Source organism: Nitrosomonas limosa, from assembly GCF_054188085.1.
On the sequence record NZ_CM135180.1, the window covers coordinates 2,996,843 to 3,099,159 of the forward strand.

A 102,317-nucleotide genomic window follows, 5' to 3' on the forward strand; every position below is an offset into this window, starting at 1 on the left:
CGTAACCGCACCACGGGAGATTTATGATTACCGGGCTATACTGGACGAGATGCGGTTGATAAAAAGCACTGAGGAATTGCAAATAATGCAACGTGCTGCGGATATTTCAGCGCAAGCTCATCAGCGCGCGATGCAAACGGTGCGTCCCGGAATGCGGGAATATGAGATTGAAGCTGAACTGTTGCATACTTTTTACCGGCATGGCGCGCAAGCGCCAGCTTATACATCGATTGTCGCGGGTGGCGCCAATGCGTGTATTCTGCATTATGTTCTGAACGATGCCGAACTCAAGCCGGGGGACTTGCTATTGATCGATGCCGGGTGTGAATTAAACGGTTATGCTTCCGACATCACCCGGACATTCCCGGTCAATGGCAAGTTTACCGCGGCACAACGCGATATTTACCAATTGGTCTTGGCGGCTCAAGCGGCCGCGATTGCCGAAGTGAGACCGGGCAACCGCTGGAACGATCCGCATCAAGCAGCGCTGCAAGTGCTGGCGCAGGGGTTTATTGATCTGGAATTATGCCGAGGCAGCGTCGACGAAGTGCTGGAATCGGAAGATTATAAAAGGTTTTATATGCACCGTACTGGACACTGGCTGGGTATGGATGTGCACGATGTCGGCGAGTATAAACAAAAAGGCGAATGGCGCGAGTTGCAGCCGGGCATGGTGCTGACGGTGGAGCCGGGTTGTTATATCCGCCCTGCGGATAATGTTTCCAAGGACTTCTGGAATATCGGTATCCGCATCGAAGACGATGTGGTGGTGACGCCAGCCGGGCATGAAATACTGACAGAGGCGGCACCTAAGACCATAGCCGCCATAGAGGAGCTTATGCAATGAAAGACGAAGAGAGAAAAATAATTATCCATCGGATTTCCAACTATCAACAGGATGAATCCGGAGAGTATCGCCGGGTTCCGGTCTCTCCTCTGAATCGATGGATTACTTATGCCATTATGATTCCAGTGATTGCTCTGCTGGCGGTACTTGGTTTTTTCTTTTTTGCCGCATTTCTTGCGTTATTGGCCGTCGCAGTGGTGGTTGTAGGCATTCGTTTTTGGTGGTGGCGGAGAAAATTTGAAAATGCCAAGCAATCCTCTAACGAAGAAATAAACCGGCAAAGTGAAACCGGACAAACGGTAATTATCGAGGATGCGCAGATCATCGAGGAAACCGAAGTCGATCGTGCCGGGAAGAAACAATAGAATAGTATTGCTTGCTGATCGTTGAGAAGCTACTTGCGCTGGCGCTTCGGCGTTTGCTTTTTATGATTTTGCGAGGTGGCAGTTTGACGTTTTGACCACAGTAAGGCGGCGATACCTGCAATAATCATGGGAATTGATAACCATTGTCCCATCGTAACACCTAAAGTCAGGATCCCCATAAATCCATCTTCGGGTTCACGGAAAAATTCTGCGATTGAGCGGAAAATACCATAACCAATCATGAACATGCCGGTGACAGCGCCAGTCGCGCGCGGTTTGGACGAATAAATCCAAATAATGATGAATAGCAATAATCCTTCCAACGCGAATTGATAGAGCTGCGAGGGATGGCGAGGCAGTTCGTCAACATACGGGAAAACCATGCCCCACGGACCATCGGTGGGGCGCCCCCACAATTCGGCATTGATAAAATTACCGATACGGCCTGCTGCTAATCCCGGAGGAATCAACGGAATCACAAAATCAGTGACCGCAAGCCAGGATAAATGATATTTGCGAGCGAGCATAATCATGGCGACGAAGACACCCAGAAATCCCCCATGAAATGACATACCGCCTTCCCAGATGGCGAATATCTGTAATGGATGTTCCAAGTAATAGCCGAACTGGTAAAACAACACATGGCCTAGCCGTCCGCCGAGGACTACTCCTAACATACCGTAAAATAATGCATCATCCAGCATTTCATAGGTGAAAAGAGCATGCGGATGGTTTTTGATGCGATATCGTCCGAGCAAGATAAACAACGCAAAACCCAATAAATACATCAATCCATACCAGTGAATGGAAAGCGGACCGAGGGAGATGGCAACGGGATCAATTTGCGGATGAACGAGCATAGTTTCGGCCTTATTTACGGTAAAATATCAACTATTATAGCAAGTGCAGTTGTGTGCGCTTTTCTTATATTTTTCTTCTCATTCAGGAGCAAGCATGCCAGACAATAAACGTAGCCAAGCCATCACCCAGGGTGTTCAACATGCCCCCAGCCGTGCCATGTTGCGCGCGGTTGGTTTTGGCGATGAAGACTTTAATAAGCCGATTGTCGGTGTGGCCAATGGTTATTCAACGATTACACCGTGTAATAAAGGATTGAATGAATTGTCGCTAAAAGCCGAATCTGCGCTGCGGCAAGCCGGCGCTATGCCGCAGATGTTTGGTACCATCACAGTTTCAGATGGCATTTCAATGGGTACCGAAGGCATGAAATATTCTCTGGTATCGCGCGAAGTGATCGCCGATTCGATTGAAACCTGCGTGCAAGCGGAGAGTATGGATGGCGTGATTGCGATTGGTGGCTGCGATAAAAATATGCCGGGTGCGATGATTGCGATCGCCCGCATGAATGTGCCGGCGATCTTTGTATACGGCGGTACGATCAAGCCGGGGCGCTATAAAAACCAGGACTTGACGATTGTCAGTGTATTCGAGGCGGTTGGTCAGCACAGCGCGCATAAAATCGACGACGCGGAATTGCTGCAAATCGAACGTCATGCTTGCCCGGGAGCCGGATCTTGCGGCGGTATGTTTACCGCCAATACCATGTCATCAGCGTTCGAGGCGATGGGTATGAGCTTGCCATATTCTTCGACAATGTCAGCGGAAGATGATGATAAATTGGTCAGTGCCGGGGAGTCAGCCAGGGTTTTGGTTGATGCGATAAAAAAACAAATTCTTCCGCGCGATATCATTACCCGCAAATCGATTGAAAATGCAGTGGCAGTGATCATGGCGGTCGGCGGTTCGACCAACGCTATTTTGCATTTCCTGGCAATTGCGCATGCAGCCGAAGTTGAGTGGAATATTGACGATTTCGAGCGGATGCGCGCCAAAGTGCCGGTATTGTGCGATCTGAAACCATCCGGTCGTTACGTAACAGCAGATCTTCATCAGGCAGGTGGTATTCCGCAAGTGATGAAGCTGTTGTTGAATCATGGTTTGCTGCATGGCGACTGCATCACCATCAGCGGGCAAACGATCGCGGAGGTTTTGAAAGACGTTCCAGATATCCCTCGTGCGGATCAGCAAGTAATTCGGCAATGGGATAATCCGTTGTATGCACAAGGCCATTTGGCTATTCTAAAAGGCAATTTATCGACGGAAGGCTGTGTCGCAAAAATCTCCGGTATCAAGAATCCGAAAATTACCGGACCGGCGCGTGTATTTGAATCAGAAGAGACCTGCATGGAAGCGATTCTGGCGCGCAAAATCCAACCCGGCGATGTGGTTGTTATTCGTTATGAAGGACCTAAAGGCGGTCCAGGCATGCGTGAGATGCTGTCACCCACTTCGGCGCTGATCGGGGAAGGATTGGGCGATTCGGTCGGTTTGATCACCGACGGGCGTTTTTCAGGCGGCACCTATGGCATGGTGGTAGGGCATGTGGCTCCCGAAGCTTATGTGGGCGGTACGATCGCTTTGGTGCAGGAAGGCGATTCCATTACCATTGATGCAGAACAGCGGTTATTGCAATTAAATGTTCCGGATGATGTGCTGGCGCAGCGTCGCGCTGCCTGGCAGCCGCCGCAACCGCGCTATTCACGTGGTGTATTGGCGAAGTATGCGAAACTTGTTTCAAGTGCCAGCGCTGGTGCAATAACCGACTGATTCGGCAAGTTGTTTAAATTTCATGTTCCCTGGAACTAAATTATTTTCGATAAAGTCTTAGGAACGCAGTATCATCGGAGTTAGCAGCCTGCTTAGTAAGATAAGTAAGTGTATCGGTTGTGAACATTAAGTTTTATGTCGATAATTACAAACTTACAGGAATTGCTGCAAGTCTGTAAAGTTCGGGTTAGAATAACAACCCTTTTATAATTTTAACAAGGAAGAGAAATGAGAAAAATTTTAATTGGAGCAGTTGCTGCATCTGCCTTTCTGTTAGCTGGTGTTGCACAAGCTGACGCTGATCTGGCGAAAAACAGTGGTTGTTTGAATTGCCACAATGTGGATACCAAATTAGTCGGTCCTAGCCTGAAAGACATCGCTGGTAAATACGCAGAACAAGCGGATGCTTCTGCTTATTTGGCAGATAAAATCATCAAGGGAAGCAACGGTGTTTGGGGTCCAATCCCAATGCCGCCAAATGCTAACGTTAGCCCTGAAAACGCTAAAGTATTAGCTGATTTTATTCTGACACTGAAGTAAGCTTTTCAGAATTCAGAAAAGCCGACGCTTAAAACCGTCGGCTTTTTATTTGCGCCGCTTTTAGTTTATTACTGGAAATTTCTATAGAACCCTGAAAAAATGAAAACTCGAATCAAATGGAATGGAAATGTAAGTTTTCTAGCTGAATCGGGAAGCGGTCATTCGATAATGATGGATGGAGCGCCGGAAGCCGGCGGGCAGAATCTTGGGCCACGTCCGATGGAAATGATGCTGATGGGACTAGGTGGATGCACGACATTTGATGTGGTATTGATTTTGAAAAAAAGCCGGCAAGAAATTACCGACTGCGTGGTGGAGATTGCAGCCGAGCGTGCGCCGGTTGATCCAAAAGTATTTACCCGTATTCATTTACATTTCATTATTACCGGGCATAATTTGAATCCGCAGACGATAGAACGTGCCATCAATTTATCTGCCGAGAAGTATTGCTCGGCTTCCATCATGCTCAAGCAAACGGTAGCAATTACCCACGATTTTGAAATAATCACTGTTTAGCTGCGTTTGCAGACGCTTGGCACTGATCCAGTTATGACTTGAATCAGTGCGCATCCATCTGTGATTTAAACTGAAGTTGAATGTTTGCTATGTTATTAACGGGCTGTTAACGGATGGTCTTCTTTCTTTTCAGCTTCTGAAACTGCACTTTCAGCTTCGCCGTCACTGGCTAGTTTACTGCCAACATAACTGCCGACTGCGCCCCCGACCAAAGCCGGCATGGCCGATTGCAGCAGTGAAGGTTTCTGCGCTGCTGCTGCGGCAGGTGCTGCTGCATTTGCTGCCGGAGCCGGTGCGGACTTGGCGGCAGGAGTCATGGTTTTATTAGTTTGCGCGGGCGCGGATTTTGCGCTGAAACCGCCTTTGCCGGAGCTGCCTTTAGCTTTTTTGGCGTATACATTAGTCGAGAACATCAGAGAAACAATAATCAGTAAAAGTATTTTTTTCATAATATTTAAATTTCGAATATTCAATCGTTGTTTAATCAAAGCGCATTCGGTAGTCTATCGCTTGCGTTGATGTTGCAAACGAATAAAACCTAACGGCGCGCCATCATTTTGGGAATTTTTTCGGATCCTGTCAATTTGACAAAGTCTAGTGAGTCCCTCAACCGGCATCATTTCAATAAGCCTGATTCATGCGCTTGCAAATCCGCATGGTAGCTGGAGCGAACCATCGGTCCACAGGCGGCATGACTGAATCCCATTTCTATTGCAGCGTTCTCAAATACTTTAAATCCATCCGGTGTAACGTAACGCTTGACCGGTAGATGCCCGATACTGGGTTGCAAATATTGACCGATCGTTAGCATTTCGACTTGATGTTCGCGCAGGTCGCGCAGCACTTGTAGAATTTCTTCGTCAGTTTCCCCCAAACCGAGCATTAATCCGGATTTGGTCGGGATTTGTGGAAATAGCGCTTTAAAGTCCTTTAATAGCTTTAATGAGTGCATGTAATCCGCGCCGGGACGGCATTGTTTATAGAGCCGCGGCACTGTTTCAAGGTTATGATTCAACACATCCGGGGGGCTGATTGCTAGTTTCTCCAACGCGATTTCCAAACGCCCGCGGAAATCAGGTACTAAAATTTCTATCCGGGTGAGTGGCGAATGCGTGCGGATAGCTTGAATGCATTCCGCAAAATGTTGAGCACCGCCATCCCGCAGATCGTCGCGATCAACGCTAGTGATTACCACATATTTTAGTCGCATGGCGGCGATTGATTGCGCTAGGTGCAACGGTTCATTGGCATCCGGCGGTTTGGGGCGGCCATGTGCAACATCGCAAAACGGACACCGGCGCGTGCATAAGTCCCCGAGAATCATGAATGTTGCAGTACCCTTACCAAAACATTCCCCAATATTGGGACACGATGCTTCCTCGCAGACGGTATGCAGTTTATGTTCACGGAGTAACCGCTTGACTTCATAATAATTCTCGCTATTGGGTGAACGAACGCGAATCCACGAAGGTTTGCGGAGTAACTCATCCCGCGACTGCGGGGCAATTTTGATGGGGTTCCGGGCTGTTTTATCAGCGCCTTTTTGACGGGTATCTGCGGTCATGTTGTACGATCACTTATGTTCTTGAGAAGGTGTTGTTGAAGAGAGTTTGCTAATTTAGCGCTCAGAATTTCCAATCCATCGGTAATGCCTAAGTCTTTGGTTTGTGTTACTTGTAATCCTTGGTAGCCGCAAGGATTGATGTATGAGAATGGTGTCAGATCCATATTCACGTTAAGCGCAATGCCATGATAGCAATAGTTTTTCTTGATTTTTAGACCCAGCGATGCGATTTTTGCGTTACCGACATAAACGCCAGGCGCCTCGCTGCGCCCGGAAGCAGTCACTTGATAATCCTGCAACAAATCGATCACTGCTTGTTCCATATTCCGGACTAATTCGCGAACGCCGAGCTTCAGCTGGCGCAAATCCAGCAGTAAGTAAGCAATCAGTTGTCCTGGTCCGTGGTAAGTGATTTGGCCGCCACGATCGGTCCGGACCACCGCAATCCCATGATCATGCAATAGATGCTCCGGTTTTCCGGCAATACCTTGCGTAAACACCGGCGGGTGCTGCAATAACCAGATTTCGTCCGCGGTTTGTTCATCACGTTGGAGAGTGAAATCTTTCATGGCTTGCCAGGTGGTCTGGTAATCAGACAATCCCATGATTCTGACGATGAATTGCTGAGATGTGCGCACGAGAAGTTATGAGTGTTTCAACGGAGATAATGATCACAAGACGACTGCGATCATGGGGTGGCTGGATAAAGCCTGATAAAGTGCATCAAGTTGAGCGCGAGAAGTGGCGCGGATGGTGCAGGTGATGCTTAGATAAGTGCCATTCTTGCTGGCGCGGACGGACATGGTCTCGACATCAAAATCCGGCGCATGATAGCAGACAATCGCCAATGCCGTTTGCGTAAACTCGTGTTGTGCTTTTCCCATAATCTTTATCGGAAAATCGCAGGGATATTCGATGAGTGAGGATTGCTCAGACATTGTGAATTATCAATCGTGCTTTACGAATGCGTGCAGCCGCAAGAATGGCCGCGCATATGCGTGGCTTTGTAATTCTGATAAAGCGCATGCAGCCGTGCGAAGAGTTCACCGGGTTTTCCACCGCCAACGGCTTGATTATCCAGTAAGGTAATTGGCATGATCTCTTTGGTTGAAGATGTTAAAAGAATTTCATCAGCTGCGCGGACTTCGTTTTCAGAAATTTCACGGATTTCATGCGGAATGCGATTTTCCGCCGCCAGCTCCAGCACGACATCATAGGTAATTCCCGGCAACATTAAATGACTTTTAGGCGGCGCTAACAAGACGTTATTTTTTACAATAAATATATTGCTCGCGGCGCCCTCTGTTAAAAAACCGTCACGGATCAAGATAGTTTCAAGTGCGTGCACATCGACGGCGAGCTGGCGTAGCAAGACATTGGGTAACAACGAAATCGCCTTGACATCGCAACGTATCCAGCGATTATCAATGGCGGTGATGGCGGATGCGCCGCTAGCCAGAAATTCTGCCGGTGGTGGAAGCAATGGGTTGCTCATGATAAAAACTGTTGCCGGCACATTCACCGGAAAGGCATGGTCGCGTTTAGCAACGCCGCGTGTAATATGCAAATAAATATATTGATCTTCGCCACTATTCTTGGCAATCAGTTGTTCGAGCAAATTTTTCCATTCGCCATTGCTCAATGGATTTTTTAAGCGGATACCATCCAAACTATGCTGCAGCCGGTCGAGATGTTCTTGAAGCCGGAACGGCTTTCTGGAATAAACGGGTATCACTTCATACACGCCATCACCAAATATAAAACCGCGATCGAGAACCGGAATGAAGGCTTCTTCAAGCGGCATGAACTTGCCATTAAGATATATCATGCGAGTAACTTTATAGTTTTGCGATGAAATTAATTGAACAACAATTTTACACTATCCCACGCGCGCCCAATGAAATTGGCGGTATCGACATTTTCCAGCGAAACCAGCGGATAGGTCTCGACGACTTTGTCGTCCAGCGTGAACTTGACTGTCCCGACTTCTTGTCCTATGCGGACTGGAGCGATCAATGGCTGCTTATATTCCATGGTGGCTTTTAATTTATCGGCTTGACCTTTGGGTAAGGTAAAGTAAACATCGCGATCAAATCCGGCTTTCAATTCGTTTTGGGTGCCTTTCCATAAGTGGATGGAAGCTAATGAGTCGTTCTTTTTGTATAAATGCAAGGTATCGTAGAATTGGAAGCCATAATTGAGTAAGCGCTGGCTCTCGATACTGCGGGCATTGGCCGAGTTGGCGCCAATGATGACCGATATCAACCGCCGCTTGTCACGTGTGGCGGAGGTGATCAAACAATAACCGGCAGTCTTGGTCCAGCCGGTTTTCATGCCGTCGACATGCGGATCGAGCCAAAGTAAACGGTTCCGGTTTGGTTGCGTAATATTGTTATAGGTGTACTCTTTTTGCGAATAGAGCGGATAAAATTCCGGGAAATCACGGATGATGGCGGTTGCCAGCAAAGTTAAATCGTAGGCTGTGGTGTAATGCTCCGGATCGGGCAGTCCGGTTGTATTGGTAAAGTGCGTATTCTTCATACCGAGCCGTTGGGCTTCGGCATTCATCAGTTTGGTGAAATTTTCTTCGGAACCTGCCACCGCTTCTGCGAGCGCAATACAGGCATCGTTGCCGGATTGCACAATCATGCCGCGGATTAACGCATCTACTGTTACCGGTTTATTCGGTTCGATGAACATGCGGGAACCGATCATGCGCCAGGCACTCTCTGAAACCGGAACCGTCTGCTCCAACGCAATTTGATTTTGTTTCAAAGCGGAAAATACCACGTAAGCCGTCATGAGCTTGGTCAAAGAAGCCGGCTCTATCCGCTCATGCGCATTTTGACCGGCTAATACTTGTCCTGTCTGAAAATCCGACAGAAGGTATGACCTGGCGGCTATTTTCAGGTCTTGTTGTTGGGCGGATACTGACGGAATAATGAGGCACACGAGCACCAATAGGAATAATCGCTTCATAAGAGTCTGAAGTCTACAAAAAAGAGCATTATAGCTTGCCATCCAATAATCTAAAACCTTCGATTTTCTGGTTGTTAATACAATAAGATAGTTCAGGGGTTGCTGCGAGGTTTGTCGATGATCCCCATATGAAAACCTAATTCTCCCCGTCTGCGTTCCTCGAAATACTGTTTCAACGGATCATGGATTACGCGAAAAGCCATCTCATCCCAAGGCACTTCGAATTCGCTGACAAGTTTGACTTCCAAGCTCTCGATACCGGGCTTGAAATCTAGATCCAAAAGCCGCGCACGGAATAAGAAATACACCTGGCTGATATGCGGTAAGCTGTAGACCGTGAAAAGATTACCGATTTCCACCCGGGCATTGGCTTCTTCAAGTGTTTCACGAGCGGCTGCCTGAGCCAAAGTTTCATTGTTTTCCATAAAACCGGCAGGGAGCGTCCACCAACCGCGACGAGGCTCGATCGCGCGTTTGCAGATCAGGATTTTATCCTCCCATTCGGGAATGCATCCGACAACCATTTTAGGATTCTGATAATGAATCGTGTTACAGGCCGTGCAAACATAGCGCGGTAAGCTATCTCCCTCAGGGATCATTAATTCGACGGAAGCACTACAATTGCTGCAGTATTTCATGATAATCCTTCAGAAACATTCATTCTGCGGCAAGGCTCAATGCGATATGACACTGAATTCCCGGGCTGCCAATTGATTTTCCCGCTCGTCGATTAACTCGACACGCCATGATCCAAGCCGTCTGTGATCCAGTTGCTTGCTGGCATGGGTGCGCCAGTTGTTGTTCAGAACGTGCAGGCGAAGTTGTGAATCCAATTTGTTATTGTAGTACCAGTCGATCCGGATGTTTCGTTTTTGCTGATTTTGGAGGTGTACATAGAAATGGATTGGTTTGGTTTCATCGGGTTTTAAATGAACGGTATCAATGGAATCAACAGGCTCTCTCGAAATAATGGCGCTACTCAACTGGGCTCTAAGCACGATGGGATGATCGGATGATTGGTGAGGTTTGGGCTGAATAGCGGTTTTAGGGACTGCATTGACAGCTACGGGAAGTGATGCCGTAACATTATTTTCCGGTTTTTTTCGCGGAATGATAACCGTGCGATCCTCGATATTAGGTATTTCGGAATCAATCGGGATTGATATTATCGTTTGTTCAGTGTTGCTTTCATCGGATTCAGTAACCGGTGCTTCCGCTTGTGCATTAAGTTCCAACGAGATATTTTCTGAGGAGATGGTATCGGTTTCTGCATTAACTGGATCGCTCCGGGATGATTTGCCGGCTATATTGCCGAAAATTAAATAGCCCAGTAAAGAAAGGATAACTACAAGCGATATGGCTGCGGCGGCAATTTTTTTCCAATCCAGTACTTGTTCATAAACAATCTCAGGTTCTGGGTAAATTTCCTCAATGGCTTGCGGTGGCTGCTGCTGGATTTGGATACGAATTTTTAAGGTATTGTTGCTCATATTGTATTGTTCAAGACAAGCGGATGTCGCAGAGTTGGTTTTCGATGGAATGCGCAGTATAAAGGATTTTCGATGAAGAACTGAAACTGCATCGTGTTGCTATTCGCTATACTATTAAATATGCATGAAAATATTGAAGAGATAAGACAACGACTGCAACAATTGCGATCCGACATCGAGCTCCATAATTACCGTTACTATGTGCTCGATCAACCCACCATTTCTGATGCGGAATATGACAAGCTGTTCAGGGAGTTGCAGCGCATCGAACAAGATTATCCATCATTCATTACTGTCGATTCGCCGACACAGCGCGTCGGCGCCGCGCCGCTCAAGGCATTTGCACAAATCGCGCACGCGATTCCGATGTTATCGCTGAGCAATGCATTTGAAAATGACGAAGTAATTGCGTTTGACCGGCGGGTCTGTGAAGGCTTATTGGTCAATAACGTGGAATACGCAGTTGAACCAAAGTTTGATGGTCTGGCAGTGAGTTTGCGTTACGAGAACGGGGTTCTAAAAAGCGGTGCAACCCGTGGCGACGGTTATACCGGCGAGGACATCACGCTGAATCTGAAAACGATCCGGTCGATTCCGTTGAAGTTGCCGGTGGATAGTCCTCCTGCGTTGCTGGAAGTGCGCGGTGAAGTATTGATGCTGAAAAAGGATTTCCTGCGGTTGAATCAGCAGCAATTGGCCAAAGACGAGAAGGAATTCGCCAATCCGCGCAACGCTGCGGCAGGTTCGTTGCGGCAACTGGACCCGGAAATAACAGCGACTCGCCGTTTGGCGTTCTTTGCATACGGAATCGGTGACTATGAAGATCCGCGCATGCCTCAGAACACGCATAGTCAGGTGATGGCTTATCTGGCCTCATTACATTTTCCGGTTGCTCAAGAAAGCAAAGTAGTACAGGGGGTGCGAGGCTTACTCGGTTACTATCAAGCGATCGCCGCGCAACGGGAAACTTTACCCTACGATATTGACGGTGTGGTTTACAAAGTCAATGCAATCGCGCAACAGGAACAATTGGGTTTCGTATCACGCGCGCCGCGCTTTGCCATTGCGCATAAATTTCCAGCGCAAGAAGCCATGACAAAACTGCTGGATATCGATGTGCAAGTCGGTCGCACCGGGGCATTGACGCCGGTTGCCCGCCTGCAACCGGTATTTGTCGGCGGCGTCACAGTGACGAACGCGACCTTGCATAACGCCGATGAGGTGGAACGAAAGGATGTGCGTATCGGTGACACTGTGGTCGTGCGCCGTGCCGGTGATGTGATTCCGGAGGTAGTATCAGTCGTTCCTGAAAAGCGTCCGCCGGACGCGCGGGTATTTTTCATGCCTTCGCATTGCCCGGTTTGCGGCGCGAAAGCGGTGCGATTGCCGGGTGAAGCGGTGTCGCGCTGTACCGGCGGCTTGTTCTGCCCGGCGCAACGGAAACAAGCGATATTGCATTTTGCTTCGCGCCGCGCCTTGGATATCGACGGTCTTGGAGAAAAACTGGTCGATCAATTGGTCGACCAAGCGATTGTGCGGACACCGGCGGATCTGTACCGGTTGGGAATCGCCGCGCTGGCAAACTTGGAGCGCATGGCGGACAAGTCGGCGAATAACATTGTAAAAGCGATTGAAGCCAGTAAACATACGACATTGGCGCGATTCATTTATGCGCTGGGTATTCGCAATGTAGGCGAAGCCACTGCGAAAGACCTGGCAACGTATCTGGGAAGCCTGGACCGATTGATGGCGGCGGATAGCGAGCAGCTTCAACAAATCCCGGATGTAGGGCCGGTGGTGGCGCAAAGCATCGTGGATTTTTTTGCTGAGGCGCATAACTGTGAAGTTGTCGAACAATTGCGTGCGTGCGGTGTGTATTGGGACGAACAGGATGGAAAAGCGGTCGCGGCGATTGCCACGCCATTACAAGGTAAAACTTTTGTGCTGACAGGCACGTTGCCGCACATGACCCGCGAGGAAGCCAAGGAAAAGATCGAAGCGCTGGGCGGCAAAGTCAGCGGCAGTGTTTCCAGTAAAACGGATTTTGTCGTTGCAGGCGCCGATCCGGGCAGCAAGTATGATAAAGCGGTTAGCCTAGGTGTCACGACTCTGGATGAAGATACCTTGCTGAAGCTGCTGGATCATTCGTGAAAATACCGGCGGTGCTTACAGTTGATTATCCCTGGATAAATTGAAAGTGCCGGTAAGTTCTCCATTGATACTGTATTCATAGATCCCGGCCGGTAATCCATAAACTTGCAGCGGTACGATTTTTACAAAAGGCACCAGCGCCGCCGTACAGAAAGTTCCAGGGGGAATTAATGCGTGATGCATGGCAATTTCAAATTTGTTGCTTAGCATGCGTTGATTGATTTGACCAAAACCTCCGCAACCGTTCGGAAAATTACCGCTGATCTTCAATAGCACCTGAACAGGGAACGAAGTGGTGACGATGGTTTCAACTTGATCAAGATAAACACCTTGCCCCGGAACGATCACAGTATCCCGGAAATTCGTTAGTGTCCAGGTATTGGTTGCGGCATTGAACTGCAATTGTATATCTTGATAGCGTCCCGCTTGCGCAGACGTATCTACACGCGGAATGGTCAATTTTCCATCCTGATACAACGGATGTTCGCTATCCAGCGTAGACTCGGAAAAAACCGGAGTCATTAACCAGAAAGAACAAGCAGTTGTTAAAAAAGACATAAAGAATCGGTACATGGCGTGTCCCTCCATTATTCAATCATTGCATGTTAGCATGATACCAATTGACATATTCAGGTTCAGTAATACGATGCTATTATCTCACCAACAAGCCTTGCAGATTCTCGATAACGCAGAATTGATCCATTCAGAACAAATCGTTGCGCAAACCTTGCAACGCCTGGCAGCGGACATCACCGCTGAATTATCACAGCAGCAGCCTTTGGTTTTATGCTTGATGGGCGGCGCTGTGGTATTCGCCGGTCAATTACTGCCGCTGCTCAAATTTCCACTCGACTTTGATTTTGTTCATGTGACGCGTTATGGCAATGCGTTGCACGGCAGCGAGATTCAGTGGCGGGTCGCACCACGGGAAAGCGTCAAAGATCGGGTCGTATTGGCTGTGGACGATATTCTGGATGAGGGAATGACATTGGCGGCTCTGCGCGATTTTGTACTGGAAAAAGGCGCCAAAGCGTTTTATAGCGCGGTGCTGGTGGAAAAGCAGACAGGCAGACCGAAGCCGATCGCGGCCGATTTTGTGGGGATATTGGTTCCGGATCGCTATGTTTTCGGTTTCGGCATGGATATTCATGGCGCTTGGCGCAATTTGCCGGCCATTTATGCTTTGAAAGACAGCGTTGGAAACAACAAAGAATGTTAGCAATCATCGGTGGTAGCGGCCTTACGCAGTTATCCTGCCTGGAAATATCGCATCGGCAAATCATCCGCACGCCGTATGGCGAGCCTTCCGGGCCGCTGACTTTCGGCAAGCTGAATGGCGAAGATATCGTGTTTTTGGCGCGGCACGGCCATGGTCATACCATTCCACCGCATGCGATCAACTATCGCGCCAATTTATGGGCGTTGCATTCGCTGAAGCCCGCGCATGTTATCGCCGTAGCCTCAGTCGGCGGTATCCGTGACGATCTGGCGCCCGGTAACCTGATGGTGCCCGATCAAATTATCGACTATACCCACGGGCGCAATTTCACGTTTTTCGATGGCAAGGATCAACCGGTGACGCATGTCGATTTTACTTGGCCGTATTGCCAGCAAACCCGAGAGCTATTGCTACAAGCGGCGAAACATGCTGGTCAAGCCGTTGCCGATGGTGGTGTTTACGCCGCGATGCAGGGGCCACGTTTGGAAACGGCGGCGGAAATCAACCGCCTGGAACGCGATGGCGCGGACATCGTTGGCATGACCGGTATGCCCGAGACCGTACTGGCGCGGGAAATCGGTCTTAATTATGCGACACTGGCAGTGGTCGCCAACCATGCCGCCGGACGCGGAACTAATAAAAATGCTATCCCGCTTAAGGAAATTTATGCTGTGCTGGAACAAGCAATGATTAAAGTCAGAAACATTCTGGAACATTTGGTGAGGTGTCATGGCCATTAAACCGGTGCTAAAAATGGGCGAACCGTTGCTGTTGCAAGTTGCCAAACCGATCGAACGATTCGACACGGATGAATTGCATTCATTAATCCGCGACATGGAAGATACGATGGAATCTTTAAATGGCGCAGGTTTGGCTGCACCGCAAATCGGCGTAAGTCTGCAAGTTGTCATTTTTGGCTTCAATCATAACCCCCGTTATCCACGCGCCGAGGAAGTACCTTTCACAGTGCTGATTAATCCGCAACTTACACCGCTATCGGACGATAAGGAAGATGACTGGGAAGGTTGCCTCAGTGTCCCCGGTATGCGCGGTATGGTGCCGCGCTACAAACAACTGCGCTATCGAGGTTTCGATCAATATGGCAAAACTATTGATCGCACCGTCAGCGGTTTTCACGCGCGCGTTGTGCAACATGAATGCGATCATTTGCAAGGGATTTTGTATCCGATGCGGATCCAGGATTTCCGGTTGTTCGGGTTTACCGACGTGCTGTTCCCAGGGCAGGCGGTGATTGATGACTAAATTGCAGAAATTACAGTTTCATTTCGTTCGAATGTAAATATACATGGGGCAATAGTGTTTGTTGCCTCATAAGGTGCGTAGGCTTTTGGCTAACAGCAAAATTTACCGCAGCACCTTGTCTAAACCCTTGTTACTCAGGTATAGTTCTCACTTTGCCAAATCAATCCAAGCAGAAGAGTGCGCTATTCAATAGCGCCGCCGAAGGCGTAACCTCCCCGGAATCGCTCAGGCAGGGTCAAGCTCCGCTTGTTCCTTGAGAACTGCTTGCGACAGGCGATCTGGAGAGTGCCGGAAAGGTTTCCGGCCACCGAAGGGGCACACGGATTCTATTCTGTCAATCTCTCAGGTAAAAAGGACAGAGGGGCGCTAAGTCATCTACGTTTTTATTTGCGTTTGAATGGCTTTTTATTTTTGGGAGAAAAACCGTGCTGAAAATGACACCCCTGAATCAAACTCACCGCGACATGAATGCCAAAATGGTCGATTTCGGCGGCTGGGATATGCCGTTGCATTATGGCTCGCAATTGGATGAGCATCACAAAGTCCGTCAGGATGCCGGCATGTTTGACGTGTCGCACATGCTACCGGTGGATATCAAAGGCGCTGACGTGCGCGGTTTCCTGCGCCAGCTGGTCGCCAACAATGTCGATAAATTGACCGTTTCCGGTAAAGCGCTGTATTCCTGCATGCTGACTCCGCAGGGTGGCATCATTGATGATCTGATCATTTATTTTCTGACGGAAGATTGGTTCCGCATCGTCGTCAACGCCGGTACCGCGGATAAAGACCTTGCCTGGATGCTGAAACAACGCGATGCCTTGGCGCCAAAGCTGGAAATCACGCCACGCCGGGATCTGGCGATGGTGGCGGTGCAAGGCCCGAATGCGCGCGACAAAGTGTGGCAAGTCATACCGAATTCGCAAGCGGCGACCGAGGAACTGAAACCGTTCCAATCGGCAATCGTAGAAAATTATTTCATTGCCCGCACCGGTTACACTGGAGAGGACGGATTCGAGATCATGCTCCCGGCTGCCGATGCGCCCACTTTCTGGAAAGCATTGAATGCCGCCGGGGTAGCGCCGGCTGGGTTGGGTGCGCGCGATACGTTGCGGCTCGAAGCGGGAATGAATTTGTACGGCCAGGACATGGATGAAACAAAAAATCCGCTGGAATCCGGTCTGGCTTGGACGGTCGATTTGAAATCCGAGCGCGATTTTATCGGCAAGCAAGCGTTGCAAAGCATCAATGTGACGCAGCAACTGGTCGGTTTAGTACTGGTTGATCGCGGCGTTTTGCGTGGTCATCAAGAAGTGATCGGCGAGAAGGATGGTGTCGAGTATAAGGGCGAAATCACCAGCGGCGGTTTTTCACCGACCATGAATCAATCGATCGCGTTGGCGCGTATTCCGGTGCAGATTGCAATCGGCGACGAAGTTAGCGTAGTGGTGCGCGATAAGAAATTGCGCGCTAAAGTGGTAAAATATCCGTTCGTGCGTAACGGCAAAGTTTTGGTTTAAACATTTACACGTAATTTTTTCTGGAGCTAATTTATGAGTATTCCAACAAATCTGAAATATAGTAAATCCCATGAATGGGTGAAATCTGAAGCCGACGGCACGGTGACGGTCGGGATTTCCCATCATGCCCAGGAATTACTCGGCGACATGGTGTTCGTTGAATTGCCGGATGTCGGCCGTCAATTGAAGCAAAAGGAAGAATGTGCGGTTGCCGAGTCTGTTAAAGCCGCTGCCGATGTGTATGCGCCAATCTCCGGCGAAGTGATTGCCGTAAATTCGCCGTTGGTCGATGAGCCCGGAAAAATTAACGAAGATGCTTATTCCGCCTGGCTATTCAAAATGAAGCCCAGTAATCCTGCAGAAATCGACGGTTTATTGGATGCGGCCGCATATAACGAACTGGTCGAAAGCGAAGACCATTAATTGCAGTTGTATAAATTATATTTTTTAAGTTTATCGAGTTAAATCATGCCGTTTATTCCTCATACCGAAGAAGATATCGCTGAGATGCTAGCCAGCATCGGCACCAAGTCAATCGAAGATCTGTTTGATGAAATTCCCAAGGAACTCGTCAGCGGCGAATTAACCGGTGTTCCTCCCGGCCTCAGTGAATTGGAAATTACCCGTCTGATGCTGGAGCGTGCCAATCAAGACGGTTTTTACCAGAATTTCATCGGCGCCGGTGCGTATGAGCATCACATTCCGGCGGCTGTATGGCAAATTACCACACGTGGCGAATTTTATTCTTCGTATACGCCTTATCAAGCGGAAGCCAGTCAGGGTACATTGCAGTTGCTGTACGAATACCAATCGATGATGGCGTCGCTGACCGGTATGGATGTTTCCAACGCCAGTATGTACGACGGTGCGACGGCATTGGCGGAAGCGGCGTTGATGGCGGTGCGTTCGCATAAAACCTCACGCAAGATCTTGATTCCGAAAACCGTGCATCCGGTGTACCGCCAAGTAGTGCGCGCGATCGTCAGCAATCAGAAAATCGAAGTGGTTGAATTGCCGTACGATGCCAAAACCGGTCAAGCCGACCTGGCCGCGATCAGTAAGATGGATTATGGCGATTTTGCCGCATTGGTGATTCCGCAGCCGAATTTTTTTGGCGTGCTGGAGCAAGTCGATGAGTTAACCGATTGGGCGCATAGCAAAAATTCGTTTGCTATCGGCGTGGTTAACCCGACTGCATTAGCGATGCTGACACCACCTGGAGAATGGGGCAGCAAAGGGGCCGATATCGCGGTTGGCGAAGGTCAGCCGTTAGGCATTCCGCTTTCCAGCGGTGGTCCTTATTTCGGTTTCATGGCATGTAAGAATGATTTGGTGCGTCAAATGCCCGGAAGGATTATTGGCCGTACTACCGATCTGGATGGCAAAGAAGGTTTTGTATTGACATTGCAAGCGCGCGAGCAGCATATCCGCCGCTCTAAAGCGACTTCCAATATTTGTACTAACCAAGGCCTGATGGTTACTGCGGCGACCATTTTTATGTCGCTGGTAGGGCCGGAAGGGTTGCGCCGGATTGCAGCGCAATCGCATGCCAATACCTTGGAATTGGTCGAACAAATGGAAAAAATTAGCGGTGTGAAACGGACATTCAGCGGCATTACCTTCCATGAAGCGGCACTGACATTGCCAAAAGCGACCGCTGGCGTGTTGACGCAACTGAGACAGAAAGGCATTTTAGGCGGATTCGATTTACAAGCGCATTATCCGGAATTGGGCAATGCATTGCTGGTTTGTGCAACTGAAACCAAAACCACTGGTGATTTGCACAATTATGCGACCGCAATGAAACAAGCATTAAGCTAATGTCATCTTACAATCAATAGAAAGGAAACAACATGGTCACTCTTAAAGGTAAACCCATTAAAATCGAAGGCACTTTTCCCAAAGTTGGGCAACAGGCCCCTGCGTTCTCTTTGGTTAATAGAGATTTGCAAGACGTCACATTGGCAAATTTCGCGGGCAAGAAAAAAGTCTTAAGTATCCTGCCTAGCCTTGATACGCCAGTATGCGCGTTGTCGACACGGAAATTCAATCAACAGGCAAGCAACATGGATAATACCGTGGTGTTGATCATTGCGGCGGATTTGCCGTTTGCGATGAGCCGGTTTTGCGATGCCGAAGGCTTGGATAAAGTGGTTACGCTATCAACTATGCGTGGCGCCAATTTCATGAAAGATTACGGCGTTTTCATCGCCGACAGTCCGTTTGGCGGCATCACAGCGCGCGCAATCATCGTGCTGGATGAAAAAGACAAAGTAATCCACGCCGAACTGGTTCCAGAAATCGCCGACGAACCCAATTATGACGCAGCCATGGCTGCATTAAAGCAATAATTTTCTTTAAACATACATCATGCTGATATTCGAACACTCGCGCAAAGGGCGTCTCAACTATTCTCAATCACCGGCTAAAGTAGCCGGCAAATCGGCAATTCCAAAAAACTTGTTGCGCAAATCACAGGTATTGTTGCCGGAAGTCTCCGAAATGGATACTGTGCGCCATTACACGCGGTTATCGCAAAAGAACTTCTCGATTGATACGGAGTTTTACCCGCTGGGTTCGTGCACGATGAAATATAATCCGCGCGCATGTAACTCGCTGGCAATGTTACCGCAATATTTATCCCGGCATCCGCTGGCGCCCGAAGAAACCGGACAGGGTTTTCTCGCGTGTATGTATGAGTTGCAGGAAATTCTGAAATCCGTCACCGGTATGGCGGGAGTCAGTTTGACGCCAATGGCAGGAGCCCAAGGTGAATTGATCGGCGTGATGATGATACGTGCGTATCACGAATCGCGCGGCGATTTTGCGCGCACCGAGATCATCGTGCCGGATGCGGCGCACGGCACCAACCCGGCAACTGCGGTGATGTGCGGTTTTAAAGTGGTTGAAATCGCGACCGACAAAGACGGCAATGTCGATTTGGAGGCGTTGAAAGCGGCCGTTGGTCCGCAAACAGCCGGACTGATGCTGACCAATCCATCGACGCTGGGGGTATTCGAGAAAAATGTTGCAGAAATGAGCCGTGTCGTACATGCCGCCGGGGGGTTGCTGTATTACGACGGCGCCAATTTGAATGCGGTACTGGGTAAAGTCAAACCGGGCGACATGGGGTTTGATGTAATTCATATCAATCTGCATAAAACCTTCTCGACACCGCACGGCGGTGGCGGCCCCGGTTCTGCACCGGTAGGTGTGGCCGAACGTTTGCTACCGTTTATGCCGATTCCATTTGTCGCGAAAGACGGCGATCGCTACCGTTGGGTGACAGAAAAAGACAAACCGCAAACGATCGGACGTTTGTCCGCACATATGGGCAATGCGGGGGTATTGCTACGCGCTTATATTTATGTCCGCTTGCTCGGCATCGACGGCATGCATCGCATTTCTGAATTCGCAACCCTGAATGCGAATTATTTGATGGCGGAATTGCGCAAAGCGGGTTTTGAAATTGCCTACCCGAATCGTCGCGCCAGTCACGAGTTTATTGTCACCATGAAAGACATTAAGGACAAGACCGGTGTAACCGCGATGAATTTGGCTAAACGCCTATTGGATAAAGGCTATCATGCGCCGACCACCTATTTCCCGCTGTTGGTGCCTGAGTGTTTGTTGATCGAGCCGGCGGAGACGGAATCAAAAGAAACGCTGGATGCATTTGTGGAATCGATGAAGGAGATTCTGCAAGAGATCGAATCGCAACCGGATATGGTCAAAGGTGCACCGCATACCATGTCGGTGCGTAAGCTGGATGATGTCAAAGCGGCGCGGGAACTGGATCTGGCCTGGAAGCCTGGCGTTTAATTAATAAAATTCGTTATTCCTCTCAATTTTGATCTTAAATCCATGCGCACTTTGATTTGCGGTTCTATCGCATACGACAATATTATGGTCTTTCCGGATCATTTCAAAAATCATATTCTGCCGGAAAAAATTCATGTTTTGAACGTCGCATTTCTGGTTCCGGAAATGCGGCGTGAGTTTGGCGGATGCGCAGGGAATATTGCTTACAATCTGAAAATGCTGGGCGGTGAACCGGTCATGATGGCTACCGTCGGTGATGATTATGCGCCTTATAAAACTCGCTTCGAACACTTGAACTTGACTCAGGAACATGTTCGTCATATTCCTGATACGTTTACCGCACAAGCCTTCATTACTACCGATCTGGCTGATAATCAAATCACAGCGTTTCATCCGGGGGCTATGAATTTCTCTCATCTGAATTCGGTGAAAGATACACGAGGCATTCGTTTAGGCATCATTGCGCCGGATGGTCGCGACGGGATGATGCAACACGCGCGGGAGTTTCATGAAGCCGGAATTCCTTTTGTCTTCGATCCGGGGCAGGGATTGCCGATGTATAACGGTGAAGAGCTTCTTAGTTTTATCGACAAAGCTGATTATATAGCGGTGAACGACTATGAAGGTCAGCTGTTGCAGGACCGGACTGGGCGCAGCTTGGAGAATCTGGCGAGTCATGCCAAAGCATTGATTATTACATTGGGTGCGGAAGGTTCCATTATCTATGCCGGTGGCAAGCAATATAAAATTCCTTGCGTCAAACCAAAAGCAATCATTGATCCGACCGGTTGCGGCGATGCTTATCGGGCCGGCTTGTTATACGGCATTGTCAATGGCTTCGATTGGCAAACGGCTGGACAACTGGGTTCGCTGATGGGGTCGCTGAAAATTGCGCAACGTGGCGGGCAAAATCATCAATTTACCCGAGATGAAATTGATCAACATTACTTTGAGAGCTTCGGTAACCGGATTTTTTGAATGAATCCGGCAGTGATCCAATACGAAACACCGGTTAACTAAACTGATCCAATCGAGAGACGAAGCCGCGAATTCCACGCAATGAATGGTAAACTGCGCGTGTAATAATTCAATATATCCTCAATTCAATTCCACCCAAACCGGTTGATGATCGGAAGCGGTAGTTTCCGCATCACTGTCATGTTGTTTTAAATGTTTCACTAAACCATCGGTGATTAACACAAAGTCGAAGCATTCGGGGTGATCGACAAAATCAACCGGATGAATTCCGACAGTGGGTGCATGAGGTACCCATGGATTTAACAGAGACCAAGTATCATGAAATGCCGGTGTGTCATCATCGAATGGCGCCAGGATCTGCGCATGCTCAGGAGCTGTTGCTGGGAAATTCAGATCACCGCATAAAATCGCTTCTTTGGGTCTGGGAAATACTTCGAAGGTTCCGCCTTGTTCTTCTGGTAACAATTTGCGATGCGACATGCTACATGCCTCTTGGTGTAAATGACGAATGGCATCAATTTGCATTTCACGTTGCCGCTGCGAGTAATATTCCAGATGCGTGGTCATGATACGAATCGATCCGATGCTTGTCGTTACCACGGCTTCTACCAGCACACGCTGCATGCTGGGTGTGGATAATTCCGCTTGCCAGGGCAAGAGATGCCGCCATACTTGACCGACGGGGAGACGGCTGAAAATGACATTGCCGAATTGACTGCGGCTACCAGGTCCATCCGGGATATCGGTTCCAATCCCGTAAATCACACTATAGCCAGGAAGTAACGCCGACAGTATGGCTATCTGATCGTCGCTACGGCTTCCCGGTAAACCGGGAAAATTGACCGCGACTTCCTGCAGACAGATGATATCGAAGTCACCTAATCGATGAATGGTCCGAACGATACGCTGGAGATCGACATCGCCATCCATACCGCGCCCCCATTGGATGTTCCAACTGAGTAATTTCATTATTTTCTCCGATGTGTTGTTCGAAAAATAAATATGGGGTTGTTAGACAGGAATGTTCAGGTGTTGCATCACGATATTTTAATCGGTAAAAATGCAATCGCTCGAGTTATTTGCGCGATAGCTGAGGTTCGTGGATATATTTAGGGTGTGGAAATGCGCATGATCCGATTTACTTGTTCGATGCGGAAATTGCGCAATACGTTCATTCCCAGTAACGACTCTCCTGGCATGTCCGGCATGATGGCCACATCGACATTCGCGAGTTTGAATGATCCAAAAGTGATTTCAGCTGCTTTGGCGATACAGGCGTTGACTTGTCCGTTAGCGGTAGCCGCCTGAAGCGGAGTGCAATCGCGGATACCTGCAAGCAGGGCTGTTGCCGACGAAATGGAGACGGCAGTTGCGCCAGTATCGATCATAAATACGACTGGTGTACCATTTACGCTTCCTGAAGTCAGATAATGGCCGTCACGCGTCTGCTTCAGTTCAAGTTCACCGACTCCGATCGCTTCTGCAGAGTGATCCATTGTTTGTGTGTGTACAGGTATCGACTGGCTATATGCGAGCGCCAGTTGAATGGGGTGCAGACCGGAACCGCTAAAATGCAGAGAAGTTGTAGAACCAGCGGGAACAGCGATGCCATCCGCCACAGACACAGCTGCGCCGTCGGTAAAGCCGTCGTCCAGGTTGCACCATTTAGAACCAATCAATATTTTCATCCCGTAGTTTCCGATCGGCACGCTGAGTTGCATTGTATGACCGGAATGAATCGAGAGCGCGAGCAATTGTTTATTGGTCGTGATGTCCAGCAATAATGCAACCATCGGGTAATCATAATCATTGCGAATTTCCAAACCAGCATAGCCCACATCCGTGCGCTGCATGATCGATAGATCGATCATATAAGCTGATCCATGAATTGGCAATTCACTGCAGGTCTGCACTTCGAACGAAGAAATACGCGAGGTTATTGAAGAATCTAAATCAGTGCTTTGAAGTGCGCGCAATTGATCAAACAAGGTCAATACAATGAAAGCCAGTATGATCCAAGTAAGCATCCTCAAGATTAAGCTTTTCCATGGAAAATTGGATGCATTTTTTACTGACGAGCGACAAGATTGATCCTTTTTCGTATCACCATGCTTATTGTCGTGACTTTGTGGATTATGGTTGTCCATTACTTTACTTCTTGATGATATTGGAATAGTCGATGAAGGTGCGAAATCCGTTTGTTTTTTGATTAAGTTTTTACGGTTATAGGTAAAACAACTTGAACTGCGTTTTTGAAGGTTGCAGAGATTTAGTAACTCCCAAAACATAATGTTCAGGCATTGTTCAGTTCGAAATCACTATTATCAGTTGCAAAGCTTGGGGTTTATGTCTGATAGATGAATATAAGCAATTGCGCAGAGTAAGGGATGTAGATAAGTGAAAAATTGGGAGAAGAATTATGATCACTCGCAGAAGTTTAATTATTTTACTATTGATCGGCTTGTTGGTCGGGTGTGTTCACTTGCCTTCAGGGCCAAGCGTTATGGCATTACCGGGTAGTGGTAAAAATTTTGATCAATTTCGATCGGATGAAATGGCATGCAAGCAGTATGCGCACGAACAAGTCGGCGGTGATACGCCAAGGCATGCTTCAAGGTATAGTGGATTGCAGAGCGCTGCACTTGGTAGTGGTTTAGGCGCAGCTGCCGGCGCTGCGATTGGAGGAGGTCACGGCGCAGCGATAGGTGCCGGGATCGGTTTGTTATTTGGTAGCTTGCTTGGATCCAATACAGCGTCGGCATCAGTTTACGCAAGTCAGGAAAGATACGATAACAGCTATATTCAATGCATGTATGCGAAGGGGCATCAGATTCCGGTTAATGGCAGGATCATTAATAATTCATCTTTTAGAAGCTCTGCAAATAAAAATATGAATGTGGTTTCGGAAAATTTTGTTCCTCCGCCACCTCCTGCCGGTAATCCGCCACCACCTCCACAATAAACAATAGCAAATCGGTGGCATGATCTTGTTACAAACGATCAGCCACCGACGCCTCCCTTTACAACTTGAAAAAGTAAAATAAAATTGCCTTTGCTACTATGATTTTATCAATGCCGCAATTGCCTGCGTTTGAGTAGCTTATCGGTGATGAATGCAATTAACAAGAAAGTGATAATGTAAGGTATCGCTTTCAATAATAATTCCGTGTAATTGGTCATCTGTATCCGCAAAGGATACTCGTAATGTAGTGGAGGAACACCTTCACCTGTTACAAATAGCGTGTATTGGCCTTCATCCAGATCAAAGCGGCCTTTAATGACACCATCCGAATGATTGGTAGAGTAAATGCTTGCAACTGTCTCACTGAGTGCTTGACCGCTGCCCCTGACGATTTTTATAACAATTGGCATATCACGGAGAGCCTGGTCGACGAGGTCGAGGACCCAGTAAGTTTCACCTTCTTTCGGGATTTCCGTGCAATATTCGGCTTCTGGATCGTACTGTGGCTGATAAGTGCTAAGGTGTATCATGCTGCCCGACATATTTCGCACACAAGCATCGGTTTCTAAATTTACTTTGCCATGTGCGGTGGCGAATCCTGAATACAAAGCTGCAGAGAGAATAGCAACCGAAGTCCATATTTTTATGAAATGTCTCATTCTAGAAACTCCTTTACTTGTTTGGTTCTAACTCATGGCTATTATTTTTGGGTCCCAATAACCTGCGGGGAGCAGATCATTGGGACAGTTACTACCGGAGATGAACTTGTTAGATTAAGGAACGATGCGATTGTTCAGAATTTCGCGGCTGGCGCCGTTCCAGGTTACGTCTGTCAGGTTAGAGTAACGGGTGACAATTTGTGCTGCAATACCACCTGAGAATAAACCTGCCCAACCCAGAATCACAAAACCCCAGTGCAATGGCGCGCTAAACAGCTCTTCCATGAACCAGAATGCATGACCCCATTCGTTCAATCCTACGTTCGGCAGAATCATCAATGGGCCAGCAATCGCCATTACCAGCGGGAACGATGTGCCGCGGCTGTACAGTGGCAGACGGGTCATCGCGTACAAGTATGACGCTACGCCACATACGATGTACATCGGGAATGAACCATAAAACACCACTACGTGACTTGGCGTAAAGCTCGTGTCACGAATAATCACTTGGTGCCAGCTTGCATCTTGTTCGGTGAAGAAGCTGCCGCCCCAGTAAACACCAAACAGGTATACACCCAGCCACATCATCCAGTAGAAATAGCGTTTGATCTCTAATTTGGTGTCCAGGTTGTCTAATTGTTCTTTGGTGTCACGGGTTTTTAAAATCCAGCCCCAGGTGACCAATGCAAACAATGGCATCAGGGTCATGTGTACGCGCCACAGTCCCATCCACACTTTGTCAAATTCCGGTTCCATCGAGTCCATTCCGTGGGAATACGCAAATGTCCTTTGAAACCAGATCCAAAATATCGCTACCAGTAGCATGGTGCCCATGCCCAGTTTGTAGTACTTCGAGTCGTACCACAGCGACATGTCATAGCTCGCGCTCGACGCGCTACTCGTTGTGCCATACGTTGTTGCCATTTTATCCTCCATTGATTAGTTGAAAAATGATGCGCAAGGAAAAACAAAATTGCGCACCATCGTTTTGCGTATGTTCAATAATTACTTTTATACGCAATTTAGATTAGCCGATTGACATACTTTTACAATGAGTGGATCCCCTCATTTTTAGCACTGAATACGTAAGTTACGACAAGAGGTGCTCCTCTTGTTAAAGTGTCATTGAAACGCCAAAGAAGCTTAGGGGGTGGAAGAAGAAGGGAAATTGTCCGGGAAACGGAAATTTGATTTTTGCGCGCGTAATCGAAGTGCAAAATTGATCAAACTGTTAGGTCCGCTCAGATCAAGCTTGCGAGAAATATTGACTCGATGATTCTCGATAGTTTTTTTGCTGACAAACAATTGATTCGCAATTTGCGGTGTTGTTAGCCCTTCGGCAATTTTGTCAAGGATGCGGCGTTCTGCTTTTGTGAGGCTATTCAGTCTTGTCAGTGCAGCCTCGATCAATTCATCCTTTTCCGGTTGCTGTTTGCGTACTTGTGTTATTTTTTCAAGCCGTGCATTGATGCTATTGATAAGCTCTTCTTTGGTGAAAGGCTTTGTAAGATAGTCATCGGCACCCATATCCATACCGGTGCGAGTATCCGAGCGGGTTGATTTCGCTGTGAGAAAAATAAAGGCGGGGGGGTGTAGTTGTGGTAACTGCTTGATTTGACCGAATACATCAAAACCGTCCATGCCTGGCAGCATGATGTCGCAGATGATTATGTCGGGTGCTTGTTGCAACGCCAGATTAATGCCATCTTCGCCGGATGGTGCACTAATCACACGGAATCCATAATGCAGAATGATGCTTACAATGTTTTCACGCAGCGCTTGCTCATCTTCGATTACCAGAATGAGTGGATTATTCACTGTCAAAATTATAAGGGTAATTCGATCGTAACCGTACAACCGTTATCAACTTTGCTGTTGATGCTAATATCACCACCATGCAGCATGATCAATTTTTTTGCAATCATCAGGCCCAGGCCGCTGCCAGGAAAAATTTTCGCATTCGATGCACGGAAAAAGGATTGGAACAGAAACAACTGGTCTTTTTCCGGAATACCAATGCCATAATCCTTAATTGTCATAAAATAAACATTGTTCCGGAGGTTGACAGTTAGCTCAGGGGCAGGTTTATTTAACGAATACTTAAACGCATTCGACACGACATTCCGCAAAACATTCCGCAGCAATATTTCATCCAGCTGAATGACTTGATCGGTTGCATCGAAGCGGTAATTCAGTATTCGATGATTGCCGCTGAGTTCGGTATTGGAAGCAACGAAAGTATCCATGAACTGCTTGAACGGTACTTCTTTTTTGGATAATTCAATTTTTCCTTCGTCAATTCTGCCAATATCCAGAATATTTTCCATGAGTTCGGTCATGCGGATGGTTTCTTCTGCCATGATGGTTTTTTGCCGCTGAAATAATTCTATAAATTCAGGGCTGAGCCCAGCCGATTCCATTTTAAGATCCAATAAATCGATACTCGAACGGATAGTCGCAAGCGGAGTGTGGAATTGATGTGAAGCCAGATTGACGAATTGAGTTTTGAAACGATTGAGTTCACGCTCTTTTTCCATCGCTTTTTGCAATCGCTCTTCCGCTTGCTTGATCAAAGTGATGTCATTTTCAACGGCGACATAGTTGATTAGCTGGCCGACATCGTTGTATACCGCAGCGATATTGAGATAGAGCCAGATTTTTTCTCCGCTCTTGGTGTAGTTTAAAATTTCGCCGGAGAAAGTACCGGTGCTTTTAAGCGAATGTGCAATCGCTTGAATGGTTTCTCTGGAGGTCTCAGGTCCTTGAAGGAAAGCGGCCGGGTCGATTCCAATGACTTCTTCCGCTTTGTAGCCAAGGATTTTCTCGAAACTCTGATTAATCCAGATGATCTTTTTTTGCGGATCGGTGATCATTACGATACCGTTGGTTTTTTCAGCGACATAAGCCATGCGTTGCAATTCCAGCTCATTCCTCTTTCTGGCCGTGATATCCATGCCATAACAGATGACAAATTCCGTGTTACCGGACTTATCCAATAGGGGATATAGGGTTCGCAAGCAGGTTCGATCTACGCCATGCGAATCGCTCAATCTTTCTTCATAGGTTACTGGTTGCTTTTGTTGCATGCACGTATTCAGTTCGCTGTCGTGTTTTAATTCAGTAACTGGAACCCAATTTTTAAGATCGTTGTGCTGATCCGCAGAGAGACCACTGGCAAATCCATGACAATCCATGGCAGCACGATTGGCGTATAGATATTGGCCTTGATGATCGAAAACCGCCAGCTCGGTAGGTAACTCGTCAAGAATACGCCGATACGGCAGTTGTTTTGCTACGGTTACATCATTTGAAATTTTTTGAGGTGTGATGTTTTTCAAGATACCGTATAAGCTGATCAACCTGTCGTGTCGATCCAGAATCGGAAAAATAGTTGTTGTATGCCACTTGATCCTGCCATCTTGCATTCGGATCATAAAGTCTTCACTTTGCTCAATTTTTGAAGCGGTAACCTGGGCAATCAATCTACGCATTTTTTCTTTTTCCAGATCTTGATAATACTGCGTAGTATCCAGTAGCGTTGAACACTCAAAATTTCTATCTAATTCATAGAAATCATACAAATAGTCAGACCAGAGAACCATGTTTGTAGAGAAAGAATGTGACCATTCGCCGATCTCTCCGATTTTGCTCAATAGCGATAGCCTTTGTCGCTGAGAAATCAGCGTATCAAAAGTTTCAAGCTGTGGTTTGTAATCTAGTCTGGAATTCATTGGTCTATTCCATGAATATGAAATTTAATATTGATAGAGATTGCCGCCGGTGGTCATTTCTCTGAAATAAAGCAGATAGCGGAATCAAGTGATTTTATAACATACTTTTTTCTTGAAGAAAAACAGTAATAAAAATATCACTTTATTGGGAGTTATGGATTAGCTGTTGTTCCTTCTTTGGTAGCAAGCAAAATGAAAATGAACTGGATCATTGAAATTTTAGCTGATGCACCTGCTGCGCAAATAGTTCTTAGGGCGATGTTACAAAGAAAGAATAACGTAGACTGATGAAAAAATTACTTATCGTGAAATCAGCGATTACTTGACCGAAGGTTTAATCTAGTGAAAAGCAGAAAAGTGTATTCGAGAATCACTAGATCACTCTAAGAAATTGATTATGCAGTAGTATTAATATTCTGACCCAGGTGGGGAGGGAGGTTTGAAGCGGTTTTGTTGTCAGGAATTGCTTCAATTAAAGCAAGCGCTCCGGCTGCATTGAGGTTAATCGCTTTTTTTAAAACTGCGATACCCACTGCTTGATTACTGCTAAAGTTAGCCATTTCTGTTGCTAAATTTGCTATTCCATTAACATCCATTTTAACGCTCCTTAAATTCTCACAGTATTAGTTTTAGTTGTAATGATTAGCGGCATGTTGATGCAATATTTAAGTCTGGACTTGCGTGCTTTTACAGATAAAGAGTCTTAGTGAGCCGGGAGCCTGCTTCGGATTGCTAATCTTTAGGTAAGAATGTAGAAAAAAGGGTTTTAAAATGATCTTTCCAACCAAATCCTACTTTTAGGGGGACCATGAGCTGAATGGCAATATCCTGGTCATTTTTTCCTTCGATATAAAGCGTATATTGTCCCGGCTCAGTGAGTTTGATTGCTTGTGTGATGACGCCCGATGGATGCTGTGTCGCTGGAATAGTCAGAATATCAATTTCTTTTTTTTGTTCATTAATGAGTTCGGACTTGACCAATCGTTGACTCAACAGAAAGTTACGGGCTGTTTCCGGATAGAGTAAATCGATGGAGATATTCAAACTGGCTGGTTCCGGCACTCTTCCGCATTGTATGGGGACATAAGCGGAGCGAATGGTATCTTTGGGAATTTCGTAGTCGAGGGGCAGATAGTAGCCGGAATAACCAATGGTCAATGTGTTTGTTTCTATCGTACAGGCACCGCCTCGGAAACCTTTGGGGTAAGTTTCTGAGAAATCGCCTTGTGAGCTAGTGCGGTATAATGCACTAAAAGTTACGAATGCAAGGATGATTCCAAGCAAAATTGTGAGTTGCGGGCGGCGAATTAACAATTTTGGCTTGGTTTGCATAGGGCTTCCTTGGTTTTTTCAAAAAATGTCGAACTTTCAGAGCTAAATTAAGTTATGCGCTATCGGAATGGATGTCATTCCATGCGAACAATATCATCCGGGTTGTCAGAGTGATGTAACATAACCGATCCCCAATGGATTAACAAGCTCGAGCAGATTCTTGTTGAAGAGCCAGCAACAGGGGAATGTCAATTTAGTCGGGTTGTTAAGTGATGGAAATTATTAAGACATTAGGGTTGTTTGTAGTAACAGCGATTGCGGAAATAGTCGGCTGCTATTTGCCCTATTTGTATTTGAAAGAGGGTAAGTCGTTCTGGCTACTCCTGCCTGCCGCAGTGAGTTTATGTCTATTCGTATGGTTGCTGACACTGCATCCACAAGCCGCGGGCCGTGTGTATGCGGCCTATGGCGGGGTTTATATCAGTGTGGCATTGATGTGGTTATGGTTGATAGATGCAATTCGTCCAACCGGGTCGGATTGGGTGGGTGTCGGGTTATGTTTGGCCGGTGTGATTGTCATCATGTATGGCAGGCAATTGTTCAGATATTTTTGAAGGCATGACACATTAAATATTAACGGACTGAATATTAATTTTTCAATTAATCCTTCCTCAATAGCCTTTGGTGGTTTCCGGTTTGTGCAATCCGAAAGCCGGTTTATTTTAATAGCATCCGATAATCCATTTTCATGGTAGACATCGATTCAATTTTCTCGGCGGACGGTGCGCTTGCTCGCCAAATTTCCGGATTCCGCATGCGTCCCCAACAGTTGGAAATGGCTCAAATTATTGCTAAGACTATTCATAACCACCAGGTTCTGGTGGCGGAAGCAGGTACCGGGACCGGGAAGACATTTGCATACCTGGTTCCTGCTTTTCTTGGCGGTGGCAAAGTGATTATCTCGACAGGAACAAAAACACTACAAGATCAATTATTTAGTCGGGATATTCCAATCGTTCGAGCAGCGCTTAAAATTCCAATAACGATTGCCTTGTTGAAGGGGCGTGCGAATTATATTTGTCTGTATCATCTGGAAAGAAGTTTGCAGGATACACAGCTCAGTTTTATTAATCGCGACGAAATTCAATATCTGCAGTTGATCGATCGTTACGCAAGAAACAGTAAAGATGGCGACCGAAGCGGGCTTAGCGCAGTGCCGGACAACGCAGCAATCTGGCAGCAAGTCACATCGACTCGCGATAGCTGCCTCGGTTCCGAATGTCCGGATTACAAGAAGTGTTTTGTCATGGAGGCGCGGAAACAAGCACTGGCTGCTGATGTTGTGGTGGTTAACCACCACTTGTTTTTTGCCGACGTGATGTTGCGTGATGAAGGATTGTCCGAATTGTTACCGGCCTGTAATACGGTTATTTTTGACGAAGCGCACCAGTTGCCGGAAACAGCCAGTTTATTTTTTGGTGATTCTATCAGTACCGGACAATTGCTGGATCTTGCGCGTGATGCTAAAACTGAAGCGATTCAAGCGGCAGCGGATTTTGTGCCCCTAACGGATGCGATCGCAACAATGGAGAAAGCTGTTCGTGATTTACGATTGACAGTCACGGCGGATAACTCTCGGTTATCATTTGCAACGGTGATGCGATATGCTGATTTCGATAAAGCGCTGAATCATTTGCTCAAACAGTTGACGCAACTGGTTACGTTGCTTGAAGATCAAGCGGAACGATCGGAAGGATTGGAGAATTGCCGGCAGCGTGCAGCCAGCCATTTGTATTTGATCCAGCGCTGGCATGATGAAATCGACATGCAAGGGTATGTGCGCTGGATCGAAGTTTACCATCAGGCAATGCAACTACATGCTACACCTCTTTCAATCGCTGAGATTTTTCAAAAGCAAATGATGAGCTCGTTACGAACTTGGATTTTTACTTCGGCGACACTCTCAGTTAAAAAGGATTTTTCACATTTCAATCACGAAATGGGGTTGAGCGACGTTCAGACCGCTTATTGGGAAAGTCCATTTAATTTTGCTGAGCAAGCATTGCTGTATGTGCCGCTTGGATTGCCGGAACCGCAACACAAATCCTATACCGATCAGGTCGTGCAAGCCGCATTGCCGGTATTACGGGCAAGCCGTGGACGCGCTTTTTTTCTTTGCACAAGCTTACGTGCAATGCTGCGGGTGAATGAATTGCTGCAAGCGTGCGCTGATTTTGATTTCCCAATTCTGTTGCAAGGACAAGATTCACGATCCTATATGTTAGAGCGTTTCCGAGAATTAAAAAACGCGGTGCTCATTGGCAGTCAATCGTTTTGGGAAGGCGTGGATGTTCGCGGCGAAGCTTTATCGTTGGTTATCATCGATAAGCTGCCTTTTGCCCCGCCGGATGATCCGGTGCTTTCTGCCCGCATTGAGAAAATTAATCGCGAGGGCCGCAATGCTTTTTTGGAATATCAATTACCCCGTGCGGTCATTAACCTCAAACAGGGAGCCGGTCGGTTAATACGAGATGAAACCGACCGCGGGGTATTGATGATCTGTGATCCCCGTCTCACAACCAAGGCTTACGGCAAATCTATTTGGCAAAGCTTGCCGCCAATGAAGCGGACTCGTGAGTTAGATGAAGTCAAACGATTCTTCGAAAGTCACTAAACAATCAGTTGAAAGAAATAATTGAATTATTGGCTGGTTTTCAATAGATGGTGCAAAGCTCTATGCTGAAAATAAATTTTTTTCTCATGATATTTTCCATTTTTACAGGAGTGTTTGTTTTAGCTCCTGATACGTTTGCAAGGAGTGATACTCCGGTCTTAGCCAGTGACCGGGATTATCAGAAGGAGCTGGCAATTGTCAAATTGAACGACATTATTAGAAATATTAAACAACAAAAGAAAGAAGTAGATGCTAAGTTGCAGTTGTTAATGAAGGCTAAAACCGAGCAGGAGAAAAACAGAATTCAGAATGAATTGAATGAATTAAGTAAGGCTATCGTTGAGCAGGAGTCATCGTTTGAGATGATACTGACGGCGGGTCTGGAGCTGGAAAGAGACGATACTGAAGAACAAGAGAAGTTTGATTGGCAAAAAGACTTGCTGGAAATTGTGCAACCGATATTAAGTGAACTGCGGCAATTAACGGAGAATAAGCGCAAGCTGGATAATCTCAACAAAAAAATTGCTTTTTATACCTCACAAATTGCGGATATCGAAGAGGTTCTTAAACATATTTCAAAAGTCAATACACAGGGCTTCGAGAAAGAAGCTTTAATGGAATTTGAGCGCATTGATCGCAAATGGCGGGGGCAGCTTGATAAGAGCAGGCATCTGCTGGAGATCGCACGTTTGCAGTATGACGAAATGATTAAGTCGCAGTCTGCAAAGGAAGTTTCTGTTGCCGAGCATATTAAGCAATTTGCCACGGGGCGAGGTGCGACTTTGTTAATGGCGCTCGTTGCCTTTATTACGGTGTATTTTTCAATGTTACTGCTGTTAAAGCTATTGGGCTGGTTGAGCAATAGAAGTGAAGATCAGAAAAGGACTTATTATCAACGGGTAATTACTTTGTTTTACCATTTCTTGATGGCAGCCTTGGCTGTTGCGGCAGCATTTTATGTGCTGAGTGTGAGAAATGATCAGGTATTGATTGGTATTACAGTGTTGTTACTACTGAGTATTATTTGGTTACTGAAGAGCTCTATTCCCAGTTATGTGAATGAGCTCAGAATTCTGCTAAATACGGGATCCGTCAGGGAAGGGGAATGTATCCTATACAATGGTATTCCAATGCAGGTGGAAAGTTTGAATTATTACACCAAATTGGTAAACCCTTTATTGCCCGGTTTGGAATTGCGTTTAACACTGGCGGAATTGGCGAACTATGTTTCTCGTCCTTATTCACCCGATGAGCCTTGGTTTCCCTGTCAAATCGGTGATTTTGTCATGCTCTCAGATGGAACTTATGGAATGGTAAAGTGCATTACGCTTGAGAACATTTTGTTATCTCTTTCCGATGGCACGATGCCGAGAACCTATACCGTTCCGGATTTTATTTCCGCAAATCCTAAGAATTTTTCGCACGGGTTTATCGTTGTCAGCGACTTCGGTATCGATTATAAACATCAAAGCTTATGTACTACTGAAATTCCGGATAAATTCGCAAGCGGGATCCGTGCAGGATTGCTGCAAGAAACTTATGGTCATGCGTTGAAGGACTTATCTGTGTTTTTCGCTAAAGCCAATACCTCTTCCTTGGACTATAAAATAATTGCCACTTTTGAAGGCGTGGCCGCAAAAGACTACTTTGCGATTCGGCGTGCATTACAACGTTATGCAGTTGAAGTTTGTAACCAGCAGCAATGGATCATACCATTTACCCAAGTTGCTGTTCATACGCGGGTAGATTGATTGGATGATTGATAATTGCGCCGATAAGCCGCCGCTTCATAAAAACGTATTGAACCGTTATTACCTATGAAATTAGCTACTTGGAATGTTAATTCTTTGAAGGTGCGATTGCCGCACGTTATTGATTGGTTAAAAACAAATCAACCGGATATGTTATGTTTACAAGAAACAAAGCTGACCGATGAGAATTTTCCGGTTAAAGAAATTGCGGAAGCTGGCTATGAGTCCATTTTTGCCGGGCAGAAAACCTACAACGGCGTAGCGATTCTTAGTAAGCAGAAGGGGCTTGAAGTAGTATCGGCTTTACCCGGTTTTGCTGACGAGCAGAAAAGAATTATTGCTGCTACGTTCGGTGATTTGCGGATTGTTTCAGTGTACGTACCCAATGGCGAGAGTGTCGAGTCTGACAAATATGATTATAAAATGAGATGGCTTCCTTCCTTAACCCGATGGCTGCAGCAGGAACTCAAAGTCTATCGAAAGTTAGCGCTACTAGGAGATTTTAATATTGCGCCAGAAGATCGGGATGTACACGATCCGGAATTGTGGGAAGGTAAAGTTCTGTGCAGTCAACCGGAGCGATCTGCTTTTGAGGATTTGCTAAAGTTGGGATTGTCGGATAGTTTCCGGCTTTTTGATCAACCGGAAAAATCGTTTACCTGGTGGGATTATCGGATGATGGCTTTCCGGTTAAATCGCGGATTGCGCATTGATCACATACTATTGAGCACTGATCTTGCACGAGATTGTGCCGCTTGTATTATTGATAAATCAACGAGAAAACTGGAACGTCCTTCCGATCATGCGCCGGTATTGGTCGAGCTTTCGTGATATGGTGCTTCCGGATTAAGGAGTATTTTTTTTCTCCGAAAGCTCATTAAGTTCTTTTTTCAAAACCTTCAGATTGTTTTCCCGGTTGTCTATTTCACTGCGTAACCGTTCTACCCGGTCCAAATATCTTTGATAATTGCGCTCGCTTCCCAAGCGGTCCGGATTGCCGTCTTTATATTCATTTTTAACTTCACTGAGGCGTTTTTCTTCTTCCGAAATCTTGCTTTGTAGCTTTTCCTTCTGTTCTTCCAGTTTCATTGATTCTCTACGCCTGGCGATTCGCTCCTCAACATCTCCGGAATCGACAGGGGGGACAACGACGATGGGCGGCAAATTAAGTTGTTTTGCATTGTTCGATGGAATGTTTGAATAGGTAACGTTACCTTTTTCATCGACATGTTTGTAGATCCCGGCTGAAAGCGGGAATGAAAGAGAAATTAGCACGATAAAAAACAAGCACTTTCTTTTCATAAATTCGCCGGGCTTATGGTCGCAAGATCTGTTCAGCCACTGCTATTTTCCAAGCTCTTTTTTTAGAGCGCTAATATTCCTTTGATGTAAAAACAATTTATTTTTTAACTGAACAATTTTCTCTGCCGAATTGCTGATGTCCGGTCCGATGGATATATGATCCAGAGAACTTTGTGTATCCGCAAAAAGTTTTTCTTCCGTTACTAATTCTTTTTCGAGGATTTTCCGGCGCATTGTATCCCGGTCATTCTGGGTGGAATCTTTGATTTTTGGTAAATTTGAGGAGGTCTGCGATCTGGATTGACTGATACCATCTCTGGAATATGATGCAATCGAAATCTTTTCGGCATTTGGGATAGGACGGTTGGTAAAAGTGATGTTGCCATCTTTATCAACATGTTTATAAATGGTTGATCCGGCAATGGCATTGGTTGAAAGGATAATTTGCAGAAAAATCAGAAAAATAAATGTGCTGGTTTTCATATTGTGCTAGATGAAAGTTAGTAACAATTGCAACCATAGTGTCAGTTTATCAATGATTTCTTCAGGATAATGTTAAAAAAGAACTATATATTCCTCCTTTTTACAGAAAATGATTTTCACGAAATGTGCATTCATTCTGGGGTAAATCGAAGAAATATTCAATGATTCAACCCCAGATCGGATTAAAGGCTGTAATACATATCAAATTCTACTGGATGCGTTGTAGTGCGTAACAAAATAACTTCTTCCATTTTCAGCTGAATATATGCATCGATCATATCATTGGAAAATACCCCGCCGCGGATCAGAAAATCACGGTCTTTATTGAGACATTCCAATGCCTCATCCAACGATGCACAGGCATTGGGCACTTTTGCGGCTTCTTCAGGCGGTAAGTCGTACAGATTTTTATCCATTGGATCGCCCGGATGTATTTTGTTTTGGATGCCATCGAGCCCCGCCATCATCAGTGCGGTAAATGCTAAATACGGGTTGGCTGTCGGGTCTGGAAATCGAACTTCAATGCGACGTCCTTTGGGGCTGCTCGTGTGTGGGATACGGATCGCCGCTGAACGATTACTAGCCGAATAAGCCAAATTCACAGGGGCTTCGAAACCAGCCACCAAGCGCTTGTATGAGTTGGTGCTGGGATTGCAGATGGCATTTAGTGCTTTTGCATGCTTCAAAATGCCGCCGATGTAATACAGTGCGATTTCAGATAAACCCGCATAACCATTCCCGGAAAACAAGTTTTTACCGTCCTTCCAAATGGATTGGTGCACATGCATGCCGGAACCATTATCTCCAACGATCGGTTTGGGCATGAAAGTGGCAGTTTTGCCATAGGAATGTGCAACATTGTGTACCACATATTTCAAAATCTGGTTCCAGTCGGCGCGTTTGACCAAACTGTTAAAGCGTGTACCAATTTCACATTGTCCGGCAGTGGCAACTTCATGGTGATGTACCTCGACACCTACGCCCATTTCTTCCAACGTAAGGCACATTGCCGAGCGGATATCCTGGAATGAATCGACTGGGGGAACAGGAAAATAACCGCCTTTAATTGCTGGGCGATGGCCGATATTGCCACTTTCGTATTTGAGTGCGGAACTCCATGCAGCTTCCTCGGATTCGATTTTTACAGAGCATCCGGCCATATCGGTGTGCCAGCGTACCGAATCAAATATGAAAAATTCGGGTTCAGGGCCAAAGTATGCCACGTCACCAATGCCAGTCGATTTAAGATAAATTTCAGCGCGCTTTGCAAGCGAACGGGGATCCCGGTTATAACCTTTTCCATCAGCAGGTTCAACGACATCGCAAGTAAGCAGTATGGTTGGTTCATCCATGAAAGGATCCAGATTGGCGGTATCCGGATCAGGAATTAACAACATGTCGGAGGCTTGAATACTTTTCCAGCCGCCGATCGAAGAGCCATCAAAAGGGTGGCCGTCTTCAAATTTGTCAGCATCAAAGGTGTGCGCGGGAATGGTGACGTGATGTTCTTTACCGTTAGTGTCGGTAAATCGTAAATCAACAAACTTGATTTCATTGTCTTGAATCATTTTCAAAACATCAGCTACCACCATATTATTTTCTCCAGGCTTCTGTTACAAAAAATTAATGACTAAAAAACATTCAGATGGAATTATACCAGCACAGCGTCATGAGTAATTTAGAACCTTGCTGACTTCCATTTGTAAATTGGCTCATCGGAATCAATTTCTTAAATGCCCGGATGTGCATTCTACTGTACTATTGCTGGCCAAGTCTCTACGTTTATATAATTCACGCAAATTTTTCATCGCGAATCAATATTTCTGAACTGATTGTCAGGTGGAAAAAAATATCCTCTATAACTGAAGGTTGCGTTTTTTTGAAGCCACCAAATATGTCCCAAGCGCTTAATTTGCTTAAGGAAGTTTTCGGTTTTCCGGCCTTTCGCGGGCAACAGTTTGAAATCATTTCGCACCTTGCTCAGGGTGGTGATTGCTTGGTTTTAATGCCGACAGGTGGTGGCAAGTCGCTGTGTTATCAGATTCCAGCATTAATGCGCAATGGTGTCGCTATTGTGATATCTCCATTAATAGCCTTGATGCGTAATCAAGTCGCTGCGCTGCATGAGATTGGTGTGCGAGCCGCATTTTTGAATTCTTCACTCAGCTGGCAGGAAGCTGCGTCGATTGAGCAGAAGCTTATGGCTGGAGGCTACGATTTGCTATACGTAGCGCCTGAGCGTTTGTCAAGCGCTCGATTCATGAATTTAATTTCCAATATTGATATTGCACTATTTGCAATTGATGAGGCCCACTGTGTTTCCCAGTGGGGGCATGATTTTCGTCCAGAGTATATGCAGTTGTCGATATTGCATGAATGTTTTCCCGAAGTTCCGCGCATTGCTTTGACAGCCACAGCGGATAAGGATACTCGTAAAGATATCATTGAGCGGTTGGGATTGGGTGCGGCCAAAGTATTTATTTCCAGTTTTGATCGCCCCAATATTCGTTATCACATTGTGGATAAAACCAATCGTTATTCGCAGCTATTAACTTTCATTCTTACAGAGCATTCTGGGGATGCTGGGATTGTATATTGTCTGTCGCGCAAGAGGGTTGAGGAAACTGCAGCTTGGCTGATCAAGCAGGGTCTACCCGCAGTTGCATATCATGCCGGTATGAGTACGCAGGAACGAAATAAAAGCCAAGAGAAGTTTCTGCGTGAAGAAGGCATTATTATGGTGGCCACGATTGCTTTTGGAATGGGAATAGATAAGCCAAATGTGCGTTTTGTCGCTCATCTTGATCTGCCTAAGAGCATTGAAGGTTATTATCAGGAAACCGGCCGTGCAGGGCGGGACGGATTAACTGCGAATGCTTGGATGATTTATGGATTGGGAGATGTCATTCAGCAACAGCGACTCATTGAAGATTCCGAAGCAAACCCTTCACATAAACAGGTAGCTCTTCGAAAATTGGAAGCGATGCTTTCATTGTGTGAGACAACGACATGCCGCCGTGTGCAAATGTTAAGTTATTTTGGGGAAACAGTGGCCATGTCGGCATGTGGTAACTGTGATATCTGCTTGAACCCACCGAAAACTTTAGATGCGACGATAGATGTGCAAAAGGCATTGTCATGTGTATATCGCACAGGACAAAATTTTGGTGTGAAGCATTTAATTGATGTTCTGCGCGGTAACTTGACAGGTCGCGTTATGGAGTGGCATCACGACAAGCTGAGTACATTCGGCATTGGTAAAGATCTATCGGTCAGTGCTTGGCGTTCTATTTTTCGACAGATTATTGCGTTCGGTTTTTTAAAAGTCGATAGTGTTGAGTATGGTGTTTTACGATTGACAGAGGCAAGTCGCGAAGTATTAAAAGGACAACGATCGGTTTTTTTGCATCAACGGACCAAAATAAATCAGTTAAATGAAAGCAATTCAAGCAATGGTTCTAATATTTTGGATGTGGGTGAACGTAATCTTTGGAATCAATTGCGCAATTGGCGTGCAGCAACTGCGCGAGAACACGGTGTTCCAGCATATGTGATCCTTCATGATGCAACCCTTATGGAACTGGTGCGCTTATGTCCGCAAAATACCGATGAGTTAAGCCGAGTCACGGGAATTGGTGCTCGCAAGCTTGAAAAATATGGCTGCCATCTGATGGCAATTTTTCTCGCAAACGCTAGTTCACAAACGAATAGATAAAAATTTTAAGATTTCTATGTTAGTCACTTGGAATTTTATTAAGTTCTGTTATATACTCAAAGATCAATAAATTATTGTTATAGATTTAGTATATGAGGAAAAAATAATGAAAGTATCGTTTTTTGCTGTAATTTTATTAGTTTTCTTGGCGGCCTGCTCAAATGCCGATATGGGTAATCCCGATCAGGTTGCTGAAGATTGCCCACATGGAGTTGATGGCAATGGCAATTGTGTCAAAGAAGGACAAGATCCACGTCCCTATGGTGGTAAAAGCAAACCTGGCCATTAATAATCATCAAAAAATTCTAATTATCTGATTAATCTTTAAACCGTCCATTGTGGCGGTTTTTTTATATATACGTTCGAGAGTTATCTAATTTGCTAGCTCTTGCTAGTACATGTTGCAAGATTTTTCAGAGGTATGTTTTGAAAAATCTAAGCCTCGTCAACGTGGCTAATTTAAATCCTCGCCGTGTCTGTTACCTGTCAAGCTTTAAATATCAAAAGCGTGTCTGGTATTTGTTATGCAACAAATAAGTTAAATAAGGCGTAAATCGACAAGTGTTTCAAGATTTGTTGTCATAAATTAGCCTTATGATAAGAGTATTACTTATCTGGCTGATGATGATCTTATCAAGTATCTGTAATTTTTAGATTATCGTTTTTGCAAAAGAAAGGTGCTTTTGTAGATTGTTTGAAGCAAAGATCAGGATAGGTTATCAAAAAGGAATCGTCTTTTTCAGTTGGTGCCAATTATTAGCATGATCTGTTTTGCACGTTTATGTTTTTCTTTAACTAGTGGTAAATACGTGTTTGATTTGTAACAAGCACTGCTGTATTTTGTCGGATACTAACTCTTTCATTAAAGTTTCTTCTTTTGTATGTCGTTGCTTACTTTAATTATGCATTTTATCTAATTGATATTATTATATATCTTAATATATTCCACTCGGCTAATTTTGTTTAACTAACATTGTCATCAAAAAGGGAAAGAACTATGGTATTAGTATATTTGCGGAAGTTTTTGTTATTGAGTATAGCGATTTCGGTTACTTTAGTTCTTATTGCTTGTAATAAAGAAGAGCCAACTGAAAAAAAATCCGGTCAAGCGCTCGCTCGCGTTAATGGAAAAGAAATCACAATGCTGCAACTTAACGATGAAATTAGACGTGCTAATGTGCGTGCTGATCAATATGAGGCTGCAAGCAAGCAATTATTGGAGTCACTGATCTCCCGTCAATTGATAGTTGATGAAGCTGTTCGAAACAAACTCGACCGTACGCCGGAAGTTATGCAAGCGAGAGAACGTGTTGTCGCACAGGTGATCACTCAAGCGTACTTACAAGGCATTATGAGTAAAGTTGAGAAACCAACAAAAGCCGAAATCGATGATTATTTTCAGAAACATCCGGAACTCTTTACGCAACGTAAACAATTTGATTTGACGATAGCCCGGATAGCAACAAAGGATTTAAGTGAAGAGTTAAAAAAAGTGCTTGATGCGGCAAAAACACTTGATGAAGTTATTTTGTGGCTGGATAAAAATAAGGTTCAGTATGTTCGTAGTGTAGCATCACGTAGTACAACTGATCTTCCACCTCAGATGGCAACTTTATTGCAGGAAAAAAGCAAAGATACAATTTTTATTATTAACGAACAAGAAACAAGTTCATTAATTTATGTGAATGCTGTTAAGGAAAGTCCAATTCCGCTAGCCTCTGCGGCACCGCAGATCGAAAGATTCCTGATGAATCAGAAATTTAGAGCAGCAACAGATGCCGAAATTGCTCGCCTGCGCACTGCGGCACAGATAGAGTATCTTAATACTAAAGATCAGAAATCAAATGACCAGAAACAAAATGTTGATAAGCCAGCTGATTCTTCATCTAGTGAATTGATATCGGATACTTTAGATGGGCTTAATAATGCTGCTCCGATTTCGGAAGGAGCAATTGAGCGTGGAATTACTGGATTCAAGTAACTTTCTTGTACTTTTCTGGACTTAAAGCTGATTGGTTATGAAATAAGGATTGCAAGGAATGAAGAAAAAATTAAGTAAGTTCATTTTATGGAGTATGGCTTTCATATTTCTCTGGATTGCCTGTATCAATATTACAGTAGCAAATGATTCGAGAGAGAGTGTATTGGGTCCCGGAGATTTATTAAAAATTTTTGTCTACGGTCATCCTGATATGACAACTGAGGCTAAAGTAAGCGAAACCGGTAATATCACATTCCCTCTTCTTGGCGAGATTCTCGTTGATGGATTAACACCTTCTGCAGCAGAAAAAAAGATAGCTAATCTGCTTGAGAGTAGAGATATTCTGAGAAAACCACAGATAAATATTTTTACTGCGACGTTACAAAGTCAAATGGTTTCTGTCCTTGGCTATGTTCGAAATCAAGGGCGCTATCCTATTGATGGGAAGCGTAGTTTAACTGAAATTCTAGCAATGGCGGGTGGAATAATTCCAGAAGGCGGCGATCTGATTACGCTGATTCGATCTGATGGAAATCAATTCTCCAAAGAAGTAATTGATGTATCAGAGATGGTACGTTCCGGAGACCTGTCGCGTGATGTGCATGTAAGAAGTGATGATCTGGTTTATGTTGAAAGAGCAAATCGATTTTATATCTATGGCGAAGTTCAACGTGCAGGGACGTACAGACTTGAACGGAATATGACGGTTATTCAAGCTTTATCCGTAGCTGGTGGACTGAATCCTCGAGGTACCGAGCGCGGCTTGAGAGTTCAGAGGCGTGATTCTGATGGGAATCTGAGGATATTGTCTGTGAAATCCAGTGATTTGGTTGAACCTGATGATGTTATTTATATCAAAGAAAGTTTGTTCTAATGAGCACTCTATACCATTTTGGAGGTCTTTCTAAGGATCCCTCCTTTTTTCTAAGTAACAATTAACTGAATTGGAACAAAATTTAATTCTATGGATTTTTCTCGATTCTTTTTTATCGTATTAGCAAGGTATAAACTCATTTTACTTACTCTTGTTGTGACTATCGCGACGACTCTGATCGTGAGTTTAAATCTGCCTAAAAGTTACAAATCATCTGCAACCTTGTTACTTACTTATAAAGGGGTTGATCCCGTTACTGGCTCGGTGATTCCTGCGCATCTTAATCCGAGCTTTATGGCTACTCAAATTGATGTTATCAAAAGTTCAAGGACTGCGATAATGGTGATAGATCAGCTTAGACTGGATCAAAGTGATGCTGTAAGAAAACAACATGAAGATAGCAATAGTGAATTGAGTTTACGCGATTGGCTTGCTAACTTCCTGCTTAGAAATGTTGACGTTGAGACTTCGCGAGACAGCAGCGTGATTGGTATTGGCTATAAAGGTCCTGATCCGATGTTTGCTGCTGCAATGGCAAATGCTTTTGCTAATGCTTATCAAGAGATTAGTATTCGCCTCACAGTTGAACCTTCGCAAAAAGCAGCAACTTATTTTACAGATCAACTGAATGTGTTACGTGATAGATTGGAAATAGCGCAAAAAAAACTTACTGAGTACCAGCAAGAAATGGGAATTATAGATGTGGATTATCGTCTTGATGTCGAAACAAAGCGACTTGATGAGCTTTCTCGTCAACTAATTTTCGCTCAAGCGGAGCTGATGGGTGCGATTTCTGAAGGGGAAAGCAATGTTGTTGGAGAGAGTACGAGCATTGCAAAAAATGCAATGATTAATAATTTAAAGCTCAGCTTGGTTCAAGCTGAGACTAAATTCTCGGAAATTTCCCAAAGAATTGGGAGTAATCATCCCATGTATGCAGCTGCAAAGGCCGATGTTGATAAATTAAGAGCGGAGCTAAGCAGGTACATAAGAGCAACTAAAAATACAGCGATTAACCAAGAAAGCGAAGTTCGTGCAGCACTCGAAGAGCAGAAAGCAAAAGTCTTAACTCTAAATCGCTCAAGAAATGAGCTTTTTCTTTTAGCTAGAGAAGTTGAAGGAGCACAGCAAGCCTATAATACTGCGATGCAACGTTTGAATCAAACCAGTCTGGAGGGGCAAGCGAATCTCTCAACCGTATCGATACTTGATACAGCTAAAGTACCGGAGCGTCCAGATAGTCCTAAGATATTTCTTAATACAATTTTATCTGTAATTTTGGGTACTCTCCTGGGGCTAGGGGTAGGGTTGCTTGTAGAAATGGTTGATCGGCGTGTGCGTTCAGCGGAAGACTTAATCGATATACTTCAAGTTCCTGTTCTGGGAGTGATTAAGAGGGGGGCCCCGAAACCCAAACGCTTACAGATAGCTTGGCCACGTTTATTAAGAAAAGGTTCAGCTTGAGCTTGAGCTAAAAATAGGATTAATAATGAGTATTCCAAATTCTTCAGAAAAAGAGAAATTTAATATTAAAGGCTCAATTGATTCTAATATGACATCTCTTCGTAAATTTAGTATAGGACACATCTTGCTGGATATGGGCAAGATCACGCCTGCAGAAGCAGAACGCGTTTTACGTTTGCAGAAGGAGAGCGGCCTGCGTTTTGGTGACGCGGCGCTAAAACTAGGACTTATTACTGAAGAAGATATTCAGTTAGTGCTCGCTCAGCAATTTGATTATCCTTATTTATTGCCAGGTCAAGGGAATCATCCCCCAGAGTTGGTAGTTGCATATCAACCATTTGGAGCTCAAGTAGAAGTATTTCGTGCTGTTCGTAGCCAATTAATGCTGCGCTGGTTTACTACAGGACATAAGGCACTGGCCATAGTTAGTTATAATCCTGGTGACGGTGTAAGTCTATTTGCGGCGAATCTGGCTATAGTATTTTCGCAACTTGGGGAACGCACATTGCTCATCGATTCAAATTTGCGCTATCCTCAACAACATGAAATATTTAATATTAAAAATAAGCAAGGGCTATCAGATGTATTAGCCGGTCGAATTGGAATTTCTGAAGTGATTGCGAGAATTGACGCATTTATTGATCTCTCGGTTTTGCCGGCCGGTACACCGCCTCCTAATCCTCTGGAACTACTTAACCGTTCATCATTTGACAATATAAATGAACAATTGGCCAGCCAATTCGATATTATCCTATATGACACGGTAGCCTTTTCAAATGGCACGGACGCGCTTGCGATAGCGGCCCGTACAGATGGTGTTTTAATTGTAGCAAGTAAAAACAATACTCGTTTAAATGATATTAATATCATAAATGAGCAGCTTAAAAGAATTGGAACCGAAGTGATTGGTTCAATTTTAATTGATTGATTATTACGATAGCTATTAAATCCATGCTTACTATTCCACTAAAGTCTCATGCTTACAAACACATATTAATTGATTGGGGGCCGGTTCTGTTGGGGTTGTTAACTTTATACTTGCCAACAGTATTTGATCTCTTTAATGGTATCTGGGCCAGTGAGGAGCAAGCACATGGACCAATCATTTTGTTACTTTCACTCTGGCTTATTTACCGCAAGTGGCCAGAAATGATGATTAAAAGTGAAGGAAGATCGCCATCATTTTTTGGAGGGTGGCTAATTTTTCTTTTTGCACTATTGATTTATATTATTGGACGGTCTCAACAGATATTGATATTCGAAATGGGATCATTCATTGTGTCAATTACCGCAATCTTGCTGCTTAAGCGAGGAGTAAGTGCCCTCAAGGTAATGTGGTTTCCAATTTTCTTTCTGTTATTTATGATTCCACTGCCTGGTACAGTCGTAAGCTTGCTAACTATGCCGATGAAGATGGCAGTTTCATATGTTGCGGAGAACATTTTGTTTTGGGCTAACTATCCAATAGCGCGTAATGGTGTGATATTGCAGATTGGTCAATATCAATTACTTGTGGCAGATGCTTGTGCCGGTTTGCAAACGTTATTGACTTTAGAAGCGCTGGGATTGTTTTATTTAAATTTAGTGCAACATACCTCTTTTTTTAGAAATGTAGCATTAGCAATTCTGATTATACCGATTTCTTTTACGGCGAATGTGATACGTGTAATCGTACTTACTTTAATTACCTATCACTATGGAGATGCAGCAGGGCAAGGCTTCTTGCATGGATTTGCTGGAATGGTTTTATTTATAAGTGCCCTAATACTGATATTGGGGGTGGATTCACTGCTTCAATTATTTGTAAAAACACAACCTGCAAATGTTTTACAAACTGCAAGTAAATAACTTTCCAAACTGTGCATTGATAGAGCTAAAAGGGAGAATTGAATGAGAAAATCCTTAATTACTAGTTTCATGTTGGGAATCTTGATGATAGTGTCTGCCGCATTAACAATGGCATTAACTCCTACAAAAAAGATTGCTGATCTGCAAGATAGGTTTGACTTGGAAGTTATGATACCTGCGAAATTTGGTAGTTGGAGAATTGATGACTCAATTATACCCTTGCAAGTAGACGCAGATACTCAAGCGAAGCTTGACAAAATATATAATCAGACATTGTCGAGAACTTATGTAAACTCGTATGGCGAAAGAATAATGTTATCAATTGCATATGGTGGTGATCAAAGTGACAATCTTGCAGTACATAAACCTGAAGTATGCTATTACGCTCAAGGGTTTGAGATAATGAAAATTTATGCTGATGAATTGCTTACTCAATATGGGAAATTTCCCATAAAACGTTTAATGGCTGTTAAAGGTAATCGCAATGAACCTATTACATATTGGGTAACTATCGGAAATAAAGCAGTATTGCCTGGAATCGAAGAAAAATTACAACAACTTCGATATGGGCTGACAGGTAATGTACCGGATGGAATGCTGGTCAGAGTTTCAACCATTGATACTGATAAAGAGAAAGCTTATCAGCTTCAAAACGTATTTATTCAAGACTTATTGTCAACGATTGCGGATGGGGAACGTACCCGACTAATAGGAAGCTTTGGTGTATAAACAAGTTTCCGTTAATAAGACGAGTACGTCGTCGGATTTCGGTAATAAGAACGTATTATTTTATGTCATTGCATTAGCAAGTGTGCTATTAGCAATTTTGTTTGGCTTGTTTGCCGTAACGGCAAATCCAATCATTATCAGCCTTGCAGTTGCACTTGTTGGCGGTTCCTTTCTCTTGACAAAACCGATCTGGATGGTCTGGTTGCTTTTGGCGTCTGGTTTATTGGTGGTAGGGATGCTACCACTATATTTAGATTTCCTTGCATCTAAAGCAGTGTGGGGAGTTTCAATTCTTGGTTTTATTCTTTTATTTATGGCGATTTTTAGAATTGCCATTTTCCCAAAAGCTGTAAAAGCTACTCCGGCTTTTGTTTGGCTTGCTCTCTTTTTTTTAATCTACGCTACCTTGAATTCATTGCTTCAATGGCATACGGAACTTGAGTTTTTAGGCGGGATTAAGCGCTACTTTCAAATGTATGGATTGCTTTTTATTTTGTGTTGGTATGACTTTGATGAGGAAGATATTTATCGATGGAAGGTGTTTTTCCTAATAGCAGCTATATTGCAATTGCCTGTAGCGGTATACGAGCTTTTGGTTTTTGCTCCTGCACTGGTTGGAACTTGGGGATTAGCCGCTGTTGATTTGGTAGCAGGAACCTTCGGTGCAAAAAAAGACGGTGGGGGGAATAATGCAGAAATGTGTCTTTTCTTGATTATTATGATGGCTTTCTTACTCGCAAGGCATAAAGAGAAAATTTTGTCATCTAAATGGCTTGTTATATTCCTTTCCATCTTAATACCACCGTTGTTCCTTGGTGAAACTAAAGCGGTTATTGTGATGCTGCCGCTGATGTTTTTAGTGCTTTATCGGCATGAGATTTTCATTCGCTTCCATTATTGGTTGATTGGTTTTATTTCTGCAATATTACTTGCTGTGGCTATTGGTTATTATTATCTTAGTTTGAATCCAAAGCCAGTTGATCAACAACTGACGGAAATCATTGAATATAATTTTCAAGACAAGGGTTACGGTGGACAGCATCTGAATCGTACAACTGTTCTTACATTCTGGGCTGAGAAACAAGGCATTCATGATCCTGTTTCTTTTATATTTGGAAATGGCATTGGTAGCTCACATACGCCTACTCGTGGTCATCTAACAAAAATTTATCCTGCATATGGTATCGGATTAACAGCGGTATCAACATTACTTTGGGATTTTGGTGTGGTTGGCTTAGGCTTGTTTTTATCTATACTTGCTTCTGCCTGGATCTGTGCTCGGAAGTTAAAAAAGGAATCTAATATCCCCTCAGTAAAAGCAGATGCTATTACGATTCAAGCGGCTGTAGTATTGTTCGCATTTCATATTTTTTACCGTGATTCATTACTAGACTCACCGGCTATACAGATTGTATTTTCTGGATTACTTGGTTATTTGGCTTGGATACACCGCAGGCATTTCTCTTCTGATTACAGTAAGAAAGAGAGCTTTTGAAATGAAGCTTCATGGGAGGTAATCTCAAAAAAATGACAGGAGTTAAAGTAGAGTTTTTCTGTAATTTATACTTAACAGGTTCTGCAGTGAAGAAATTGAAATTCAGAGATAGCCCCAGTTCATGGCAATACTAATTAAGCTGAGGTGGGAATGCGGATTCTGGCGTGTGTCGTAAACTAGGTACTAGCATGAGATGATTTATAGATTGCACAGCGAGTGGCGCAGAACAAGTCTATGTGTATTATTGATCTGTAAAACATTAGATATCTCAGAAAAAACTAACTATCCACTAGGGAAATGCTGATTAATTGACTATACGAGCGAATTACTTCGTTGCGCGGTACTCGCCCCCTTGACTATCTTGTTGATATGTCTCGGTTGCTGTGCTCCGTGCGCCTCGTGCTTCATCTCGTTCGCCGAATTAATCAGCGTTTCCCTGGGCACTCTACGTGAAAAAGAAGAATTTGCTGTTTGTGGTCGTTGCGTATATTACCTATCTACCCACCAATGGCGGCTTTCCTTATCTACATGCGTTGGATGATTCCAACCGCGAGGAACTGAGAATAGAAGTGGATGTATCGCTGTCATCCAGGATGTGTTGCACATGCCTTGGAGAAGATCATTGAATGGTAAGGTAAGCCAAAGGGGATCCGGCAGTGATAATGGGCCGAAAAAATATCAGCGGCACGTTTCGTTGTTTGGATTAGAAAAGGGAGGTATCCTCCTGCTTGATTACATCCAACTCGGAAAGTAACAGCAGAATACTTTATTGGTATGCTTTAACAGAACAGTTTTGCGTGAATTCGAGATGTATGAATTTCAACCATTGAAGGAGTGTAAATTAGTGTGAAACAATGGCTGCGGATTATACAAAAAAATACGACTTGCTATGACACCTCTTCCGGGTATCATACCACCAGATGAAGCTGGCAGAAGTTTTTAGATCAAAACTCTCAAATGAGAACTTTTGTGGCAGATGATGGGGATTACTTTATGAATTTTTTCAAGATTACTAGTTGGTAACTAATAAACCCTAAACCTTATAGTTCATTTGGAACCGGAATGATAAATAGATATTATTTTCTTGGCCACGAAACATTATCAAATCGTGGGTGTGAAGCATTAATTAGAGGAATCTCAAGTATTATCTTTGAGCGATTACCTGATGCGGAATTTCTTGTGCCAAGTTTTAATGTTGAAAGTGATAAGAAACAATGGATTCTAGATAATGACAACCGAATAAGCTTTATTCCGGCTTATAAGTTACCTCTCTATACAAGAATCTGGGGGAGGTTAGATAGAACGATCCCTAAACTTAGCCGCTTGTGTTTTCCTTCTCCTCCGATATCAAAAGATATTCAACAGCAGCTAGGCAATACAACAGCTGGTATTTTGACAGGTGGTGACGTTATTTCTTTAGAATATGGGATTCCCGCACTTTTAAAGTTTTTAGGGCAAGCAGAAAGTTACATGGCCGGAGGTCGTCCAGTGATTCTATGGGCAGCTTCGGTTGGGCCGTTTAATTCTCAACCGGATGTTGAGAAATATGTTGTAAAGAAGCTGGCAGCATTTTCTGGAATTTCTGTGCGTGAAACATCAAGTTATACTTATTTACAACAACTTGGGCTTGATAATGTAAAGTTGGTTGCTGATCCAGCCTTCGTGATGATGCCGGATCCTTGGGATACATCTTTTATCATGCCCAAAGATATTGGTGAAGGAATATTGGGATTTAACATTAGCCCACTAATAAAAAATTTTCGTGGTAATAAGTCTCATGTTTGGGAAATGGAAAAAGCCGTAGTTGAATTTTTGCAAGATGTGATTAAGCGTACCAACCTTTCGATTGTACTAATACCACATGTAGATAGTATTGATGGTAGCGATTGGAACAGTGACTACCGCTATATGTTGCAATTAATGAAACAAATGGATCTGTCAGAAGATGTGATAGTAGCCCGGGTGAGTCTTGCGCCGCGCAATATGAACGCGGTACAAACTAAATTCCTGATCTCACAATGCAGATTCTTCATTGGTGCTCGGACGCATGCCACTATCGCGGCATGGTCTACACATGTGCCGACTGTTTCAATTTCCTATAGCATCAAGGCGCTTGGGTTAAATACCGACTTGTTCGGAGATCTAAGCTATGTTTTGGAAACTTCCCGGATTTCAAGGAATACCCTATGGGAATCATTGGAAAAATTGCGAGTTAATGAAAAAAATATAAAAAATCTGCTGCAACACAAAATTCCTCAGTGGCAACAACGAGCGCGAGAAGCGATCGATCAAGTTATATAGATAATTCATTAAAGATTAAGTGTTAATTGACAGGAATAATGCTTGCGGCTTGCTTATTTTGCCATTATTTTTTATTGATGGCGGAGATCTCTTTTCAGTGTGATTTGAGATTAGCTATTATAAAAATAAAATTAAAGCTACAGAAAGTAAGGGCTCGTTTGTCTAGTTAATGAAACTTTACTAAAAATTAAGATGAAAATTCTAATTGGAAAATTGAACTGTTAAGAATGGTATAAAAGATTTATGAAAATTTCTAGCCTAAAGAATGTGATTGATGGAAATAATGTTATCCTTTCAGTAACTGTTGACAGCGAAAAAATGGGTAATAACGAGCTTTGGTTTTCCGTTCCTGATAAATATGCTTATGGATTATGTGAAACCAGAATGGATGGTTTCTTAGTGGGTATGATATTTCCTGCTATGCGGTACGGGGAGAATATTCATGTGGAGGGCTGTGTGTCCGCGCAATTACTCTTTAATCTAAACCAATATGTAATTCCAATGCTGATGGCATTTCTTCCCGCATGTAAGCAGATAAAAATAACTGCAGCTGAGACCAATTCGGATAGGTTTGATTGCTTAGGAGTTGGTACTGGTTTCTCTGGTGGTGTTGATTCATTCTGTACTTTATATGATCATTATGAATTAGAACAGAATACTGAAAATCGAATCAATAGTTTAATTTTTCTTAACGTTGGCTCAAATGGTCCGGGACGTTCGAATGAAGAGCTGGCGTACGCGCGAAAGAAATTTCGTAGTCGTTATGAATATTTAACTAAATTTCCAAAAGAGCTTGGCTTAGATTTTATTCCTATAGACTCGAATCTACATTTCTTTCATCCCTGGGGACATCAATTAACCCATTCATTGACAACAATATCCGCTGTCTTGGTCATGCAAAATATGTACCGGAAATATTTTTATGCCTCAAGCGGATTATCTTATCTTGAATTGTTCAAATATTATAATTTTTTATTGAAGATTGATACTGCACTAATTGATCCAATGTTACTGCCTTTGTTGTCAACAGAATCACTGGATTTCATATCTGATGGTGCTCAATATACACGTACTGAAAAAATTCTTCGTATCGTTGACTATGAGCCTGTACAACGTTATTTAAACGTGTGTGTTCATGGTAGAGAATCTCCTGAGAATTGTTCAGAATGCAGTAAATGCTGTCGCACACTAATGACTCTTAACTCCATTGGTAAGCTTGAAGTTTTCTCAAATCTTTTCGACATTCAGAAATACAAAAGACATGTAGAATTTTTGTACGTTTGCCAGCAGGTAGTACTACAGAATAAAAATCCATTTGCACTAAATAATATTGAGTTAGCAAGGAAACACAACATCAAGCTTCCTTCATTCATGGTTAGTTTCCTCTTAATATCATTGATCAGTTTAGCTAGAACTTGGATACCCCAAACTTTTTTATCCAAGATTAAATCATTGATAAGACAATATTAGGCTATTACATTGGGTGTAATCAAACAGATTGTACGTAATACCCTAAGCGGATGGCTTGCTGTCGGGATTCGCGGTGCGCTTGCACTTATTATTGTGCCATTCCTGCTTAATCATTTGGGGAAGGAAGGATTCGGGTTAATTGGCATATTGGGCGTAATTGTCAGTATGGCTGCTGTAGCAGACTTAGGATTACGAGGCGCGCTTGGACGTGAGTTAGCCGAACAACTTGCACGCAATGATCTGAAAATCTACAGTGAATTGGCAAGTACTGCATTGGTTCTTTATTTTTGCCTTGCTTGTGTTCTTGGATTTGCTGGTTGGTTGCTTGCACCATGGGTTGTCGAAGTCTTAAAAGTCTCTGAAGCAATGCATGAAGATGCAGTTAGTTCAGTTCGCATTTACGGGACCCTGTCTATCATTCTTTCTTTTATAACGCCCGTTTTTTCTGCTGCGCTTTCAAGCTTTCACCGATTTGATATTATTAACTCGGTACAATTGATTGTCGGAATCTTCTCCAGCATCACACTGTTCATTGTAATCCCGGTTGTTGAGAATCCACTGTATGGGTGGGTCGGTGTTATGCTGGTATCAGAGCTATCTATATTATTTCTATCAATAATTTTCTTCCGGAAATTTTGTAATGGCGCAGAGATTGGGCTGAGTTATCTAAATATTAAGCGACTGATTCCATTGTTTCATCTGGGAGGGTATTTGTATGTAATTCAGCTCGCTCAAACTCTTACAAATACAGCGAACTCTATTGTTTTATCTTTTTTTCTTGGACCTATAAGCGTTGCTTTATATCAACCCGCTTCAAAGTTATCAGCAATGTTTAATCCAATAGTCATGACTCTTGCAGAACAACTTTTCCCGTTAACTACAAAATTTCATACAACAGAGAATAAAGAAAAACTGCAAGAAACTTTTTTGTGGGGTACAAAATATACTTTGTTATTAGGCAGCTTTGTATCCGTAAATATTTTTATTTTTTCTGAACCGCTAGCGAGACTGTGGCTTTTCGATTCCCTAGGAGATGATTATCTAATCGTTGTACAAGTCATGAAAATATTTGCCATTGTTGATTTGATGACATATGCCTCGGGAACGCAATGGCCAGTTCTTCTTGGAATGAAGAAATTGAGGTATTTATCTATCTTACTTGTAGTCACAGCGATTCTAAATATTCTAGTATCGATTTACTTTGTTGGTTTCACTGCAGTTGGGGTTGCAGGTGTGCTGTATGGTACAATTATCAGTAAATTCATTAGGATAATTCTATTGACGTTACATGTCTTAGAACTACTGAGAGTGCGGTTCTTTGTTTTTTTTCGGTTTTCAATTCTAGGTCCACTAATTTGTTTATTTTTTTCAGGGCTGTGTACATGGATTTTAATTAATAATTATTCGTGTGATACATGGGTTGATTTAATGTCAATGGTTGCAGCAACAACTACAGTGTGGCTTTTCTGTTTTTGGTTCGTTGGATTGAATTTCAATGAACGTAACCATATAGTTGCTGCCATTAAAAAAATTCGCGGTAAATCCGGTTCTAAACCACAAAATCCAGTTTGATAAGTAGTTTAATTCACCAAGTAATAAGATGTATGGCTGATGGAGCGCAAGAGACAAGTTATATCCATGCGATAAGTGGGTTCTTGAGTACCACCGATACTACAGCAGACAATTTTAGCCTTTTCCTAAATCTTCCTGAGATTCTTGAGAGATGCCATCACTATTAGATAGATGGAAGACTTAGTTAGTCTATATCATAATCTCGTTTTGCTAAAATATTATTTTTAATAAGAAGATAAATTTCTATAATGTGTGGAATTGCCGGTATTGCAGGATCTTTCACCCAATCTTTCGATTTTAGTGGCGCATTGCGCAATATGTCGGCAGTAATCAGCCATCGGGGGCCGGATGATGATGGATTTCTTGAAACGGTCACTCGGGATAATCGCTATCGAATTGGTTTGGCGCATCGACGCTTATCGATTATCGATCTCTCTACGGGACATCAACCCATCGGTAATGAAGATGGCAGTATCCAGATTATATTTAACGGTGAAATATACAACTTTCATTTGCTACGTGATGAACTGATTGCCTGTGGTCACCGGTTCGCAACTGCCTCCGATACTGAAACTATCGTGCATGCTTATGAGCAGTGGGGGGAACGCTGTGTGGAATATTTTCGTGGCATGTTCGCTTTTGCCATCTGGGATGCGCGTCATGAACGACTTTTTTTAGCACGAGACCGATTTGGCAAAAAACCGCTGTTTTTATATGAAGCAAATGGCATCTTATTGTTTGCTTCTGAAATCAAATCTCTGCTCACATTTCCCGGAGTTGATGTTGAGGTTGAACCAGTAGCGGTTTGGGATTACTTGATGTATCGCTATGTGCCTGCGCCAAATACATTATTCCGGAGAATTCGTAAGTTAATGCCGGGTTGCTATGCGGTTTGGGAAAAGGATAATTTGATCGAGCGGCAATATTATCAGCCGCCTGATCGGCAAGTGTATTCCGAAACGCCTTTACCTGCAGATCCAGTAGGAGCATTTCTAGATAAACTCGATGAAGCGGTGAATATTCGAATGATTTCGGATGTGCCATTTGGTGCTTTTTTGTCGGGAGGCATTGATTCATCCGCAGTCGTAGGACTCATGTCGCGACATTCGACGCAGCCCATCAAGACTTTCTCGGTAGGATTCTCGGAATCAAAATATAGTGAGTTGGCTTATGCCCGAACGATTGCCGATCAATTTAAGACTGAGCATCATGAGCTGGTTGTTTCGCAAGAACATCTCATTGAACATCTGCCAGCATTGGTTCGCTTTCGTGATGCACCCGTAGCTGAGCCTTCAGATATACCCATTTACTTATTGGCAAAGGAAGCAAGGCAAACAGTCAAAATGGTTTTGACGGGAGAAGGTGCTGATGAATTTTTGGGAGGATATCCCAAACATGTATATGAACGCTATGTAGCATGGTATCAACTAATACCTGGTTTTGCGCGCCATAATATTCTGGAACCCCTGATTCAAGCGCTTCCCTATCGGTTCCGGCGTGCCAAGACCGCAATCGTAAATTTGGGTTTAGAACGTTTTGAAGAACGGATGCCTCGCTGGTTTGGTGCATTATCCGAGGCTGAAAGAGATGACTTGGTTGCTTTGCCGCGCCATGTCCTTGCAAATAGTGTTCAGTTTAACACTTCACCTGAAAATAGCGCGATGCGGCGCATCTTGTATTTTGATCAAACCAGCTGGCTGCCTGATAATTTATTGGAGCGCGGAGATCGGATGACGATGGCAGCTTCTTTGGAAGCACGAATGCCTTTTATGGATCATGAACTAGCTGCTTTTGTGTCAAGTTTGCCCGACAATTTCCGTGTTCGTGGCAAGATAACAAAATGGATATTGCGCGAGGCGATGAAGCGGCTGCTGCCGCCAGCGATTTTGGAGCGACCCAAAGTGGGATTTCGTGTGCCAGTTAATGAGTGGTTTCAGGGACCTATGCGTGATTATCTCTATGAGCACTTAACAGGCACTGCATCGATTACCCGAACTTATTATCAAAAAAATAAACTTGAAAAAGTTTTAGCGGATCATGTCGCAGGCCGCCAAAACCACGAAAAGCTACTGTGGAGTCTGCTTAATCTTGAAATCTGGCATCGCCAGTATCTGAAATAATAGTAATCATATATTAAAGAGATCATCTTTATGTTCCTAAGATAATATTTTTCTGTATGTTAATAACTGCCTAGCTAATATGAATAATCTGTCTTGGAAATTCAATCGATTGCGTACGATGGGAGGGGCTGAAATTGGCTATCGATTACTCCAAGCTGTTCAGTTAAGACTTGAGTTGCTCTTGCAAGAGAGTTCTAAAAAATCTTCACCCCCCAAACTCTCCACCTTTGGCAAACCTTGGATAAATACGCTACCAAACCAATTCGATGTTCGATTATATTGTGATGCGGCGGATCGTGTATTAGCAGGATATTTTGATGTTTTTGCGCTGAAAGATGCAAAACTTGGTTTCCCGCCACGATGGAATCGTGATCCTAAAACTGGTACTGAAGCGCCACTGGTTTTTGGTAAAACACTCGATTACCGTGATGAGCGTATTGTGGGGGATATTAAATATCTTTGGGAGCCTAACCGACATTTACATTTAACAATCTTAGCTCAGGCTTACCATTTAAGTGGTGATAAGCACTATGCAGAAGGTGCGCAAACATTTCTGGAGTCGTGGTTTGATCAATGCCCTTATCCGTTGGGTGTGAATTGGACGAGTTCGTTAGAGTTAGCGATAAGGCTGGTGAATTGGTCTTTTACCTGGCATTTGCTAGGTGGCAGCTCATGTTACCTTTTTACATCAGATGAAGGTCAACGATTTCAGCGACGATGGTTAGATAGCATTTTTCAACATTGCCAGTTTATTGCTGGGTTTCTGTCACGTCATTCTTCTGCAAACAATCACCTGTATGGTGAGTTGATGGGATTGTTTGTGGCCGCTGTCACTTGGCCTTGCTGGCGCGAAAGTGAGCAATGGAAAACGCAAGCTTATAGAGAATTGGAGACGGAGACACTCAAACAAAATGCACCCGACGGTGTGAATCGCGAACAAGCGGTATATTATCAGCATGAAGTAACCGATATGATGTTGATTTGCTGGTTGACTGCACGCGCAAATGGTGTCGGATTTTCTCAGCACTTTTCTTCAAGATTAGAAAGAATGCTTGAATTTATTGCATCGATCATGGATCTCTCCGGTACCGTACCGATGATCGGAGATGCAGACGGCGCTTTAATGGTGCATTGGAGTCAAGAATCTGACTGGAATGTTTATCGTTCGCTGCTGGCGACAGGTGCTCTCATATACAATCGCGCGGATTTTAAAATAAAAGCCAATCATTTCGATGATAAAAGCCGTTGGTTATTAGGCGATGAAGCTAAATTGCAATTTGATTCGATTGACACAAGCGGCATTCAAGCTAGACCTCGCCAGGAATTCAGAGAGGGTGGCTATTTCGTGATGGGAGACAATTTTAATTCGGATGGGGAAGTTCGCATCGTGGCAGATGCCGGACCGCTGGGCTACCTGTCTATTGCTGCGCATGGACATGCGGATGCTTTGTCTTTTACGTTATCGGTTGCGGGCAATGAATTGCTAATTGATCCCGGTACCTACGCATTTCATACCCAAAAAAAATGGCGCGACTATTTTCGAGGTACTTCAGCACATAATACGATCAGAGTCGATGGAATGGATCAATCAGAATCTGGCGGTAATTTTATGTGGCTACGTAAAGCGGAGGTTTTTTGTGAATTCTGGGAAAGCAATGAGATTAAGGATTGTCTAGTTGCCAGTCACGATGGTTATATTAGACTGATGGATCCTATAACGCATCGCCGTAAAATTGAATTTCTAAAAAAAGAAAGCACGATTGTGGTCGAAGACACTTTGGAATGTTCTGGTACGCACGATATTGAATTGAATTGGCATTTCTCCGAAGCATGTAAAGTGGTTGTAGAACACGATCGAATCGTGGCAACAGTTGCGAATGTACGTGTCGACATGGCCATGTCGCCAGGTAATTCTCAACCGGAATTGGTGTGTGGTGATGATCAACTACCGCTTGGTTGGGTTTCACGCAGATTTGATGAAAAAGCGCCTGCGCCAACCGTTACTTGGCGCGAGAAAATTACCGGAACAGCTCGAAGATCAACAATTATCAAAATATCATCGGGTTATGATGCATGAATTGGTTTGAGCAAGCTGTAAAAAGATTCTGATCAACAATTTGAAGGAGTCACATGAAAATAAGTATTTTTGGTTTGGGTTACGTGGGCACCGTATCTGCCGGTTGTTTAGCTACGGATGGGCATTTTGTGATCGGTGTCGATCCGAACAAAACAAAAGTTGACCTGATCAATCAGGGTACTTCGCCGATTGTTGAGAAAGATATCGGAGAAATGATTGCCGCAGCAGTGAAAAACAATCAATTACGAGCGACTCTTGATGTGCGTGACGCGGTGATGAATTCGGATATATCTTTGGTCTGCGTCGGAACACCCTCGCAATTGAACGGTAACTTGGATTTAAGCCATGTGCGTAAGGTATGTGAGCAAATCGGAGCTGCTCTTAAAGATAAAAGCGACTTTCACGTTGTTGTGGCGCGCAGTACGATGCTTCCGGGTTCCATGCGCAATGTCGTGATTCCAGCATTGGAATCTTTCTCAGGCAAGAAGGCAGGTTCTGATTTTGGGGTTTGCAATAATCCGGAATTTCTCAGGGAAGGGACAGCGGTATTTGATTACTACAACCCGCCAAAGACAGTTATCGGCGAGACGGATACCAAAGCCGGTGAATTGCTGATGCAGTTGTATGCAAAAATGGCTGCTCCCTTGATAAGAACCGGTGTTGAAACCGCTGAAATGGTTAAGTATGCGGATAATACTTGGCATGCGGTTAAAGTGGCTTTTGCCAACGAGATTGGAAATCTCTGTAAAGCAGAGGGGATTGACGGCCACAAAGTAATGGAAATTTTTTGTCAGGATACTAAATTAAATTTATCGCCTTATTATATGAAGCCGGGTTTTGCATTTGGCGGTTCTTGCTTGCCAAAGGATGTGCGGGCTTTGATGTATAAAGGAAAGAGTCTGGATATCGATTTGCCGTTAATTAATGCGATTCTCCCATCAAATCAGCGGCAGATTGAGAAAGGTATCAAGATGATTGCTGAGAAGGGAAATAAAAAAATTGGCATCCTGGGTTTCTCTTTTAAAGCCGGGACGGATGATTTGCGGGAATCGCCATTGGTCAATGTGATTGAATATCTGATCGGTAAAGGTTATGAACTGAAGCTTTATGATAAAAATGTGAATTTGGCTGCTTTAACCGGTGCAAATCAGGATTATATTTTGAATCATATTCCGCATATTTCCAAGTTGATGGCTTCCTCAATGGACGAAGTGCTGAATTTTGCGGAAACAATAGTAATAGGTAATGGGGCGGCGGAGTTCCGTAATGTCCCGAATGAATTGAAATCAGGTCAAGTTGTTGTTGACCTTGTGCGAATTGTTCCTAATCAAAGCGGGGATCGTTATGACGGAATTTGTTGGTGAAACACAAACGATAGATTTTGCGGATCCGAAAACAAAGATTCTTGCCGATATTTTTTGTAAAGAACAAGATTTGATACCTAAGCGGTTACTGGTAGTTGGGTGTGGGAGAGGTATCGAAGCAGCGGTTCTGGCACAACATCTGGGTGCCAATGTTACCGGTATTGATATTATCGCGAATTTCGATTCGCGTGCAGCGCGCATAGCCGATCTGCAACAAGGTGATGCGACGAAAATGGAGTTCGCTGACGGAAGCTTTGATTTTGTTTATTCTTTTCACGCACTTGAACATATTCCTGACTATAGGGCGGCTCTAGCAGAGATACACCGAGTACTTTGTCCTGGTGGACGATGGATGATTGGCACGCCAAACCGGAAACGGGTGATAGGGTATCTAGGTAGTAAGGATGCCTCGATCGCCGATAAACTTCACTGGAACTATATCGACTGGAAGGCAAAGTTTCAAGGACGATTCCGAAATGAGCTTGGTGCACATGCGGGCTATACGCAAGAAGAACTATCAAGCGAGCTCGCGAAGGTATTTAGTAAGGTGACGGATATTACATTTGACTATTATCGCAGTCTTTATTCGAAAAAACTTCATTTAATCAATGCGGCAATTAATCTAGGGGCGGCATCCTTGATGTTTCCTTGTATCTATTTCATGGGGCGGCGTTAAATTAAATTTGGGTATGGATTGATTATTTAAGGGAAGTCGAAATAATATAATGGCAACGAATCAGAAGTCATCATTCATCATTGAGGGCGCTGGAAATTTGCTCGCCCGTTTACGGACATCTTTCCGGCAACGCAGGGCTAAAATGTTTCTGAATCATTTCGATTTAACTCCAGAAACTAAAATTCTTGATCTCGGGGGGTGGAATGGTGTGCATATTCATGCAGTATTGCAGAATTCCTCAGTACAATCGACCAATGTATATATTGCGGATATTGACGAACAGGCTGTTCAACAAGCTTCGGAGCGTTTCGGGTTTGTTCCTGTTGTAATTCCTGAAGCAGGGGCGCTACCCTTTCCTGATAAATTCTTTGATATTGTTTTTTGTTCTTCTGTCATTGAGCATGTAACCGTTCCCAAAGAGAGTGTATGGACATTGGTCTCCGGTCGCGTATTTCGTGAAGAAGCACAACGTCATCAGAGTGAGTTTGCAAGGGAAATCGTCCGTTTAGGTAATGGATATTTCGTGCAGGCACCATATCGCTGGTTTCCGATTGAAACACATTCCTGGTTACCCTTTATGAGTTATTTGCCGCGCGGGATTCAAGTACCCTTGCTACGTTTTACCAATCGTTATTGGATTAAACAAACCAGCCCGGATTTTTATTTGCCAACTAGAGGAGATATGCAGCGCTATTTTCCTGATGCCAATATTCTTGAAGAGCGCGTATTGGGTTTAACCAAGTCTCTGATCGCTTATCATCGTAAATAAAGCACCCCGCCGCAAGCGGCGAGGTATTAAATGCGCTCTTCAAACTGCTGGTTTTCAACCAGCTTACGCCCCAAGGGGCGAGGAATTAAACCCGATAGAGATTAAAAAAATGATACAGACTCAGCGCCGAGTTCTAATTTTAGTCGAGAATCTCCCATCGCCTTTTGATCGGCGAGTGTGGCAAGAAGCGACAACCTTGCATAGCAATGGTTATGCCATTTCAATTATTTGTCCCACAGGCAAGGGCTATGAGAAAGAATATGAGATGATCGATGGCATTCATATTTATCGCTATCATCTTCCGTTTGAGGCAGAAGGCGCAAAAGGTTATTTGATTGAGTATTCACTTGCGCTCTTTCACACTTTTCGTCTTTCCTGGAAAGTGTATTTCAAACATGGATTTGACGTGATTCATGCCTGCAATCCTCCTGATTTATTGTTCTTGGTTGGTGGCTTCTTTAAGGTTCTGATGCGAAAAAAATTTATTTTCGATCATCATGATATTAATCCGGAACTCTATGAGGCCAAGTTTGGTCGGCGCGATTTTTTTTATAAATTACTTGTATTGTTCGAACGCTGGACATTTAAGACCGCGGATGTCTCGATCGCTACTAATGAATCTTATAAACGGATTGCTATTGAACGCGGCGGCATGGATCCAGATAAAGTTTTCGTGGTACGTAGCGGGCCGAAGTTAGATCGGTTGAGAATCATACCTCCCAAGGAAGAGCTAAAACGTGGGCGAAAATTTTTAATCGGCTATGTCGGCGTAATGGGTGCGCAAGAAGGCATTGATTTATTACTGCAAGCAGCATGTTATCTAATTAAAGATTTAGGACGAACGGATGTACATTTCGGTCTGGTTGGCGGCGGTACATCTTTAGACGAAATGAAACAGATGGCTATCGATCTCGGAATCTCAGATTTCGTGACTTTCACTGGCCGAGTTCCGGATCAAGAGTTACTGGAGATGCTCAACACCGCTGATCTATGTGTTAATCCGGATGTGGCTAATGAAATGAATGACAAATCAACCATGAACAAAATCATGGAATATATGGCAATAGGTAAACCAATTGTCCAGTTTGATCTTACAGAAGGAAGGGTATCTGCACAGCGAGCTTCTTTGTATGCAAATAGGAATGATCCAAAAGACATGGCGCAAAAAATCTTGCAGTTACTAGACGATCCAGAATTGCGTAAGCAAATGGGTGAGTTTGGCCGCAATCGTGTAAAAAATGAACTTGAGTGGCGCTATGAAGCGCCTAATTTATTAGCAGCGTATGATGCGACATTTGATGAAAAAGAGAAGTGAAGTTTAACTGTGATTTAGCATCGAAGACTATTGCTATACCAAAGAATTAACGGTTCATGCTTTCTCAATTTTTCATTGAATTGACCAGTTATGCGCCGAAAAACTAAGAAAATTTGCATTTGACTCTCTATGATTGCTTAAGGTTGGCAGACTCCTAGATCGAGAAATTTTACTCAGCTACAATCTTTACAAAGCCTCAAAGCTTCTTCTGAAACATAAGCAATATTAATGTGTTACGCGATCTGGTGAGCAGCTGATTCGATCAAGTCTGAGCATGGGATGTGATTTATCTATCCTTCGTGTCCGCTTTTCTTCATCTGGTGATTATTAGTTATTAGCGTAGTCGTAAGATACTGAATCTAAAAATTTTTAACAGTTTGCTTGCCGGTTTATGTTTGGATGTGTTTGAAAAGGGAAAATGTCGCTATGGAAGAACGGATACATTAATTCTGCATCAGGGTGTGCAAAGTCTTCTATGGGATTTTCATAAATGCCAGAGCTTTGATCACATTACAAGCTCATGGAGGAGGAGTGAAGGATAAAAAATAATGCTCCAAACACATTTTTAACTTTTGGGATCCGCTTCTATATGAATTTTCTGTGAATAGCTAAATTGCGAGATTTGACTTTTGGAGAGGGGGGAATGAAAGTAAGTGTAATCATTAAGGCGCTGAACGAAGAGCGGAATATAACTCGTGCAATTGAATCAGCTTTATTAGCGATTAATAAGGTTGGAGGCGAAGTAATTCTAGCCGATTCACTATCAACAGATCAGACAGTTGAATTAGCCAGTCGTTATCCTTTGCGGATTGTACAACTTGTAAATCCCCTGGATCGTTGCTGTGGTGTCGGTGCAGAAATTGGCTATCGTGTAGCTCGCGGTGAGTATATTTATATTCTTGATGCTGATATGGAATTAGACGGCGATTTTTTAGTGGCTGCTGTTGCTGCTTTGGATGCGGATACTTCTTTGGCTGGCATAGGAGGAACGCTTAAAGACTTGTATGTAGTGAATGCCGAATTTCGACGTCGCGCAGAGGATATTGCAGCCGTTGAAATTGGCGAAGTTGATTGTCTGAATGGTGGAGGGTTGTTTAGAAAAACAGCAATAGAACAGGTTAATTATTTTACAAACCGGAACTTACATTCTTATGAAGAATATGAGCTGGGTTTACGGTTGCGAGCAAATGGGTGGCACCTACAACGCATTAATCTTCAGGCGGTTAAGCATTATGGCCATACGGACACAAGTTTTAGATTGTTATGGCGGCGTTGGAGGGGACGTTACGCCTGGGGAGCTGGTGAGTTATTACGTGAAGCCTGGGGAAAGCCTTATTTAGGAGAAGCCATGAAGGGGGTCGCTCAATATCGTTTATCTATAATAGTTTTAGTATGGTGGTTGAGCCTCTTGCTGAGCGCAATTGGTGGATGTTACCATCCATCGGGTTGGTGGATATTTTTTGTCTTGTTACTTGCTCCGTTGATTTTTGGGGTAATTCGAAGAAAGTCTTTGATGGATGGCCTTTATATGGTGGTATCACAAAATCTTCATACTGCGGGGGTCATCATGGGTTTTTTTTCTGCTCGCCGCGGGGATCCTGATCAACCGCCAGAGTTCAAAACAATCAAATAGTTTCGGTTTGTTTAAGCCATGAATGTTGTGAAATGTATGAAACGTAGACTTTAAACAGCAATAACTTCCAGCAGGTTCAATATGGGAATATCACAAAGAAAACCAAGAGTGTCGTTATCTGGAAAATTTATTTATCTTCAAGCTCTATTTTTAATCTTCATATGTTTAGTCGTCTCTGTTGCTCATGCCGAAAAAGGATTGCTTTTTAAGTCAAATTTTGGTGCAGGCATTTCAATTAATGCGCCACATAATTTCTATGCAACGGGCAATGGGGCCTGGCAGGAAATCACGGGACTCGACTCAGAGACAGGTTATAGCTGGCCCGTCAAAGCATTCGGTGCGAGATTTTCAGGTGTACAGCTCATTACAATTGATCCCGTTACCTCTGAAACTATAGGTAATTATATAGTTAATGAAATTAGAAAAGTTGTCGGCCCCAACGGAGAATCAGTTAATGCACTTTATCAAAATGTAAAAATCAAAGGGGCTGTTGGACAAGCTGGTTCGCAGGCGCCGTTTGTATTTGTAAGACCCTATACGGCTGGTGATGTCAAGGACTTGTATTTGACATATTGGATTAAATATCCGGCAGATCTGGCAGATAAATTGGATGCTACAGTCTCATCCGGAAATTGGCGCACTCAATTTGAATTCAAAACGGGTGGATATGACGGCAATGACGGTAGCGGCGATTATCGGATTATCACCAACATATATAAACATACGGATGGCAAACTTTATTGGATGACAAAAGGGGACAGCCAAGCGAATGGTCCAATTCCAAGAATCACCTACTGGCTTGAGGATAATCGAGTGGTACCGGTCCCAGTTGGTGAATGGTTCAAATTTGAAGTATTCTGGCACCGTTCCAGAGGCAAAGAAGGGCGTTTCTGTGCAGCTGTCAATGAACGGGAAATAGTTAAGTACCAAGGTTCGACCATGGGGGAATACAATCTCCCGGTCACCCGGATAATGGTTAATAATGCATATAGTGGTGGACATGGTCCGGTCGAATCGTACACGACAGGATTGGAGATATGGGAAGTGATACCTGCCGCAAGGATGGGGAAATTTTGCTATTTTTGATAGAGATCTGAATGGATATACTTATTCCTGTAATTTTATCGGGTGGTTCGGGAACACGACTATGGCCGCTTTCACGCGAAAAGCATCCAAAGCAGCTTTTATCCCTCATTGATGACGATTCTTTATTACAGGCTACTGTACGCCGATTAGACGGTTTAAATGGTGTTACAGTTAAGGCTCCGATCATTGTTTGTAATGAAGAGTATCGTTTTGTAATCGCCGAGCAATTGCGGCTTATGGATAGAAAAGGAATCATCCTGCTTGAGCCATTTGGACGGAATACGGCGCCAGCTCTGACCTTGGCAGCACTCTCCGCTATGCGGATGGATAAGGATCCAGTGTTATTGGTTATGCCGTCTGATCATGTCATTTTGGATATTGAATCTTTTCATGCTGCAGTATTGTCCGCGATGCCGCAAGCATTGACGGATAGCATCGTTACTTTTGGCGTTACTCCGGATGCACCGGAAACAGGGTATGGCTACATACAGCTTGGAGAATCATTAACGCAAGACAATACTGCATATCATATTGCACGCTTTGTAGAGAAACCGGATATATCAACAGCACAAATCTATCTGGATTCTGGAAATTATCTCTGGAATAGCGGCCTATTTATGATGCGCGCGTCGGTATGGTTGGCTGCAATTGCAAAGTCTCGACCTGATATTCTTGCAGCATGCCGGAGTGCATGGGATAAAGGATCGGCGGATGGTGATTTTTTGCGGCTAGATAAAAATGCGTTTGAGAATTGCCCCAGCGACTCTATTGATTATGCTGTGATGGAGCGCATTACTGATTCTCGGAACGGGCTACCTCACGGTGTTGTTATACCTCTTTCGGCAAAATGGTCCGATATCGGCGCCTGGAGTTCATTGTGGCAAGTACTACCTAAAGATGATGCCGGAAATGCATTGAAAGGTGATGTGCTATTGAATCACTGCAGTAATACACTTGCAATCTCAGAGAGTCGCTTGGTTACCTGTGTGGGTGTGGAAAACATGATTGTGGTTGAAACTGCCGATGCAGTATTGGTGGTTAATAAAGACAAAACACAGGACGTCAAATTAATCGTTGATTTTCTGAAAAAACAGGATCGGCTGGAAGGTCGTTGGCACCGCAAGGTATTTCGTCCATGGGGATGGTACGATGGAATTGATGCTGGTGAACGCTTTCAAGTCAAACGCATAGTTGTAAAGCCTGGTGCAGCACTGTCTTTGCAAATGCATCATCATCGAGCGGAACACTGGGTTGTCGTGCGTGGCACAGCGCGTGTAACAAAGGATGAAGAAATCTTTTTAGTTTCCGAAAATGAATCAACGTTTATACCACTCGGTACAAAACACAGATTAGAAAACCCTGGTTGTGTTCCCCTTGAAATGATCGAGATACAATCGGGTTCCTATCTCGGAGAAGATGATATCGTGCGATTTGAAGATATTTATGGAAGGCGAATACAAAGTTGACTTGTAAAAGTTTTGGGGTGTAGTAGTTCAAATTAAATTTGAGTCCAAAGTTTAAGTATTTTTTGTTGTATCCAAAGGTTTAACCGCACTTATCATAACGAGGTTCTGGATTGTTAAGTTTCTGAATCACTTAACGAGGCGTGGCTCATGACTGAAGAATGGCGGTAACACTGTAAAATGAACGACCGCATGAATAGCTTGGCAAGCTTCCACCCACCCAGTTCACTATGACAAAATCTCAATAACCTCTACTTTCGATGGATCGGAAATTCGAAGAGACTATAAACTAAGCGTGATAATCGCGATACCAAGCTACCCATCTTGCGATACCTTCGGTTAATTGGGTTTTTGGTTCGAACCCTATATCACATCTGAGATCTTCAATATCAGCGTAGGTGGCAACTACATCTCCTGGTTGCATAGGTAGAAAATTTTTTTTTGCTTCCCGACCAAGTGATTCTTCGATGGTTCTGATGAAAATCATCAATTCTACCGGCTGGTGGTTACCGATGTTATAGACTCGATAAGGAGCGTAACTGGTTCCTGGATCTGGAGTGTCAGTAGTGAAAGCTGGATTAGGAATGGCAATTTTATCAAGAGCGCGTACAGTACCTTCTGCAATGTCGTCAATATAAGTAAAATCGCGGCGCATCTTCCCATAGTTAAATACATCAATAGTACGACCCTCAAGAATAGCGCTGGTAAACAACCAGGGTGACATATCGGGCCGCCCCCAGGGACCGTAAACTGTAAAATACCGGAGACCAGTGGTGGGTAAGTTATAGAGGTGACTATAGGTGTGCGCCATCAGTTCGTTTGCTTTTTTACTTGCAGCATAGAGGCTAACCGGATGATCAACGTTGTCATGCACAGAAAATGGCAACTGAGTGTTGGCACCATACACACTCGAGGAGCTTGCGTATACAAAGTGTTCAACTTTGTTATGGCGGCAGCCCTCGAGCAGATTTGCAAATCCGACTAGATTGGTCTGGATATAACTATATGGGTTCTTCAGTGAATAGCGTACACCAGCCTGGGCAGCTAGATTAATAACACGATTTGGTTTTTCCTTGGAGAACAGATCATCTATAGCTTGCCTATCAGCAATATCTCCCTGAACAAACTTAAAATTTGGATAATTTGCTAGCTGTGCCAACCGGGCATATTTTAAACGAGGCTCATAATAATCGTTGAGGTTATCAATACCGACGACTTCATCGCCCCTTTTTAGAAGAATTTGAGCAACATGCATGCCGATGAAGCCAGCGACACCTGTTAGCAGTAGTTTCATCGTTTTAATTTCTGCCGATTGAATAATAGGAGATTCCTTCACGTTCCATACGTTCAGGAGAAAATAAATTTCGTCCGTCAAAGATCACTGGATTTATTAACTCACTCTTGATTAGGTCAAAATTTGGTGCACGAAATTGTTGCCACTCTGTGACGATTACCAGTGCATCGGCATTGCGCAACGCTGCTTCCTTAGTACCCATCAAAATCAGATCTGTACGTCGCCCATAAATGCGTTGACACTCATTCATTGCAACAGGATCAAATGCTTGAACTTTTGCACCTGATTCCCAGAGTGCCTCCATAAGTGTTCTACTGGGAGCTTCTCGCATATCGTCAGTATTGGGTTTAAAGCTTAGACCCCAGAGCGCGATGGTTTTTCCGGAAAGCATATTTGCTCCCCCGAAATGCTTTGCAAGTTTATCAAAAAGCCTTGTTTTCTGACGACTGTTAACTGATTCCGTAGCCTTAAGTAATTCAGCATTGTAACCAACTTGTGCCGCAGTACGTTCTAATGCTTGCACATCTTTAGGAAAACAACTGCCACCATAGCCACAACCTGGATAAATAAAGTGATATCCAATGCGAGGGTCGGCGCCAATACCTTTGCGGACTTCTTCAATATCTGCACCCAAGATTTCGGCCATGTTAGCCAACTCGTTCATAAAACTAATTTTTGTAGCAAGCATTGCGTTGGCAGCATATTTAGTAAGTTCTGCACTTTTCACATCCATAAATATAATGCGTTCATGATTGCGATTAAAAGGCTCATAAAGCTCATTCATTTGCTTACGAGCCTCGTTTGATTGAGTTCCGATTATGATACGATCGGGTTTCAGAAAATCACTAACTGCCGCACCCTCCTTTAGGAATTCAGGGTTGGATACCACATCAAAAGCAATATCTTTGCCGCGCTCGGCGAGAACTTTTGCAACATGCGTTCGTACTTTGTCAGCAGTTCCAACCGGCACAGTCGATTTATTGATGATGATTTTGTAACTTTGCATGTTTTTTGCAATACTTTCAGCAACAGAAAGTACATATTGTAGATCAGCAGATCCATCTTCATCGGGAGGAGTGCCTACAGCGATAAACTGTATTTCGGCATGTTGAACAGCGGCTACTACATCGGTAGTAAACTGCAAGCGCCGTTCTTTAACGTTTCTTTCAACAATGCTATCGAGACCGGCCTCCCAAATAGGCAAAATACCCTTATTCAAGTTATCAATTTTATTGTGATCAACATCAATACAAACCACGTCGTGACCAACGTCGGCTAAACAAGCTCCAGTAACAAGGCCGACATATCCCGTTCCAAAAATACTGAGTTTCATTGATCTCCTTTTATTCCATGATCTGATGTTGGGAAACTGACCTCATTATCATTTTCTCTGAAAACTGTATATAAATTTCGATTAAATTCAACTGACACTATTAAGAACTGCATTAACGAATGTTGCGGTAGTTTTGAATTAAATTGTGTGCGCCGCAAAACTAATCGGGGAATTATATTTGGCATAAGTTTGCTGTTCTTTTACACAGGCTTAAACTGCGGATCTATATGCTCCCCACTTACTTTATTCGAGTTAGTACATTCCTGACGAGTTAGTATAAAAACGAACCGATAATTTTTATACTTTTCAACTGCAGAAACTACTTTTTATACGATAAAGCAATCTGCTTATAGACATTCGCCAAGAAGTCTGCGGCGTTTGGCGCTAAGAATCTCTCTATGGCATACTGATGATTAAAAATAGACATATTTTTAAGCATATTCCGGTCATCAATCAGATTCTCGATAGCAGTTATAATATCTGTAACTGTTCTTTGTTTTACTAAGTAACCCATTTTCTTATGTACAAAGAAATCTCGTAATCCTCCTACAGGGCAAGTGATGACGGGTATTCCGAACGCCATGGCCTCGAGAACGGAATTAGGCATCCCCTCTCCATAGTATGTAGGAAAACAAAATATATGATGTGATGCGAGCAGTGATCTCTTGCTGTCACCGCGAACATCTCCAACCACATGCAAGAATTCTCTCGACTTATCATGCTGATCTGCGAACTGCTTTACGGCTTCCATCGAAATACCCTCACCTGCTACTGTAAGTGCAACTGGTTTACCCTTTGATCGTAATTGGGTTACCGCTTCCATAGTCTCCATCACCCCTTTTTCTTTTTCCAATCTAGCGAGGAACAGGACTTTAATTAAAGGCTCAGTAGTTAATTTTTCCGATTTTTCGTTAAATGAGAAATTTCTAATGAGATCAGTAGATACTGTAGTCGTAGCAAGATGAATTGGGGCTGTTACGCCCCAATCGGTTAGTTTATCTTTAAATGCGGAAGCGAGAACAATAAAAGCATCCGCTTTAAGATAGGTTTTCCTGAAAAACCATAAACCAAATTTTTCTACGGATAATTCAAAATTTCCATCCCATCCGCGAAAGAATACAACAACGGGATAACCGGAATGCTTGGCTTGGCGAATAAAGAAACCATCACGTATATAGCTTTTTAAGTTTAGCGATGGATTTACATGAACAATGGCGGGCTTAGTCCTGTTCAGTGTTTCCCGGAATCTCAGCTGGTCAATCAGAGGGTGCAAAATCCCGCCATTACCATTAGTCGCACCTATTTCCATATAGGATGTGGTGAAACTATTTTGCTCACGTAAAAAAGGAAGAACAGCATTATAATAATTTGCTACTCCACCTTGATCCGAAAGAGAAGGGCCAGTTATAAGGACATTCATTTTTGTACAATCAACCTACATTCAACCGCCACTGTCTAAGTAGAAACAATATCCATATAAAATTGCCATTATCAAACTTGCCATCGATGTTTGCTTGGATGACACTTTCAATAGTATCCCGTTTAATCATGAATTCTTCTTCGAGTGCAAGCAGATCATGCAAATGGGAGCGAAACGATTCACCTTTGAACCATTCACGCAACGGAACAACAAATCCTTTTTTGGGTGCCTTCAGAAGTTCGTCTGGTAAAGATTTGGCAATCGTTTCACGCAGAATAACTTTTCGAGTATAACCAGACATCTTTACATCCTTGTGAACTTTTGCCATGAATTCAACAAGTCGATGATCCAGAAAAGGGACCCGTGCTTCCAGTGAGTGGGCCATACTCATACGATCGACTTTGACTAACATATCATCTGGTAACGAAACTTTGAATTGAAAGTACATCAGTTTATAGAATGGATCTTTGTATCGGCAATCTCGCATCGTATCTTCAATATAATCTTCAATGTTCCATGTATGATTTTGATTGCCGATTAATTCCTTAATCGTAGCCGGATTAATAGATGCAAGTTTAGTAATTAGTCGGGTAGAAAATGGTAATGTCGCTGCCGAGCAAACTTTAGCGACACGATTTAACTGGTAACGCAGATTTCCGCGAAGGGAAAATGCTAACGATGAAGCAAGCTTAGGAATTCCATTCTGTATTAGATAAGGCAGGCGCTGATAATGTGCTGAAAATTTTTCACCCTGATAAATTGTATAGCCTGACAGGATTTCATCTCCACCATCACCAGTCAACACCATCTTGACATGCTGACTTGCATGATGGGAAACATGTCCAGTTGGTATAGCTGATGAATCTCCAAATGGCTCATCATAATGATATAGAATTTTCTTTAAGGAGTATTCGAAGGTGTCAGGTTCCACCACATGCTCATGATGATTGGTTTGAAAAGCCGTGGCTACTAGTTTCGCTAATTCGCGCTCGTCAAACAGCTTTTCTTTAAAACCTATAGTAAAAGTTTCAACTTTCTGCTCAGTAAATTGAGACATTAGGGAAACAATACTGGCAGAATCAAGTCCACCACTCAAAAAAGCTCCGAATGGAACATGGCTACGCATTCTGATTCTCACCGAGTCACTCAGGAGATGGCTGAATTCTTCATGCACAGCGGTCCTGTCAGTATTCATCTCATTTTCGTCTATCTGCGGAAAGCTCCAGTATTGATGTTCGGTTACCTTACCATCTTTGATCAGAAGATGATGCCCAGGACGTAACTTGTGGATATGGCGATAAAATGTATGAGGTGCTGGGATATAACCCAACATTAAATAAATTTCGAGCAGTTCTATCCTAACCTCGGCGGGAACACCGTATGCCAGAATAGATTTTATTTCTGAACCGAAAAGAAAAGATTTATCGTATTCGGCGTAAAACAGCGGTTTCTCTCCAATCCTATCACGGGATACGAATAACTGTTTTTTCTTTGCATCCCATAGTGCGAATGCCCACATGCCATTGAAATGGTTTTGACATTCCGTTCCCCACATCTGGTATGCATGTAAAATTACTTCGGTGTCCGATTCCGTATGAAATCTGCAACCAAGTTTTGACAATTCATCTTTCAGTTCAATGTAGTTATATATCTCACCATTAAAGGTTATTGCAAGTGATTTATCTTCACTGAGCATCGGTTGTTGCCCTGTAGACAGATCAATGATTGCGAGACGCCTGTGCCCAAGCCCAACAGAGTTGTCAATATATATTCCTTCACCATCGGGGCCTCTGTGAGCAAGACAATGGATCATCGGATTTAACAAACCAGCATTCACCGGTCGTTCGGCAAAGTGATAGATTCCCGCAATACCACACATAAGTATTAATTGTCTATTATTGATCTGTAGATTGGAGACAATCCGTTTTTGAATGTTTTAGGCGGATATTGCTTAAGCATTTCATGACACTTCATACTTATCCACCAATCACAAGAAGGAGAATCGGCAACTTTTGATGTATAAGAAAGAGCAATACGCTTTTCTTGATTTTCGAAGTTAGCAAAAGCAGAATCAGTTGTCAATTCTAGTTTTGAGAATCGAAATTACTTTGATGCTCTAGTGCTCTTCTTTTAACTGGACGACCTGAAAGAAAATTAAGCTCTGCTACATGTGGATTCCCATTCGTTTCATCAGTGACGATACGCGATCAAAGAGATTTAATTCATGTTTGGTTTGAGTATCTTTGAAAGCGTTCTGGAGCCAGCAAAAAGGACGGTTTAGATGCGATTCATCTACCCGGTGCATCAGCACAAGTCCCGCTGTGGATCGTGGGAACGGTTGGTAGTATGTCTTTGAAGGTACTACCTCCAATCGCTGGATTGATATATCAATGGCTGATTCCTATAACTGACTGCTACTTCCATTCCGAAATCTGATTCAAATACACATCAAATCGTTCAGCTAACCCAGTCAGCGTTTTTCACCTTTGATCGCGGCGATTGCCACTATGGCTTTGAATCCCGTTGCCTGGTTCTTATTCAATTTGCTCATACTCTCGCTTCTTTTGCCGGGAATCTCACGGATTGAGTAAAATTAACACTTATGCGGCAGTCCATTTTCTAGGCTTCTCGTCCCAGATTCCCCGCGGTAATATTCCCATTAAAAATGGGAATATTACCGGACACCTTTGAAGTGTTTACCTAAAAGTATCCGTCCCGTCTTTTCCGGCGGTAAATTAACTCCGGCTTGGAAAAATACCCTGCAAAGCAATGCAATAATTCACTACTAGATATGGCTGCATATTCGGATGTGGTTGGCTTTGACCGGTGTTGCCGATTGCTGCAGCGGCCATGGTTGCACCGCCTGTGTTGCTGAACACGACATTGCCGTCGGAATCCTGCGCCCAGAATTTTTCTGACGGACTGGTCTGAGTTCCCAGCACACTGCTGCAGTTTGCTGTGTGACTGTGCAGGGGAATTTGGGCAGCGGTGAGTGCTACGCCTTCCGTTCCACCGCGTGTGCCCTGGGTATGAGCCGGGTTCGGGTGTATTCCCGCGCGGCCCCGAAGATCCGGCAGCGCGAAAGTGGTGCGGCCGTCTCCGCCGTACATCGTGCCCAATAACGAAAACAACGCGGCATTTTGGGCGATCAGCAGCAATTGACCGTCACAACTCGCCCAGCCTTTGGGTGGAAAACCGAATGCGAAGGGGCGGATTTCTCCTATAAATGGTTCGTCCATACTATCCTCTCATTGTCTTATCGAATTTTACTTGAAAACATCGGGACTCAGCTTCTCGGGGGGAATACGCCCTGTACTGCAATGCAGAAGTTCAACACCAGATAGGGTTGCAAATTATCGTGTGCTTGTCCGCCTCCGTTAGCGGTAACAGTTCCTGCCGCCATCTGTGCCGGCCCGCTGTCGCCGTATTCCTTGCTACCGCCCAAATCCTGTGCCCAGAAATTTCCGATGGGGTTCGGTTTGTTGCCGTTTCCGGCCTGTGCACTGGCTGGATGCGTATGTGCTGGAATCTGCTGCACCGTCAATGTCTCGGTCACTGTACCGCCGGATTCACCCAAGGCGCGCATTGAGAGGCCGCTCCCTTGCCCAGCGCCCATGACAACATTGCCTTGAAGGTTAGGCAGCGCGAAGGTTGTTTTGCCGTCGCCACCATAAGTTGTGCCAAGAATCGAAAATAATGCCGTATTACTTGCAATGGGTAATAATTGGCCATTGCACTGCGCCCAACCCACCGGCGTGAAATTAAATCCGAACGAACGGATTTCTCCAATATACGGATCACTCATACAAAGATCTCCTTTTTTCTACGGTTATCCGGATGTCTCTCATCCTAGTTTCTGGAAGGATAAATGCCTTCCAGCGCGATGATGTAATTAATGACCAAATAGGGTTGCACATTGTTATGCGGTTGTCCGCCGCCGGTATTGCCGATCGCCGTTGCGGCCATGGTGCCGCCGGCGGTTGTGCTATACGCTCCGGTATTGCCGCCGGGATCTGTTGACCAATAGCTGTTGATAGGGCTGGCGCTATTGGCGGGGACATTGGAACAGACCGCGGTATGGTTGTGAGCTCCCAACTGTCCGGTAGTCAACGTAACTGTTTCGCTGCCGCCCAGCTCGCCGATCACCCTGGGACTGAGACCAGGCCCGCTACCCTGGTGTAGTGGAATACGGCTGGCGAGGTTCGGCAAAGCAAATGTCGATGCGCCGTCGCCGCCGTAGGTCGTTCCAATGAGCGAGAATAATGCATCATTCTCTGCGATTGGAAGCAGCTGACCTTGGCATAAAGCCCAGCCGACAGGCGCAAAATTGCCGGCAAATGTTCTGATTTCACCTATAAATGGGTCAGGCATAATTCTCTCCTTGCCTCTGAAAAAATTCAGTTATAACCATGCGCAATCGCATCAAACCATCTTGCGCCGCGCCGCAGCCAATACCGCCGGGACGCCGAGCAGAAGTAAGGTGCTGGTCAGCGGTTCCGGAACTGCTGTTGCGACGATGTCCAGCGTAGCAAAATCCAGTGCGGCGCCATTAAACGGTGTTTCACCGAACAAGCCCAACCCCGGACCCGCCAGCGCCAAGGAAACGTTGACAGTACCCGAAGCCAATCCGGCAAAGGTCGATGCCGGTAACGTCAGCGTATACACGTTATTCTCCCGGCTGGCACCGCCATGTGATTCAAACAGCGTATTGAGCGCGCTGGTAAAGTCAATCCCATTGACGGTAAAAGATGCGACCTGATTTCCAATGGCAGCGGATTCGTGATCAAAAATACCGAATTTCAAGCTACCGTCGATGATAGTGTCCGCGATCGCACCGTATGAAAACGTCCAGCTGGAGGAGAAATTCGGTCCGCTGGTATCCGTGCCAATGAATACACCATTAAAGGGCGCGGGTTCACCGGCTCCGGCAGATAGAAAAGCACCAGTGGTTGGCGTATCGCCATCGGCAAAATCCTGATCGCCAAGTGTTGCGACCGTACCTGCGAGCGCAACCTGAGATCCGGTCAGCAATGCTAACGCTGCAAGCGTCCTTGAAGACAAATATTTTTTCATCGAAATAGCTCCTATAAATTTGTTATTTTTTAATTTTTGACAAGGCCGCTGCGATAACTACCGGTTTTCTATATATCTCTTATGCATGATTCGCCGTTCAGTCCGGTATCGTTATACGCTTGTTTCATGATTTGGGTCAAGAAGTTCTATGCTTCCGCGCATGCAGTTATTGCTTCTATCCGGCTATCGTACGATCTACAAACAAATGCCTGATGACCACACCGGAGTGATCTGCCGTCATGCTATCATTCACAGATACCAAACGATCTTTTTCTACGGTTTGATCGTTGCTGTACCAGTAAAACCCGAGATGCCGGCATACTTCGCGGACAAGCCTGATGAATAAACCCAAAATCAAAATCGCTACAACTTCGCTGGCCGGTTGCTTTGGCTGCCACATGTCGTTTCTCGACATGGACGAGCGTCTTGCCGGTTTGCTAGAGCAAGTCGAATTCGATCGCTCCCCGTTTACTGATATCAAGCATTGTGGCCGATGCGATATCGGCCTGATCGAAGGCGGCGTGTGCAACGCCGAAAATGTGCATGTGCTACGAGAATTTCGCACGTACTGCAAAATTCTGGTGGCCGTGGGCGCGTGCGCGATCAACGGTGGCGTGCCGGCCATGCGCAACTATTTTGATTTGCAAGATTGTTTGGAAGAAGTGTATTTACAGGGCACCAATGTAACCCATCCACGCATCCCGGACGATCCCGAATTACCGCTGTTGCTCGACAAGGTATATCCGATCAGTGAAATTGTGCTGGTCGATTATTTTTTGCCCGGTTGTCCGCCTTCCGCCGAGGCTTTCTTGCAATTGCTGCAACCGTTGCTGATTGGACAGAAACCTGACATTGCCAGCACCCGATTGCACTACGACTGATAGTCATGGAACCAGACAAAACCGCATCATCAGGAACTCGCCGCATCGCCATCGATCCGGTTACGCGCGTCGAAGGGCACGGCAAGATCACGTTGCTGATTGATGATAATCATCACATAGTCGAAGCGCGGTTTCATATCGTTGAGTTCCGCGGTTTCGAGAAATTCATCCAGGGCCGGCCATACTGGGAAGTACCTTTTTTTGTGCAGCGGCTGTGCGGCATTTGTCCGGTTAGTCACCAGCTGGCAGCAGCGAAAGCAGTTGATCAGATCGCAGGGGTCGAACAACTGACGCCAACGGCAACGAAGCTGCGCCGCTTGCTGCATTTCGGCCAGATATTGCAATCGCATGCATTGCATTTTTTTCACCTATCATCACCAGATTTTCTGTTTGGATTCGGCAGCGATCCGCGGCAACGCAATATTGCCGGTGTATTGGAACAATACCCGGAAATCGCGCTGAAGGGCGTGAAATTACGCAAGTACGGTCAGCAAATTATCGAAGCGATTACCGGCAAGCGGGTGCACGGCACTGGCACCGTACCCGGAGGCATGAACAAACCGCTTACCCCCAATGAGCGCGACGCCTTGCTCGAAAATTTCGACGATATCCTGCAATGGAGCCAGGATGCCGTGACGTTGAACGAACAAATTCACACGGCGCATCCGGAACATCGTGATTTCGGCACCTTTCCCAGTCACTATCTGAGCTTGACCGGCAGCAATGGAGAGTTGGAGTTCTATCACGGCGGATTGCGCGCCGGCGCAGCCGACGGCAATGTGTTGTTCGACCAATTCGATTATTGCGATTACCAGCAACTCCTCAGCGAAGAAGTACGTTCGTGGAGTTATTTGAAGTTCCCTTATTTATCCAGTTTGGGTACCGAACGCGGCTGGTACCGAGTCGGCCCGCTGGCACGCATCAACAATTGCGATGTTATTACCACGCCACTAGCAGAAACCGCACATCAACGCTTTAAAGCTACTGGTAGCGGTGGTCCGGTGCATGATACATTGGCCTATCATTGGGCGCGCATGATCGAATTGTTGCATTGCACCGAATCGATTCATCTGTTGCTAACCGACACTGACATCACCGGCACAGACCTGCTGGCGGACAAAGGCAAACACCGCCCGCAAGGCATCGGCGTCATCGAAGCCCCGCGCGGCACATTGTTTCATCACTACCAAGTTAACGACGACGGTCTGGTCACGAAAGCCAATTTGATCGTATCGACCACCAGCAACAACCAAGCGATGAATGAATCGGTGCGCGCTGTTGCGAACCAATACCTGGACGGTCATGAAATCACCGAAGCATTGCTGAACCACCTCGAAGTCGCCGTGCGCGCCTACGATCCTTGCTTATCCTGCGCCACGCATGCGCTGGGAAAAATGCCGTTGCAAGTGATATTGCAACATACCAATGGCACAGTAATTCATCAGTTGAGAAAAGGTGTGAACGGAGAATTGAATCAGTTAAGTTGAACAGCTCGCGGGTGAAGTCAACGGATTATATTGTGTAAGGTTATTTTTATATGGAAGCCTTAGTAGCCTCTCATGTAAGTTACTTAGCCGGGACTAATCCCGTGTCATCCGGGTTTTATCGAGAAGCACTACATCCGCCATACCAGCAACGCTTGCGCGACATTTTCTTCAACGTTGGATCCCAGTTTATGGCTCCAATATTGCCATTCGGTACCGATAAAGACTTTCTTTGATTGTTTCAGCAGCAATTCGCCGATGTTGTAGCGAACCTGGATTTGACTGAAAAACCACGCATGAACTTGTCCGAATTGGTTGCGGCGTTCGCCGATATATTCCGCATGGCCTTCGATACTGAAGTTGGCTTTGAACAGTTTTAAAGGGTACTGGCCGTTGATGTCGATCATGAAGCTGTTGTTTTCCTTGACTGCGCGATCGCTGTAATCGATGTATGCAGTGATATCTGCGTTTAGAAATGTAAAACCAGGAAAATCCCAGGAAACGCGCAGACCTGGCAAATACTTCAGCACGCCGGGTGTGGGCGCCCAGTTGACGCCCATGAGCAGCCCAAAATCCTTGATCGGGCCGATCGCAAGATCAACGCCGGAGAGCTTACTCAAACTGAGACTGCCGTAATATTCGCCGTAATAATCCATTTTTCCTTGATGCGGCATCAGGGTGTCAAAGAACAAAAAGTTGTTGCCATAGCGCCAACCGTTGATATGCTGGAAAGTAACCACCGATGTATCGGCCTCCTGTTGCTGCAAAAACGGCTGTTTCAGTCTTCCGTATTGATAATGCAGTTCGGTGATGCTCCAATCGAAGCTGAAAGCCTTGGCTGAGAATTGCATCAAAAAAAAGCCGAATAGCAGGAATGACCGGTGAAGCGGTGTTTTGCGGGCTTGCTTTATTTGAGCGCTAGTCAGTATCAAAGAATGTGCTGTAACTCGTGTTGTCTTAGACGTTGTTTTACTCAGTTATTATCCCGGTGAGGTGCTGCAGCAAGCTCAATGGCCGAGGGTCTTCTCGATTGCTTGCTTGAAATCCTGAATATCGAAGGGTTTTGTAACGTACGAGTCAAATCCAGCGTTTATGCCTTTCTCGATATCTTCAACCATTGATGCCGCACTTAACGCGATAACAGGTATTTTTGCCAACGCGTGGTGTTTGCGGATGATGCGTAACGCGTCGATACCGCTCATCCCCGGTAAATTAATGTCCATCAGAATAAGTTGTGGCAGTTCTTTCTCGGCAGTCTCCAAGCCAAGCTCGGCCGTCGTTTCCACAAACAGCTGTATGCCCGGAAACAACAACGACATGAATTCTTTTATCAGTTCTTGATTGAAAAGATTGTCTTCGATATAGAGAATCTTTGCATTCACAGCCGCCATGTCAGTAATACCGGCTGCTGGCTTTTCTTCGGAAACCTTAGATTGGTCAATATTATCGCTTACTTGGGGTAACTCGAACCAAAACTCGGAACCGACCCCGGCGTTGCTTTCAAATCCGATTCTGCCATTCATAGACTCAATCAGGCTCTTGGTAATGGCCAGGCCGATTCCGGTACCTTCGATCTGACTGTTTTCGGCGCCAATGCGGTTAAAAGGTTGAAAAATCTGCTCCCGCTTCTCTTCAGGAATGCCGATGCCTGTATCGGAGACCGAGAACCGGATTGTTTCATCAGCCGTTTTCCGGTAACTCACGGTAACGCGCCCGTCTTTCCGGTTATATTTAATGGCGTTGGAGACCAGATTTAAAACAATTTGTTTCAGGCACTTATGATCGGTCCACACGAACAGCTTGGAATCATCGGGGTGATCAATTGATACAGCAATACCGTGCGCATTTGCCAATGGCTGTGAGAGCACCAGACATTCGTCGAGTACCTCGGGTACGGAAACCTGTTCCAGTTTCAATTCAAATTTGCCGGCGTCAATTCTTGCCAAATCCAGAACTTCGTTGATCAGCGCTAATAAATGCTGACCGCTGTTCATGATATGTTTCACATACTGCTTCTCGGTGCCGTGTGATGCATTCATGCCCAAATCCAGCAATTGTCCGAAACCGAGAATGGCGTTTAACGGTGTACGCAGTTCATGACTCATGCGGGATAGAAATTCCGATTTGGCGCGATTGGCTTTTTCTGCGGTTTGCTTGGCTTCCATTAATATTTGTTTTTGACGGTTTTGAGCATTAAGCCAGCCCCAAACCGCAAAGCCAATCATTATCGAAAAAGCAATACCGCCGATCCATAATCCATAAGAAAGCTTCGATGACTGCATTCAGCCGCCTTTGGGTACAGCCCCGAGTTGCCAGGTGCCGTTTGGTAGAATGACTTCCATCGTGATCGGGTGTTGCTCAAATAGGGAAGGCTCGCCAAAAAACACAGCGCCTTTAGGACCAGAACCATCCGCGCCGCGTATCGCTAGTTCAATATTGTTTTTCCCTTCATCGGAAATTCCCGCGTTGGCGAAAAGTGTATCTGCATTAATGACAAGGCTCGCTACGCCCCAATAACTCTCGTCTTGGTGGTCCGGTGTATGGATCCAGATCGGTGTTAAGCTGATGAAGGCAAGATTGCCTTCATCAGCTTTAGCGGCCCTGAAATAACGGTTTTGCGTGAAAGCATCGCGCGTTCTACCGGCGGCCATTGATCGGGATTGTCGCGGTAAACAAGACCGATTGCCATTTCATTGCCTTCGATCGGGAAAATGTGGTTTAACACATTATTGGGCGCTAAGCCGATGTTGCGGACACTGGTTTTTCCATGCAATAGCTCTCCGCCGACAATCCTGAATTCTGCTTCGGTAAAATGCGGATATGCTTTTACCAAGCTGACCAGCCCTCTGGTTATGTAAAGATTGGCGTTCACTTCGGATTCCAGGCGTGATCGTACCTGGCTTAACTGATCGATGACTTCAGCACGCAAATCTTTCTGAAATCGCGCGTGTTCCATTCTGCCAAGCGCAATCACTATCAACAATAGAAAAACAGTGACTGTTACGGCGATCCACGTGGAGTGAGAGAAGATTTTCATGCGCACTTTGTTTTGATACGTTTGGTAGGCGCCCTATAGTGTAACTATTAGCTTAAGAATCAATAGGCCAATAAAACAATTAATACTACCGCATTGATCGAAGATGTTTTTCCTTGATCTAGCAGGCCGTTGAAAAGCTATCTGCGTTGCCGCTACGGTGTTAAAAACAAGCTCAAAATGCTCATTTATACCGCATAAACTGCGCTTTTTCGCCTGTTTTAGCCTTGTATCGGCTGCCTCGAAAACGTTTTTCAACAGCCTGCTAGACGTGCAAAAACTGACACTCGATAGAGTACGATTATAGTATTTTTTCCAATGTTTGATAAAACGCGCTATGAATGACAACCGTACTATTTTTGGATAGGTATATGCCGATATATTGAGCCGGTTATGTGGAAGCAAGGGTGTTTAAATTTTTGTATCAGCGATATAGCAATGCTGGAAAAGGAGGAGAATGCAGAATAGAAAAGTTATCATGAAAGCAAGCGCTTACTCTGGTTTCGTCATTATGGCGGCATTCATTGTGCATGCGGTTTTCACTTCCAGCAGTTCTACAGCCGCAATTGGCTTGATATTTATACCCTTGTATGGATTTTTAGGGGCGGGCGTATGCTGGGCTTTGGTTTACAGTGCTTTTGCTTTGTATGATTTGCGTTCCGGCAACATTACATGGAACAGCCGGAATGTGCTGTTTGCATTGGTATTTTCAGCTTTATGCTTGTCAGCGGGGGCAGGTTTGTTTCTGCAGCAAAGCGCACTGACGGTTGCGGCAAACCCAACGTCCACAGGGCAAGCGCTAGAAGAGATCAGTCAACGCTGGATTCCATGGGGTCGGCGTGAAGTTGATATGGCGCTGGCGCAGCATCCGGCAACGCCGCATGAAATACTCGGAATGCTGGTGGAATCCAGCGGCGATGCAGTGGTGCAACAGGTCGGTGCAAACCCAAATACACCGCTTGCAGTTCTGGAAAAGATTGCATCTGGGCCGCTCACTTATGAGCGGGTTGCAGGGTTGGCTGGCAATCACAACATTTCACATGCGATTATGGAACAATTGCTGATTGCGGTATCGAGCGATGTGCACGTAACCGATCCAGTCCGGCGCAGTTTATACAAAACCTATGTTCTCGCGGCGCTTGCTGCCAATTCAGCGCTGCCGCAAGATCTCTTCGATCGCTTGGCGGCGATCGATTCACCGGCGCATTTTCTGGTGCTTGCGATCATCAACGCACCCCGTGCCAAATGCGAGCAGATGTCACGGTTGTTGGTTTCCGAACCTGCATTGGAAAATGCCAGTTTATATAATACCGTGGTGCGAAAACTGAATGAGATAGGGTGTCCGGTCGAAGATTCATAACCTTGCGCTTGCAAACTGATCCAGTCAGTACTGCTCGGCGATCAATTCCTTAAAAATGCCAACGGTAGACCTGTTGGCTAAAAACATTTCTATTTTTAGGCTAATGCAGTTCTCCTTTCTGAAGCGAGAATCATTGACTATCGCACAGAAGTGGATCCAGTTAGCTGGACACCAGAGGGTCAAAGTTAAGGAGTTATTTTCTGTATGATTATTTTTATAAATAAGAGGAGTACAGAAAATGAGCAAGAAACGCAGAAATCATTCACCGGAGTTTAAATCAAAAGTTGCACTGGCGGCAATCAAGGGCGACAAGACGCTAATCGAGTTAGCCCAGCAGTATGGCATCAACAGCAATCTGATTGTGAAGTGGAAGAAACAGCTGATTGATAACAGCAATGAAATATTTGCGTCGGGTAAGGGGCTGGCGTCGGATCGGGAGTCAGAGATTCAATCACTGCAAGCCAAGATTGGTCAATTGACCATGGAGAATGATTTTTTGTCCAAAGCGCTCGATCGCTAGATCGGGCGCGGAGGAAAGATATGGTTCAGACGGCACATCAGCTCCCCAGGGTGCGGCGTTGCGAATTGTTGGATATACCAAGATCGAGCAGTTATTATCAACCGCAACCGGTAGCTAAAGAAGATCTGTTGCTAATGCAATTGATTGACCGAATTCACATGGATAAACCTTTTCTTGGTTCGCGGCGAATCGTAGATGCGCTGGTAGAACAAGGCCATAAAGCAGATAGAAAACATGTGCGGCGTTTAATGCGACTCATGGGTATACAGGCGATTCATCCTGGTCCGAAGACCTCGAAGCCACATCTGCGGCACAAGGTATACCCATACTTGTTACGAAATCTGGAGATCAACCGGGCCAATCAGGTGTGGTGCAGCGATGTGACCTATCTGCCGATGGCATCCGGTTTTCTTTATCTGACAGTCATTATGGATTGGTATAGCCGCAAGGTGCTGAGTTGGCGTGTATCTAACAGCCTGGATGCCAGCTTCTGTATCGACGCACTTGAGGAAGCGGTTTACCATTATGGAACACCGGATATATTCAACACAGACCAGGGATCACAGTACACCAGCGAAGCTTTCACCAGCGTATTGAAAAACCACGGCATTGATATCAGCATGGATGGCAAGGGTGCTTGGAAAGATAATGTGTTTGTCGAACGCCTATGGCGTAGCGTCAAATATGAGGAAGTTTATCTCAATGCTTATGAATCAGCGTCTGAGGCCAAGCAATCATTGGCAAAGTATTTTCCTTTTACAATGAAAACCGGAAGCACCAGACCTTGATGGCTACGCCAGATCAGGTTTATTATGAGTCGGTCAGGCTGCAAAAAGCAGGTTGGTATATCGGAAAATAACTCCTTAGGAATCTGTCCGAAAAATGGGGTCCACTTCTCATCGATTTGCTTGGATTTTTCATAGTCTGGGTTGTTTTGTATTCGATGCAGAATCAGTATAATCATTAAAAAGGGGAAATCGGGCCTCTATATTGATTTCGTAAACTAGAAATTAGCAATAGAGCGGAAGAATTACTCTCAAAGGAGAGAATCATGATCAATACCATACCTCGAAAGCCCGATGAAAAACCATCGGCAAAACCAACACCAGTAGTTGCCCGCAATGATGTATTTAATAATACCGGATTGACCGAAGATTCTAGCGGTATTGTGACGCTGGATGTGATGAAGAATGACTCGGGCGGGAAAAATTTGGTGCTCTGGTCGGTTGATAATGGCGTCAATGCGGCAACAGATTTGTTAATCCAAGACAAAGCCAGAACTCGGGAGGCTAGTACAGATCGGAGTGCAAATGGCGGTGTTATCTGGATTACAAACGATGGAAAAGTGGGTTACGACATTACCACTGTGTCGATCACATTCAAAGCCCAGTTACAAGCCCTTGCTGCCGGTGGATCATTGGAGGACACTTTTGCCTACGCAATTAAACTTGGCAGTACGATTAGCTGGGCCACCGCAACGATTAATATTTCCGGTGTCAATGATCCTGCCAACATCAGTGGAACAGCTACTGGCGCATTGACTGAAGATAATGCAACGAATACTGCTAACGGTACCATAAGTGTAGCTGATGTGGATGGCGGGGAAGCAGTTTTTCAACCGGTATTGCCAGCGGCACTGGCGGGTACCTACGGTAATTTTACTTTCAACGTTATGACTGGTATTTGGGGTTATACGTTGGACAACAGTAAAGTGGTGACCCAGGCTTTAACGAGTGCGTCGATTGTGACCGACAGTTTAACGGTTAAATCTGCTGATGGTACTGCTGAGCAAGCTATCACTATTACCATAGCAGGCACCAACGATATACCCGTTATTTCCGGGGCGACATCCGGCAGTGTGACTGAAGATACTGATCTGGTAAATATCGTTATGTCTTTCGGCGCAGCCAGCTTATATACCGTGGGGAATTCGTATCCTAATAGCGTTGCTATAGGCGACGTAAATGGTGATCACAAACCCGATATTGTTACTTCGGATGCAGGTATCAATTCGGTATCCGTGCTACTGGGTAATGGCTTAGGTGCTTTTGCGTTGCCCGACGTGATTGGTGTTGGCGCCGTTCAGCCTTTGAGTGTGGTTCTGGAAGACATGAACGATGACGGCAATCTTGACATTATCACTGCGGATGCAGCGAGCAGCGCAGTATCGGTGTTGCTGGGGAATGGTTTAGGTGCATTTGGTGCGCCTGGTGTGTTTGGAGTGGGCGCGACTAATCCCCATAGTGTTGTAGTAATGGATTTGAATGGCGACGGTAAGCGTGACATCGTTACCGCTAATACCGGTAGCAATACCGTGTCGGTATTGTTAGGTAATGGTTTTGGTATTTTTGGCGCACCGAATATATACGGTCTTGGAGCTACATCTAATCAACCAGCCAGTATTGCTGTAGCGGATATTAATGGTGATAGCTATCCCGATATTGTTACGGCGAATTATGGCAGCAACAACGTTTCGATCTTGTACGGTGACGGGGTAGGTGCATTTAGCTTAGCGAGTGAACTCAGTGTGGGAGCATACGGACCTTTTGGAATTGCTGTAACCGATATGAACGGGGACAATCGACTCGATATCGTGACGGTTTCCACAGATAGCAACGCCGTGTCGGTTCTGTTGAGCAGCGGTCCAGGGATCTTTGGTGCACCGAGTTTGTATGATGTGGGAGGACTTCATCCTGACGGTATGGATGTAGTGGATGTGGATGGTGATGGTAATCTTGATATCGTTACGGTGAATTTTAATAGTAATGATGTGTCGGTGCTGCGCGGCGACGGAGTAGGTGCTTTTGCTGCACCGAGTGTATATAGCGCGGGTGCTTCCCATCCTTATGCAATTGCTGTTGAAGATATAACGGGTGATGGCAAGCCCGATATTGTTACCGCCGATTTGGGTAGCAATGTCAATGCGATATCGGTGTTACTCAACAAGAGCCGCGGAGATCTCGTAACCAGCGGAATGCTCAGCATCAGTGACCCGGATACTGGTGAGTCGAGTTTTGTGGCTCAGTCTGATGTGTTGGGCAATCACGGTTACGGCAGATTCAGTATCGACACAGCGGGTGTATGGCACTACACAGCCGACAATAATCAAAGCGCCATTCAGGCATTGGATGCAGGAGAGACATTGACTGACAGTTTTACTGTAGCCAGTATTGACGGATCTGTGCATCAAGACATTACTGTCACTATCGTCGGAGTTACCGAAGCGTTGTTTTAAGCTGGGTTATTTCACCATAAAGGATGGAGAAGCGGTTTGAGATATTCTGTACCTATCTTATTGGCACTTTCTGTATTGTTAAGCAAGAACTGAAGACGAGTCCGCTTTATGCCTTAATCAACTGGATTCGGTAAATCACTTGCTTTATCCATTCGGTCGGATCGGACTATCCCTCATTTAGACTGCATTGCTAAATTGTGGTAAAGGACGATTGAATAGCTCACTGTGTTGCGCCTGCAGCATTTACCGGTCAAGCTGTGATGAAGCTAGGTGGAGTAAAGGCAACTAAACCAGACCAGATTCTAGGAGAGTAGAAAAGATGGACAAAATTTTGTATGGCACAGCAGCAATAATAATGATTGTCGCCATTGCCTATGGTGGATCATGGTTGTATCAGTTTCTGGTCGAATTTTTCAAAAAAGCGATATAGTCTGAAAATACTCCAGAGGAGATATTTACAATGCATGTGCAGATCAACGAGAAATTCATGATCCCATTAGCTGCGGGGAATGCGGTCAGTAAAGGTTGGACCAGTGCCACACAGCATCGGCCAATGGGGGTAACCTGGCATTGGACGGCATCATGGAATTTACAAGGTTGCCGGGATACCATCGGTGGCAGCCACCCGACGCAAAAGGGAATTGCTTCGGCACATTACGGAGTGGGTCGGAGTTTTTCCGAAGGAATTGATCGGTATGTCTCGCTCGAAAACCGGTCATGGCATGCAGGTAAAAATCAATTGCTGCGATGGGATGGGCAATCTTCCAACGAGAATACCAAAGGCGCGCGCGCTACTATCGGAGTTGAAACGGTGAATATCGGGTATGCGCGTGACGGTGTCAAAGCCGGTCCGGATTGGATCAAGGCGCATTCTCCAAACGGCAAGCAAGCGATGCTGATACAGCCTTGGACAGAAGAACAGATAGAAATGATGATTCAAGTCGGGCGTGAGATTATCGGGCGCTGGCCTGCGATTACTTGGCAGGATCATCATGGCCATCACGATGCTTGTCCTGGGTATAAAGTCGATGTTGCGGGGTTTCCGTTTGCCCGAGTGTTGCGAGGGATCTACGATGATCCAGCAATTCCCGATATCTGGTCGCCGTTCTGGACCTCGGCGCAACGGCAACGCGCACTGGTGAAACTTGGCTATGATTTAGGTCGCTTCGGTCCCAATGGCGATGGCGTTGATGGCGATTGGGGCCGCACCAGTGATGCGGCGCTCTCCGCATTCCAGAAACAAAATGGCTTGATCGTCAATGGGTATTGGACAACCTTTGTTTCACGGGTTGTATGGAATTCACTTAAGGATCGAGGTATTGATCCGGATTCTTTGATTTAACCACTTGCGGTGTCTGCCGGAGTTCTGGTCTTGATCCTTAGCCTGTTAGCAGGAGTGACATGATGCCTTACCCTATGCTGCAACTTGTATCCGATGGTATTAAACGGCTAGCGGTGTACCGCGATCCGCTTTCGAGATCGATGGATGCGGTTATTTGGTTGCATGGCGGCAATGGTGATGCAACCGAGTTTCTGAATGGTATCCGCCCGCGTGTGGATGTGATCGATATTGCGCCACAAGGATTAGTGACTGGTTCCAATCCGGGATGGACCAATCCTTGGGAATCCGATATCCCTGAGAACGCCATTGACAACTTGATCGATATCCGGTTCATGGCATTGCTGGAAGCGCAAATCCGCATTAAATTCAGCTGTGTTAAGCGTGTCTGGTTGTGTGGATTTTCAGCTGGCGGCGGCTTGGTATGGTCGGTTTGGGCAATGCGACCGGTAATTCCACAAACATTCAGCGGATTGTGTGCGGTTGGTAAGAAGTTGCGCCGCACTTCCGAGAAATCCTGGAAATGGAATGCGGAAGCGGTACCGGCGATTCCATTTGTGATGATAAATGGCGACAGCGATTCGCCAGACGGTGAATCAACTGAATCCAGCGAACATTTTTCCTGGCAGGAAAGCTATGCTCAGGCACGCCTAGTCAACGAAAACACCATTAATGAGCCAAGTATTTCCAGTTTTCCAGTTTGCGGTGAATCGTCCAATAAAGTGCGTCTCAAGATTGCTTCCGCCGGGAAAGCGCCGACCGCTCGCTATGTGGTTGAGGGAGTGGGGCATGTATGGCAGTGCAGCGAGACTTGCCATACTGACGATCTTGTGATCGAGCGCTTCCGAGCTTTTGGATTGGGGTGGTAGTTAATTTTCTGATTTCATTTCAGTGAGTTTTGCAAACTATCTGATTTTCAGTACTTTTGCGATCGGGGAGTATTTATGCTTTTTCCTTTCCGCATATTGTCCACAATATGATACGGATGGTTTGTTGCCATGGGGTGAAGCGGTCGCATCGCCGGACGGTCTTGTATACGGTGGTTTTTCGGACTGGCGTTTGCTGTGGAGCGGTGTTAGATGCTTCATTTGTGAGAATAATGCTGAGAATATCGGCACAAACGATTGCAGGTGGTCGTTTGACAGTCCTATTGGTCTTAAGTACACTGAAATCAAAAGTGAATGCGATCAAGTATTCACGTCTAATATTCCTTCACTTATCGCGAGAAATTTCATTCTATGGATATCAACGCCATTCCTGTTGGCAGTAATGTACCGAATACTGTCAATGTCATCATCGAAGTTCCGACCGGCGGGGAGCCGGTAAAATACGAATTCGACAAACAGTCCGGTGCATTGTTTGTAGATCGCATATTGCATACGCCGATGCGCTATCCGGCCAATTATGGTTTTATTCCGCATACGTTATGCGATGATGGCGATCCACTTGATGCGCTGGTAATTGCCCGTTCACCTTTTCTCGCCGGTTGTGTGGTGCGTGCTCGGCCGATTGCCTTGCTGCATCTTGAAGATGAACATGGCGGGGATGAGAAACTGATCTGTGTGCCGGATAATAAGACCTTTCCCTATTACGCTCATGTTTGCGAGCGCGACGATTTGCCGGATATTGTTTTTCAGCAGATTGAACATTTTTTTACGCATTACAAGGATCTCGAGCCGGAGAAATGGGTGCGTGTTGGCCATTGGGGGACTGCCGCCGAGGCACGTGAAATGGTGATGCGTGCCATCGAGATGGCCAACACTACGGATAAGTAAGGAAAAAATGGAGTCGGATTGACGGGTGTTATCCAGATGGATTACTAACAGGGAGGAAGTAATGATGAAAATTGAACACGTGATATCGCGGTATCCAGGGTTTTTAGCTGCTTTTTCCCTTACAGTAATGCTGGTTCTGGCTGGCTGTACTGTTAAATTGATCAGCAGTTATGACGAAGCCACCGACCGGGCGGTCACGGATTTACAACGGAAGACGGAAGCGCATTTGGTGGTGCTGGAATCGGTCGAGGGGCTACCGGAATGTACGTTTGAACACCATAAGCAGTTTTATGACGAAGCCAAAGTCGACATTAGCGCAATTACCGTGCGTGCTGCGGCGATTCCCAAAAACGATATAACCACCGAACAGACCACTTTACTTGCCAACAATTTCGATAATTTGGAGAAACTGCATAAAATCGCTTGTTTATCAAAAGATCAAGTCACGCTCGTGCGCTCGCATTTTAATACCAGTTTTACTGCGATTCTGAAGCTAGAGCTTGCCAAACGCCGTGGCGAGTGACTTCCGCGATTCTATTTTAAGTGAAAGGAGAACAAGATGAGCCTTGATGCGGTTAAGCTGGGGAAAGACATAGTGGCTGCACTAAGCGGTAGCCTTGGTGATAAATGGCCGGATGTGAAAGATTATGCTGAATCCGAGGCGAAAAAACTGGCACAGACGCTGGTGATGATCGGAACATTGCGAGCAGCCGGTAAAATCAATGATGAACAAGCAGCTCTCCATCTCGAGATGCAAAAAAATGCTTCGCGTATGGTGCTGATGACAATCGAAGGATTGGGGGTTCTGGCTGCGGAAGCGGCTATTAATGCCGCGCTCGGTGTTATCAAGGATACTGTTAATAAAGAAATCGGATTTATATTGCTGTGACCGATGTAATGATTGTTTGACGGCGCAATGGCGATTACAACAAGCTCAGCAGCATCCGGATGCCCAAACTATAAAGCAATACCACAAAGATACCTCGCAAAATTGCAGTTTTGGTCGAGTGTGTGAGCTTTGCGCCAAGCGGCGCTGTCAGCATGCTGGCGGAAACCAGCATTGTCAGTGCCGGTAAATAGACATACCCCAGACTGTATTCCGGCAGATTTCCACCATGCACTATTCCATTCGCTATGTAGCCGGCAGTGCCCGCAAGTGCTATCGGAAAGCCGATTGCAGCTGCCGTGCCGATGGCGTGCTGGAGCCTGACATTACAGAGCGATAAGAATGGAATCGACAATAATCCACCGCCGATGGCAACCAAGCTCGATAGGGCTCCGATGATGCTACCAGCCAGAAACATGCCGAATTTACCTGGTAACTGAAAGATTGCGCTGGGGCGGAATTGCAGCAGCATTTGTGTGGCAGCGTAGAAGATAAAGATTACAAATATCAGGCTTAAGAATTGTCCCGTCAATGATCCCGCCAGCGTAGCGCCAGCGATAGTGCCAAGAACAATACCGGGTGAAATATTTTTTACGATCTGCCAGTCAACGGCGCCATGGCGATGATGCGTGCGCAAGCTGGCCATTGATGTAAAGATGATGGTTGCCATGGTGGTGCCAAGAGCCATATGGATAATGCGGTCGGCTGGGAAATCCTGAGCGGTGAACAGAGCAATCAAAACCGGTACGATGATCAAGCCGCCGCCGATGCCGAGCAGGCCTGCGAAGAATCCAACAAATCCACCGGTCAGTAAATAAATTATCCACCATTCCATGATTGGGTCTCTGAAACAATGAGGGATCGGATTATAGAATGGTCAGGATGAATCGCCATTCTGCCGGATCAACCGGTGTAATCGATAAGCGGTTGCCGGTTTGCAGCACACGCATTTTTTGTAATTCAGGATATCGTCTGAGTTCCTTGATCGGGATCAGGCGGGTGCGTTTTGTCAGCGTAAGTTCAACGTTATACCAGCGCGGGTTGTCGGGCGTAGCCCTAGGGTCAAAATATTTACTGACAGGATTGAATTGCGTAGCATCCGGGTAGGCCGGCTTGCTGACTCTTGCGATTCCCAGAATGCCGGGATCTTTGCAGCAGGAATGATAGAAAAATACTGAATCGCCGATGCTCATTTGATTACGCATGAAGTTGCGCGATTGATAATTGCGCACGCCTTCCCAGGCAATGGTTTGGTTGGGTTGCGCCAAAAAATCCTCGATACTGAATTCGTAAGGTTCTGATTTCATTAACCAGTAGCGCATTTTTAGAAAAACTGTAAATTGGAAGGAAGTTTGTCTCGATAAAATCTTTCAATGTGTTCTCGCAAATATGCTATTTTGGCTGCATTATGGATGCACATTCTAACTTCTTTTGCGATGAATAATCACACACTTTCTGATATTACGGTCGATGTCTGGGTTCAGGGAGGACCGCTTGCACTTCCCGATTTGATTGGATCTGTCGTTTTAGTCGAAGTTTTTCAAGTCAATTGCCCTGGTTGTTTTATCTATTCGTTACCGCGTGCGGTTGATCTGCATCAGCGCTATCATGAGCAAGGATTGACGGTAATTGGGTTGGCTACCGCCTTCGAAGATTACGATAAAAATACGCTGGAGAATTTGCAAAAATTGGTGGCAACCGGTGAAGTAATTGGTGAAACGTTAAAGGCATTGGATCAGTATGGCATGCTGTCTGAAGGCAAACTTTCCTGGAAAATACCTTTTGCCGTGGGAATGGATCGTGTAGTAGCGGAAACCGAGCCTGTCACCGATGAGCGGGTACAGAAGTACGCTCATGAATTTTTGCCGAATTTTGAAAATTTTACCGACGATCAAAAAAAATCAGTGTTAGAGCAGGTCAGGCACTATTTGGAGCAAAAATCAATGCGCGCTGAAACTTTCGAACGCTTCGCTTTGCAAGGTACGCCTTCTTGTATTTTATTTGATCGCAAAGGTGAATTAAGAGATGTTTCATTTGGTCAGATCGACTACAAGCAAGCTATGGTTGAGCATTTTTTGGCGGAAAAATAGCCGTTGTTGATTCCAATATTATTGATCTTGGGTTATTAATTTTTTCTCGAGCCAATTTTCAAAAGCCGAGTGATTATTAATGTCGTATTGCCAGCATCGCAAATTCATCGTTTTTCCGGCGAGAATATTCTGCGGCTGGTCATCAATATAAACGGTTAAAGCTGGATTGAGCCGGAAGGTATCGATTGCATGCCGATAGATTTCCGGATCAGGTTTCAGAATCCCGACTTCAAACGAAAACACTCTGTGTTGAAATAAAGAAAACTCCGGATATCTTGTGAAAATCCATGGTGAATGGATGGCGTTGATGTTGGATATCAATATCAATGTGTACTTGGCATCAGCAAGTTTTCGAACTCGTTGCCACATGGGTTCATTGACCGTGAAAATCTGCTGCCAAGCTTGATAGAACTGTTCCCGAGTTGCATTGCTGCCAAGGATTTGCAGTGCCCAGTCTGCGTAGCTGAACGGGTCAATGAGTCCGGTCTCAAGTGCGTTCTTTTGTTCGAGAATGTGACAAATTCGTTCATGAGGGTTTGAAATGGTATTCGGTATCAATCGAATCAGTGAAGACTCAAAATCAAAATCCAATAGTACTTTACCAATATCAAACAGAAATGCTGTCGGTGCAGGAATAGGGGAAGGGTTACCTTGCTGCATGGTAGGATTTTATGATGTTATAGATGAGAAGCTAAAAATCAAAAGGACAAGAAATATAAATTTAATATTTCTTGTCCTGAAATGGCTCCCCACATATGCCGTCAGGCTATCATCTTGAACCATACGGTTCAAGGCGGCTGTTTCATGGATACATCAGGCACATCCCATATAGGCGCGCACAACAATATCACTAAAATCCACAGCCAGTTTTTAACAATTGGTTCAAAGAATATAAACCTTAACAAACATCGCAGGGATTAACCTTTTTTGCAATAGCATCAACTTTCCTTCAATGTTATTGCTTCATCAACTTTCTTTTTTAACGCTACAATTCTACGCTTAAATTCTTCTAAGTCAAAACCGGTTCCATGGCGAAGTGATAATAATTCATGGGTTATTTTTAGTGCCGCTACAATCGCAATTTTATCGGAATCGACAACTTTTCCTTCGGCTTTGATTTCCTGAATTTTATCATCAAGATAAACCGCTGCCAGTTGAATTTCTTCTCGCTCTTGTTCTGGGCAGCTAATTTGAAACTCTCGTCCCATGATATTTATTTTCAGCAATTCATTATTCATTTTTTGGAATAGTCGTCAAAAGTGTTTCAAGCCGATCTGCGGCAACATGAATTTTCTCATTGAGCTTTTCACATTGTTCGTGAGAAGCTGCCAGCTCTTTGCGCAGCTTACTGTTTTCGGAACGGCTATCCTGATACAAACGAATAAGCAGATAAACCTTCTCTTCCAAAGATCTTAGTTCTGTTTCCATGTGACACTAACTCTCGAATAATTAATAGGTTAAAGAATATGTAACCGATTTACAATTCTATTTAAGTGCCCTAGAAACATTATTTTTTTATTAGTTGTTGCGTTAGTATTTATATGGTTATGCAGCGATTACAGCTTGTTATGAGTACCATCGCAAAATGGAAGGTTACCGGTTTTCTTGCAAGTGCATAACCAAGCAGTTTTGTTTTCACTGACAGAAAATTTATGAGGTGTAAATCCGGTGTTTCTATGAGAACCATCGCAAAATGGTTGCGATTTACTTTGACCGCAAGTACACCAAAAGTAATCTTTTCCTGACTCAAGTTTTACTTCTATCGGCGAAAAACGTTTTGCTTTATTTGAAGATTCGCTCATTTTTATATCTCTTTAATAAAATAATAATATCCATTAGTTTAAATAATCATGCTTACATTAGAAAGATACATAACTTAGAAATTCATTTTTTCTCATTAGGATAGATCATCATTCTATTTCTTCTTCTAGCAAGGTTCTCTAATAGATTGTAATAAAAAGATTAAGTAGAACTTTCAAATTTGATAGCGATTACGGATGCTTAAGCCATTATCTTTAGTTTTGAGTTGAAAAAAATATTTAAACGAATAGACGCAGCGCACTTGGGCTGCCTGCCAGAATATGATTATTTTTCATAATGTTTTGTATTTCAATGAGTTGCTGCTTGCTTCTTTGGATACCGCTATCGCTCAGTGGAACACGATTATCGTCAACCATAATGCCACCCAATGTATTCGAAAAAATTTTCGCAAGATGTGTCATTTGATCGAATACTCTTTCACCATGTGCTACTCGTGGGACATCCAGTAAGAAAGTGACGCCATGTGTAGTTAATGATTTCATGTTTTCTGGCAGAAATGGCGAGGATTCATAGTTGCTAAGCGTGAATAAAGTATTGTTACTTTCATCACGATATTTAAACAATCCATCCGAATCAAGCTTGAATCCGGATGCTTCGGCCAATGCGCGAATTTTGGTGCCAACAAAGGCGCCGTCATCTTTACTGATAATATTGATGCCGATCATGACATCGACATCGGCGCAAAATTTATCAAGCGCGACTGCTTTCTCGTGTGTGCTGACAATATCCGGACATTCCGCTGTGGCTTGAGTTTGTGATGCAAAATCGAGCACCAAATCGCGGAACTTCGATAAATTCACTTCACTGATCGGTCCAGCTCTGTCCGCCAGTTGCAGGCAGCCTTTGATATGACCATAGCCATCGCTATCAACGTTGGATTCATTGGTGATCTCTTCCCAAGGCTCATCTTTATCGGGTTGCCCCAGCCAATAGACTGGTTTACCGAAATCAAATTTTCTTTGCAGTAATTTTGCGATATGGGTATTAGGTATGACCGATTCCGAGCGAATATTGACGATATAATTGGTGTTGCTGTCATAATCAAGCAAGGGGGAAGTCGCGGACGAACTGCTAACAATGTTTGATTGAATGAATGTGCTTGTGGTGTGAGCGGCGGGTGGAATTGGCACTTTCGGAGATTCGTCGAGTGGTGGCTCTTTTTGCCCAAGCCTATCTGATTGAAGCTCTGGCGGAGCTTTATTGAATTTGGGTTCAATTCGCTGAAATGGATCTTCAGTATTCGGATCGTCCAATAAAATGTCATCATGTTCATGATCGAATGCAGCTTGCATATTGCGCCGATAACGCGCTTGCTGCAACCAATTGAAAACTACTACACCAGCAATAACGATGATACCGATGATGATTAAACTTATCTGCAAGTCACTCATACTTATTTTCTCCAAATTACCTTCTGCTTTTTCTAAAACGGTTGCATTTCATTTGATGACAAAAGATTACGTCAGCGATCGCTGATTGACAACAATCACTATTTTATCGTTGCGCTATCCCGTTTTCCCATCTTGATCGCATCTGCCAAGTCGACAGCGACGATTCTCGAAATACCTTGCTCTTGCATTGTAACTCCGATTAGGCGCTGTGCCATCTCCATTGTTATTTTATTATGGCTGATAAAAATAAATTGCGTGCGTTCCGCCATTTTTTTCACCAGCTCGCAAAAACGGCCGGTATTACTGTCATCGAGCGGAGCGTCGACTTCATCCAATAAACAAAAGGGGGCCGGGTTAAGCCGGAATAATGAAAAAATCAAGGCGAGTGCGGTCAAGGCTTTTTCCCCACCGGACAATAAATGGATAGAGCTGTTCTTTTTGCCGGGTGGTTGTGCCATCAACATCAATCCGGCATCGACGGTGCAGTCATCATACAGCGCAAGCCTGGCATTTCCACCGGAAAAAATTAACGGAAAAATCTCGCTAAGATGTTGATTGGTCAAATCCAGCGTTTCTTGCAGCCGCATTTGTGTCTCTCGGTCAATCTGCTGCATGGCGTGATCTAAAGTTGCGATTGCTGCGCTTAGATCTTGAATTTGGACCAGAAGATTGGACTCTCTTGCCCTTGAAATCTCGAGTTCCTCCAGCGCGGCAAGATTGACAGCACCTAGAGCTGCAATTTCAGTATTCAGTTGTTGAATGCGGGCTTGTAAAACGGCTGATTTTTGGTTTTTAAGCAGTGGTATCAGTTGCCCGGTATCAATTCCTGTTTCCCGAATCATCTCATCTAGTTGACGGATAGTCATGTCGGCTGCTTGTTCTTGAAGACGGGCTTGATTAATATCCTCGCGCAGGGCGTATGATTTTTGTTCGGATGTCATGCGGGTACTGCCGAGCTGGTGTAACTGGCGGGCGATCCTGTCTGCTTCGTTCCGCATATGCACGGCTTCTTGCTTGATTGTTTCGCGTTTTGCCAATGCTGCATCTAAGCTGGTTTGGAGCGAAGAAAAGTCCACCTTGTTTTTTTCTGCATGCAAAACATCCCGTTCTTCGCTCAATCTTTGATAGCTTGCACCAATAGTGAGTAAGCTGTTTTCGATCTCGATAATTTTGTTTTGGCAGGTTTGCAAATAGAATGTTGCTTCCTGGAGTTCTTTTGAGGTTTGCAGTATTTTTTGCTGTTGATCGATAAACCGTTGGTTTGCGGTTTCCCAAGCAAGCTGGGCTTGATACACGCTAGATCTGGAAGTTTCGATTCGCTTCAGATTTTCTTGATACCGCTGATTTGCTGATTGTTGTTGGGCGAGCTCGCTATTCAATGCTTGTTCGATTTCAAGTAACTCACGACTGACTTGTTCGCTGCGGTGGATGGCGCGCTCGTGGATTTGAGTCTGCTTCACCAGTTCCAGTTGCTGTTGATGGTATTCCTGCTGCAAGCGCTTGCTTCTTTCATTTGCTGCATGGACTGCTTGCTTTAATTCATTGCACTGCTGATTGACTTGTGTCATGCACTGCTGCTGTTTTTCTAATTGTGATTCAAGCTGGGCGATTTCCTCACGCAATTGAACCAATTCTTTCTGTCTGGATAAAACCCCGTGCAAGTGCGAATCGGGCGCGTAGAATGCAATACTGTGATGTGTAATTCTATGTCCTTGCGGCGTGACTAGCTGTTCTCCGGGGATTAGCGATGATCTTTGCTTTATGCCTTTCTGAAGATTTTCAACCACGTAAACATGGCGCAGCCAATGTTCCAATACCGGCCCGATTCCGGATTGACCAGTTTCGATATGGTCAAGCAATCGCTGGCAAACATTGGCTGTCGGAGTGATTCCGGTCACGGATTTTGAAGCTGAGACGCGGCTGTTTTCAAAAACCGCCCATTTTCCGGCTGGCGCTTCCTGAGTCCAATCCGGAATTTCTTCCAAACACGAAAATTCAATGCTGTTAAGCAGCTCGCGTAACACCGCTTCTAAAGCGATTTCCCAGGTCGCGTCGACCTGAATTTTTTGCCATAGTCGTGGAAAATCGTGCCATTGGCGTTGATTCAGCCATGACATGAGTTCCTGATTGTTTTCCAGTTTTTGCTGTAAGTTCTGTAAGGCGTTAAAGCGTGCCGTTGCTTGAGATATCGCTTGTTGCGTTTTTTGCAGTTGAGCCGCAATTTGCTCTTTTTTTGCGATACGGTCCGATAGTTGATTTTGAGCACCTAGAAGCGCATGATTTTCTTCATTGAGCGCTTCTTCCATTTGCTTTGCGGCGGCTTCAAGCTCGACTAATTTTTGGGGATCGATATATTCCGATTCATTTTTTTCTTTGATCAAACGGGTTCGGCGTGCTTCAAGTTGCTGGATATTTTTGAGCGAATAGGCTTGATGATTTTCTTCGATTTGGTTGGCTTGCTCGATGATTAGGAGGTTATGCCGGCACTCGCTCAATTTATCTTGGCAGCTACGAAAGTTTGTTTCCGCTGCCGGTAGCTCCGTGCTTTCTTGGTTATTATTAATAACGCATCGCTGATAAATGATTTCAGCTTTTAGTTTTTCCTGTTGCCAATGAACAAGCTCTTCATTTTTGGTGACTTTATTTTGAGAGCACGCTTGTAGCTGAGCTTCAACTTGCAGAATTTGTTGTGTGATACGTTCTTGGGTGCTTATTAAGTGTTTGATTTCTAGCTCTAAATGTCCTGTTTCTGCTTCGGCTGTGTACAGTTCTCCCTGGACTCGAAGTTGCGCTTCATTGATGGCGCTTTCATCTGTGCGCATTTTTTCATATTCATTTTCTGCATCGCGTACGCGATGCAGCATATTTTCAAGCTCGTTTTCAAGTTGGACAATGGTTTGTTGCGCCAATTGGTGCTGTTGGCTGGCTTCAGCTTTACGTTGCAACCAAAGCATGGTTTGCGCTTCCAACAGTTTTTCTTGCAATAACTTGTATTGCTGCGCATTTTGAGCCTGGATTTCAATCTGCTGCAGTTGGGTTTCTAGTTCTTGCCGGATATCTTCCAGCCGGATGAGGTTTTTTTGTGCGTCAGCGAGTCGCGTGGAAGTTTCTTGCTTTCTTTCCCGGTATTGAGAAATCCCTGCGGCTTCTTCCAAAAAACTTTTTAATTCTTGCGGTCTTGCCTCTATGATTCTGGAAATCATGCCTTGTTCAATAATGGCGTATCCTCGTCCACCGACACCGGTACCGAGAAAAAGATCTGCAACATCGCGGCGCCTAACGTGCAAGTTATTGATGTAATAATTTGATTGGCCATCTCGCTGCAAGACACGCTTAATAGCAATTTCGGCATAACTGGACCATTGACCGGAGATCTGATTCAAGTGATTATCAAAAATCAATTCGACACTGGCGCGGCCAACTGCTTTCCGGTGATGCGATCCTGAAAAAATAACATCTTGCATCGAATCGCCCCGCAATGCCGAGGCTTTGGATTCTCCGAGAACCCACCGTACGGCATCGATAATATTGGATTTGCCGCAACCATTAGGACCCACGATGCCTACAAGGTCGTGTGAGATAGAAATTGCAGTGGGTTCAACGAATGATTTGAAGCCGGCGAGCTTGATTTGTGCTAGGCGCAATTTTTTGTTTATCGGATTAGGCGGTTATAATAGGCAACCGCGTTATCCGCGCTTTGTTGTATCAGTATTGTTTAATTTTACCATGAGCATGAAGAATGACTAGTAAACCTCAGAAGTCTCTTGAAACATTTCCTAATCCCTATGCAGACCGGGATTATCATATTCATATGGAAATTCCAGAATTTACCTGTTTATGTCCCAAGACAGGGCAACCGGATTTTGCAACTTTGATTCTGGATTATATTCCCGACAAGAAATGTATTGAATTGAAAAGCCTCAAACTTTATATCTGGTCATACCGGAATGAAGGGGTTTTTCATGAAGCGGTCACTAACAAAATTCTTGATGATTTCGTCGCTATCCTGAAGCCCAGATACTTACGTTTGATCGCGCGCTTTTATGTCCGGGGAGGGATTTTTACCAATGTGACTGTTGAACATCGGAAAAAAGGATGGAAGCATAAGTCATTGATTATAATGAATGAATCTATAAGTCAATCAAATATTCGAGAATGAGTATTAATTATTATTTTTAATTACTATAAATAAGATATTGATTTATAGGTATTATCATTATTTCATGATTTCCTTATATGAAAAAAATAGTTTGCAAAGACGATTTTTTTAGATATCCTGTAGGCCAGTATGGATATGGAAAATTGTATATAGATGATTTTAAAAAGAAATGGCTTCATTGTTTTATTGTTGTCGCTAATTTTTTGGTCTTTTTTGTTCTCATCAATAACTGCTTACGCTGATAAATTAGAACCAATCAAAAAAACGCAGCATCATGAAAATTTGTGGGATCGCATCCGTAACGGGTTCGCATTGGCACTCCCACCTGACAATAGAACAATTCGAAAGATAGAAGCACCGTATACGCAAAATCCTCAAGCGTTCAATCATATTGTTGCAAGCAGCGAGCGTTATTTGTTTTATGTGGTGGACGAAATCGAGCGCCGCAACATGCCGATGGAAATCGCGTTGATTCCGGTGATTGAGAGTTCCTATAATCCTCTGATTAAATCGGATAATCGATCGGCTGGCTTGTGGCAATTTATCCCGGAAACAGCAAAGATATTGGGATTGACACAGAATGTGTGGTATGACGACCGGCGGGATATCGTCGCATCAACGCAGGCTGCTCTCGACTATCTTCAGTATCTATATCGAAAATTTGATAATTGGAAGCTAGCCATTGCTGCTTATAATGTCGGAGAAGGTGTCGTCAGCAAAGCATTGGCCCGGAACATGCATAAAGGCAGATCGGCGAGTTTCTATGATCTGAATCTGCCGATAGAGGCCAAGCATTATGTATATAAGCTACTGGCTATAAAGGATATCGTAGCCAATTCTAAGAAATATGGTATTCAGCTCCGGCCGATACCGAATCGACCTTATTTTGACGAGGTAAAGATTCATGAGCACATCGATATTTCTCTGGTGACCCGCTTGGCAAATATCTCAGACACAGAATTTACTGCACTTAATCCAGCCTACAACCGCTTTGTCATAAAAATCTTGGACGAGCCAAGGACATTATTATTACCAAAGGATAAAAAAGATACATTTGTCAAGAACTTGGAAACATACCAAGATCCGCGATTCTCATGGCAAATTTACCATGTGAAAAAAGGTGAGAAAATTAATGACGTTGCCGTTCGTCATGGTACAACGGTAAAACAATTGCAAGCCATCAATGGAATCGCAAGAAATAAAAATCTTACCTTTGGGCAAAAAATATTGGTTCCTCAGTTAGTTGCTGAGAATGAGGTCGATACGATCACACAAAAAAGAAAACCATTGCAAATTGGTAAATCCGATGTGCATATTGTGAAAAAAGGCGATACCTTATATCACATTGCCAAACGCTACCGTACAACGGTTGATCAGATTAAGCAGTGGAATAACAGCAACGAAAATCTGTCAGTCGGCCAGAAGTTGTATATCGTAAGAATCTAGTTGTTTTACTCGGCGGATTCAATTTCGAAGTGCAACACCTAACGGTAATTTAGTGTAGCGCACCGTCTTCCCGAAGAATATCTCAAACGGGATTCTGAATCCAAGCACTTTGCGTGGCCGGTGGTTGAGTCTATCCACCGCCCATTGCACTTGTTCCTGGGTAACCTCAATCAGCTCCATTGCCTTGGGGAAATACTGGCGCAGCAACCCGTTGCTGTTCTCGTTCAAGCCACGCTCCCATGAACGATAGGGACGGGCGAAATAGACATCCGCATCCAGTTCCGCCGCGATGGTTTCATGCTCTGCAAACTCTTTCCCGTTGTCGAACGTCATGGTGTAGCACTTGTCTTTATGGGGACGCAGTAGCCGCATTATCGCCGCCGTCACACCCGATGCCTGTTTGCCAGGTACTTGGGCTGCCAGCAGGTAACGCGACTTCCGCTCAGCCAATGTGACCAAGGCGCCTCGATGGTTCTTACCGATCACGGTGTCGCCTTCCCAGTCGCCTATGCGGCTCTTCTGATCGACAATCCCCGGGCGCTCGTCAATGCCAATCCGGTTCTTGATCGTGCCCCGGCGCTCTTGACCGCCCGCGTAACGTTTTCTGCGTGGTTTCTGGCAGCGCAAATGTTGCCACAGGTCGCCACCACGGCGTTTGTCTTCATAAATGTGCACGTAAATCGTCTCATGGCTGATTCTCAACCCGCATTCCAGTGTAAGTCGGCAAGATGCTTGTTCCGGGCTCATGTCCAGCCGGATCAACCGTTAAATCTCCGCCCATTCTGGCAATGAGAAACGCTGGGCATTGACGCATTTCTTTCGACGCTCATCCCGCAATTCCTGCGCTTGCTTTGGACGCCAGCCACGCCGGCCTTTGTTCCGCCCGAATTCCCGGGATATCGTCGACTTGTCTACGCCCACTTCATCCGCAATTTGCTTTTGGTTCAATCCCGCTTTCTTCAAACCGGAAATCTGGTATCGTTGCTCTCGGGTGAGCTGCTTGTAGTGCTTCATCTGTGCTCCTTTTACTTGGTGTTTAAGCAGCTCCGATACTACCGCAGCTTGCCTATAAACTTCCTTACAAAAGTTGCACTTCAATGTTGAATCCGCC

95 protein-coding genes, 1 other RNA gene, 2 pseudogenes and 1 riboswitch (1 of these 99 cut by a window edge) are annotated in these 102,317 nt (G+C 44.6%); of the genes and pseudogenes, 55 read left to right on the forward strand and 43 right to left on the reverse strand.

Annotated features, from left to right (window positions below):
* Both pepP and ACV7NC_RS13965 read left to right on the forward strand, forming a co-directional pair.
* Nucleotides 1-847: the 3' portion of a Xaa-Pro aminopeptidase gene (gene pepP, locus ACV7NC_RS13960; protein WP_458153236.1), read on the forward strand. The gene continues 461 nt to the left of window position 1, outside the view; only the last 847 of its 1,308 coding nucleotides appear in the window; its start codon lies beyond the left edge, outside the window; it ends in the stop codon at nt 845-847.
* Nucleotides 844-1,212 carry a hypothetical protein gene (locus ACV7NC_RS13965; RefSeq protein WP_458153237.1) on the forward strand — a complete coding sequence of 123 codons (369 nt, stop codon included), beginning with the start codon at nt 844-846 and terminating at the stop codon, nt 1,210-1,212. Before pepP ends, ACV7NC_RS13965 begins: the two co-directional genes overlap by 4 nt.
* Nucleotides 1,213-1,241: 29 nt before the next feature.
* Here ACV7NC_RS13965 and lgt read toward each other — a convergent pair whose 3' ends face one another.
* Nucleotides 1,242-2,072 carry a prolipoprotein diacylglyceryl transferase gene (lgt, locus tag ACV7NC_RS13970; protein ID WP_458153238.1) on the reverse strand — a complete coding sequence of 277 codons (831 nt, stop codon included), beginning with the start codon at nt 2,070-2,072 and terminating at the stop codon, nt 1,242-1,244.
* 94 nt (nt 2,073-2,166) lie between these two features.
* On the opposite strand from lgt, the gene ilvD reads away from it, so the two are divergent.
* The 3 genes from ilvD to ACV7NC_RS13985 all read left to right on the forward strand — a co-directional run bounded on the left by ilvD (nt 2,167) and on the right by ACV7NC_RS13985 (nt 4,896).
* Nucleotides 2,167-3,840: a dihydroxy-acid dehydratase gene (gene ilvD / locus ACV7NC_RS13975; RefSeq protein WP_458153239.1), complete on the forward strand. Its 1,674-nt coding sequence runs from the start codon at nt 2,167-2,169 to the stop codon at nt 3,838-3,840.
* 228 nt (nt 3,841-4,068) lie between these two features.
* Nucleotides 4,069-4,380, forward strand: coding sequence for a c-type cytochrome (locus ACV7NC_RS13980; protein WP_458153241.1), 312 nt, complete (start codon nt 4,069-4,071; stop codon nt 4,378-4,380).
* Nucleotides 4,381-4,479: 99 nt separating this feature from the next.
* A complete protein-coding gene (locus ACV7NC_RS13985; protein ID WP_458153243.1) occupies nt 4,480-4,896 on the forward strand; it encodes an OsmC family protein in 417 nt (138 codons plus the stop codon).
* A gap of 95 nt (nt 4,897-4,991) precedes the next feature.
* Here the strand turns inward: ACV7NC_RS13985 and ACV7NC_RS13990 are convergent, their stop codons facing one another.
* The 8 genes from ACV7NC_RS13990 to ACV7NC_RS14025 form a co-directional block, all read right to left on the reverse strand.
* Nucleotides 4,992-5,345, reverse strand: a complete 354-nt coding sequence (locus ACV7NC_RS13990) for a hypothetical protein (RefSeq protein ID WP_458153244.1) — start codon at nt 5,343-5,345, stop codon at nt 4,992-4,994.
* A 167-nt stretch (nt 5,346-5,512) separates the two neighbouring features.
* Nucleotides 5,513-6,460, reverse strand: a complete 948-nt coding sequence (gene lipA, locus ACV7NC_RS13995) for a lipoyl synthase (protein ID WP_458153245.1) — start codon at nt 6,458-6,460, stop codon at nt 5,513-5,515.
* Entirely contained in the window at nt 6,457-7,098 is a 642-nt protein-coding gene (gene lipB, locus ACV7NC_RS14000) for a lipoyl(octanoyl) transferase LipB (RefSeq protein WP_458153246.1), read from the reverse strand. Before lipB ends, lipA begins: the two co-directional genes overlap by 4 nt.
* 33 nt (nt 7,099-7,131) lie before the next feature.
* Nucleotides 7,132-7,398 (reverse strand): HP0495 family protein, encoded by a 267-nt coding sequence (locus tag ACV7NC_RS14005; protein ID WP_458153247.1) that lies wholly within the window; start codon nt 7,396-7,398, stop codon nt 7,132-7,134.
* A gap of 20 nt (nt 7,399-7,418) precedes the next feature.
* Entirely contained in the window at nt 7,419-8,288 is an 870-nt protein-coding gene (locus tag ACV7NC_RS14010) for a D-amino acid aminotransferase (RefSeq protein WP_458153249.1), read from the reverse strand.
* A 29-nt stretch (nt 8,289-8,317) separates the two neighbouring features.
* Nucleotides 8,318-9,439, reverse strand: coding sequence for a D-alanyl-D-alanine carboxypeptidase family protein (locus ACV7NC_RS14015; protein WP_458153250.1), 1,122 nt, complete (start codon nt 9,437-9,439; stop codon nt 8,318-8,320).
* Between the two features lie 92 nt (nt 9,440-9,531).
* Nucleotides 9,532-10,077, reverse strand: coding sequence for an NUDIX hydrolase (locus tag ACV7NC_RS14020; RefSeq protein WP_458153251.1), 546 nt, complete (start codon nt 10,075-10,077; stop codon nt 9,532-9,534).
* Between the two features lie 36 nt (nt 10,078-10,113).
* The gene (locus ACV7NC_RS14025; protein WP_458153252.1) at nt 10,114-10,929 is read right to left on the reverse strand and encodes a DUF2914 domain-containing protein; all 816 of its coding nucleotides are present in this window, start codon (nt 10,927-10,929) and stop codon (nt 10,114-10,116) included.
* 120 nt (nt 10,930-11,049) lie between these two features.
* On the opposite strand from ACV7NC_RS14025, the gene ligA reads away from it, so the two are divergent.
* A complete protein-coding gene (gene ligA, locus ACV7NC_RS14030) occupies nt 11,050-13,080 on the forward strand; it encodes an NAD-dependent DNA ligase LigA (RefSeq protein ID WP_458153253.1) in 2,031 nt (676 codons plus the stop codon).
* A 15-nt stretch (nt 13,081-13,095) separates the two neighbouring features.
* Here ligA and ACV7NC_RS14035 read toward each other — a convergent pair whose 3' ends face one another.
* The gene (locus ACV7NC_RS14035; protein WP_458153254.1) at nt 13,096-13,653 is read right to left on the reverse strand and encodes a hypothetical protein; all 558 of its coding nucleotides are present in this window, start codon (nt 13,651-13,653) and stop codon (nt 13,096-13,098) included.
* A gap of 73 nt (nt 13,654-13,726) precedes the next feature.
* Between ACV7NC_RS14035 and ACV7NC_RS14040 the strand changes: the two genes are divergently transcribed.
* The 9 genes from ACV7NC_RS14040 to ACV7NC_RS14080 all read left to right on the forward strand — a co-directional run bounded on the left by ACV7NC_RS14040 (nt 13,727) and on the right by ACV7NC_RS14080 (nt 21,879).
* Entirely contained in the window at nt 13,727-14,299 is a 573-nt protein-coding gene (locus tag ACV7NC_RS14040) for a hypoxanthine-guanine phosphoribosyltransferase (RefSeq protein WP_458153255.1), read from the forward strand.
* Nucleotides 14,293-15,039, forward strand: coding sequence for an S-methyl-5'-thioinosine phosphorylase (locus ACV7NC_RS14045; RefSeq protein WP_458153256.1), 747 nt, complete (start codon nt 14,293-14,295; stop codon nt 15,037-15,039). The genes ACV7NC_RS14040 and ACV7NC_RS14045 overlap by 7 nt, the downstream gene beginning before the upstream one ends.
* Nucleotides 15,029-15,562 carry a peptide deformylase gene (gene def, locus ACV7NC_RS14050; RefSeq protein ID WP_458153257.1) on the forward strand — a complete coding sequence of 178 codons (534 nt, stop codon included), beginning with the start codon at nt 15,029-15,031 and terminating at the stop codon, nt 15,560-15,562. Before ACV7NC_RS14045 ends, def begins: the two co-directional genes overlap by 11 nt.
* Before the next feature lie 268 nt (nt 15,563-15,830).
* A riboswitch (glycine riboswitch) is annotated at nt 15,831-15,931 on the forward strand.
* 56 nt (nt 15,932-15,987) lie between these two features.
* The gene (gene gcvT / locus ACV7NC_RS14055; protein WP_458153259.1) at nt 15,988-17,079 is read left to right on the forward strand and encodes a glycine cleavage system aminomethyltransferase GcvT; all 1,092 of its coding nucleotides are present in this window, start codon (nt 15,988-15,990) and stop codon (nt 17,077-17,079) included.
* 33 nt (nt 17,080-17,112) lie between these two features.
* Nucleotides 17,113-17,502, forward strand: coding sequence for a glycine cleavage system protein GcvH (gene gcvH, locus ACV7NC_RS14060; RefSeq protein ID WP_458153260.1), 390 nt, complete (start codon nt 17,113-17,115; stop codon nt 17,500-17,502).
* Nucleotides 17,503-17,547: 45 nt separating this feature from the next.
* Nucleotides 17,548-18,900 carry an aminomethyl-transferring glycine dehydrogenase subunit GcvPA gene (gene gcvPA / locus ACV7NC_RS14065; protein ID WP_458153261.1) on the forward strand — a complete coding sequence of 451 codons (1,353 nt, stop codon included), beginning with the start codon at nt 17,548-17,550 and terminating at the stop codon, nt 18,898-18,900.
* A gap of 32 nt (nt 18,901-18,932) precedes the next feature.
* Nucleotides 18,933-19,430, forward strand: a complete 498-nt coding sequence (gene tpx / locus ACV7NC_RS14070; protein WP_458153262.1) for a thiol peroxidase — start codon at nt 18,933-18,935, stop codon at nt 19,428-19,430.
* 19 nt (nt 19,431-19,449) lie between these two features.
* Nucleotides 19,450-20,901 (forward strand): aminomethyl-transferring glycine dehydrogenase subunit GcvPB, encoded by a 1,452-nt coding sequence (gcvPB, locus tag ACV7NC_RS14075; protein WP_458153264.1) that lies wholly within the window; start codon nt 19,450-19,452, stop codon nt 20,899-20,901.
* Between the two features lie 42 nt (nt 20,902-20,943).
* Nucleotides 20,944-21,879, forward strand: a complete 936-nt coding sequence (locus tag ACV7NC_RS14080) for a carbohydrate kinase family protein (RefSeq protein WP_458153265.1) — start codon at nt 20,944-20,946, stop codon at nt 21,877-21,879.
* 120 nt (nt 21,880-21,999) lie between these two features.
* Here ACV7NC_RS14080 and ACV7NC_RS14085 read toward each other — a convergent pair whose 3' ends face one another.
* Together ACV7NC_RS14085 and ACV7NC_RS14090 are read right to left on the reverse strand one after the other, a co-directional pair.
* Nucleotides 22,000-22,848 (reverse strand): endonuclease/exonuclease/phosphatase family protein, encoded by an 849-nt coding sequence (locus ACV7NC_RS14085; protein WP_458153267.1) that lies wholly within the window; start codon nt 22,846-22,848, stop codon nt 22,000-22,002.
* Between the two features lie 140 nt (nt 22,849-22,988).
* Entirely contained in the window at nt 22,989-24,167 is a 1,179-nt protein-coding gene (locus ACV7NC_RS14090; RefSeq protein WP_458153268.1) for a retropepsin-like aspartic protease family protein, read from the reverse strand.
* Between the two features lie 131 nt (nt 24,168-24,298).
* Here ACV7NC_RS14090 and ACV7NC_RS14095 point away from each other — a divergent pair, with 131 nt between their 5' ends.
* Nucleotides 24,299-24,841, forward strand: a complete 543-nt coding sequence (locus ACV7NC_RS14095) for a YMGG-like glycine zipper-containing protein (RefSeq protein ID WP_458153270.1) — start codon at nt 24,299-24,301, stop codon at nt 24,839-24,841.
* Nucleotides 24,842-24,948: 107 nt separating this feature from the next.
* Here ACV7NC_RS14095 and ACV7NC_RS14100 read toward each other — a convergent pair whose 3' ends face one another.
* The 6 genes from ACV7NC_RS14100 to ACV7NC_RS14125 form a co-directional block, all read right to left on the reverse strand.
* Complete coding sequence (locus ACV7NC_RS14100) at nt 24,949-25,500, reverse strand: hypothetical protein (protein WP_458153271.1); 552 nt, start codon at nt 25,498-25,500, stop codon at nt 24,949-24,951.
* A gap of 114 nt (nt 25,501-25,614) precedes the next feature.
* Nucleotides 25,615-26,424, reverse strand: coding sequence for a methane monooxygenase/ammonia monooxygenase subunit C (locus tag ACV7NC_RS14105; protein ID WP_458153273.1), 810 nt, complete (start codon nt 26,422-26,424; stop codon nt 25,615-25,617).
* Nucleotides 26,425-26,643: 219 nt separating this feature from the next.
* Nucleotides 26,644-27,318, reverse strand: a complete 675-nt coding sequence (locus tag ACV7NC_RS14110) for a response regulator transcription factor (RefSeq protein WP_458153274.1) — start codon at nt 27,316-27,318, stop codon at nt 26,644-26,646.
* An 8-nt stretch (nt 27,319-27,326) separates the two neighbouring features.
* A complete protein-coding gene (locus tag ACV7NC_RS14115) occupies nt 27,327-29,231 on the reverse strand; it encodes a PAS domain-containing sensor histidine kinase (RefSeq protein WP_458153275.1) in 1,905 nt (634 codons plus the stop codon).
* A 395-nt stretch (nt 29,232-29,626) separates the two neighbouring features.
* The gene (locus ACV7NC_RS14120; protein ID WP_458153276.1) at nt 29,627-29,827 is read right to left on the reverse strand and encodes a YjfB family protein; all 201 of its coding nucleotides are present in this window, start codon (nt 29,825-29,827) and stop codon (nt 29,627-29,629) included.
* Nucleotides 29,828-29,963: 136 nt separating this feature from the next.
* Nucleotides 29,964-30,563 carry a hypothetical protein gene (locus tag ACV7NC_RS14125; protein ID WP_458153277.1) on the reverse strand — a complete coding sequence of 200 codons (600 nt, stop codon included), beginning with the start codon at nt 30,561-30,563 and terminating at the stop codon, nt 29,964-29,966.
* 212 nt (nt 30,564-30,775) lie between these two features.
* Here ACV7NC_RS14125 and ACV7NC_RS14130 point away from each other — a divergent pair, with 212 nt between their 5' ends.
* The 4 genes from ACV7NC_RS14130 to xth all read left to right on the forward strand — a co-directional run bounded on the left by ACV7NC_RS14130 (nt 30,776) and on the right by xth (nt 35,759).
* Complete coding sequence (locus tag ACV7NC_RS14130; protein ID WP_458153278.1) at nt 30,776-31,117, forward strand: YnfA family protein; 342 nt, start codon at nt 30,776-30,778, stop codon at nt 31,115-31,117.
* A gap of 134 nt (nt 31,118-31,251) precedes the next feature.
* A complete protein-coding gene (locus ACV7NC_RS14135) occupies nt 31,252-33,177 on the forward strand; it encodes an ATP-dependent DNA helicase (protein ID WP_458153279.1) in 1,926 nt (641 codons plus the stop codon).
* A gap of 62 nt (nt 33,178-33,239) precedes the next feature.
* Nucleotides 33,240-34,928 carry a hypothetical protein gene (locus ACV7NC_RS14140; RefSeq protein WP_458153280.1) on the forward strand — a complete coding sequence of 563 codons (1,689 nt, stop codon included), beginning with the start codon at nt 33,240-33,242 and terminating at the stop codon, nt 34,926-34,928.
* Nucleotides 34,929-34,994: 66 nt separating this feature from the next.
* A complete protein-coding gene (xth, locus tag ACV7NC_RS14145) occupies nt 34,995-35,759 on the forward strand; it encodes an exodeoxyribonuclease III (RefSeq protein ID WP_458153281.1) in 765 nt (254 codons plus the stop codon).
* Between the two features lie 15 nt (nt 35,760-35,774).
* On the opposite strand, the gene ACV7NC_RS14150 is transcribed toward xth, so the two are convergent.
* From ACV7NC_RS14150 to glnA, 3 genes are all read right to left on the reverse strand, one after another.
* On the reverse strand, nt 35,775-36,215 hold the full coding sequence (locus ACV7NC_RS14150; protein ID WP_458153283.1) for a DUF4124 domain-containing protein: 441 nt from the start codon (nt 36,213-36,215) through the stop codon (nt 35,775-35,777).
* A 57-nt stretch (nt 36,216-36,272) separates the two neighbouring features.
* On the reverse strand, nt 36,273-36,713 hold the full coding sequence (locus ACV7NC_RS14155; protein WP_458153285.1) for a DUF4124 domain-containing protein: 441 nt from the start codon (nt 36,711-36,713) through the stop codon (nt 36,273-36,275).
* A gap of 182 nt (nt 36,714-36,895) precedes the next feature.
* Nucleotides 36,896-38,305 carry a type I glutamate--ammonia ligase gene (gene glnA / locus ACV7NC_RS14160; protein ID WP_458153286.1) on the reverse strand — a complete coding sequence of 470 codons (1,410 nt, stop codon included), beginning with the start codon at nt 38,303-38,305 and terminating at the stop codon, nt 36,896-36,898.
* Nucleotides 38,306-38,607: 302 nt separating this feature from the next.
* Here glnA and recQ point away from each other — a divergent pair, with 302 nt between their 5' ends.
* The 22 genes from recQ to ACV7NC_RS14270 all read left to right on the forward strand — a co-directional run bounded on the left by recQ (nt 38,608) and on the right by ACV7NC_RS14270 (nt 66,668).
* Nucleotides 38,608-40,428, forward strand: a complete 1,821-nt coding sequence (recQ, locus tag ACV7NC_RS14165; RefSeq protein WP_458154955.1) for a DNA helicase RecQ — start codon at nt 38,608-38,610, stop codon at nt 40,426-40,428.
* Between the two features lie 106 nt (nt 40,429-40,534).
* On the forward strand, nt 40,535-40,717 hold the full coding sequence (locus tag ACV7NC_RS14170; protein WP_458153287.1) for a hypothetical protein: 183 nt from the start codon (nt 40,535-40,537) through the stop codon (nt 40,715-40,717).
* Nucleotides 40,718-41,425: 708 nt separating this feature from the next.
* Nucleotides 41,426-42,409 carry an EpsD family peptidyl-prolyl cis-trans isomerase gene (locus ACV7NC_RS14175; protein WP_458153288.1) on the forward strand — a complete coding sequence of 328 codons (984 nt, stop codon included), beginning with the start codon at nt 41,426-41,428 and terminating at the stop codon, nt 42,407-42,409.
* A 58-nt stretch (nt 42,410-42,467) separates the two neighbouring features.
* Nucleotides 42,468-43,283: a polysaccharide export protein EpsE gene (gene epsE / locus ACV7NC_RS14180; RefSeq protein ID WP_458153289.1), complete on the forward strand. Its 816-nt coding sequence runs from the start codon at nt 42,468-42,470 to the stop codon at nt 43,281-43,283.
* A gap of 90 nt (nt 43,284-43,373) precedes the next feature.
* Nucleotides 43,374-44,747, forward strand: coding sequence for a chain length determinant protein EpsF (gene epsF, locus ACV7NC_RS14185; RefSeq protein WP_458153290.1), 1,374 nt, complete (start codon nt 43,374-43,376; stop codon nt 44,745-44,747).
* 25 nt (nt 44,748-44,772) lie between these two features.
* Nucleotides 44,773-45,675, forward strand: coding sequence for a chain length determinant protein tyrosine kinase EpsG (gene epsG / locus ACV7NC_RS14190; protein ID WP_458153292.1), 903 nt, complete (start codon nt 44,773-44,775; stop codon nt 45,673-45,675).
* A gap of 23 nt (nt 45,676-45,698) precedes the next feature.
* Entirely contained in the window at nt 45,699-46,595 is an 897-nt protein-coding gene (gene xrtB / locus ACV7NC_RS14195; protein ID WP_458153293.1) for an exosortase B, read from the forward strand.
* Nucleotides 46,596-46,637: 42 nt separating this feature from the next.
* A complete protein-coding gene (gene epsI, locus ACV7NC_RS14200; protein WP_458153294.1) occupies nt 46,638-47,324 on the forward strand; it encodes an exosortase-associated protein EpsI, B-type in 687 nt (228 codons plus the stop codon).
* Nucleotides 47,317-48,819 carry a hypothetical protein gene (locus ACV7NC_RS14205; RefSeq protein WP_458153295.1) on the forward strand — a complete coding sequence of 501 codons (1,503 nt, stop codon included), beginning with the start codon at nt 47,317-47,319 and terminating at the stop codon, nt 48,817-48,819. The genes epsI and ACV7NC_RS14205 overlap by 8 nt, the downstream gene beginning before the upstream one ends.
* A gap of 449 nt (nt 48,820-49,268) precedes the next feature.
* On the forward strand, nt 49,269-49,445 hold the full coding sequence (locus ACV7NC_RS14210; RefSeq protein ID WP_458153296.1) for a hypothetical protein: 177 nt from the start codon (nt 49,269-49,271) through the stop codon (nt 49,443-49,445).
* Between the two features lie 436 nt (nt 49,446-49,881).
* Nucleotides 49,882-51,120, forward strand: a complete 1,239-nt coding sequence (locus ACV7NC_RS14215; protein WP_458153297.1) for a polysaccharide pyruvyl transferase family protein — start codon at nt 49,882-49,884, stop codon at nt 51,118-51,120.
* Between the two features lie 243 nt (nt 51,121-51,363).
* The gene (locus ACV7NC_RS14220; protein WP_458153298.1) at nt 51,364-52,590 is read left to right on the forward strand and encodes a hypothetical protein; all 1,227 of its coding nucleotides are present in this window, start codon (nt 51,364-51,366) and stop codon (nt 52,588-52,590) included.
* Nucleotides 52,591-52,599: 9 nt separating this feature from the next.
* On the forward strand, nt 52,600-54,162 hold the full coding sequence (locus tag ACV7NC_RS14225; RefSeq protein ID WP_458153299.1) for a lipopolysaccharide biosynthesis protein: 1,563 nt from the start codon (nt 52,600-52,602) through the stop codon (nt 54,160-54,162).
* Nucleotides 54,163-54,410: 248 nt separating this feature from the next.
* The gene (gene asnB, locus ACV7NC_RS14230) at nt 54,411-56,282 is read left to right on the forward strand and encodes an asparagine synthase (glutamine-hydrolyzing) (protein ID WP_458153300.1); all 1,872 of its coding nucleotides are present in this window, start codon (nt 54,411-54,413) and stop codon (nt 56,280-56,282) included.
* Between the two features lie 79 nt (nt 56,283-56,361).
* A complete protein-coding gene (locus tag ACV7NC_RS14235) occupies nt 56,362-58,359 on the forward strand; it encodes an alginate lyase family protein (RefSeq protein WP_458153301.1) in 1,998 nt (665 codons plus the stop codon).
* Nucleotides 58,360-58,412: 53 nt separating this feature from the next.
* Nucleotides 58,413-59,723: a nucleotide sugar dehydrogenase gene (locus tag ACV7NC_RS14240; protein ID WP_458153302.1), complete on the forward strand. Its 1,311-nt coding sequence runs from the start codon at nt 58,413-58,415 to the stop codon at nt 59,721-59,723.
* A complete protein-coding gene (locus tag ACV7NC_RS14245; RefSeq protein WP_458153303.1) occupies nt 59,704-60,399 on the forward strand; it encodes a class I SAM-dependent methyltransferase in 696 nt (231 codons plus the stop codon). The genes ACV7NC_RS14240 and ACV7NC_RS14245 overlap by 20 nt, the downstream gene beginning before the upstream one ends.
* 49 nt (nt 60,400-60,448) lie before the next feature.
* Complete coding sequence (locus tag ACV7NC_RS14250) at nt 60,449-61,168, forward strand: class I SAM-dependent methyltransferase (protein WP_458153304.1); 720 nt, start codon at nt 60,449-60,451, stop codon at nt 61,166-61,168.
* 109 nt (nt 61,169-61,277) lie between these two features.
* A complete protein-coding gene (locus tag ACV7NC_RS14255; protein WP_458153306.1) occupies nt 61,278-62,483 on the forward strand; it encodes a glycosyltransferase family 4 protein in 1,206 nt (401 codons plus the stop codon).
* A 643-nt stretch (nt 62,484-63,126) separates the two neighbouring features.
* Nucleotides 63,127-64,116 carry a glycosyltransferase gene (locus ACV7NC_RS14260; RefSeq protein ID WP_458153307.1) on the forward strand — a complete coding sequence of 330 codons (990 nt, stop codon included), beginning with the start codon at nt 63,127-63,129 and terminating at the stop codon, nt 64,114-64,116.
* Nucleotides 64,117-64,197: 81 nt separating this feature from the next.
* Complete coding sequence (locus ACV7NC_RS14265; protein WP_458153308.1) at nt 64,198-65,202, forward strand: hypothetical protein; 1,005 nt, start codon at nt 64,198-64,200, stop codon at nt 65,200-65,202.
* Between the two features lie 11 nt (nt 65,203-65,213).
* Nucleotides 65,214-66,668 carry a mannose-1-phosphate guanylyltransferase/mannose-6-phosphate isomerase gene (locus tag ACV7NC_RS14270; RefSeq protein ID WP_458153309.1) on the forward strand — a complete coding sequence of 485 codons (1,455 nt, stop codon included), beginning with the start codon at nt 65,214-65,216 and terminating at the stop codon, nt 66,666-66,668.
* Between the two features lie 286 nt (nt 66,669-66,954).
* Here the strand turns inward: ACV7NC_RS14270 and ACV7NC_RS14275 are convergent, their stop codons facing one another.
* The 8 genes from ACV7NC_RS14275 to ACV7NC_RS14310 all read right to left on the reverse strand — a co-directional run bounded on the left by ACV7NC_RS14275 (nt 66,955) and on the right by ACV7NC_RS14310 (nt 75,785).
* Nucleotides 66,955-67,959, reverse strand: a complete 1,005-nt coding sequence (locus ACV7NC_RS14275) for an NAD-dependent epimerase (protein WP_458153310.1) — start codon at nt 67,957-67,959, stop codon at nt 66,955-66,957.
* A gap of 4 nt (nt 67,960-67,963) precedes the next feature.
* On the reverse strand, nt 67,964-69,292 hold the full coding sequence (locus ACV7NC_RS14280; RefSeq protein ID WP_458153311.1) for a UDP-glucose dehydrogenase family protein: 1,329 nt from the start codon (nt 69,290-69,292) through the stop codon (nt 67,964-67,966).
* A gap of 319 nt (nt 69,293-69,611) precedes the next feature.
* Nucleotides 69,612-70,712: a glycosyltransferase family 4 protein gene (locus ACV7NC_RS14285; RefSeq protein ID WP_458153312.1), complete on the reverse strand. Its 1,101-nt coding sequence runs from the start codon at nt 70,710-70,712 to the stop codon at nt 69,612-69,614.
* Between the two features lie 10 nt (nt 70,713-70,722).
* Nucleotides 70,723-72,591, reverse strand: a complete 1,869-nt coding sequence (asnB, locus tag ACV7NC_RS14290; RefSeq protein WP_458153313.1) for an asparagine synthase (glutamine-hydrolyzing) — start codon at nt 72,589-72,591, stop codon at nt 70,723-70,725.
* Between the two features lie 856 nt (nt 72,592-73,447).
* The gene (locus ACV7NC_RS14295; RefSeq protein ID WP_458153314.1) at nt 73,448-73,951 is read right to left on the reverse strand and encodes a phage tail protein; all 504 of its coding nucleotides are present in this window, start codon (nt 73,949-73,951) and stop codon (nt 73,448-73,450) included.
* A gap of 47 nt (nt 73,952-73,998) precedes the next feature.
* A complete protein-coding gene (locus ACV7NC_RS14300; protein ID WP_458153315.1) occupies nt 73,999-74,517 on the reverse strand; it encodes a phage tail protein in 519 nt (172 codons plus the stop codon).
* A 44-nt stretch (nt 74,518-74,561) separates the two neighbouring features.
* Entirely contained in the window at nt 74,562-75,083 is a 522-nt protein-coding gene (locus ACV7NC_RS14305) for a phage tail protein (RefSeq protein ID WP_458153316.1), read from the reverse strand.
* A 51-nt stretch (nt 75,084-75,134) separates the two neighbouring features.
* Nucleotides 75,135-75,785 carry a hypothetical protein gene (locus ACV7NC_RS14310; protein ID WP_458153317.1) on the reverse strand — a complete coding sequence of 217 codons (651 nt, stop codon included), beginning with the start codon at nt 75,783-75,785 and terminating at the stop codon, nt 75,135-75,137.
* A gap of 338 nt (nt 75,786-76,123) precedes the next feature.
* On the opposite strand from ACV7NC_RS14310, the gene ACV7NC_RS14315 reads away from it, so the two are divergent.
* Nucleotides 76,124-76,666: an NADH-quinone oxidoreductase subunit B family protein gene (locus tag ACV7NC_RS14315; protein ID WP_458153318.1), complete on the forward strand. Its 543-nt coding sequence runs from the start codon at nt 76,124-76,126 to the stop codon at nt 76,664-76,666.
* A gap of 5 nt (nt 76,667-76,671) precedes the next feature.
* Entirely contained in the window at nt 76,672-78,153 is a 1,482-nt protein-coding gene (locus ACV7NC_RS14320; RefSeq protein WP_458153319.1) for a Ni/Fe hydrogenase subunit alpha, read from the forward strand.
* Nucleotides 78,154-78,281: 128 nt separating this feature from the next.
* Here the strand turns inward: ACV7NC_RS14320 and ACV7NC_RS14325 are convergent, their stop codons facing one another.
* The 4 genes from ACV7NC_RS14325 to ACV7NC_RS14340 all read right to left on the reverse strand — a co-directional run bounded on the left by ACV7NC_RS14325 (nt 78,282) and on the right by ACV7NC_RS14340 (nt 81,187).
* A complete protein-coding gene (locus ACV7NC_RS14325; RefSeq protein ID WP_458153320.1) occupies nt 78,282-79,082 on the reverse strand; it encodes a hypothetical protein in 801 nt (266 codons plus the stop codon).
* A 75-nt stretch (nt 79,083-79,157) separates the two neighbouring features.
* A complete protein-coding gene (locus ACV7NC_RS14330; protein WP_458153321.1) occupies nt 79,158-80,432 on the reverse strand; it encodes an ATP-binding protein in 1,275 nt (424 codons plus the stop codon).
* Nucleotides 80,433-80,801 (reverse strand): hypothetical protein, encoded by a 369-nt coding sequence (locus tag ACV7NC_RS14335; protein WP_458153322.1) that lies wholly within the window; start codon nt 80,799-80,801, stop codon nt 80,433-80,435.
* Nucleotides 80,708-81,187 (reverse strand): hypothetical protein, encoded by a 480-nt coding sequence (locus ACV7NC_RS14340; protein WP_458153323.1) that lies wholly within the window; start codon nt 81,185-81,187, stop codon nt 80,708-80,710. The genes ACV7NC_RS14335 and ACV7NC_RS14340 overlap by 94 nt, the downstream gene beginning before the upstream one ends.
* A gap of 454 nt (nt 81,188-81,641) precedes the next feature.
* Here ACV7NC_RS14340 and ACV7NC_RS14345 point away from each other — a divergent pair, with 454 nt between their 5' ends.
* The 8 genes and pseudogenes from ACV7NC_RS14345 (at nt 81,642) to ACV7NC_RS14380 (ending at nt 90,302) form a co-directional block, all read left to right on the forward strand.
* On the forward strand, nt 81,642-82,544 hold the full coding sequence (locus tag ACV7NC_RS14345) for a hypothetical protein (protein WP_458153324.1): 903 nt from the start codon (nt 81,642-81,644) through the stop codon (nt 82,542-82,544).
* Nucleotides 82,545-82,782: 238 nt separating this feature from the next.
* Nucleotides 82,783-83,923, forward strand: a pseudogene (locus ACV7NC_RS14350) (IS3 family transposase).
* A 192-nt stretch (nt 83,924-84,115) separates the two neighbouring features.
* On the forward strand, nt 84,116-86,299 hold the full coding sequence (locus ACV7NC_RS14355; protein WP_458153325.1) for a VCBS domain-containing protein: 2,184 nt from the start codon (nt 84,116-84,118) through the stop codon (nt 86,297-86,299).
* Nucleotides 86,300-86,759: 460 nt separating this feature from the next.
* A complete protein-coding gene (locus ACV7NC_RS14360; protein ID WP_458153326.1) occupies nt 86,760-87,641 on the forward strand; it encodes a peptidoglycan recognition protein family protein in 882 nt (293 codons plus the stop codon).
* A gap of 59 nt (nt 87,642-87,700) precedes the next feature.
* Nucleotides 87,701-88,507: a hypothetical protein gene (locus ACV7NC_RS14365; RefSeq protein WP_458153327.1), complete on the forward strand. Its 807-nt coding sequence runs from the start codon at nt 87,701-87,703 to the stop codon at nt 88,505-88,507.
* Between the two features lie 369 nt (nt 88,508-88,876).
* Nucleotides 88,877-89,413, forward strand: coding sequence for an inorganic diphosphatase (gene ppa / locus ACV7NC_RS14370; protein WP_458153328.1), 537 nt, complete (start codon nt 88,877-88,879; stop codon nt 89,411-89,413).
* Between the two features lie 61 nt (nt 89,414-89,474).
* On the forward strand, nt 89,475-89,936 hold the full coding sequence (locus tag ACV7NC_RS14375) for a hypothetical protein (protein WP_458153329.1): 462 nt from the start codon (nt 89,475-89,477) through the stop codon (nt 89,934-89,936).
* A 36-nt stretch (nt 89,937-89,972) separates the two neighbouring features.
* Nucleotides 89,973-90,302 carry a hypothetical protein gene (locus tag ACV7NC_RS14380; protein ID WP_458153330.1) on the forward strand — a complete coding sequence of 110 codons (330 nt, stop codon included), beginning with the start codon at nt 89,973-89,975 and terminating at the stop codon, nt 90,300-90,302.
* Nucleotides 90,303-90,336: 34 nt separating this feature from the next.
* Here the strand turns inward: ACV7NC_RS14380 and ACV7NC_RS14385 are convergent, their stop codons facing one another.
* Both ACV7NC_RS14385 and ACV7NC_RS14390 read right to left on the reverse strand, forming a co-directional pair.
* Nucleotides 90,337-91,134 (reverse strand): sulfite exporter TauE/SafE family protein, encoded by a 798-nt coding sequence (locus ACV7NC_RS14385; protein WP_458153331.1) that lies wholly within the window; start codon nt 91,132-91,134, stop codon nt 90,337-90,339.
* A 31-nt stretch (nt 91,135-91,165) separates the two neighbouring features.
* A complete protein-coding gene (locus ACV7NC_RS14390) occupies nt 91,166-91,621 on the reverse strand; it encodes an EVE domain-containing protein (RefSeq protein WP_458153332.1) in 456 nt (151 codons plus the stop codon).
* 114 nt (nt 91,622-91,735) lie between these two features.
* Here ACV7NC_RS14390 and ACV7NC_RS14395 point away from each other — a divergent pair, with 114 nt between their 5' ends.
* A complete protein-coding gene (locus ACV7NC_RS14395) occupies nt 91,736-92,389 on the forward strand; it encodes a TlpA family protein disulfide reductase (protein ID WP_458153333.1) in 654 nt (217 codons plus the stop codon).
* Between the two features lie 18 nt (nt 92,390-92,407).
* On the opposite strand, the gene ACV7NC_RS14400 is transcribed toward ACV7NC_RS14395, so the two are convergent.
* The 7 genes from ACV7NC_RS14400 to smc form a co-directional block, all read right to left on the reverse strand.
* Nucleotides 92,408-93,049, reverse strand: coding sequence for an HAD family hydrolase (locus ACV7NC_RS14400; RefSeq protein ID WP_458153334.1), 642 nt, complete (start codon nt 93,047-93,049; stop codon nt 92,408-92,410).
* A gap of 82 nt (nt 93,050-93,131) precedes the next feature.
* Nucleotides 93,132-93,309, reverse strand: a non-coding RNA gene (gene ssrS, locus ACV7NC_RS14405) — 6S RNA.
* 18 nt (nt 93,310-93,327) lie between these two features.
* Nucleotides 93,328-93,627, reverse strand: coding sequence for a cell division protein ZapA (locus ACV7NC_RS14410; RefSeq protein ID WP_458153335.1), 300 nt, complete (start codon nt 93,625-93,627; stop codon nt 93,328-93,330).
* Complete coding sequence (locus tag ACV7NC_RS14415; RefSeq protein WP_458153336.1) at nt 93,620-93,817, reverse strand: hypothetical protein; 198 nt, start codon at nt 93,815-93,817, stop codon at nt 93,620-93,622. The genes ACV7NC_RS14410 and ACV7NC_RS14415 overlap by 8 nt, the downstream gene beginning before the upstream one ends.
* A 128-nt stretch (nt 93,818-93,945) precedes the next feature.
* Nucleotides 93,946-94,191 (reverse strand): CDGSH iron-sulfur domain-containing protein, encoded by a 246-nt coding sequence (locus ACV7NC_RS14420; protein ID WP_458153338.1) that lies wholly within the window; start codon nt 94,189-94,191, stop codon nt 93,946-93,948.
* A 237-nt stretch (nt 94,192-94,428) separates the two neighbouring features.
* On the reverse strand, nt 94,429-95,601 hold the full coding sequence (locus tag ACV7NC_RS14425; RefSeq protein ID WP_458153339.1) for a cell division protein ZipA C-terminal FtsZ-binding domain-containing protein: 1,173 nt from the start codon (nt 95,599-95,601) through the stop codon (nt 94,429-94,431).
* 98 nt (nt 95,602-95,699) lie between these two features.
* A complete protein-coding gene (gene smc / locus ACV7NC_RS14430; protein ID WP_458153340.1) occupies nt 95,700-99,245 on the reverse strand; it encodes a chromosome segregation protein SMC in 3,546 nt (1,181 codons plus the stop codon).
* A 95-nt stretch (nt 99,246-99,340) separates the two neighbouring features.
* Here smc and queF point away from each other — a divergent pair, with 95 nt between their 5' ends.
* Together queF and ACV7NC_RS14440 are read left to right on the forward strand one after the other, a co-directional pair.
* Nucleotides 99,341-99,760: a preQ(1) synthase gene (gene queF, locus ACV7NC_RS14435; RefSeq protein WP_458153341.1), complete on the forward strand. Its 420-nt coding sequence runs from the start codon at nt 99,341-99,343 to the stop codon at nt 99,758-99,760.
* Between the two features lie 312 nt (nt 99,761-100,072).
* On the forward strand, nt 100,073-101,206 hold the full coding sequence (locus ACV7NC_RS14440) for a LysM peptidoglycan-binding domain-containing protein (RefSeq protein ID WP_458153342.1): 1,134 nt from the start codon (nt 100,073-100,075) through the stop codon (nt 101,204-101,206).
* A gap of 18 nt (nt 101,207-101,224) precedes the next feature.
* Here the strand turns inward: ACV7NC_RS14440 and ACV7NC_RS14445 are convergent.
* Nucleotides 101,225-102,220: pseudogene (locus ACV7NC_RS14445) on the reverse strand (IS30 family transposase).
* Nucleotides 102,221-102,317 lie beyond the last annotated feature (97 nt).

Coding starts and splice junctions, on each gene's coding strand:
- ACV7NC_RS13965 (WP_458153237.1), top strand. CDS start 844: ATGAAAGACGAAGAGAGAAAAATAATTATCCATCGGATTTCCAACTAT.
- lgt (WP_458153238.1), bottom strand. CDS start 2,072: ATGCTCGTTCATCCGCAAATTGATCCCGTTGCCATCTCCCTCGGTCCG.
- ilvD (WP_458153239.1), top strand. CDS start 2,167: ATGCCAGACAATAAACGTAGCCAAGCCATCACCCAGGGTGTTCAACAT.
- ACV7NC_RS13980 (WP_458153241.1), top strand. CDS start 4,069: ATGAGAAAAATTTTAATTGGAGCAGTTGCTGCATCTGCCTTTCTGTTA.
- ACV7NC_RS13985 (WP_458153243.1), top strand. CDS start 4,480: ATGAAAACTCGAATCAAATGGAATGGAAATGTAAGTTTTCTAGCTGAA.
- ACV7NC_RS13990 (WP_458153244.1), bottom strand. CDS start 5,345: ATGAAAAAAATACTTTTACTGATTATTGTTTCTCTGATGTTCTCGACT.
- lipA (WP_458153245.1), bottom strand. CDS start 6,460: ATGACCGCAGATACCCGTCAAAAAGGCGCTGATAAAACAGCCCGGAAC.
- ACV7NC_RS14005 (WP_458153247.1), bottom strand. CDS start 7,398: ATGTCTGAGCAATCCTCACTCATCGAATATCCCTGCGATTTTCCGATA.
- ACV7NC_RS14010 (WP_458153249.1), bottom strand. CDS start 8,288: ATGATATATCTTAATGGCAAGTTCATGCCGCTTGAAGAAGCCTTCATT.
- ACV7NC_RS14015 (WP_458153250.1), bottom strand. CDS start 9,439: ATGAAGCGATTATTCCTATTGGTGCTCGTGTGCCTCATTATTCCGTCA.
- ACV7NC_RS14020 (WP_458153251.1), bottom strand. CDS start 10,077: ATGAAATACTGCAGCAATTGTAGTGCTTCCGTCGAATTAATGATCCCT.
- ACV7NC_RS14025 (WP_458153252.1), bottom strand. CDS start 10,929: ATGAGCAACAATACCTTAAAAATTCGTATCCAAATCCAGCAGCAGCCA.
- ligA (WP_458153253.1), top strand. CDS start 11,050: ATGCATGAAAATATTGAAGAGATAAGACAACGACTGCAACAATTGCGA.
- ACV7NC_RS14035 (WP_458153254.1), bottom strand. CDS start 13,653: ATGTACCGATTCTTTATGTCTTTTTTAACAACTGCTTGTTCTTTCTGG.
- ACV7NC_RS14040 (WP_458153255.1), top strand. CDS start 13,727: ATGCTATTATCTCACCAACAAGCCTTGCAGATTCTCGATAACGCAGAA.
- ACV7NC_RS14045 (WP_458153256.1), top strand. CDS start 14,293: ATGTTAGCAATCATCGGTGGTAGCGGCCTTACGCAGTTATCCTGCCTG.
- def (WP_458153257.1), top strand. CDS start 15,029: ATGGCCATTAAACCGGTGCTAAAAATGGGCGAACCGTTGCTGTTGCAA.
- gcvH (WP_458153260.1), top strand. CDS start 17,113: ATGAGTATTCCAACAAATCTGAAATATAGTAAATCCCATGAATGGGTG.
- gcvPA (WP_458153261.1), top strand. CDS start 17,548: ATGCCGTTTATTCCTCATACCGAAGAAGATATCGCTGAGATGCTAGCC.
- tpx (WP_458153262.1), top strand. CDS start 18,933: ATGGTCACTCTTAAAGGTAAACCCATTAAAATCGAAGGCACTTTTCCC.
- gcvPB (WP_458153264.1), top strand. CDS start 19,450: ATGCTGATATTCGAACACTCGCGCAAAGGGCGTCTCAACTATTCTCAA.
- ACV7NC_RS14080 (WP_458153265.1), top strand. CDS start 20,944: ATGCGCACTTTGATTTGCGGTTCTATCGCATACGACAATATTATGGTC.
- ACV7NC_RS14085 (WP_458153267.1), bottom strand. CDS start 22,848: ATGAAATTACTCAGTTGGAACATCCAATGGGGGCGCGGTATGGATGGC.
- ACV7NC_RS14090 (WP_458153268.1), bottom strand. CDS start 24,167: ATGTTTTGGGAGTTACTAAATCTCTGCAACCTTCAAAAACGCAGTTCA.
- ACV7NC_RS14095 (WP_458153270.1), top strand. CDS start 24,299: ATGATCACTCGCAGAAGTTTAATTATTTTACTATTGATCGGCTTGTTG.
- ACV7NC_RS14100 (WP_458153271.1), bottom strand. CDS start 25,500: ATGAGACATTTCATAAAAATATGGACTTCGGTTGCTATTCTCTCTGCA.
- ACV7NC_RS14105 (WP_458153273.1), bottom strand. CDS start 26,424: ATGGCAACAACGTATGGCACAACGAGTAGCGCGTCGAGCGCGAGCTAT.
- ACV7NC_RS14115 (WP_458153275.1), bottom strand. CDS start 29,231: ATGAATTCCAGACTAGATTACAAACCACAGCTTGAAACTTTTGATACG.
- ACV7NC_RS14120 (WP_458153276.1), bottom strand. CDS start 29,827: ATGGATGTTAATGGAATAGCAAATTTAGCAACAGAAATGGCTAACTTT.
- ACV7NC_RS14125 (WP_458153277.1), bottom strand. CDS start 30,563: ATGCAAACCAAGCCAAAATTGTTAATTCGCCGCCCGCAACTCACAATT.
- ACV7NC_RS14130 (WP_458153278.1), top strand. CDS start 30,776: ATGGAAATTATTAAGACATTAGGGTTGTTTGTAGTAACAGCGATTGCG.
- ACV7NC_RS14135 (WP_458153279.1), top strand. CDS start 31,252: ATGGTAGACATCGATTCAATTTTCTCGGCGGACGGTGCGCTTGCTCGC.
- ACV7NC_RS14140 (WP_458153280.1), top strand. CDS start 33,240: ATGCTGAAAATAAATTTTTTTCTCATGATATTTTCCATTTTTACAGGA.
- xth (WP_458153281.1), top strand. CDS start 34,995: ATGAAATTAGCTACTTGGAATGTTAATTCTTTGAAGGTGCGATTGCCG.
- ACV7NC_RS14155 (WP_458153285.1), bottom strand. CDS start 36,713: ATGAAAACCAGCACATTTATTTTTCTGATTTTTCTGCAAATTATCCTT.
- glnA (WP_458153286.1), bottom strand. CDS start 38,305: ATGGTGGTAGCTGATGTTTTGAAAATGATTCAAGACAATGAAATCAAG.
- recQ (WP_458154955.1), top strand. CDS start 38,608: ATGTCCCAAGCGCTTAATTTGCTTAAGGAAGTTTTCGGTTTTCCGGCC.
- ACV7NC_RS14170 (WP_458153287.1), top strand. CDS start 40,535: ATGAAAGTATCGTTTTTTGCTGTAATTTTATTAGTTTTCTTGGCGGCC.
- ACV7NC_RS14175 (WP_458153288.1), top strand. CDS start 41,426: ATGGTATTAGTATATTTGCGGAAGTTTTTGTTATTGAGTATAGCGATT.
- epsE (WP_458153289.1), top strand. CDS start 42,468: ATGAAGAAAAAATTAAGTAAGTTCATTTTATGGAGTATGGCTTTCATA.
- epsF (WP_458153290.1), top strand. CDS start 43,374: ATGGATTTTTCTCGATTCTTTTTTATCGTATTAGCAAGGTATAAACTC.
- epsG (WP_458153292.1), top strand. CDS start 44,773: ATGAGTATTCCAAATTCTTCAGAAAAAGAGAAATTTAATATTAAAGGC.
- xrtB (WP_458153293.1), top strand. CDS start 45,699: ATGCTTACTATTCCACTAAAGTCTCATGCTTACAAACACATATTAATT.
- epsI (WP_458153294.1), top strand. CDS start 46,638: ATGAGAAAATCCTTAATTACTAGTTTCATGTTGGGAATCTTGATGATA.
- ACV7NC_RS14215 (WP_458153297.1), top strand. CDS start 49,882: ATGATAAATAGATATTATTTTCTTGGCCACGAAACATTATCAAATCGT.
- ACV7NC_RS14220 (WP_458153298.1), top strand. CDS start 51,364: ATGAAAATTTCTAGCCTAAAGAATGTGATTGATGGAAATAATGTTATC.
- asnB (WP_458153300.1), top strand. CDS start 54,411: ATGTGTGGAATTGCCGGTATTGCAGGATCTTTCACCCAATCTTTCGAT.
- ACV7NC_RS14235 (WP_458153301.1), top strand. CDS start 56,362: ATGAATAATCTGTCTTGGAAATTCAATCGATTGCGTACGATGGGAGGG.
- ACV7NC_RS14240 (WP_458153302.1), top strand. CDS start 58,413: ATGAAAATAAGTATTTTTGGTTTGGGTTACGTGGGCACCGTATCTGCC.
- ACV7NC_RS14245 (WP_458153303.1), top strand. CDS start 59,704: ATGACGGAATTTGTTGGTGAAACACAAACGATAGATTTTGCGGATCCG.
- ACV7NC_RS14250 (WP_458153304.1), top strand. CDS start 60,449: ATGGCAACGAATCAGAAGTCATCATTCATCATTGAGGGCGCTGGAAAT.
- ACV7NC_RS14255 (WP_458153306.1), top strand. CDS start 61,278: ATGATACAGACTCAGCGCCGAGTTCTAATTTTAGTCGAGAATCTCCCA.
- ACV7NC_RS14260 (WP_458153307.1), top strand. CDS start 63,127: ATGAAAGTAAGTGTAATCATTAAGGCGCTGAACGAAGAGCGGAATATA.
- ACV7NC_RS14265 (WP_458153308.1), top strand. CDS start 64,198: ATGGGAATATCACAAAGAAAACCAAGAGTGTCGTTATCTGGAAAATTT.
- ACV7NC_RS14270 (WP_458153309.1), top strand. CDS start 65,214: ATGGATATACTTATTCCTGTAATTTTATCGGGTGGTTCGGGAACACGA.
- ACV7NC_RS14275 (WP_458153310.1), bottom strand. CDS start 67,959: ATGAAACTACTGCTAACAGGTGTCGCTGGCTTCATCGGCATGCATGTT.
- ACV7NC_RS14280 (WP_458153311.1), bottom strand. CDS start 69,292: ATGAAACTCAGTATTTTTGGAACGGGATATGTCGGCCTTGTTACTGGA.
- ACV7NC_RS14285 (WP_458153312.1), bottom strand. CDS start 70,712: ATGAATGTCCTTATAACTGGCCCTTCTCTTTCGGATCAAGGTGGAGTA.
- asnB (WP_458153313.1), bottom strand. CDS start 72,591: ATGTGTGGTATTGCGGGAATCTATCACTTTGCCGAACGACCGGTGAAT.
- ACV7NC_RS14295 (WP_458153314.1), bottom strand. CDS start 73,951: ATGGACGAACCATTTATAGGAGAAATCCGCCCCTTCGCATTCGGTTTT.
- ACV7NC_RS14300 (WP_458153315.1), bottom strand. CDS start 74,517: ATGAGTGATCCGTATATTGGAGAAATCCGTTCGTTCGGATTTAATTTC.
- ACV7NC_RS14305 (WP_458153316.1), bottom strand. CDS start 75,083: ATGCCTGACCCATTTATAGGTGAAATCAGAACATTTGCCGGCAATTTT.
- ACV7NC_RS14310 (WP_458153317.1), bottom strand. CDS start 75,785: ATGAAAAAATATTTGTCTTCAAGGACGCTTGCAGCGTTAGCATTGCTG.
- ACV7NC_RS14315 (WP_458153318.1), top strand. CDS start 76,124: ATGAATAAACCCAAAATCAAAATCGCTACAACTTCGCTGGCCGGTTGC.
- ACV7NC_RS14320 (WP_458153319.1), top strand. CDS start 76,672: ATGGAACCAGACAAAACCGCATCATCAGGAACTCGCCGCATCGCCATC.
- ACV7NC_RS14330 (WP_458153321.1), bottom strand. CDS start 80,432: ATGCAGTCATCGAAGCTTTCTTATGGATTATGGATCGGCGGTATTGCT.
- ACV7NC_RS14335 (WP_458153322.1), bottom strand. CDS start 80,801: ATGGCCGCCGGTAGAACGCGCGATGCTTTCACGCAAAACCGTTATTTC.
- ACV7NC_RS14340 (WP_458153323.1), bottom strand. CDS start 81,187: ATGAAAATCTTCTCTCACTCCACGTGGATCGCCGTAACAGTCACTGTT.
- ACV7NC_RS14345 (WP_458153324.1), top strand. CDS start 81,642: ATGCAGAATAGAAAAGTTATCATGAAAGCAAGCGCTTACTCTGGTTTC.
- ACV7NC_RS14355 (WP_458153325.1), top strand. CDS start 84,116: ATGATCAATACCATACCTCGAAAGCCCGATGAAAAACCATCGGCAAAA.
- ACV7NC_RS14360 (WP_458153326.1), top strand. CDS start 86,760: ATGCATGTGCAGATCAACGAGAAATTCATGATCCCATTAGCTGCGGGG.
- ACV7NC_RS14365 (WP_458153327.1), top strand. CDS start 87,701: ATGATGCCTTACCCTATGCTGCAACTTGTATCCGATGGTATTAAACGG.
- ppa (WP_458153328.1), top strand. CDS start 88,877: ATGGATATCAACGCCATTCCTGTTGGCAGTAATGTACCGAATACTGTC.
- ACV7NC_RS14375 (WP_458153329.1), top strand. CDS start 89,475: ATGATGAAAATTGAACACGTGATATCGCGGTATCCAGGGTTTTTAGCT.
- ACV7NC_RS14380 (WP_458153330.1), top strand. CDS start 89,973: ATGAGCCTTGATGCGGTTAAGCTGGGGAAAGACATAGTGGCTGCACTA.
- ACV7NC_RS14385 (WP_458153331.1), bottom strand. CDS start 91,134: ATGGAATGGTGGATAATTTATTTACTGACCGGTGGATTTGTTGGATTC.
- ACV7NC_RS14390 (WP_458153332.1), bottom strand. CDS start 91,621: ATGCGCTACTGGTTAATGAAATCAGAACCTTACGAATTCAGTATCGAG.
- ACV7NC_RS14395 (WP_458153333.1), top strand. CDS start 91,736: ATGAATAATCACACACTTTCTGATATTACGGTCGATGTCTGGGTTCAG.
- ACV7NC_RS14400 (WP_458153334.1), bottom strand. CDS start 93,049: ATGCAGCAAGGTAACCCTTCCCCTATTCCTGCACCGACAGCATTTCTG.
- ACV7NC_RS14410 (WP_458153335.1), bottom strand. CDS start 93,627: ATGAATAATGAATTGCTGAAAATAAATATCATGGGACGAGAGTTTCAA.
- ACV7NC_RS14415 (WP_458153336.1), bottom strand. CDS start 93,817: ATGGAAACAGAACTAAGATCTTTGGAAGAGAAGGTTTATCTGCTTATT.
- ACV7NC_RS14420 (WP_458153338.1), bottom strand. CDS start 94,191: ATGAGCGAATCTTCAAATAAAGCAAAACGTTTTTCGCCGATAGAAGTA.
- ACV7NC_RS14425 (WP_458153339.1), bottom strand. CDS start 95,601: ATGAGTGACTTGCAGATAAGTTTAATCATCATCGGTATCATCGTTATT.
- queF (WP_458153341.1), top strand. CDS start 99,341: ATGACTAGTAAACCTCAGAAGTCTCTTGAAACATTTCCTAATCCCTAT.